Source organism: Shewanella subflava (assembly GCF_025971955.1).
GTDB lineage: Bacteria > Pseudomonadota > Gammaproteobacteria > Enterobacterales > Shewanellaceae > Shewanella > Shewanella subflava.
In genome coordinates this window covers 1-92,894 of record NZ_JAPDMX010000020.1, presented here as the reverse complement: position 1 = coordinate 92,894, position 92,894 = coordinate 1, and the positions used below count along the sequence as shown (strand labels likewise).

The window sequence follows — 92,894 nt, the reverse complement described above, 5'->3', positions numbered from 1 at the left end:
ACATTAGCTCAGTTGGTAGAGCGATACCTTGCCAAGGTATAGGTCATCGGTTCGAACCCGATATGTCGCTCCAAATTCAAATCCAAATTCAAATCCAAATTCAAATCCAAGTTGATAATAAATTAGCTCAGTTGAGTTGATTGAAAGAGTTGATGCCCTCTTTTTGCCAAAGTATCGGTCATCGGTTCGAACCACTCTTAACAAGAGTTTGTCGCTCCAATCTATAAACATTCCAATCTATAAATATTCCAACTCAAGATATTCTAAATACGACGTTAGCTCAGTTGGTTTTTTGATAGCGAGATCCCTATCTTTTTCAAGGTATACAGTTAACAACTGAAACTTATTCGCCCATTTTACAGTGCTATTTATATCCTCGGAGTGTAAAACCATTCGCAATTCTGGTGCTGTTATACCAACGGTCATAAATCACTGTTTATTCAAGCTTGGTAAAATAGGTGATAATTTCGTATATTTTATGATTGTATAATAATGGCTTACCGTAAATACCTTCTTTGTTATCACGTATTTTTCCTCGGTTATTTCTGATTACTTATTTATTATGATGGTGTTATTTGACCTCAGCTTAGGTAGATAGATGACATTTAAAATCAATATATTCAATGGTTTAAGGTTGATGTTGGACGTTATGTCGGTCACAAGGCTGTTGGCTCATAAAGTTATCTTATTCTAAGCAAACATATCTCTTTAGAAGTTTGTTTTAAAGTAAACCTAAATCAATTAGTGTGTTAGCTAGTCTTTATATATATCAGCATTTTAGATTAAGTATAAAAAAGTGATCAAAGTCGGCCTTTATTCTACTACCTTGGTATTGTCTTATTTGGTTTGAGGTTATATTGATAAAGTCACTTATACTGAAAATATTAAAATTTTTTAAGTTTACGCAGCCCCATTTATCCTGACCCCCACTTATACGAGGTATTAAATTGGATCTCACGCCAAATAAATCAGCCGTTAAGGTGGCGCTTGCGGTATCTCTTTCTGTGTGCGGTGCGTTATGGCTGCAGTGGGATAAGCCATATTGGTCAGGCATGGCAGTGATTGTTATCGCGATGAGTGAGTCACTTGGGCATGCAATTAAAAAGGGCCGGCATAGGCTTATTGGCACTAGCATCGGCATAGTTATTGGCCTGCTCTTAATTGGCTTTTTATCTCAAGAACGATTTCTTTTTTTAGCCTCATTGTGCGCTGTGTTAGCTGTGTGTGTGTTTATGACAAGCGATGAGGAATACGGGGATATTTATCTCACGATTTTTATCTCTTGCGTCGTGGTGGCTAGTATTGGTGGTTTTGATAGTCAAATTACCTTTAATATCTTGTTGTTACGCTTGCAAGAAACCTTATTGGGGGTCTTGGCTTATACGCTAGTTTTTCGTGTCCTTTGGCCATGGGATACTGAAGAGATTTTTTTCTTACTGTTTTCTCAAACGCAACAAAAATTAATCGTGAGTCTTGATGACTTAACCCATTTTTTAGCGATTGAACCAGATGAACGTCTGATTAAAAAGGCGATTCAAATGTCAGACCATCGTAATAGTATTAAGAAATTAAATGAGTACCTCAACGTGCCTTTACAGGGGAGTTATCAATTGCAAAACCAATATAGACATTGGAAAATGCGAGTGAAAGCTATGTCTGTCGCTCAATATTATCTAACATTTATATTGCAAAATATCTCCAGCTCAAAGTCGTTGATAAAGCAGCAAAGGCGGTTAAATAAAGCCGTTGCTTTTTTAAAGCACGCAGATAATGATACCCAGCCGGCAACAGTTACCGCGGAATATATTTTGCAGGCTTACGATAATTTGCCTGAAGAAGCTAACCCTGAGTTTATACGCCCCAGAAATTATCGTCTTGATGCTTTAAAAGCTTTAAAAGCGTTAAGTATTTTTGTCACCGCAATTTTGATGTGGATTTATCTTCCCATTCCAGACAGTTTCCTTTTCCCTCTTAATGCTGGCATATATGCAGGCTTATTGGCTACCATGCCTGATCGCGTACTGAAGCACTGGATGTTGGGTTATTTCGGTTTTGGAATACTGTTTATTGCACAATACGTTTTGATCATGCCTTTGATGACTGAGATTTGGCAATTAGCCAGTTTTTACTTCATTAACACTTTCATTATTTGGCGGGTTGCATCAAAACCACAGTTTATTATTCACCGACTGATTGGGGGGAATTTAATGATGTTGATGACCATGGGCGCTTTACATAGCCCCCCCAATTTCGACATTGAAATGTCTTTAACCATGTTGATTTATATCATGCTGAGTTTGGTCTTAGTGCAATTTTACACGCGACTATTTAGTTGGAAAATAGCACAACTTGCTGATGGGTAAAGCGTGGCATAGCGTCTGGCGAATTCTGATAAAATCAGAAACAATAAGATATTTTGAAATAAATTTAATTACCTATAACATTGAGTGATCAAATTTATTTGCCAAACCCAAATGAAAACGCGTAAAGGCAGTCACTGCGAGACCTGTGTAGTAAAACGTCTTTTACCTAGTGAGTATTCCATTTCAGTTTATGACTATGACCAAAACCTAAATGAATACAGTTAAGTGATCTACAACCCATTTCTTCATCTATCCCTAATATATCTCTCTGTCATCAGTAAAAAATATGACCTTGCTCAAATAATTGTTAACAAAAATTTCTAATAATGAAGCTAACAAGGTTACCTGAGACCATCAGGCTGTAAAGTGAGGTAGTAAAATATGCGTATTCAGCAGTTAAGTGAATTACTTGAGTATATTGCCAATTGTCGTTTAGGTATGAGTAAGTTGTACAAACGATTACATCGAAATGCTGATTCATCTCGCGTTAAGCTAATGTTGGAATACTTTCAGCAGCATGAGAAACATATTTACGACACCTTAGAGAGCTATATTGAAGATGCCCCAGCAAAAATCCTTGATACTTGGTATCAGGATGTGGTGTTTGAAGATTTTCTCAAACGCTGTGATGAAACAACGTTACCCGCGAATATGGATGAAGAGCAATTGTTGGAATTGCACCTTGATTTAGAAAATCGTCTGATAGCATTACTTGAGAAAACGGCAGAGCTGACATCATCGAATGACGCAAAAAGTGCTTTATTAGATGTTATTCGTGTCGCGCAAACTCAACAAAAAAGATTAGTTCACAGTGTATTGCGGATGGATGATATCTAAAAATGCAGTTTTAAGTGATATTACCATCGCTTTAATTCGTGCCAGCAATTAGATTGCTGGCATTTTTTTTGTTGAAAAAAGCCCACGGCAGCTGTAGGAGTTAAATACAGAACTCTGGTATATTGTACGTTTGGGTATCTTTTATGAGTTTATTGGCTGTTTGATATGACTTCTATTGTTAAAAATCTTGAAAATGAACAAGCTACAGTGGCAATGGGACAATTTGTTGCGCAAGGCCTAATCCCTCCATTGACGATTTTTTTAACCGGTGATTTAGGGGCGGGTAAAACCACCTTAAGCCGTGGCATTATTCAGTCTTTAGGCCACAAAGGAGCGGTGAAAAGTCCGACATACACCTTGGTTGAACCTTATGAGTTTGACGGGTTTGATGTATATCATTTTGATTTATATCGTGTAGCTGATCCTGAAGAGTTAGAGTTTATGGGTATTCGTGATTACTTTAACTCCACTAGTATTTGTTTGGTTGAATGGCCAGAGCATGGGCAGGGAATGCTACCTGAAGCAGACATTCATTTACATTTACGTTATAAAGATAATCAACGAGAAATTGAAATCAACGCTTTGTCTGCTTCTGGGCAGGCTATTTTGACAAAATTAAAATAATAATGACTGTAAATAAAATACTTTTTTATTGCGCTTTTATAGTCGCAACCAGCTTGTCATTTGCAGCGCAAAGCGCGAATGATCTTGATAGTGTGCGTATTTGGGCTGCACCAGAATCCACTCGTGTGGTTTTTGATTTATCTCAAGCACCTGAATATGACTCTTTTACGTTAACAGGGCCTGACAGATTAGTTGTTGACATCAAAAATGCCAGTAACAAAGTCAAGCTGGATAAATTAAGCAACAATAGTAAACTCATTAAACGTATTCGTGTCAGTAGCCCTCCGGCGAAAGGCACACTTAGATTGGTACTGGACCTGACTAAGCCCATTAAATCTAATCTTTTCACCTTATCTCCGACGCCACCATACGGTAATCGTCTAGTGGTCGATTTAGATGATTCATTCAGTGAAGAAGCCAGAGCCAAAACCACCATACATTCTTCGGGAACCAATCGAGACATTATTATTGCCATTGATGCTGGCCATGGCGGAGAAGACCCTGGGTCAATTGGTCCATCAGGGATGTATGAAAAGCGGGTGGTATTGGATATTTCAAAACGCTTGGCTGATAAAATCAATGCGACTCCGGGCATGCAAGCAGTGATGACGCGAACAGGAGACTACTTTGTTGACTTAAATCGTCGTTCTGAATTGGCGCGCCGTAGTAAAGCAGACTTATTATTGTCTATTCACGCGGATGCATTTACTTCTCCTCAACCAAGAGGCGCTTCGGTTTGGGTGCTCTCAATGCGCAGAGCAGACAGTGAGTTAGGTCGACTGTTAGAGCAAACTGAAAAACATTCAGAGTTACTGGGTGGTGTGGGCGATATTATTCAAAACTCTGATGTTGAAAAGTATTTAGTTCAAACCCTCATTGATATGCAGAAAAACAACTCAATGGTGATGAGTAATGACATTGCCAAAGACATTTTGCGAGACCTAGGTTCAGTCACTTATCTGCATAAAAAAGCCCCTGAAGCGGCTAGTTTAGCGGTATTAAAAGCGGCAGATATTCCATCCATTTTAATTGAAACTGGATTTATTTCAAATCCAGGTGAAGAGAAGTTATTAATCAATCGCAACCATCAACAAAAATTAGCGAATGCCATCCATAAAGGGGTTGTGCGCTACTTTGAAGCTAACCCTCCTTCAGGCACTTTAGTTGCGCAAAGTGCTAACACTAAGCATAAAGTGAAATCTGGTGAGTCATTATCGTTAATCGCCAGACGTTATGGTGTGAGTGTTGACGGCATCAAAAAAGCGAATAATTTGAAGTCTGATGTGGTTCGAATTGGCCAACAGCTGATTATTCCAAGGGCATAATCATGGCTATCCAACTGTTACCTCCTCAACTTGCAAACCAAATAGCCGCTGGCGAAGTAGTAGAGCGTCCGGCATCCGTGGTTAAAGAGCTGGTTGAAAACAGTCTAGATGCTGGCGCAACGCGGGTGGATATTGACATCGATAAAGGTGGCAGCAAACTTATTCGGATCCGTGATAATGGCGCAGGTATTCCTAAAGAGGAGCTTGCTTTAGCACTCTCACGCCATGCTACATCTAAAGTACACAGTTTAGATGATCTAGAAGCCATCATGAGTTTTGGCTTTAGGGGCGAGGCGCTAGCAAGTATTAGTTCTGTTGCGCGCTTAACCTTGACCTCTAAAACTGAGGAACAAACCGAAGCATGGCAAGCCTTCGCAGAAGGCTCGCAAATGGATGTTAAAATTACCCCAGCGGCTCACCCGCAGGGCACTACTATTGATGTGGTTGATTTATTTTTTAACACCCCCGCCAGAAGACGTTTTTTAAAAAGTGATAAAACAGAGTTTACTCATATTGATGAATGGTTAAAGCGCATTGCTATTGCACGTTGTGATATTCATTTTACCCTGACACACAATGGCAAATTAGTACGTCAATATCGGCCTGCCAATACCGAGATTCAACACCAACAGCGCTTAGGTCAAATCTGTGGTCGCCAGTTTGCTGAAAATGCACTTACGGTTTCTTGTGAACATGATGGCTTATCTCTTCGGGGCTACTTACAGTCCCCCTTTGACAATGTGATCAGTGACAGTAGCTATTTTTATGTGAATGGACGTTTAGTCCGTGACAGGCTAGTTAATCATGCTGTGCGACAAGCTTTTGCAGAACAGGGGGTCGATCATCAACCTGGTTACGTGCTGATGCTAGATTTAGATCCGCACCAAGTTGATGTCAATGTGCATCCTGCAAAACATGAAGTGCGTTTTCATCAATCACGTTATGTGCATGACTTTATTTTACAGGCATTACAGTCGGCTTTGTCGCAAATGGTTGAGTTAGTTTCTTATCAACCTAAGTCAATTAGCTCGGATGACGTTAATTTATCTGAACAATTAGATTATTCACACTCGCAGTCAAACAGTAACGACTTTGCCTTAGCCGATTCAGCCCAGGGAATGACTCGACAGCAATATGCTTCATCTCATGATACTCGTCGTGCCAACAGTGTTAGTCAATTTGGCAGTATGCATGTTCCGGGGCAGGCAAGTCATTCATTTGGTGGATATTCTTCTGATATAAAACCTCGTTATGATGCTAACCAAGATAAACATGAACAATTGAGTAGGGCTTTTACCACACCGCCAACTAAATCTGTTACTCCAGCCGCGATTAGCAGTTATGGGCAATTGCTACAAAGCTCTGAGCATTCACACAGTGCAATAGATAACACATATCAAACCAATGTCTTGACTCAAGACATTGCCAATTTGCCCTTGATGCCAAATGTGCTCGATGGGCAATTTTGGGTTTTAGTTGTTGAAAATGAATTAAAATTAATGTCGTTATTAGTCGTGCAGCAAGCGGTTTTACAGCATGAAATTTTGCATAAATTAGCGACGGGATTAATTGGGCAACCCTTACTGATGCCTGTATCGGTGAAGGCTGATCCAGATTGGCAATTAACGATAGATCAAAATGAACCATTTTTACGTCAATTGGGTATTGAATTAACAATTCGTTATGGGCAGTTGATTATCAAGAAAGTGCCCCCATATTTGAGAGATAGCCAGTTAGCTGCAGTGATCCCTGAACTTTTACAATGGATGAATGCTACCCAACCCAATAATGAAGCTTTAGCATTATGGATTGCACAACAATCGACCAAACAGTTCATGGCTGCACAAACTATTTGGCAAAAATTTTGTCAACTAGAAGATGAAACGAAGCAGACAATTTTAGCAAATGCTAAGGCACTACCTTGGCAAGCATGGATTAAAGAAAACGCGTGAATACAATCGAACGGCCAAAAATTATTTTTTTAATGGGGCCAACCGCCTCAGGTAAAACATCGTTGGCGATTCAAATGGCTCAACAGCACAACTGTGAGTTAATTTCGGTTGATTCAGCACTGATTTATCGTGACATGGATGTAGGTACAGCCAAACCTACTGCTGAAGAGCTCGCATTAGCCCCTCATCGTTTGATCGATATACTTGATCCGAGCGAAAGTTATTCAGCAGCTGATTTTCGTCGCGATGCGTTAGCTGAAATAGAAAACATTATTGCTTGTGGTAAAACCCCTTTATTGGTAGGTGGTACCATGATGTACTTCAAAGCATTGTTAGAGGGTTTATCACCTTTACCGAGTGCAGATGAAGCCATTAGAGCGCAAATTTTTGCCGAGGCAGAGTGCCAAGGTTGGGAAGCATTACATCGTCAGTTATGTGAAATTGATCCCGTGGCTGGAGAACGAATTCATCCAAATGATCCCCAAAGATTGTCGCGGGCACTGGAAGTATTTCGTATAACAGGTAAAACAATGACCGAGTTAACGCAAACAAAGTCAGCAGCATTACCCTATGATGTAGTACAATTTGCAATAGCACCGACAGATAGAAAAGTATTGCATGATTTGATTGCAAAACGATTTGTTATGATGCTTGAGCAAGGTTTTACTCAAGAAGTCGCTCGTTTAAAAGCGCGCGGCGATCTGCATTTAGATATGCCATCGATGCGTTGTGTGGGTTACAGGCAGTGCTGGCAATATTTAGATAACGAGTATGATCATGCGACTATGGTCGAAAAAGCGACCGCAGCTACTAGGCAATTAGCCAAACGTCAATTAACATGGTTGAGAAGCTGGCCTGATTTGCAGTGGCTTGAAAGCGGCGATGAAAATAATTTAGTTACACTTATGCGACAATGCCGCTAGCTAATTAGCTGTTACTGTATAATACTCAAACTAAACAATAAAACTTGCATTACGTATTTTAAAAAGAAAAAGGAAATAACAAAATGGCTAAGGGGCAATCTTTACAAGACCCATTTTTAAACGCTCTTCGTCGTGAGCGTGTACCCGTTTCAATTTATTTAGTAAACGGTATCAAACTTCAAGGACAGGTTGAGTCTTTTGATCAATTCGTGATCCTATTAAAAAATACAGTGAGTCAAATGGTTTACAAACATGCCATTTCGACAGTCGTTCCAGCGCGTCCATTTAATGTATCAAATCATCAAGGCCCTAATGGTACTGATGAAGATGGCGCTGAATAATAACTAAAAAGGATATGCTTCTTGTTTGATCGTTATGAAGCTGGAGAAACAGCAGTACTTGTTCATATCGAGTTTTCTGACGAAGAACGTCGTGAAGATTTATTGGAATTACAGCTATTAGTTGAGTCTGCAGGTGCACGCTCGGTAGGGGTAATAACAGGTAGTCGTCGTTCACCTGACCGTAAGTTTTTTATCGGTACGGGCAAAGCAGAAGAGTTAGCTGCCATGGTTGCAGCCACGGAAGCCAACGTCGTTATTTTTAATCATGCGCTGAGCCCAGCCCAAGAGCGTAACCTTGAGGCTGTGTGTCAGTGTCGAGTATTAGATCGAACGACATTAATCCTAGATATATTTGCTCAACGAGCCCGTACCCATGAAGGCAAGTTACAGGTGGAGCTAGCGCAATTGCGCCACATGTCAACGCGCTTAATTCGTGGATGGACTCACCTTGAGCGACAAAAAGGTGGTATCGGTATGCGCGGGCCAGGGGAAACCCAGCTCGAAACCGATAGACGTTTACTGCGAGGCCGGATTAAGAATATTAATAAACGCCTCGATAAAGTAGATAAACAACGTGAGCAAAGCCGCCGTGCTCGTAAGCGCAGTGACATGGCCACAGTAGCGTTAGTGGGTTATACCAATGCCGGAAAATCGACATTGTTTAACGCCTTAACACTGTCTGAGGTATATGCAGCTGATCAATTGTTCGCCACTCTTGATCCAACACTGCGTAAGTTAGAGTTACCCGACGGTGCAGTCATATTAGCTGATACCGTTGGTTTTATTCGTCATTTACCCCATGACCTAGTTGCGGCGTTCAAAGCCACATTACAGGAAACACGCCAAGCCGATTTACTATTACATATAGTTGATTGTGCTGATGACAACATGACTGAAAATTTCGAACAGGTTCAAAGTGTACTTGAAGAAATTGAAGCCGATGACATCGCCCAATTAGTTGTATGTAACAAGATAGATTTACTTGAAGATTTTGCCCCTCGAATTGACTATGACGATGAAGGCAAACCTGAGCGTGTGTGGGTATCTGCACAAAAACGCATTGGATTTGATCTGCTATTACAGGCTGTTACTGAGCTAATTGGTGCAGTTATCTATGAGCGGACATTGAAAATACCAGCCTCTGCTGGACATTATCTTGGCCAGTTTTATCGACTGGATGCAATACAGCAGAAAGAGTATGACGATCTGGGGAACTGTATTTTATCTGTTCGTCTATCGGAAGCCGATTGGCGCCGATTAATGAAACAGAGTCAGGGGGAATTGGAAACTCTTGTTTTTGAACCATCAGAAGCAGAAGTATCTTGTTAATCTCATTTATTTCATCCAATTATGGAGTGCTAAATGGCTTGGAATGAGCCCGGTAACAAGGGTAATAAAGACCCTTGGGGAAATAAAGGTGGTAACGATAAAGGACCACCGGATCTCGACGAAGTTTTTCGTAACCTTTCAAAACGTTTTGGTGGTAAAGGTGGAGGGACTGCTTCAGGGCAACCTTTTAATTCTACCTTCCTCGTTGTTCTTGTCGCGATTGCATTAATTGTATGGGGTCTATCAGGTCTATATACAGTTAAAGAAGCAGAGCGCGGCGTGATGCTGCGTTTTGGTCAACACATTGGTGAAGTAGGCCCAGGTCTGCATTGGAAAGCGACTTTTATTGATGAAGTGTTTCCAATTGACGTGAAAACCTATCGTACTATTCCTGCGTCAGGTAGCATGTTGACATCAGATGAAAACGTCGTAAAAGTTGAACTTGTGGTGCAATACAGCATCCAAGATGCTTATTCATATGTTTTCAGCGCTGTCGATGCAAATGCCAGTTTACGTGAGGCAACAGACAGTGCGTTGCGCTATGTTGTTGGTCACAATCGCATGGACGATATTTTAACCACAGGCCGTGATGCGATCCGTCGTGACACATGGCGTGAGTTAGAACGCATTATTGAACCCTACAAGTTAGGCCTTAAAATTGAAGACGTTAACTTCTTGCCAGCGCGTCCACCAGAAGAAGTGAAGGATGCTTTTGATGATGCGATTTCTGCTCAAGAAGATGAACAGCGCTTTATTCGTGAAGCTGAAGCCTATTCTCGCGAGATTGAACCTAAAGCTCGTGGTCAAGTTGAGCGTATGGCGCAGCAAGCCAATGCCTACAAGCAACGTGTTGTGCTAGAGGCTGAAGGTAAAGTTGCTCGTTTTGAAAAACTTTTACCTGAATATAAAGCATCACCTGAAGTTACTCGCAAGCGTTTGTATTTAGATGCAATGCAAGAAGTGATGTCTGATACAAACAAAGTATTAATTGATGCGAAAAACAATGGCAATTTAATGTATTTACCATTAGATAAGCTGATGACCAACGATAAAGCTAACCGTAAAGCGGTAGAGCCAGAAGTTGAACGTCATATTAACTCTGTTTCAGGTAATGCAAATACGCCAGTGACGAGTATGCCTACAGATGGTCGTTTATCTCGTGAAGAGCGCACTCGCCAAGGGAGAGGATAACTATGGGTAGATTTGGTTTAATTATTCTTGTGGTGATCCTGGGCATTGGTTTTTCATCGGTGATGGTTGTTAACGAAGGTGAGCGAGCTATCGTTTCACGCTTTGGTAAAGTCGTTAAAGACAACATTGATGGTGAAGAGGTGACTCGCGTCTTTCAACCGGGCTTACACATAAAGTTTCCCGTTGTCGATAAACCACGTTATATGGATGCTCGTATTCAGACTTTAGATGGTGCAGCAGATCGTTTTGTTACCTCTGAAAAGAAAGACTTAATGGTAGATTCGTACGTAAAATGGCGTATTAATGACTTTGAAAAGTATTATCTTTCTACCAATGGCGGTATTAAAGCCAATGCAGAAAAGTTATTACAAGCCAAAATTAGCAATGATTTACGTACCGAGTTTGGTCGTCGCACGATTAGAGAAATTGTCTCTGGTAAACGTGATGAGTTGCAAATTGATGCCTTAACCAATGCATCTGAAAGTGCGGCTAACTTAGGCATTGAAGTGGTTGATGTGCGTGTTAAGCAAATTAACTTACCTGCAAACGTGAGTAATAGTATTTACCAACGTATGCGTGCCGAGCGTCAAGCTGTAGCCAAAGAGCACCGTGCTCAAGGTAAAGAGCAGGCTGAAATTATCCGCGCAACAACGGATGCAAACGTAACCGTGAAAGTTGCAGGTGCAGAGCGTAATGCATTGACCATTCGTGGTGAAGGTGATGCGCTAGCGGCTAAAATTTATGCTGATGCTTATAACAAAGATGCAGAATTTTATGGCTTTTTACGTAGCTTAGAAGCTTATAAAGAAAGTTTTGCTGGCAATTCAGATATTATGGTACTAGAACCAGATAGTGATTTCTTCAAGTACATGAAGTCAATTGACGGTAAATAAAAGCTAACTTATTAGTTTTTTGCAAAAGCCCGATAATGATCGGGCTTTTTTGTGACTAAATTTTACTGAGTTATTATCATCGTTTGCTATAAAAAAATAATTATTTTTAAACAGTAGTGCTTTAGTCTAAATTAGTTGAACTTGATTGAATTGATATTAATTTAAATCAATAGCTTATGGTATGGTTTTTGTTAAATTTGGTCTCAAAATTATTCACTTTTTAACAGAAAAAGTTACATTTTTTCGTCAATGCGTCTTAATCCGCAATTTAGTTGTGTGTTTTCACTATGATCTGCTTCTAATTTTTCGCTATAATGAGCCCCGCCTCAAACTATGATAATTTAACGCGCCCCTAATAAGGGGTTAAATTATTGAAATATAAAAATTCCAACACCCTCTGGGAGATAAGTGGATGAGCAATGCGCCAGTCGATACCGGACGTCGCAGATTCCTGACAGCCGCAACCGCCGTAGTAGGTGGTGCAGGTGCCGTCGCTGTAGCGGTTCCTTTCATCAAGTCATGGAATCCGAGTGCCAAAGCGAAAGCTGCAGGTGCGCCGGTTGAAGTAAATATTAGTAAAGTAGAACCAGGTCAGTTAATTCGTGTCGAATGGCGCGGAAAACCGGTTTGGGTTGTACGTCGTACAGAAGCGGTATTAAACGGACTAGCCTCGTTAGATGGCCAATTACGTGATCCAGCTTCAGAAGAAATGCAGCAGCCTGAGTATGCTCAAAATGCCGCACGTTCAATTAAGCCAGAGTTCTTTATTGCTGTCGGTATTTGTACTCACTTAGGTTGTTCACCCACTTATTTACCAGATTCATTTGGTGAGCAAGTAGAAGGTGTGCCATCTGGTTTCTTCTGTCCTTGTCATGGTTCTAAGTTTGATATGGCTGGCCGAGTGTTTCAGGGTGTTCCTGCACCATTGAACCTCGTTATTCCGCCACATCAATACGTTGACGACAATACCGTGCTCATCGGTGTAGATACGGGAGCGGCGTAATGGTTAAAAATATTATTGATTGGATTGATGCGCGCATCCCAATGACGGCGACTTATAATCGTCACGTTGGACAATACGCAACACCAAAAAACTTCAACTTTTGGTACTTTTTTGGTTCATTAGCATTACTCGTTTTGGTTAATCAGTTACTCACGGGTATTTGGTTAACCATGAATTACGTACCTACAGCCGAAGGTGCTTTTGCATCGATTGAATACATCATGCGTGATGTTGAATATGGCTGGTTGTTACGCTATATGCACTCCACAGGAGCCTCGGCATTCTTTGTGGTGATTTACTTACACATGTTCCGTGGTCTTATTTACGGTTCTTACCAAAAACCAAGAGAACTTCTCTGGTTATTCGGTATGTTAATTTTCCTTGTGCTAATGGCTGAAGCCTTCATGGGTTATCTACTTCCTTGGGGACAAATGTCTTACTGGGGTGCACAGGTAATTATTTCATTGTTTGGTGCTATTCCATTTATTGGTGATGACCTGACTTTATGGATCCGTGGTGACTATGTTGTATCAGGTGCAACGCTAAACCGTTTCTTTGCATTGCATGTTATTGCCTTGCCTTTAGTTTTAGTCGTATTGGTGTTTTTACACTTAATCGCCTTACACGAAGTGGGTTCTAACAACCCAGATGGTGTTGAGATTAAAAAGAATAAAGATGAAAACGGCTGGCCAGTAGATGCGATTCCATTCCACCCTTATTACACTGTAAAAGATATTATGGGCGTGGCTGGTTTCTTAATAGTGTTCTGTTATGTGTTGTTCTTTATGCCAGAAGGTGGTGGATATTTCCTAGAGAAGCCAAACTTTGAAGCAGCTAACCCAATGAAAACACCTGAGCACATTGCACCAGTTTGGTACTTCACGCCTTTCTATGCGATTTTACGTGCTATTCCTGACAAACTATTAGGGGTTGTCGGCATGGGCTTATCGATTGTCGTATTGTTTATTCTGCCTTGGCTTGATCGCTGTAAAGTGAAATCAATCCGCTACCGTGGTTTGATCCACAAGATAAACATTGCTCAATTTACCGTGTCGTTCATCATATTAGGTTACTTGGGTGCAGTACCTGCAACTCCAGCATTAACTATTGCTGCGCGAATTTTTACGCTGACTTACTTTGGTTTCTTCGTCGCCCTTTGGGTGTACAGTAAAAATGAGAAAACGAAGCCAGTTCCAACGAGGGTGACACACTAATGAAAAAGTTATTGATTGCATTAGTAACATTAGTGCCATCTCTTGCTATGGCAGCGGGTGGTCATAATGTTCATTTAGAAAGCGCTAACGTTGATTTACGTGATACAGCTTCTCTGGAACGTGGTTTGGATATGTTCCAACACTATTGTTCTGGTTGTCACAGCACTCAGTATCAACGTTATGATCGTGTCGCAACGGATTTGAATATCTCTGTTGATGATATGCGTAATAAGTACATGTTCACTGGAGCTAAAATCGGTGAGCTTATGGAAAACTCAATCCCTACTGCTGATGCTGCTAAATGGTTTGGTGCTGCGCCACCAGACCTAACTTTGGTAGCACGTGTACGTGGTGCTGATTGGATTTATTCATACTTAAAAGGTTTCTACGCAGACGAGTCTCGTCCATTTGGCGTGAACAATACCGTATTCCCATCAGTGGGTATGCCTCATGTTTTACAAGGTCTTCAAGGGCTTCCCGTAAAACAAGAAGACGGTACATTCGTGACCACTGGTGGTTCAATGACCGCTGAAGAGTATGACCAGGCGATGCGTGATTTGACCGGTTTCCTTGTTTATTCAGGTGATCCAGTTAAGTTAGAACGTGAAGCTTTAGGTTGGTGGGTACTCGGATTCCTGTTTATTTTCTTCATCATTGCTTACTTCTTGAAGAAAGAATACTGGAAAGATGTGCACTAGCATCAAATAACGGGTAAAATGTATTATCCGCGTAATGTAAACGAGGGGCTTAGCCCCTCGTTTGTTTTGTTTTTTTAGATTTCTGGAGGGTATAAATGGCTGTTGCTGCCAACAAACGCTCTATCATGACACTGTTTTCTGGTGCCGATGATTTATATAGCCATCAAGTGCGTATCGTATTGGCTGAGAAAGGGGTTACCGTTGATGTTTTACAGGTAGACCCAAGTGAAATGCCAGAAGAACTACTTGAAGTTAATCCATATAACTCTGTGCCAACGTTAGTTGACCGTGAATTAGTGTTATATGAATCTCGTATCATTATGGAGTATTTGGACGAGCGCTTCCCGCACCCTCCACTTATGCCTGTTTACCCTGTATCTCGTGGTCAAAGCCGCTTAATGATGCATCGCATAGATACTGATTGGTATGCGCTTGTAGAACGCATTCGTAAAGGTGATAAAGCGGAAGCTGCTCGTAAAGAGTTGACCGAAAGCTTAGTTGCTTTGGCGCCAGTGTTTGCAGAGATGCCATACTTCATGAATGAAGAATTTGGTTTATCTGATTGCTACTTAGGCCCATTATTATGGCGTTTACCTGTATTAGGTATCAATTTAGATCCGCGTACAGCAAAAGAAATTAATGCTTATATGACTCGTATTTTTGAACGTGAGTCATTTAAAGCATCGTTAACAGAGGCTGAGCGCGAAATGCGCATGGGCATGTAATGAAAGCTATTACTCCTAATCGTCCTTACTTGTTGCGGGCTTATTATGAGTGGTTGATGGATAACCACTTTACGCCGCATGTTGTGGTTGATGCATTTGTAGAAGGTACTCAGGTACCTCAACAGTTTGTTAAAGATGGACAAATTGTATTAAATATCAGCACCGGTGCTGTTATGGGTTTACAAATGAATAATGACGCTGTTGAGTTTAATGCTCGCTTTGGTGGCGTGCCACAGCAAGTTTACTTACCTATGGCCTCAATCATAGCTATTTATGCTCGTGAAAATGGCGCTGGTACTGTGTTTGATATGGAAGATGCCTATATTCCTGATGATGAAGCGAATGCGACATCGCCAGAATTAGCTTCTGTTGATACCAAGGTTGAAAAGCCCCAAGTCACAAAAGATGATGACAAACCGAAACGTAAAAGCCACCTCACTGTTGTAAAATAAACAACATAAGGTCTAATAGAAACCAGCCTTAGTGCTGGTTTTTTTAATGTTAGTGACCCAACAAAACCGGAATTAGCATGTTGCTGATGATAGATAATTACGACTCTTTTACCTTTAACTTAGTGCAGTATTTTCAAGCGCTAGGTGAAGAGATTGTGGTTAAACGTAATAATGAAATTACAGTCGCTGATATCAATAAGTTATCCCCTTCGCACATTGTCATCTCTCCAGGACCGTGCTCACCCAATGAAGCGGGTATCTCGCTGGATGTGATCCGCCAATATGCGGGTAAATTACCCATACTCGGTGTCTGTCTAGGACATCAAGCTATAGCACAGGTTTTTGGCGCAAATGTCATTCGTGCAAAGCGAGTTATGCATGGTAAAACCAGCGTCATCAGTCATACCGGTGATGGGTTATTTCAAGGATTAAACCAGCCGTTAACCGTTGCCCGTTACCATTCATTACTGGTTGATGAACTCCCTGATGGATTTGTGCTTGATGCTTGGTATGACGATCCCATTCATGGCCGAGAGATAATGGGCATGAGTCATCTTACTATGCCGCTTTACAGCGTTCAGTTTCATCCTGAAGCCATATTGACTGAGCAGGGGCATGAGTTACTCGCCAATTTTTTACGTCAATAATAGTAATACTATTTCGTAATCAATAACTGTTCATTCTAGCGGGTGATAATGACTGGATAACGGCGTTACATTTTTAGATTGTAGAATAATGACTTATCATAAAATCTGCCTTGTTATCATCGATTTTTCCTGAGCTATTTTGAGTACTTATGGATTGTGGTTACTATAAAAGTGACTTTCTAATTCATTTTTAAAGTCATTCTGTTACAACTTTCCATATTATTGTGCGCGAAACCTTGCATGCAATTGTGCTATAAAGTACCCCTAAAATAATAACATCTTCATTATAGGGATAATTATGTCTGGTTTTGCGATAACTTCGCCTTTCATTCGTCGTTTTGCTTTTAGTGCCTTGACACTTGCTCTTGTTAGCGGCTGTAGTGCTACAGCACAAGCCCCTGCTCAAACCAACAGCCTGAGCAATAACGTATCCGTTCAAGTCCCCTTAGCACAGCCTCCAAAAGCAAAGCAGCCATTAACGTTAAACCAAATCATGGCTAACCCTGATTGGATGGGCATATTTGCCCAAGGCGCTTATTGGTCTGACGATAGCCAGTCGGTATATTTTAAACGCCAAGCTCATCAAGCACCTGTAGCAGATTATTATCGACAAGGTGTTGATCAAATTTCGGCCAGTAAACTTAATTTAGATCAATTGCACTTAGCCGATCAAAAAAACGCGGTGCTGAATTTAGCTGGCACGAAAAAAGCTTATTTGTACCAAGGCAATCTGTTTGTTAAAGATTTAGTTGATGGTGAAATTAACCAAATCACCAAACAGAATGTGGCCATCAGTGGTGTGCGTTTTTTGTCTAATGGTGATTTAGCTTATTGGCAGGGAAACAACATTTTCCGTTTACATCAATCTTCAGGCTTGATTGAACAGATTGCCAATATCCAAATGGCAAATGAGCCTAAATCAATTCAAGATCCAAGCTCTTATATTGCAAAGCAGCAACATCGTTTAATCGAGTATGTCGCCCTTCAGCATAATAACGCCAAAGCCCAGCAGCAATATCAACAGCAGTTAGCTGAGGTTGATCCTAGCTTTGCAGCTAAGACCTGGTATTTAGGTGATACTGAAGTGGTATCCGATATGAGTTTGTCTGCAGATGGACGCTATGCCTTACTGGCATTAACGGATAAAAATTATACCTGGCGTGCTGAACACGACATTATGCCAAACTATCTTGGGCAAGATGGTTATGTTGATGCTGTGCCAGCAAGAGCGCGAGTGGCTGAGGATAAGTTTCCTGGCCAGCGTTTAGTGCTGCTGGATTTAACTGAACATGTAAAAAAAGACATCACCATTGAGGGCCTAACTGGCTTTGATGAAGATGTGCTTGCTGATGTAAAACAAGAAAATGCGGCAGCCAAAGGTGAGACATATGAAAGTAAAAAATCACCCCGTTTAATTCAATTAATGCAGGATTGGGAGTGGAGCCAAAGTGCAATTCAATGGCATCCGACTGAAAATAAACTCCTGGTGATGATTGAAGCCGTAGATAACAAAGATCGCTGGATAGCGTCAGTTAATCTCGACAAAGGTACCTTAACGACAGAGCATCGTTTACATGACGATGCATGGGTTAACTATAATTTTAATCAATATGGTTGGTTGCCAAACTCTGATAGCTTTTATTTTTTATCTGAAGAGACAGGTTATTCACACTTATATGTAAAAGAAGTCGGCCAAAAAGCACGGGCACTAACTCAAGGTAAGTTTGTGGTGGATGATGTGACATTATCACCCGATGCTAAGCACCTTGTGTATCGTGCCAATGCCGACCATCCAGGTAGCTATAACGTATATCGCGTCGAAATTGCATCAGGGAAAATTGACCAACTGACAAATTGGTTTGGTACTTTATCGTATGTACTAAGCCCTGATGGACAATCTTTATTGCTTGATGCCTCGTCACTGATTAAACCTAATGAATTGTATATTCAGCCAATTGGTGGAAAACTCTCTCAATTAACTGATTTCACCAGTGATGCGTTCAAAGAATATGCATGGCAGGCTCCTAAAGTTGTCGCTGTGCCATCTAACCATGGTGCTGGCGAAGTTTACGCCAGAGTGTATTTACCCGAGGGCTTCGAAGCACAAGGCGCTGATAAATACCCTGCAGTGATTTTTAACCATGGTGCGGGTTACCTGCAAAATGCCCATTACGGTTTTTCAGGTTACTTCCGTGAGTTTATGTTCCACAACCTGTTAGCACAGCAGGGCTACGTGGTGATGGACATGGATTTTCGTGGTTCTAAAGGTTATGGGCGCGATTGGCGAACAGCCGTTTACCGTAATATGGGCACCCCTGAAGTAGAAGACCTAAAAGATGGTGTGTCTTGGATGGCAAATAACGCCAATGTTGATAGCGCTAAAGTCGGTACTTATGGCGGTTCTTACGGTGGCTTTTTAACCTTTATGGCACTATTCAATGAACCCGATTTATTCCAGGCTGGAGCAGCGTTGCGTCCTGTTACCGATTGGGCTCATTATAATGCGCCGTACACCTCTAATATCCTTAATACACCGGATATCGACCCCATTGCCTATGAGCGGAGTTCACCGATTGAACATGCTGATGGATTACAAAAACCGTTATTAATCATGACAGGTGTTTTGGATGATAACGTTTTCTTCCAAGATAGTGTGCGTTTGGTGCAACGTTTAATCGAACTGGAAAAGCCGATGTTTGAAACAGCAATTTATCCAGTAGAGCCGCACGGATTCAAACAGCCTTCAAGCTGGTTAGATGAATATCGTCGAATTTATAAGCTATTTGAGCAAGAGTTAAAAAAATAAATCTTTGTTAGATCAATTAAGGCTTCCTTTAGGAGGCCTTAATTTTTATTATGTTTACCATTATTACAGATAAGGTTTAATTGTGTGGCAGTATCGATAGCAGGTGGGGTTCGTCCAGGTAAGTTGATTGAAATTGAGCGACGTTTATATCAACATCTTATTGTCGGTAAGCACAAGGCTACTGCGATGGAAGATGATATCAACGATACACTGGAAGCGGATGCCAATAAACTTGATATTGAACGTCAAGCCATCAAACTAAGGTTAGATAAACAGGCTAAAGCACAGGCTATTTTTAAGGCTATTTCTAATCAATTAACCGAAACTGTCAATAACAGTATTGAGCATAAATTGGCTTCACCGGATCTGTTATTAACCCATTCAGGTGTTCAAGAAGGGCAGATTTTACTGCTGGATCTACTGCTTGAGAAAGATCCTAACTTTGGTCGGTTAAGACCGATTATTTCAAGTATATCTTGGCTGTCTCGCGATTTGATTACGCTGATTAATAGCCCTGCTTCTAGGCATCGACGCCCTAAGACTTCAGATGTGCAAGTGACTGATATTAAATTGATACTCAATTATATTGGCCTTGAAAATTTACGTTTATTAATTCCGTATTTTTGTATTCGCCATTGGCTACCAAGCGGTCACGCAAATTTGCTTTGGACCACGCGTAAGTTATGGCGCTATAGCATGATTACCGCAATAGCAGCCCAAGCCTTGGCGCAATTACATAACCGTCCAACCCACGTTAGTTATACCTGTGCTTTGCTGTACCAGTTAGGCACTTCAGTCATTCTTAGTAGCAGCGCTAAAGTGTTTGAAAAACATTGGGGGACATGGTTACGCGAAGCCAGTCAAAGCCGCGATAAAGAGGTGTATGATGCGGTTATGGCTACAGAGTTTCCTGCAGAGCAAATTTTTAATCATGTGATGCAGCATGGACATCATTTGAATTGGCAATTACTCGAACAGCTTGAATTTAGCGACAGTGTGATCACCAAAGTGTTAAAAGAGTTAGATCAAGATTATCATTTTAGCGATTTATCGATTGATGCAGCCATTGTTGCCAAAGCCAGTTGTTTTGCCAAAATTATATTATTAGAAGAGCACCAGCTGCTTGAGCCTCAAGAGCGAAAAGTATTATTGGATTATTATGAGTTCACGCCACAAGAAGTGATTCGACTTAAAGCACAGAACTATCGAAAACTCGATTTAACCTAACCTCAATTTGGTCAATATTCAGCAATTTAAGTGGGTAAACCCAGATAAACTAGCCCGTTATTACTTATACTGGGCTTATTTCTCCATGCCCTTTAGCTCAGCCAATTGGGTAATAAAAAAGTGTCATTGTGGTGAGTGATATTTGCCTTTTTATTGCTTTATTTTGATTCAGCTGAACTCAAGATACACTAGAGTAGGCAGATTATACGACACTGCATATAACGATGTTAATTTTGTGTAATTATTCATTTTTGATGAATTGCTATCTATTTGGCAACCAAATAACTTTTTTTATGACTATTTATGCTCTATAGCCCCAGTTAAAGCGCTTTAATTAGCCCTTTTTATCAATCTTTATTCAGTTTTACAGAAGCCTTAACAGAAGTTAATTGGCGATTACTGGTATTTTGATCACATTTTCGCTAATAATGGTTAATAAGTTATACAAGCATTCGTCGTTACCCGATTAAATAACAATGAAAACGATGATATTTAGCGGCTTTGCAGCCGTTTACAAAAACAAAGGATGAAATTGAATGACTGTTGAAATGAATCTTAACCGTGCCCAGTTTGATGAAGTAATGGTGCCTAATTATGCGCCTGCAGCGGTAATTCCTGTTAAAGGCGAGGGTAGCCGTGTTTGGGATCAAGAAGGTAACGAGTTTATCGATTTTGCCGGTGGCATTGCGGTTAACTGTTTAGGACATTGTCATCCTGCATTAGTGTCAGCATTGAAAGAGCAAGGTGAAAAGCTTTGGCATCTTTCGAACGTGATGACTAACGAGCCAGCACTTGCCTTAGCAACTAAATTAGTTAACGCGACTTTCGCTGAGCGGGTTTATTTTGCCAACTCTGGTGCAGAAGCAAATGAAGCGGCTTTAAAGCTTGCTCGTCGTTACGCTTTGGATAACCATGGTGCTCAAAAAGATCAAATCATTGCATTTGATAAAGCTTTTCATGGTCGTACATTTTTTACTGTTACCGTTGGCGGTCAAACGGCTTATTCTGATGGTTTTGGCCCTAAGCCACAAAGTATCACTCATGTGCCATTTAACGATATCGCAGCATTAGAAGCCGTGGTTTCTGACAAGACATGTGCCATCATGCTTGAGCCTTTGCAAGGCGAAGGCGGGATCATCAATGGCGATCCGGAATTTTTAAAAGCCGTTCGCGCCCTTGCAGATAAGCACGATGCATTGGTTATCTTTGATGAAGTTCAAACGGGTGTGGGTCGTACTGGCGAGTTATTTGCTTATATGGGTACTGACATTGTGCCAGATATTTTAACCAGTGCTAAAGCGTTAGGCGGTGGATTCCCAATCGCAGCAATGTTAACCACGGCGAAAATTGCCGCGCATCTTAAAATTGGTACTCATGGTTCAACATACGGTGGTAACCCATTAGCTTGTGCTATCGGTAATGCGGTAATGGATGTGGTAAATACCAAAGAAGTATTAGAGGGTGTTAAGCATCGTGAACAATTATTCCGCGATGGTCTTGCTGCTATTAATGCTAAATATCATGTCTTTAGCGAAGTGCGCGGAAAAGGCTTGTTATTAGGTGCGGTACTTAATGAAAAGTATGAAGGCCGCAGCCGTGATTTCTTAGTTGCATCGGTAGCTGAAGGCTTAATGAGCCTGATTGCTGGTGCCAATGTGGTACGTTTTGCTCCTTCATTAGTGATCCCAGAAGCTGACATCGCTGAAGGTTTAGCGCGTTTTGAACGTGCTGTAGCCAAAGTAGTTGCAGGTTAATACATAAAGAGCGCATTGACTTGCGCTCTTTTTGTTTGGGTCAGTGTTAGATATAGGCGTTTTCCACGTGTGTTAACGCCTTCGTTGTCTGACACCATGAGGAGATTTAGATGTTAATCATACGTCCGATCTGTGCCAGTGATTATGAAGCGCTTTACGGCATTGCTGTCGAGTCTGGCCATGGATTCACTTCTTTACCAGTAAATGAAGATTTGCTGCGTTCAAAGATTGCGAGGGCTGAAGCATCTTTTACTAAGGACGTTAAAAAGCCATTCGATGAAGGCTATTTAATGGTCCTTGAAGATACCACCACAAAAGAAGTGGTTGGCACTTGTGGCATTGAGGCTGCAGTGGGGATGGAAGACGCGTTCTATCATTACCGCTTAGGGACTGAAGTTTATCACTCAAAGCAAATTGCCGTTCGCAATGAAGTGGAAACACTTACGCTTTGCCATGATTACACTGGCGCAGCAGAGCTATGTACTTTATTTTTAAAAGACGCTTACCGTAAGGGAAATAACGGGCGCATGTTATCCCGTTCTCGTTTTTTGTTGCTTGCTCAACATCCACATCGTTTCGGCGAAACGGTCATTGCTGAAATGCGTGGTGTAAGTGATGAAAAAGGCGACTCTCCTTTTTATGAGTGGTTACAAAAACATTTTCTTGGGATTGATTTTGTTGAAGCCGATTACCTGTCAGGCTTAGGTAAGAAAGCGTTTATGGCAGAAATGATGCCTCGCAGTCCTGTTTATGTGTGCATGCTACCTAAAAAAGCACAAAAAGTGATTGGCGAAGTCCACAGTAATACCAAACCTGCATTGCGTCTATTGCAAGCGGAAGGCTTCAAGTTTAGAAACTATGTCGATATTTTTGACGGTGGTCCAACGGTTGAATGTAGTTTAACAGATATCAAATCTGTTAAACGCAGCCGTTTATTGACCGTTGAAATTGGCAATATGCCTCGTACCGACACCTCATTTATTATTTCAAATACCAAGCTAGCAGATTATCGCGCAACCGCGGCAAAGCTTAGTGTATCTGATGAACATGATAACGTTGTCCTATCACCAGAACTTGCCCAGGGCTTGATGGTTGAAAATGGGCAGCAAATTCGTGTGCTTTCATTGTAGGAGAATACGATGACTCAATTTATTAATGGTCAATGGCTTGCTGGCGAAGGTCATGATGTTCAATCAACTAACCCAGCAAACAGCGAAGTAATTTGGCAGGGTAAAACGGCTACAGCTGCGCAAGTAGATAGCGCTGTATTAGCGGCGCGTGCAGCTCAATTTGATTGGTTTATGCTTGGCTATGAAGGTCGTTTAGCGATTGTGGAAGCGTATCGTGATCAATTAGAGGCTCACAAAGCTGAAATCGCTGAAACGATTGCTCAAGAAACCGGAAAACCACAATGGGAAACCGCGACAGAGGCGGGTGCCATGATAGGCAAAATTGGTTTGTCAGCTAAAGCACATGATAAACGTACTGGTACTGAAACCAATGATTTACCCGCCGGACGTGCAGTATTACGCCATAAGCCGCATGGTGTAGTTGCGGTCTTTGGTCCGTATAATTTCCCTGGGCATTTACCTAATGGTCATATCGTGCCGGCCTTATTAGCGGGTAACACCGTAGTATTCAAGCCGTCAGAGTTAACCCCTAAAGTGGCTGAACTGATGCTAAAGTGTTGGGAAAAAGCAGGATTACCAGCGGGCATTATTAACTTGGTACAAGGTGAAGTTGAAACCGGTAAAGCGCTGGCTTCGCATCCACAAATTGATGGATTGTTCTTTACGGGTAGCTCGCGCACAGGGCATATATTACATCAGCAATATGCGGGGCATCCGGGCAAGATTTTGGCTTTAGAAATGGGTGGTAATAATCCTTTAATTGTTAAAGGTGTTAGTGATACCAAAGCGGCTGTTCACGATATTATTCAATCGGCTTATATTTCATCTGGCCAACGTTGTACTTGTGCGCGTCGTTTGTATGTTGAACATGGCGCCGAAGGCGATGAATTGATTGCCCAATTAGTGGCCGCTGTCAAACAAATCAAAGTGGGTGCATGGAATAGTCAGCCGCAACCGTTTATGGGGTCGATGATCTCAGAAACCGCAGCACGCGGAATGGTTGCAGCCCAAGCTACATTACAGTCGTTAGGCGGTGTATCGTTAATTGAGCTTCAGCAAGTTGCAGTCGGCACAGGCATAGTGTCGCCAGGACTGATTGATGTGACAGCAATTGAGAAATTACCCGATGATGAATATTTCGGGCCGTTACTGCAATTGGTTCGCTACAGTGATTTTGATGAAGCTATCCGTTTGGCTAACGATACCCGTTATGGCTTATCAGCAGGTTTATTGGCTGATAGTCGTGAAGATTATGACTACTTCTTAGCTCGTATCCGTGCAGGTATTGTTAACTGGAATAAGCAAATTACTGGCGCATCTGGTGCGGCACCTTTTGGTGGTGTTGGCGCTTCGGGTAATCACAGAGCAAGTGCATTTTATGCTGCTGATTACTGTGCTTATCCTGTTGCTTCAATGGAAGCTGACAGTGTGAGCTTACCCGAAAGCTTAAGCCCTGGTTTATCGATTTAACTGCACTTCCCCTGATTGTTAGGGGAAATGCTCATGCGCGTTAAGTTCGCCCTTAAAAGTGAGTCCTTAACGCGTTTTAAAATTTGAAACATCAGATTACGATTACCCGAATTCAATTTTAATCTGTTTTTAGAAGGATTTAACTATGCATACTGACGTGAATACGTTGTTTGCAGCTATGTGGCAAGACTATATAAAAATGACCCCATCTGCTGCAAAAATTCATCAATTACTCGGTAAAGGTGCACCGATCATCAATGATCACATTGCACTTCGTACTTTTAACATCGCTAAAGTCAATTTAAGTGTACTCGCTAAACATTTTACCTCTATTGGGTATGTCGACTGCGGTGACTATAAGTTTGAGCAGAAAAAGCTCGTGGCGAAACATTTTGAACATCCAGACCCAACTCAGCCTAAAGTGTTTATTTCTGAATTATTAGTTGAAGAATTCAGTCCTGAATTACAACAGACTATTAACGGTTTTATTGATCAGGTTGATGAGTCTGCTTTAGTTGCAGATAACTTTATTTATTCAGGTCGTCACTGGCAATTAGACAAAGCCACATATCAGGCGTTATTGGCTGAAAGTGAATATGCGGCATGGGTTGCTGCAATTGGCTATCGGGCTAACCACTTTACGGTATCGATAAATGATCTGCCAGATTTCGAGCGTATAGAAGATGTCAATCAGGCATTGAAAGATGCCGGATTTGTGCTTAATTCGTCAGGTGGTGAGATTAAAGGGACCCCTGAGGTGTTATTAGAGCAATCTTCAACCATGGCTGATAAAGTCGTTGTGAGCTTTACCGATGGCGACGCAGAGATCCCAAGTTGTTTCTATGAATTTGCCCGTCGTTACCCGATGGAAAATGGCAAGCTTTACACAGGGTTTGTGGCTGCATCAGCGGACAAGATTTTTGAAAGCACTAATGTCATGATGTAAGCCATGCCAGCGTAAAGGATCATTTTTACGCTACATGTTCAACTTAAAGCCTCATTCTTGCGATTTTATGCTGATGAGGCTTTTTTTCAGCCCTAAACCACATAGCTTATTAACTCAAGTGATACCAGCGGTTTGCTAATGGTGCGTTACAAGCTTCTAAATCAGGGATGATTTAGTAAAGCCTATAGGGATTTATTTACGGCGTTTTGTTAATGTATGGTAGGAAAACTCCCTTTTAGGAAGTGATCTCAAAGCCACCTTTTTCAGAAGTATAGCTGGGCTAAATAGTCGATTTAGTTTGTGGAATAATAACAGTTACCGCCAGACCTGATAACAGTTCACTGGCGCTAAACTGCAATGTAAATCCATATTGGTCACAGATTTCTTTCACAATAGATAATCCCAATCCATGGCCCATTACGTCTTCATCTAAACGTGTTCCTCGGGCGGTGAGGATAGCTAACTGATCCTGTTGGACACCTGGGCCGTCATCCTCAACCGTGATCATAATGGCATGACCATGTTGCTTCTTAAGCGATATTTGTACGTTTGAACCTGCCCATTTGAATGCATTATCAAGCAGGTTGCCAAATAGCTCCATGCCATCTTCTCTGTGAATAGGAATACGCGACAATTGCTGGGGATTATGCAGTTCACCGGCTATGGTTTTATGGCGATAAACCTTATTCAGGGTATTGATTAAGCTGGTAAAGTCTTTACTTACTGCCATCTGCGCTGCTGGAAGCATGTCACCTGTGACCCTTGCTGCAGCGAGTTTGCGTTCAATCATTTTTCTGATTTGATCTAACTGCTGCTGCATGGCTATCGCGGCGTCAGGATCGGTTAACCCAAGCGCTTCAACCTGCTGCTGCATAATCGCTAGTGGGGTTTTTAAACCATGGCTTAAGTTACCTAGATTATTCCGACTGCGTTCTATTTGCTTTGCGGTGTAGTCGAGTAACTGATTATAGGTTTCAGCGAGCGGTTGAATTTCTGAGGGGATCTGCTGAGTATCAAGGGCACTGATTTCGCCTTGTCTTAATCTTGCTAATGATTGTTGAATTTTTTTTACCGGTTTGAAAGATTGTCGCAATATCACAAAAATGCCGCAAATCATGGCCAGCAACATGCCAATATTAATGGCTAATTTAGTGCCATAGACTTCGCTGAAAACGCGCCTACCGATACTCAAATCCTGTGCTACAGTCAAGGTTGCCGTATTAGGCGTGGCATCTGAGCCAATACCAATAGATAACAGCTGCATATCATTATTTTTAGGCCCCTTAGCTTGCCATACACGTTTTTCTGAATCCGCTAATGGTTCTATTTCAAGTTCTACATCCCACAGCGATCGCGAGCGAATGACTTGATTAGGTAAGTTGAGTTGGTAATAACGCCCTGAATACGCAGGTTTGTAAAAACTGGACAGTTGGCGAGAGTCGATTTCGATTTCTCCATCCTGTAACCGCGTAGCCAGAATGACATGTTCTAAATCTTCTTCTAGACGATTAATGATAGAGTCGTGAAAAGCTTCTCTGAGCATAGATTCAAACAGCATTAAACCTATGATAGTGCTTAAAATAACAAGACCGCTCAGCCAGAGGCTGAGCTTTGAACGAATTGAGATCATTGTTCCACTATGCCGTGGAAAATGTATCCTTGTCCCCGTCGTGTTTCGATGGTGGTTTTACCTAATTTTTTACGCAGATGAGTGACATATACTTCAACAACATTACTTTCTTTTTCATCATCAAATTGATAGAGCTTATCGGTTAGCTGTGTTTTTGAAAGCAGTTTTTTAGGCGACATTAAAAAGATTTTCAGCAACCTAAATTCCATTGCCGTCAATTCAAACTCTTGCTCAGCAACAATCACTTTTTGTTCTGCTTCATCTAAGGTCACACCAGCAAAACTGAGTTGCTTTGATGAACTGTTCGCTCGGCCGTGGGCTCTATTGATCAAGGCTTGAATGCGTGCAAGTAATTCTTGTGCGTGGAATGGTTTACCTAAATAATCATCGGCCCCTGCATTAAAACCTTCTACTTTTTCATGCCATTGCGAGCGAGCTGTGAGCATTATAACGGGTGTTTCTATGCCTTTCTCGCGCCAACTTGTGACTAAATTAAGCCCATTACCGTCAGGCAAACCAATATCAAGAATAATACAGTCGTATTGAGTTTCTTTAATGAGGTAATCGGCTTCAACGGCCTTATCGGTTACATCGGTAACATAACCAGCTTGTTTGAGTTGCTTTTCTAGTTCAGCCACTAAAAGTGGATTGTCTTCAACGAGTAGCAGTTTCATGTTGTGTGCATTCACTAGGTAATTGAGTTAACGAATTGAGAGTACCACTTTTTGCGTCAAATTGCAGATTAACGGTGTGGCCTTGTTTTAATTGTAATTGTAGATCATATCGCCAAGTATTATTGTGTTGGAATAGTTGTGCATCAATTAGCTGTACATCACAATATTGTGCTAACCAATTTAGGCTTTCATCTAGCGAACGAATATGGCCTTGGCTGACCAGTTGTTGCACATGGTCATGATCCACTTCGAATAGTTGTTGGGGATCAACTAAGTGGGTGTTTAATGTGCTAAGACTAAATAAGCCTATAGTGATAAACAAGGACATACTCACTCCAAGACATAAAAAAGTGGTGTTCAGATAAACTGTCACCACTTTAATAATCTTGGCTTAAATCAAGCTGAAGCTTAACTTAACGCGTACCGTAAACCACGATTGTTTTACCGTGCGCTTGAATTAAATTCTGCTCTTCAAGCATCTTTAAGATACGGCCTACTGTTTCACGTGAGCAACCCACAATCTGGCCAATCTCTTGGCGAGTAATTTTGATTTGCATTCCGTCAGGGTGAGTCATTGCATCAGGCTCTTTAGCAAGGTGTAACAATGTCTGCGCGATACGGCCTGCAACATCTAAGAAAGCTAAATCCCCCACTTTTTGGCTGGTGCTTTGTAAGCGGTAAGCCATTTGAGCGGATAGTTTCATCAGAATTTCAGGATTTACCTGAATGAGTTGCTTAAACTTTTTGTAGGAGATTTCAGCAATTTCACAGGCTTGTTTGGCACGAACCCAAGCGGTACGTTCAGCTTGTTCTTCAAACAGACCTAGCTCGCCGATAAAGTCACCTTGATTAAGGTAAGACAGGATCATTTCTTTACCTTCTTCATCTTTAATCAATACGGCAACGGAACCTTTAACGATATAATATAATGTATCAGAATCTTCACCAGCATGAATTAAGGTGCTTTTTGCTGGGTATTTATGAATGTGACAGTGTGACAGAAACCATTCCAATGTTGGATCAGGTTTTGGCTTACCAATCAGAGCCATTGTATATTCCTCGATTGATTAAAAGTAAGTAAGTAATCTCTAATTAAGCATTTTACGCTGTTTAATAAGGTAAAACTTTGATGGAGATCGAATTTAGTAACACGGTATTTTATATTAACTGGCTCAAATTTAGATTTATTTGCTCATATTTGAGCGTTGGGTCAATTAAAATGTCATAGTCTGGTCAAAATCACAATAATTTCCCCTTCGCATTTACTTGATAGAGATTTTTATTATTGATATCAATTAGCATTAATGGATGGTGAATGTTCTATGATAGTTTATTGTATTGCAAGTCTCAGATGGTTTATGTTGGGTATGTTGTTGCTGTCGTTATCGAGGTTTATGTGAAAAAGTTATTTCAAATAGGATTAAGTTGTGCCGTATTGTATGGGGTTATTTTACCTGATGTACAAGCATTTTCACTGCCGCAAACTATGGCCTCACAAACTCAATCTCGAGTCGTTCATATTCAATTAAAGGCGCTTCAAGGTGATGCAGATGCGCAATTTTTACTAGGGCTAATGTACTTGTCGGGACGGTTTGTCGAGTCTAATATTCCTGAAGGATTTATGTGGGTTGAACAGGCCGCTCATCAGCAACATTTAAAAGCTCAGCAAACCATAGCTGATTTAACCTTTGAAGGTAAGTTAGTGCCACGTAATCTGTTAAAAGCCGAGAAATGGTATTTAGCCATGAGCGAGCAGGGTGATAAGTGGGCAAATTTTCGTTTGGGCTTTATTTATGCTGCTGGCGGAGATGGGATAGAGCGCAATTGTGGTAAAGCGTTAATCCAATTTGGTACCGCTGGTGATGCGGTTTCTTTAGGTAATGTGGCATGGATTTTAGCCACTTGTCCTGAATCTGAATATCGTGACGGTTCGAAAGCGGTGAGTTTGTCGCTTAAACTGCTTGAGGCAAATCAAGACGATCCGACAATATTAGATAATTTAGCTGCAGGTTATGCCGAGCTTGGCGATTTTACCCAAGCGGTGACAATTCAGAAAAAAGCGATTGATGCCTTAAAACTTTACCCTGAAGTGGCTAAAAGCGATGAGTTTTTACAGCGATTACAACAGTACGAGAATAATCAAGCCTATCGTGAGGTGATCCCGCTTCTTGATTAATTGGAATTGAAAAGGCATAGGGATAGTTAAGTAAACGCCAACATGCTCAATGTGCTAACAGATAAATATGGGGGAATTAACACATGAGCATATCAGCTATCGTTCTTTCGCCTGAAGTCCCGATAGCAGTAGAATAATATAATTAGCTTAATGCAAACTTAAGTCTTCATTAATCGTTTTACAGCAAAAAATGTTATCTAACATAGCTTAACGATTGTGAACCAGCCATGTTGTGAAGCGGCTTAGTCATCCAGTTTTTCAAGCTCAATTCGTTTATCCATTAAGTTTTTAATCAATGGCGTGAGGATCAACTCCATCGCTAAAGACATTTTGCCTCCAGGAACCACTAACGTGTTTACCCTAGACATAAATGAACCCTGGATCATGCTTAAATAGTATGGAAAATCGACATTGTTCATGCCACGAAAACGAATAACCACAAAACTTTCATCTAAACTTGGGATGTCTTTGGCGCTAAAAGGGTTAGATGTATCTACCGTAGGGACTCGTTGAAAATTAATATGCGTTCGTGAAAATTGCGGCGTCATATGGTTAATATAATCATCCATACTGCGCACGATTGATCCCATGACCTTTTCTCGGCTATGGCCACGATCATTGGTGTCACGAATAATTTTTTGAATCCATTCTAAGTTAACAATCGGTACCATACCAATCAGCAGATCAACATGTTTTGCGACGTCAGCATCATCGGTGACCACGCCACCGTGTAAACCTTCGTAATACAACATATCCGTGTTAGGTGGTAAATCGCGCCATTGGGTAAAAGTCCCTGGCATTTGATTAAAGGGCACAGCTTCATCAAACGTATGCAGATAACTGCGGGTTTTACCTGTGCCGGTTTCACTGTAGCTGGTAAAACATTCTTCAAGTTTAATGAAGTTATTCGCCTCAGGACCAAAATAACTAATATTACGATTTTCAGCTTGAGACTTGCGAATTAACACTTCCATTTCCGCACGGGTAAAATTATGAAAACTGTCCCCTTCAACAAAGGCTGCGTTAATCCCCAATTGGCGAAAAATATGCGTAAAAGCCATTGTCGTTGTTGTTGTTCCGGCGCCAGATGAGCCCGTTACAGCAATAATAGGGTGTTTAGCTGACATTGTTCCTGCCTAGAAATCATAATGATATACATGTTTTACATGGCATATTGTTAATGCGATGTATTCGTTGGACTAACATTTATACGGTAGTTAAGACCTTTTGGTCAATATTAGGCCGAGTTATTATTTTGAATTCACGATGTTTTGTCTGTGTCTAATGGCAATTGATTCATCATCTTCACTGTATTCAACAACCAGTTCGCCTGTTTTTAAGGCCTGTTGACTTTGTTTAATCATGGTGGACAGTTGTTGAGAATTAAATTCACTGAAGCCGCCATCTTCCACCTGCGTTAATAAGTATTCTTTAATTAAATTGTTTAGCGTTTCAGCATCTAATTGTTGCAGGGACTCGTAGGGAATGATCATGGGTTATCACCTTGTAGGGTTTCAGGCTGCTTAGCAAGTAAGAAAGTGAGGACTCGTTTTTCAAGATAATAGCTTGGTTTCCACGGCCAACCGCCATCAATAAATCCAACATGGCCCCCATTATCATGCAGTTCATAACGAATGCTCTGAGATAATTCATCTTGAGTTGGGATAACGGCCTCGGTCATAAAGGGATCATCCTTGGCATGAATGATCAAGGTTGGTTTGCTGATATGTTTTAATAATCCTAGTGCACTTGAACGTGAGTAATAATCTTCAACGCCACTAAATCCATGCAAAGGTGCTGTCACTTTGTCGTCGAATTGATAAAAGGTTTTTAGCTGTTTTAATTCTGCTTTACTGAGCGGCATTTGCGCGGCTAAATCATTATTGTCGAGTTTTGCACTGATCTTTGTTTGTAAACGTGTAATTAAATGAGTTTGGTAGATTTTAGAAAATCCTTTTTCGAGTTTTTTAGCGCAGGCACTCAGAGTTAACGGTGCCGATATCACCACGGCACGATCGAGTAAGCTCTCATCTTGGGTGGTGCCCTGATATTTGGCTAATACATTGCCGCCAAGGCTATAGCCGACAGCAAATAATGGTGAGTCAGGATAATAGGTTTTGAGCTGTTGCAGAGTGAATGCCAGATCGTTGAAATCACCACTGTGATAACTTCGCGCTAGGCGATTGAGTTCACCTGAGCAGCTACGGTGATGATGTACAACAGCACATAATTTTTCTCGCTTAGCTGCAACTAACATTCTACGGGCGTAATGCGACTCTGTGCCCCCTTCTAGTCCGTGGCTAATCACCAAAATGGGTTCACCATTTTGCGCAGTGCCAGACCAGTCTAAATCGATAAAATCGCCGTCATCAAGCTCTTGCCTTTGGCGAAAAACCTCTGGTTTGTCCACTTTGAACAAAAACGGCAAAATAGTTTGTATATGCGGGTTAGCGGCCCACCAAGGTGGTGTAAAAAAGCGTTTTATCGGCATGGGTTATTCTATGAGTGTTTGTGAAAGTTTAAACGTGTGTTTAAATACTATTCATTCCACTTTAACACAGATAAAAATCTCAACAAAAGAATAGGGGTGAACGCATGAAACGTCGTACTTTTTTGACCAGTGCTTTTGCGGGAACTGCTGCGCTTGCGTTAGGGGTTAATTGGTATTCATCTGATTCAATTCAAGTGGGTGAGGATGTGAATTATCGTGTGTTATTCAGTGTGCTGATCCCCGCTTTCTTAGACGGTGCTTTACCTGATATAGCAAGCCAAAGAAAGATAGCCATAGATACCACATTGGACTCCATACAAGCTTCAATATCAGTTTTGCCAGAGGAACAACAAGCAGAACTTAAAGAGTTGCTTACCTTACTTGAAAGCCGACTTGGTTTATTATTTCTCACCGGAAGCATGACACATTTAGTGTTGCGCTCGCCCATTGAATTAGTGGATATGCTTGAGGAGTGGCGTTTTCATTATTTAGATATGGTTCAGACAGCATACCTAGGCTTAAGAGAGCTAATTCTAGCCAGCTATTATTCTAGCCCAGCCCATTGGGGAAAATTAGGTTACGCAAAACCGACTTTTTTGCTTAATGCCTAACCACCGCAATTTGTTCAGTTAAAGGAGTTTCTTCAATTGGCTATTATCGATCCTATTACTACAGGTTTAGCATCAGGCTGGCAGCATATCGATGCCAGTACTTTGCAGCAAAACCGTCATTTTGAGGCTGATGTCATTATTGTTGGGACGGGAGCCGGTGGCGGAACCGCGGCCGAGATCTTAACTGACGCAGGGCTAACGGTCATTATGATTGAAGGGGGCGCACTCAAATCATCTAAAGATTTTGATATGGAAGAGCGCCACGCTTATCCCAATTTATATCAACAAGCCGCAGCGATGAAAACCGCCGACAAAGGCATTGGCATCTTTCAAGGTCGCGCTGTTGGTGGCTCGACCACCATCAATTGGACCACATCGATTAGAACACCCAAGCCAACCCTCGATTTTTGGGCAGCAGAGCGCGCGGTGATTAACACGTCTGCCGAAGACATGTTGCCATGGTTTGAAAAAATGGAACAACGGCTGAATATCAAAGAGTGGCAGTATGATCCAAACCGAAATAATGGCGTGTTACGTGAAGGTTGTGAAAAACTAGGCTGGGAGCATACGGTTATTAAGCGTAATGTCAGCGGATGTTGGAACACAGGTTACTGCGGTATGGGGTGCCCGGTAAACGCTAAGCAATCAATGTTAGTCACCACCATTCCTGCGGCATTGAACAAGGGCGCAACGTTAATTTCACGCGCTAAAGTCACCACGCTAGATCATCAAGGCGATCAAGTAAAAGGTATAACGGCACATGCTTTAACTGAAGGCTTAAAGCCTAGCGGTGTGGAGCTCACTTTTAGTGCCAAACATTATATTTTAAGCGCTGGAGCAATTCATACGCCAACCATTTTAATGCGTTCAAAGGTGCCAGACCCACATAAGCTATTGGGTAAAACCTTTTTGCACCCTTCATTATTATCAGGTGCGATGTTCGATGAGCAGATCAATGGCCATAGCGGTGCGCCGCAATCTATTTACTCTGACCAGTTTGTTTGGCATGACGGCGCGACAGGTGATTTAGGCTACAAGCTAGAAGTCGCGCCAATTCATCCGGTGCTAATTGCCTCTAAAACGATTGGCTTTGGACAAAGCCATGCACAGTTAATGGCCAACTTTAATAAATTGCAGGTGGTGATAGCCCTGATTCGAGACGGCTTTAATGATCAATGTCCTGGTGGACAGGTTCGCTTAGCTGAGCATGGTTTTGCACTGGATTATCCCTTAACCGAGGGCTTTTGGGCTGGAGCAAGACAAGCCTTTTTATCGATGGCTGAGCTACAGTTTGCTGCAGGGGCTAAAAAGGTATTGCCGATGAATGATGGGCTATCATTTTTAACTTCATGGAAGCAGGCACAAGAAGTGATAGGGTCAATGGATTTACGTTTACTGAAAACCATTGTCGCTTCAGCCCATGTTATGGGAGGCTGTCCAATGGGCGAGGATACCACTAAGGCTATGGTGGATAGCTTTGGTCAATCACATTATTTTGATAATTTATCTGTGTTTGATGGGTCAATGTTTCAAACTAGTTTAGGCGCAAATCCGCAGTTATCTATTTATGGATTAGTGGCTAGAAATGCCACCTTATTAGCCCAGCGATTAACGTCAACAGCGACATAGCGAGTGACATTAACGCTGCGCAATAGATTGCGGTAAGTGGGTGCTATTCAGCCCGAATAAGCTTAAATAATGGTCGGTATTATTGGTGGCGCTGTTATTCGCTAACATTGGCTCACCTTGAACAAGATTAACCTGTTGCAGCAAGATTTTTTGCGATTTACGCTCCATTATCAATTCTACATCCAACATTTTTTGGTATTCGCTAGCCGCTAAATGGGCTTTGGCTATGCGGCGTAATTGACGGTATGGAGTTAACACCTTGGTTTCCCATTGCTCAATCACCGCCGTTAATTGCTGCCAATGAGGAAGATTAAGTAAGTAACCTTGTTGATCTAACCTTTGCGCTAACAACAATAAATTAACGTTGACCTGATAATCATCTTGCAACGCGATATAGGCTTTGGGGTCTACTTGGTATTGTTGCTCACATTGTTGCCATAGTTGCATTGAAAATGTAGTGTTAGTCGATCCCATTATTGTTCCTTAATGTATGCTAGCGAAGCAGTGTTATTGCTTATCATCCCTTTTGACTCCAACTAACTGATCGCTCTGAAATATTACCCAGCGTTATGATTCACACTCAGCTCTATGGCTTCGATTTGCTCTTGGATGTCTAACCAATTCATTTCGCTTTCATCCATTGCTTGAGTCAGCTGGGTTCGCTCATTCAGTACCTGGGTCATTTTTGCTTTGTTTTCTGCTTCATAAAGACTGCCATCGGCGAGGATGATTTCCAGTTCAGCTAAACGGTCGGTAATCTTCTGCTGCTCAGTTTCTAATTTCACTTGCTGTTTTCGAAGCGGTGACACTTTTTGACGTAATTCAGCCTCGATGCGCTTTTGCTGTTTTTTGTCAACTTGCGCGGTATCGCTTTTTACATTGTCGGACTTGTTACTGGCTTGAGCGGCTTTGGCTGCATCGAGTAGCCATTGATGGTAATCATCTAAATCGCCATCAAAAGGTTTCACTTCACCTTGATCCACAAGATAGTAGTCACTACAACTTAAACGCAATAAATGGCGGTCATGCGATACAATAACCATTGCGCCTTCAAATGTTTGCAGGGCCATCGTTAGCGCATGGCGCATTTCTAAATCAAGGTGGTTGGTCGGCTCATCCAGTAGCAATAGATTAGGACGTTGCCAAACTAATAAAGCCAGTACTAAACGAGCTTTTTCGCCACCCGAAAAAGGTCTTACGGCCGATAAAGCCATATCCCCATTAAAACCAAATCCACCTAAAAAGTTGCGTAACTCTTGCTCTCTAGCATTGGGTGCTAGGCGAGCAAGGTGCTGTAATGGGGTATCATCAAGTTGTAAAAACTCAATTTGATGTTGGGCAAAGTAGCCAATATTTAAACCAGGATTGGGCTCATATTTGCCCGATAACGCCTGTAATTGACCCGACAGTAATTTAATTAATGTCGACTTACCTGCGCCATTTCGGCCCAGTAAACCAATGCGCGCGCCGGGGACTAAGTTGAGTTGCACTTTACTTAGAATGGTTTTTTCACCATAACCTACAGACACTTGCTCCATCGTTACCAGTGGGTTAGGTAAGGCTTCTGGCTCACGAAAGGCCATTTGAAAAGGGTTATCTGCTTGCGATGGCAATAGCTCTGTCATGCGCTCTAACGCTTTTAAACGGCTTTGTGCTTGTTTAGCTTTGCTGGCTTTATAACGAAAACGATCCACAAAAGATTGCATATGTGCGCGTTCTTTTTGTTGGCGTTCAAATGCGACTTGCTGTTGGGATAAGCGTTCCGCTCGTATGTGTTCAAAGGCGCTGTAGCCACCCTTATAAAAGTTGAGCTTGTGGTTTTCGACATGAATAATCTCATCGACAATGGCATCAATAAAATCCCTATCATGGGAAATGAGGATTAAGGTGCCTTGATAAGATTTAATCCAACCCTCTAACCAATACATGGTGTCTAGGTCTAAGTGGTTAGTTGGTTCATCGAGTAACAGTAAATCGGAGCGACATAATAGTGCCTGGGCAAGGTTTAACCGCATACGCCAGCCACCAGAAAAGCTTTTCACTGGGTTGCTTTGTTCTGCATCACTAAAGCCCAAACCTGCTAGCAATGCGCCAGCTCGGGCGCGAATAGCATACCCACCAATGGCATCAATCTTTCCATGAATTAAGGCAATAGCATTACCATCATTTTCATCCTGCGCTTTGAGCAGTTCAGCTTCTAGTTGTCTAAACTCGGTATCACCATCTAGCACGTATTCTAATGCTGAGACATCAAGTGCGGGGGTTTCTTGAGCGACCGATGATATTTGCCAGTTTGCGGGTAAAGAAAACTCCCCTTTATCTAAATGCAGACGTCCTAAAATCAAGGCTAATAAGGAAGACTTACCTGTGCCATTTGCGCCGACTAAACCGACCTTGTGACCTGGGTAAATAGTCACAGAAGTTTCGTCGAGCAGGGTTTTACTGCCTCGAATTAATTGGGCTTGGCTAATACTGATCATGAATACAACTTGGCGCGATAAAATAAAGTGGGGGGATAATACCGTATTCGCCAATTATTTCCCACAATCGCGGGACGCAAGAAGACTAATAGGGCAAAATAGTCGTATACCGTAGAAGTTAGTTAATCAACCTAGAGTATATAATGGCAAAAATTAAAAAACGTTTTGTAGCTGGGGCAAAATGTCCAAAATGTGGCGCAAAGGACAGTATTTTATTATTTAAAGAAAATAATATAGAAACCATAGAGTGTACCGATTGTGATTATCGTGAGCAGCAAACAGATATCGCTGTCCCTAAACAGGCGGCAGGGAATATGATTGGGGTGTTTAAACCCGAGTAAAAGATATTTTGGTCACATCTGCTGAGCTGATTAACTGGGGTGAGATAGGCTGAATTGTAAACTTATCTCATCAGGCTTTTATGAGTGTTGATTGGATTATTTTTGAGTCGTATAGCGAGATAAGATTGGCTTGAATAGCATTTAAAGTCGGAGTCGTTAATGAGCTTCAATTATTGGCTCATCAGCTGATCTGGTGTGACTTCACCTTCAATTTTTTGTTTATGCTTATTTAACACTTCAATCACATTGGTATTGTTGAGCATCAGTTGATCAAATCGCTCGTTAATTTCCTGTAGCTCAAGGCCATAACTGGGATCATCTTTCGCTTTGGTTTGCCAAAAGCGTTTGCGATCCAGCTTTTGTATTTCACTGGCACGCAATATCTCAAAATAACTATTCTCTTGCTTTAAACGATAAATTTCACCGTCAAGTAACAAGAGTAATTTTTCTTTCGAAATCGTTTGTTTGTTAAGAAGGGCTCTTAATGGGTCGACTTTGGTTTCACGCTTGTCTGAATCAACTTCTGTGGTGATACCATTCTCATATTCAATTTTATGTTGCCGAAATGCTTCAGGACAAACGCTATGGCTGAAGACAACTTTGTCGTCTTTCATGCATTTATAGATAGCATTAGTATTCGCCAGTGCCACTGAAGGACTGAGCAAGAACACCACTAAATATACAATTTTTGCCATGCGGCCACATATCCTTTTGTAAATCCACGATATACCGTTAAGTAGTATAGGCTCATCGGAGCGTTACCGCATAAAATTTTGGATGAATTTCTTCTAAATAGGTCTGAGTCAGTTTACCGACAAATGCAGGTTATTGACAATGGATTTTGCTTGATGAAGTTAACTTTCTGTTAAATATTAATCAGGGGATGATGAATGGGAGTTTATACCCTGCAATTGATATAAATATGCAGGGCTTAGGGCTATCGGGTAAAGGTCAGGTTATCAATTAATCTGGCTTTACCAATATAAGCGGCCGCGACAATAACCAGTTCTTTATCCTCATCAGTGATGGGCTTTAAATTACAAGCATTTCTCAGTTCAAGGTAGTCAGGAGTAAAACCTGCCGCAATCAATGATTGCTGTGCCGTTTTAATGATAACGTCTAAACTCAATCCTTGTTTTACGCTCTCAGCCATATTATCTAATGTCTGCTTTAGCGCTGCTGCACTGGTTTTTTCTTGTGCGGTTAAGTAGCCATTTCGTGAGCTCATGGCTAAACCTGACGGTTCACGGATGGTATCGACGCCAATAATCTCGATGGGTAAGGATAAATCCTCCACCATGGTTTTGATGACTAATAATTGCTGAAAATCTTTTTTGCCAAATAAGGCCATATCCGGCTGAACAATATTAAATAATTTGTTGACGATCGTTGCCACGCCACGAAAATGTCCAGGTCGGCTTGCACCGCAAAGTTCATCACCAATTTCAGGTACGTCAACATAGGTCTGTTGTGCTAATCCTTTTGGGTAAATGATTTCAGGTGTTGGGGTGAATAACAAGGCTGCACCCGCAGCGATTAACGCGTTGCTATCTTCTTCCAAGGTGCGTGGATAGGCGTCAAGATCTTCATTTTGACCAAACTGCATTGGATTAACAAAAATAGACACAACCACATGGTCTGCTTTGCTACGTGCTTGCTGCACTAACGTTATGTGCCCTTGGTGCAAATTACCCATGGTTGGTACAAATGCAATGGTTTCGCCTTTGGTGCGCCAAGCGTTCACTTGGGCACGAATATCTGCGATGGCGGCGGTAGTGATCATGATGGATTAAACCTGCAACAAATAATTAGTTAAAAATGTGTTCTTCAGCTGGGAAAGAGCCATTTGCTACTTCATCGATATAAGCCCGAATAGCGCTGCGGATCTCGCCTGTTTGCTTTAAGTAATTTTTAGAGAAGCGCGGGATGTAGCCACTTGAGATACCTAATACGTCATGCATGACCAAAATTTGACCGTCAGTATCCGCACCGGCACCAATACCAATCACAGGAATGGTTAATGCCTCCGTGATAGCTTTGGCTAATGTGGCCGGAATGCATTCAAGCACTAATAATTGTGCGCCAGCAGCTTGCAATGCTTTGGCTTCATCTAAAATACGTTGTGCGTTATCGGCATCACGCCCCTGCACTTTAAAGCCACCAAACACATGCACAGATTGAGGTGTAAGCCCTAAATGAGCACATACTGGGATCCCTCTTTCAGTCAGCATTTTAACGCTTTCTAATAACCAATGACCACCTTCCACTTTTACCATGTTGGCGCCAGCTTGCATGAGTTTAGCGGCATTTTCCATGGTTTGTTGTGGGGTTGAGTAGCTCATAAATGGCATATCAGCGATTAATAGTGCACGGCTAATGCCCCGGCGAACACAAGCAGTATGATAGGCAATGTCAGCAACGGTAACCGGCAGGGTATCATCATGGCCCTGTAATACCATGCCCATAGAGTCACCGACTAACAGTACGTCAATCCCTTCACTGTCGAAGGCGCCTGCAAAACTGGCATCGTATGCAGTTAATGCGGTAAATTTTTTACCTTCTTGCTTAAACTTCATTAGGGTAGAGCTAGTGACTTTTGACATAGTGGACTCTTAAAACAATTCAAATTAATACACTGTGGAGCATATACTCTAAAGTGGTAAAATCAACTCTTTACTGGGTAATTTGTGCAGTGATTGGTACATTTCCGTGGTCAACAATGATGTTAATGTTTGACCACAAGGTAAGATTAAACCTTCGCTAATCTCAGCTAAGGGGACCAGCACAAAACTGCGCTGTTTCATACCATAATGCGGCACTTGTAGACGAGGGAGGTCAATCACTTGTTGCCCATATAACAACAAATCAAGATCTAATGTTCGCGGTCCCCAGTGTGCTTTTCTAATTCGCCCTTGTTGTTGTTCAATATTTTGCAGCGCATCTAATAAGGCTATGGGGGCTAATTGAGTCTGAAAACAGGCAACCGCATTGATATAGTCAGGTTGGCTGATATCGCCCATAGGAGTGGAACGATAAAAGCTAGAAACCGTGAGTTCACCAAAATCAGCGATCTTTTTCAATGCAGCAACAGCTTGGTTAAGCTGTTGCTCTGGTTGTTCAAGGTTTGCGCCTAAAGCAACATAAACTAATGTCATTATTCAGCCGAAGAATCAGGGCTTTTGGCGGCAGGCTTACGTTTTCTTTTACGCTGAGTCGCGTTGCGATTTCGGTTGCCACCAGCTTTATTCGCGCTTTTGGCGATCACATTGCGTTGTGCTTCATCACCTTCGACAAAGGCTTGCCACCAACTAGCTTGTTTAGCCGCATTGCCGCCTTCAGCTTCTCCACGTAATAAAAGCAAATCATATGCAGCACGGAACTTAGGGTGCTCTAATAGCTTAAATGCACGCGTGCCTTGGCTGCGTTCAAATCGCATTTGCAACAGCCAAATATCTTTTGCTGGTGTGCTAAAGCGACGTGGGATACTGATTGTGCGGCACTGTTCTTCCATGATATCGCCCATCGCGGCGACTTGTGCATCATACAACGGCAGACCACTTTCCAGCGCGATATCATCAGCGCGTTGTTTTAAGGGATACCATAATATCGCGGCATAGAAAAATGCAGGGGTAACAGGTTTGTCTTGGTTAACACGCTCATCAGTGCTGCGCATGACCAAATTTAACATCTTTGCGGCATGACCTTTTGGTAATTCAGAGATCACGCTTTGGATTTGTGGAAACAAAGGGGCAAACAAGCCAAAATCTTGCATCATTTGGTAGTTAGCTAGGGCTTTACCCGCAAAGAAAAGCTTTAATACTTCTTCATACATTCGCGCAGCAGGAATATCCGCTAATAACGGCGCTAATGATTTAATCGGGGCAGCGGTAATCGCTTCGATCTGCATGTCTAATTTAGTCGCAAATCTTACTGCGCGAAGCATACGCACAGGATCTTCACGGTAACGGGTTTCTGGGTCACCAATTAATTTGATTTTACGGGCATGCAAATCATCAATTCCGCCGCCATAGCTGCGGATAGAAAAGTCACTGATATCGTAATATAACGCGTTTACGGTAAAGTCACGACGCTCTGCATCCTCATCTATTTCACCGTATACGTTGTCGCGTAATAGGCGGCCTTCAGCATTCGATTTGGAAATGTTATCACTGTTTTCACCGTGGTGACCGCGAAAGGTCGCAACCTCAATCACGTCTCGTCCAAACACAATGTGCGCCAAACGGAAGCGGCGACCCACTAAACGGCAATTGCGAAATAGCTTTTTAATTTCATCAGGGGTTGCATTGGTGACCACATCAAAATCTTTGGGTTCTAGCCCTAATAAGATATCACGAACACCACCACCTACGAGATAGGCTTTAAATCCTGATTTGTGCAGTCGATAAAGCACTTTTAGTGCATTTTCACTGATTTGACGGCGCGAAATATCGTGGCTATCACGGTTAATGATATCCAAACGTAGGCCGTTTTCTTCTACTAACGGCGTTTCGGGCTCGGGTGCTGCTTTATTATCATCAAATAATTGTTTGCAGAACTGACTAATACGGCGAAAAATAATACACCTCGTTGAAGCTAAATTCATTGATTAAAAATCTGGCGGGTATGATATACCAATTGCGATCGAATGAGTAGATAGGGAACGTGATAAGTGCTGTGGATTAAATTCATTAGCTGCTTATCGTATAACATGCACTAATACGTTTGCGGCAATATTATTTCGGCTTGTTTGGGAACATCAGCTAACGAAAATTGGCTAATGGCTTGTGAAAGCATGACATCGGTATCATCAATATCGACAGCGGCTTGACCCAAAAAGGACAGTGCTGCATTAAGGCTTTGCTGCGGAGCTTTGATATTAATGGCTGGGGCATAGTTTTGTTTAGAAAGTTTGAACCCCGGCTTAGCGCAAGCTAGCGGCAAATGTAACCATGTGGGAGCCGGTAAGTCTAACATATGGTATAAACTTAATTGTCTGCAACTGGCTTCTAATAAATCGCTGCCTCTCACCACTTCAGTGACACCTTGAAAGGCATCATCCAATACCACTGCAAGTTGATATGCATATAACCCATCGCTGCGTTTTATAATGAAGTCTTCAGCAGCAAACGTTTGCTCGACACAAACCTCGCCTCTGTTAATATCGTGAAAATGATTCACTTTGGCGCTGTTGCGAACACGGATCCCTCCGCTTGAATGCAATGGTAATTTATTAGCACAACGACCGTCATAAACGCCACCCATTGCATTAATCATTTTGCGCGTACATTGGCAATAATAAGCTTGATTGTTTGAGAGAAGTTGCTCGATGCAATCTTGATAGGCTTGACTGCGCTGGCTTTGATAGAGCACTGAACCATGCCAATGTAAACCATAGGCTTCGAGTGTACGAAGTATGTCATCACTGGCACCTAGCACTTCGCGGGGCGGGTCAATATCTTCCATTCTAACCAGCCACTGTCCGGATAAACTATGGGCACGCAAGTAGCTACCTAGAGCGGCAACTAATGAACCAAAATGGAGTGAACCAGACGGGGATGGCGCAAAGCGTCCGATATATGACATATCTTTTGCAATATTATCTGAGGGTGACAAATAGAAAGGGCGAGATGAATCTCGCCCTAAACGTATTTAACCAGCCATTTGCTTTTCTTTAATTTCTGCTAATGTTTTGCAGTCGATACATTGATCAGCAGTTGGTCTTGCTTCAAGACGGCGGATACCAATTTCGATACCACATGAGTCACAAAAACCAAAATCGTCTTCTTCGATTTTCTGTAATGTTTTCTCAATCTTCTTGATGAGCTTACGTTCTCTATCACGAGCGCGAAGTTCTAAACTGAACTCTTCTTCTTGAGCTGCACGATCTACAGGATCTGGAAAATTAGCAGCTTCGTCTTGCATATGAGTCAGTGTACGGTCTACTTCTTCACGCAATTGGTTACGCCATGCTTCGAGGATCAGCTTAAAGTGACCACGTTGCTTGGTATTCATATACTCCTCGCCAGCTTGTTCCTGGTAAGGACTTACACCTGCGATAGCGAGTACGCCAAGTTTTTTAGTGCCTTCAGGCATAACGCATCTCCTGTTATCGTTTGCGTTTAAATTGCGTCTTAATTTTACGGCCGCTATCTATACCAGAATCTGTATAGTGAGGCAAACTTTTTACTGGATAAATCCTGTTTATTTGATCTACACAATCACTTTGCATGGGCCGGTAATGCCACTGGCATGGGGTGAAATGGAGCTTTGGTATGCCAGAACTTCAACGCCTAATTTAATTGCTTGTTTGAGTAAGTCTGCGTAATGAGGATCGATATGTTCAGCGGGTTTTACTATTGAGATCCCACTGTGCTGCACCACAAACAACAATACCGCACGGTGACCCTGTTGTACCATTTGGATCAGTTCTCGCAGATGCTTTTGTCCCCGCGTTGTCACAGCATCAGGAAAATATCCGACCCCTTCTTCTAGCAAAGTACAACTCTTGATTTCAATATAACACTTAGGTTTGTCTTGGCCAGTTAAAAGAATGTCAATTCGGCTATTTTCTTCTCCGTATTTCACTTCTCTTTGTAAACTTGTGTAGCCGCTTAACTCGCTAATGATCCCCTTATTAATCGCTTCCTCTGCTAATGCATTGGCCCTACTACTATTGATGCCAATTAGATGGTGTTCATCTGATTGCATAATTTCAAAAGTGAAGGGGTACTTACGTTTGGGATTATCAGATTGTGAAAACCACACGCTTTGGCCTGGGTATAAGCAGTTTTTCATTGAACCCGTATTGGGGCAGTGGATCGTGATTTCGGTGCCATCATCTAAAATAATGTCAGTTAAAAATCGCTTATAACGTTTAATTAAACGGCCGTGTTGTAGTGGAGGGGTAAAGTTCATAATGTGCATTCTTACGGTAAATAATGGCAACCATACAGCATTAGATAAAAGAATGTGACTGCTGATATACTAGTCTCAATTTCGTCATGTCAGTTTAGTGGTTGCGTTTATCCTGCTGACATCACGCACTGTCGCTGCAAAACAAGGAATTTATCATGCAAGTAATGACCGTCATCTTAACCCAGTCTGCTCCAGCTCCGCATTGGGGCAAAGCCGATGTGACCTTTGAAGGCCAAACGAGTTTTATTCATTTAAATGGCAATGCGCCATTACGCCAAGTGCAAATGGCTGCGCGTAAAATTCGTAATCAAGGGATCAATCAAGTTCAACTTGAGGGGGAATTATGGACGATAGATTTACAATGGGTGTTTGCTCAAGGATTTGCCACGGCAAAACCAGGATATGAAGTACTTTGGTGTGGCGATGAAAAACAACAACAAACTTTAGCACATCGCCTTGAAGCGGCAAATTTTGCTCGCAAATTAACCAATGATACACCAGAGGATCTTTCGCCGGTGTCTTTAGCGACTCAAGCTGCTAACTGGTTAAAAGCGATTGGTGGTGACAAGGTCAGTTTCAATATTATTGAAGGCCAAGCTTTATTAGAGAAAAAGTGGGTAGGTATTCATGCTGTGGGTCGTGGTAGTGAGCGTCCGCCAGCATTACTTGAGTTAGATTTTAATCCTTTATCGGCAGACGCACCCGTGGATACTGCGTTGGTAGGTAAAGGTATTACCTTCGATTCGGGCGGATATAGCCTAAAATCTTCAGTAGGCATGTTGACGATGAAATGCGATATGGGTGGCGCCGCGACAGTAACAGCAGCTTTGGGATTGGCGATAAAGTCGGGTTTAAACAAGCGGGTGAAGTTGTATTTATGTTGTGCAGAAAACTTAGTCAGCGGTCATGCATTCAAGCTGGGTGATATTCTGACTTACAAAAATGGTACTACAGTTGAAATTGTTAATACAGATGCTGAAGGCCGTTTAGTTCTTGCTGATGGCTTACAAGCGGCTTCTGAATCTGGTGCCAAATTCATTATTGATGCTGCCACATTAACCGGTGCGGCCGTAATGGCTGTGAGTAATGAATATAATGCGATTTTCTCGCCACAAACTGAGACCATTAAAATGGCGCAGCAATGTGCCGCCGCAGTGGGTGAAAATGTATGGCCATTACCATTAGATCCTTGGCATCGTGATGCATGTCCGTCAGCGTATGCTGATACGGCAAACAGTCGTCCGGTTAAAGGTGGTGGTGCGGGTGGTGCCTCTAACGCAGCCGGTTTCTTATGGCGCTTTGTTTCACCTGATGCAAACTGGCTCCATATTGATTTAGCGGCTGCATTTGAATCTTCAGCTACAGGACTTTGGGGCGCAGGTGCGACAGCCCACGGAGTGCTCACCGTTGCTGAGCTATTAAAACGCTAAGCGAGCGTGTTGATTGGTTAATGCTTTGTGTAAAGATTAGCCTTAAAAGTTTGAAGCCATCGTAAGATGGCTTTTATTTTCTGCGCTAAACCAACTATTTCAGTAGGGGTTATCATCAATTAGGCTTTGCCTTATGTATGTTCAATAGCTGATTAACTCAAGTGATAGGTGAGCTTTGCTATTGGTTAGGTACAAGCTTCTAAATCAGGGATGATTTAGTAGAGCCTATAGGGATATATACGGCGTCTTTTAACGCACGGTAGGAAAGCGCCCTTTTAGGGAGTGGTATCAAAGCCACCTTCTTTAGAAGGTAGATTCTTTACTTTTGTGATTGTAGATCTTACATCAATGGCCAGGTGTGCAATATGTCATACTGCACACCTGCTGTGACCTGGCGCGATTCATATAAGTGCAGCTGTGATACCCAAATACCTTGGGACAAAATGTTATGCCAGTCTATGTTGGTGTCTTTAGGTAAAGTCAGATATGTGGCTTGGCGAAAGAGAGTGACATGGGGACGGTAACTGTATAAGTTTTGATGTAAGCCGAGTTTTAACGCTATTTGCTGGACATTTTGTGCCATGGTTAAAAGGGATTTGCCAGCTTGGCCTTCTAAGCAAATGATCTGCGGTTTTGGCCACCAAGATAATGTAGATAACACAAGTTCAAATGACGGTTTATAAAGCACATCGATCTCAGCTAACAGGGCTGGTATACATGAGGTTTTCACCTGACCCAAAAAACCAAGGGTAATATGCATGTCCGGTTGTAAAACCGCTAAAGCTTCTGTATTAATATGTAATGTAAGCTTTTGCTGCATATCAAAAAATTGACGCTCTAGTGTTTTTTTGACACTAAATCCAAGAAATAACCTTTTAGTGGTATTTTGCATATTCAGCTTGTTTACTTTTCTGTTAGTGGCGAGTGACACAGTGTCATAATATTAAAAAATAACATGATGTTTTACTGACTAACACCTTGTTTTCTACTATTGTTATTCTGAAGTGATTATCAATCCATAAACAAAACGTGTCTAGGGGCATTTGGGGTCACATAACAACAAAATAGATTGGCAGTTCAGGGACAGATTATCGTGTGCATATAGGGATTGAATCTGCTGTTTTGGTAGGTTTTTCGAAGATATTAAAGCTAACTAAATTGAGTTAATGAATGGCTGAAAGTACTCCACAATTGTTGAAATTAGCATTGGCGAATGGTTCGTTACAGGACAGTAAAAATACCTCCATCATGATACTGGATGACGTGTTGGCTTTTGTGTGTAAACAACTAAATTGTGATGCAGTATTCGCGATTAAAAGTTGCCATAGTAATAATACTTTTTCGGCAAGTTTAGAGGTAGTGGATACGTCCATTACAACTGTGGTCAGTCACTTTCGTGATTATTTTTCATTTCAAGGTCAATTAACCCAAGCCATTGAAAGCGATCAAGTGTTAATTGACGCGTTATTAAGCCATCAACAGCCCATTCATATTTTCCAAGATCTTACCTCCCCAGTGAGTCAGCAAGCTCAAAAAATATCACAACATTTAAGTCAGCACATAGATAAAAGCGTTCAGATTCTTCATTGTGAAGTCACTTCTGCTGTGTGTGTTGGCAATGTCACTATGGTGTTAATTGCCACGACTTTTCAGCCTGTGACCGCCCTTTCTATGTCCGAAAAGCCGCTGAGCTGTGAAAGCTTTTGGCAGTCAATGTTAGATGAGCATTGTTTTCAGTTAGCAAGTGCATTTGAGCTGACTCGATTGTCGACTTTACTCGACAGTAAAGAGAAACAGTATCAAGAGTTATTCAGTCACTTGCCAATGGCCTGCGCCCTAATTGATGTTGCTGATAAAGTGGTGTTACAAAATCATGTGTCTGAAAATATGCTCAAGTTTCAAATTGGTCAAAGCTTATTTGATGGCTTGAGACATGATGACCATGCCTTATTAAAAGATACGCTGCACATAGTAAGGCAAGGTGTACTTCGCCAAGCATGGTGTGAAGTGCCTTTAAAGTTAGGATTGACAACTCATTGGTATAAAATGAGTTTTTGTCATGCCTTGAACTCGCAAAAACAACTATTACTGATGGTCGAAGATGTCACAGAGCGTTACCGTTTGGCGGATGAGCTTACTTTTCATTCCAATCATGATGCATTAACGGGGCTGCCCAATCGAGTGCAATTTGAAGGTATGTTAGATGAGCTGCTCGCTGGCGATGAAAATATTCCTGCATGTGTGGCCTTTTTAGATTTAGATCAGTTTCAGGTTGTGAATGATCTCAGCGGGCACCAAGCGGGTGATGAATTGCTGCAGCAGGTTTCTAAGCGGCTTAAACAATTAGTTCGCAAAGGTGATGTGGTTGCCCGCTTAGGCGGTGATGAATTTGGTATTTTGATGTACTACTCCGATGAAGTATCGGCTAAACAAGTGGCCAAACGCATATGCCAGCAGCTGTCGGAGCATGAGTTTAAATGGAAAAAAGTTAAACATAATGTCAGCATGAGCATAGGTATATCGACATTTGATCATCACGCTAAAGACATCTACGAGGTGATGAGCCAAGCCGATGCAGCATGTCGTTTAGCAAAAGAGGAGGGCCGGAATCGTTGGCATTATTTCAATTCTGATGACCCACAAGTTCACATCCTGTATACCCAAATGGTTGCTTCGGTTGATATTACAGGCGCACTTGCGTTGAACCAATTTGAGTTATTTTATCAATTAATTGAGCCGCTTAATAAAAATGAACATGGTTTGCACATGGAAATTTTACTGCGAATGGTGCAAGAGGATGGCACATTTGTGTCACCCGCTATCTTTTTACCCGCAGCCGAGCGTTATAATTTAGCCTCGCGAGTGGATCAATGGGTTATTGATAATTTGCTAAAGTGGGGCGGGGCGAATCTGAATATTTGGCGTGAAATGTCGATGGTGTCCGTTAACTTATCTGCGATGTCTTTAGCCGATCAAAAATTTATGGGCTGGCTTGAAATGCGCTTAATGGTTGAGCCTGAATTAGTCGATAAACTGTGTTTTGAAATCACTGAAACGGCCGCAGTCAGCCAACTTGAGCAAGCTACGGCTTTAATTGATTTATTGCGTCCATTAGGCTGTAAATTAGCCCTAGATGACTTCGGTTCAGGCTTTTCTAGCTTTGCCTATTTAAAAACGTTAGATGTGGATTTTGTCAAAATTGATGGTCAGTTTGTGGTTAACATTTGCTCAGATCGCAGCGATAAAGCGATTGTCTCAGCCATTTGCCAGTTAGCAAAAGACATGGATTTTGAGGTGATTGCTGAATTTGTCGAAACCGCTGATATTGGCTTAAAACTTAAATCGTTAGGGGTCGACTATGCCCAAGGTTATGCTATCAATAAACCTTGCCCTTTATCCACTCTAGAGTCGGGGATCCGTTCTCCTTGGTTAGCGCTACATTCAACAGATAAAGTGAATAACGATAGTTAATCTGCTTGTTATTTGCAATCAGTGTCAGTGTCAGTAAACTTACCTGCAGTGATATTCCTGTATCCCGTAAAGTACTAAGCCCAAACGGCATTAACAGCTATTTATTTTCAAGTTCCCCAATGACTGATGTAACCAATATGACCCTTTCAGCTTTCGATATTCCTATTACGGCAATACTTCCCAAAATGCTTCAAGCGGTCGAGAGCGCTAATCAAATTATTCTCCAAGCACCGACAGGCGCAGGTAAATCGACAGCCTTACCATTAGCCTTGCTTCAATCTGGCCTTATTAAGGGCAAAATATTAATGTTGGAGCCGCGGCGAGTGGCTACGCGCAATATTGCTAAATTCATTGCCAAGCAACTAAAACAACCTGTTGGCCAGCAAGTGGGATATCGAGTTCGTGGTGACAGTCAGGTGAGTGCACAAACTCAATTAGAAGTGGTGACCGAAGGTATTTTAACCAGAATGATCCAGGATGATCCTGAGTTAGATGGCATTGGTATGATCATTTTTGATGAAATCCATGAGCGTCATTTACCCACCGACATCGGTTTGGCGCTTGCATTAGAGGTGCAATCTTCTTTACGTGATGATCTGATTATATTGGCGATGTCGGCTTCATTATCAGGGTTACCACTGCAAGATATCATGCCTAATGCGCAAGTAATATTCAGTGAAGGTCGCAGTTTTCCAGTTGAAATTGAATATGCCCCGATGGGGGCGTCAGCCGATTGGTTAAGCCATATGGCGACAGTGATTGTTGATCAGATGACCGACTCAAGTCGCCTCACTGGTGATTGCGGTTCGTTATTGGCTTTTTTGCCAGGTAAAGGCGAAATCAACCGGCTTGCTGCAATACTGGCACCTAAATTGGCGGATGATATTTTATTGTGCAGCTTGTATGGCGATTTAAGTCCAGCAGAGCAAGATAAAGCCATTCAAGTTGCGCCAGCGGGATGGCGAAAAGTGGTGTTAGCCACTAACGTTGCTGAGTCGAGTTTAACCATCGAAGGCATTACCATAGTCGTCGATAGTGGCTATCAACGCAGTGCTACTTTTAATCCCAAAACCGGGGTATCAAAACTCAGTTTAACCCGAATTAGTCAGTCATCGGCGATACAAAGAAGTGGCCGAGCTGGGCGATTATCAGCGGGTAAAGCACTGAGGTTATGGAGTCAGGAAGAGCAAGGCCGATTATTAAAAGTCACGCCTCCCGAAATTGTATTGTCCGAATTAACCAGTGTCGCCTTAGATTGTGCCTGTTGGGGGGCAAAACAATTTAGTGATTTAGCCTTACTGACTCCAGCCCCTAAAGTAAATGAGCAGTTAGCATGGCAATTATTACAGCAACTGGAGTTGGTGGATAAAGACCGCAAATTAACCTCGCTTGGCCGAGAGGCGCATCACTTAGGTTGTCACCCTAGGTTAGCTCATATGTTGCTGCAAGCTAAAGTGCTTGCTGAGATAAATGCCACGCCACATTTTGCATTACTAGCCTGCTTATTGGCTAGCATTGTGGAAGCGCGGGGATTGCCAGCCAAAGGGGCTGATATTAGCGGTTATTTGTCTATGGCAACTCAAGGTCAAATGGGGCAACAGGCCAAAGTTTGGCAAAAAAAGCTGTCGTTACCGGGGGAGTTGAAACAAGCCGTCAGTGAAGCGAATGATTACGATATTGGCCACCTTTTAGGGTTAGCGTATCCAGATAGAATAGCGAAAGCTCGTGGTAAGTTGGGTTTTTTGCTCAGTAACGGCACGGGCGTTACCCTTGACCCACAAGATCCCCTTTGCCATGCACCCTGGTTAGTGGTGGCTGATTTTCAAGAAACCCAAGGTCGTACGGCTGGCAGAGTTTATCTTGCCTGTGCGTTGGATGAGCGCTTAATAAGTGATGAACTTGCACATCTCGTTACAACTCAAAGAGTCAGTGGTTGGGATGAAGCCAAGGGGCGTTTTTTTGCTGAAACCCAAACCCAAGTCGGCAGTATTGTATTGAAATCGGTGAGGGATAATAGCGTCAGCACTGATGATATTCGCTGTGCTCTTGTGGCGTTGTTGCAGCAAAATGGCCTATCTGTGTTAAATCTTGATGACAGTGTTAAGCAGTTGCAACGGCGGGTCATTATGGCGAGTTATTTGTTAGAGCATTTAGCTTGGCCCGATTACAGTGATAATGGTTTGATGGAAAACATCGATAAATGGCTAACGCCTTATCTTACCGATGTGCGTAATCTGGCACAATTAGCCAAATTGGATTGCAGTAAACTGTTGCTAAATCATTTAACGTGGGAGTTGCAACAGGTGTTGAATGATGTGGCTCCCACCCGCTGGTTAATGGCAACAGGGACCTATGCGCCAATTCGATACCAGTTGCCTGTTGATGAGCATGGTCAGGCTTATTTTGAACATCAACAAGCAAGAGCATTGCTTAGTGTCAGACTGCAAGAAGCATTAGGTATGGCACAAAGTCCGAGATTATTTAATGGTAAATTAACCGTAACCATGGAATTATTGTCTCCGGCGCACAGGCCACTCGCCACCACCGCAGATTTAGCCAGCTTTTGGCAAGGACCTTATGTTGAAGTAAAAAAAGAAATGCGTGGCCGTTACCCAAAACATTTATGGCCCGATGATCCTATAAATACCACCGCAACCAAATTTACTAAAAAGAAAACCCCAGGCTTATAAGCCCGTTAGAACCTATCTAATGTATGACGTTGTAGAGAGACATGGCAAAAACTAAATCGACAAAGAAGCACGCTAAAAAGCACAGTAAAGGTTGGCTCAGCAGCCTATGGTCATTAACATGGAAACTCGCATTAATCGGTATTGCTTTTGTGACGTTTTATGCCATTTATTTGGATCAAATCATTGCTCAAAAATTTGAAGGGCAAAAGTGGCATTTGCCGGCACAAATTTTCAGCCGCTCGATGGCATTATATCCCGGTGCTGCGGTAAACCATCCACAACTGATGGCTGAGTTGAAATTACTTGGTTATCGTAAGGTAGCTAATCCTCGCCAAGTGGGCGAATTTTCTGCGTCAAGCACGCGCATTGAGCTGTGGCGTCGTCCTTTTTTACACCCAGAAGGCAATCAAGCTGAGCAGCGGGTGATGATCAGTTTCGATAGTTTAGGGGTGAACTCTGTTCAGCGTATGAGTGATAAACGCGAGTTAGCGGTTTTTCATTTAGAACCCGTATTACTTGACCGCATTATCGCCGGTGATGGTGAAGATCGTTTATTTGTGCCCAAAAACGAAATGCCGAGCTTGATTGTTGAGTCACTATTGCAGGTTGAAGATCGCAGCTTTTATGAGCACCATGGCGTCAATCCATTTGCGATTGCGCGTGCGGCCATCGTTAACATTACCGCAGGTCGAGCAGTGCAGGGGGGCTCCACGTTAACCCAACAATTAGCCAAAAACTTCTTTTTAAGCAGTGAGCGTTCGCTTATTCGTAAAGTCCGAGAAGCCTTAATGGCAATTATTATTGATTTTCGCTATAGCAAAGATGAAATTTTAGAAGCTTACTTAAATGAAGTTTACATGGGCCAAGATAAAGCCCGTGGTGTTCATGGTATGGGGTTAGCATCGCAATTCTATTTTGGGCGTCCAATAGCCGAGCTAACGGTTGCTCAGCAAGCTTTTCTCGTGGCCGTAATTAAAGGTCCGTCGTATTACAATCCATGGCGTTATCCCGAGCGCGCTCAGGAGCGACGTGATCTGGTGTTACGTATATTAATGGAAAACGATAAATTAACGGTTGCTCAGTACAAAGCCGCCGCAGAATCGCCCTTAGGATTACGCGACGGTAAAAAGTCGGTGCATCAAAAACTCCCCGCCTTTTTTGCTGTGGTTAAAAATGAACTACGTAATCGCTATGGCGACAGTTTATTAAATCAATCTGGCGTTAAGGTATACACCACTTTAGATCCAATGGCCCAAGATGCGGCAGAAAAAGCGGTGTTATCGACCTTAAAATCCTTAGACAAGCGGGCTAAAAATGTGCAAGTGGGGATGGTGCTAACAGATAAATATACAGGTGGTATCGCCGCCATGGTGGGTGACAAACAACCGGGTTTTGAAGGTTTTAACCGCGCCGTTGAGATCCGCCGACCAATCGGCTCGTTAATTAAACCGTTTGTGTATGCTACTGCATTGGCTCAAGGGGATAAGTTTAGTTTAGCCAGCCCGTTAGCGGATAAGCCAATCACTTTAACGAACGAGCAAGGTAAAACTTGGTCGCCGAAAAATGTCGATAAACAATTTAGTGGTGAAGTGTCTCTATTAGAGGCTTTTGCTAATTCAATGAACGTCCCTACGGTGAACGCCGGTTTGGCAATAGGTGTTGAAAATGTGGCCAACACCATGCAAAACGCAGGTTGGAGTGAACCCATTGCGCCATACCCATCTATGTTACTGGGTGCAGTGAATGGATCGCCATTAATGGTGGCACAGATTTATCAAACGATTGCAGATGAAGGTCGTTATCGTAAATTAACCTCAATAACGGCGGTGCTAGATAGTCAAAATACCCCATTAGCGGTGACACATTCAGCCAGTGAGATGGCGATAGATCCTGCGACAGATTACCTTGTCCAATATGCCATGAGCCAAGTTGTTGCCAAAGGTACCGGCAAACGTTTAGGCGCTGCCTTCCCAGGGGTTAAATTAGCAGGTAAAACAGGAACCAGTAACGATAGTCGTGATTCTTGGTTTGCTGGTTTTGATGAGCGAAATGTTGCCGCTATTTGGGTTGGCCAAGACGATAACAGTAAAACAGGTTTATACGGTAGCAGCGGTGCTATGGCGGTTTACCAAGCATTTTTACAGCAACGTCCACCGCTGAGTTTACGAATGCCACCGGTTCAGGGCATAGTGAATGGCTACTTTGACCGCACCAATGGTGCGCCGATGCAGCCTAATTGTCACAATGTGATTAATTTACCTGCCCACAATGTGAGTTATCAACCTGCGGCTAATTGTGGCGAACCTTTGTCTTGGTGGCAAAAGCTGTTAGGGGAGTAATCCTTTAGCATTATCGCTTTTGGGGAAGATTCACCTCTCTAGGTATCTGCTACCTAGAGAGGTTAACTTTGATTGGGAAGCGAGATAGACACATTTTATACCAATCACAGTATAGAAGTGTTCATAAATACTGAAGGAAAAAAACTCGATACCTCTGTTATATTTTGATTAAATAACAATGACTTGTGTTGATTTTTTGTCTTATTATCACATCTGTGCAACTGCGTTATTTCTTGGCTAATTCATCCCTAAGTTGAGATATTTCATGCAACATTTCAATTTGATTTTTTTCCATTTGATGCTGATTGGCCTCCATTCGAGACAATACCAGTTCTACCTCTGTTCTAATTAATTCTTGTTGTGACTCTTTTCGCTCTTGTTCATCAGGGGCTACAAATACTGAAGCCATATAGCCCGATATCACCCCGAAAAAGCTGACACCACTGATGATCACAATGCCACCAATGACATGACCCAAAGTGCTGACTGGGTAAAAGTCTCCGTAACCAACGGTAGATATTGTCACTAATGCCCACCAGATAGCTTGTTCAGCAGTGAGAATATTAGCGCCTTCAGCGCCACTTTCAACCAATAGAATAAGCACTGATGCATTGGCTAAAATCAATACTGTGGCTAATAAAAGGCTTGCGAGTGTGGTTTGTTTTTTTTGTTTTAATAATGGCCAAATGATTGAGCGGCTCATGCGGATTAATCTTATCACCCGAAGAATTTGGAATACCCGAGCAATTCGTAATGCTTCTATCGCGGGAATACTGGCTAGAAAGTCTATCCAGTGATGACGCAGGTAGTAGGCTTTATTACGGGCTTTATATAATCCCCAAAAGAAGCGGCTCAAAAAAATAACGCAAATGGCACCGTCGATATATAACAGCAGCCGATAAGTTTCTTTGTCGAGTTTACCAAATGTTAATGCGAGCACTATAGCGACTGAAAAAAATGACAAAATCATCATTGCTAATTCAATGGGTTCAAGCGTATTGAATATTTTTGTGGACGATCTTTTAGCTTTGAACATGACAAAGTCCGTTTATAAGTAGTCTGAGGTAATTTCTTTCCCCATGATAAAAAACGCGCTAGGCAAAAGTCTAGCGCGTTTTAATAATTAATATCGGACTATCTGATAATTATTTTTTATCGACAAAATGAACTAGGTCATCAAGGACGCGTTTTTTTATTTCAAGTTGTGAATCAGAGGGTAGGCCATATTTTTCCGCTAGCAGAATATAATCTTCACCACTTAAGGAAACCGTTAGCCTTGGGCGTTTAGGGCGCTTTGAAACGGATAAGCCGAGAATGGTACGTATTTGATCTGAAGGGCTAACACCGCGATCAAGTGCCGCTTTGCGAATGGAGTATTGAAACTTTTCATCAATATCAAAAGCCACTTGCGTGGCTTTCGCGGCTTTTTGATTATTTAACCATTTCTCAGGTAATGGTTTGCCTTTACTCATAGAGGCGATTCTCCTAGATTAACTCGCAGGCCAATATTCGCGAATATCGGTTAATGGGCGGTATAGGGTTAGCATCACTTCAGTGTCCCCCCCATCATAAACTTCAATATCAAGCGCGTGAGTTTCCTGATTATTGATCAATGAATAACTTTCGAAGGCTTCACCCCTAGCGCCATTTTCATCTTGGGGAGGCTTTTGATTACGATAATCTTCTCGATGAAAATAACCAAAACCCGCAAATTCCACTTGATGATAATCGTCAGCCAGCCATTGGCTGAAAGCGTCAGCTAATTCAGCAGGTAAAGGTTGTGGGGTAAGGGTGGCCTTACCGGGTTCTTCAAATATTTCAGCAAAGGCATCTAAGTCAAACAGCTGTTCAACGATAGCGCGATTGATTTTGATAGAAAAGCTTAAATACGCTTCGTCTTCAACCACATAAGACATATAAATTGCATTGTCACTGTGGCCGCGTAATAGGTATTCACATTGCTGAGAGCGTTGGTATTCGTAGGTATGGATTGCTTCAACCTTTAACTGCTGCCCACGCAGTTGTGCAGGCAGAGCAAAACTGTCATCAAGGGTGATCATATCACCCTTGAGCAGTTTACTGGGATGGTCAAGCAGACGCTTAGGGGCTTCTTTTTTGCCAAATAGGCCGCTTAAAAATCCCATAGTCAATTAGCCTTTTCTTGCTTTAATGCGATCAAGCACGGCATTAGCACTCGATTTTTGCTCACCAATACCTGCCTCAGCCAGTTTAGCGTGCAAAGACTTATCGCTATTTTCTTCAGCCAAGGTTTCAGAGGCTTTTAGGCGATCATCAAACTGTTGTTGACGTGCTTTGATGCGCTCCAATGAATCTTTAGCATTAAGCAGTTTGGAGTTGCTAGATGCAAATGAGTCAGTAATGGTCGCGGTCGCTTTCTGTACGCTCTCAGTGGTTTTTACCATGCTTAATTGGCGCTGGTAATCAGATAACTGACGTTCAGTTTTCTTCACCAAATCTTTAAGACGAACTGCATGAGAACTAAAGCTGTCATTTGCCGCTTGTTGCTCAGATAGCTCTTGATCAAGTTGAGCGATCTTTTCAGCAATTTCAATCGCTAATGCTTCATTTTCTTTCTCTAAAGCTTGGGTAACATAACCTTCATGCTCAGCGATGCTGCGCTTTAAGCGGTCGACTTCACGGTTAGCTTGCATTTCTTTCGCCATCACGTCAGTTAACTCACGCTTTGCTTTGGTTAAATGCTTTTCTGCATCACGAATTTCTTGTTCAAAGATACGTGTTGAGTTTGCGTCAACAATGCTTTGGCCTACTTCTGTTGCTCCGCCACGAAATGCGGTAAGAATTTTATTTAAAATGCCCATAATTGACTCCTTAATTCAAAAACTCTGAGAGTTCGTCGATCACTTCCAAACAGTTGTCTGAAAGTACTGCTAATTCTTGTTCAATCTCTTCCATGCTAGATTCGACTGATAATGCGCCGTATACCACATATTTATCATCAATTTTTGCAAATGAAGACAGTGGCATCGGAATGTTGAGTTCTAACATGGTCTCAAACATTTCTGCGCGACGAGACTGATTCACTTCATCCTCGCCCCACAAATAACTGATACACAATATTTGGTTGTCAGTGACAGAGACAAAAACCGGGATTTCTTCTCGGCCTACAACATTGACTTGAAGTACTTCTACATCACCGTCAATCGGGTAACAATCAAATTGAAAACCGGTACGACTTTTGTCACAAAGACCATTTAAATGGTTAGCAATAGTATGGATGTTCATAGTTGTCCTTAATTGACATATTATGTCTGTGTTCAAAGATAGCATCGAGACATAATATGTCAAGTACTATCGTGTCCATTAAAAAAGATTCATCGCTTCATTTTCTGACCAGGCAGCTAAATGATAATGATAAAGTTGCAATGAACCGATTTCGTTAATTTTCACATCTTGTTGTTCAGCATAGTAATTCCCTGGAAATTCGAATGCACCGTGGACTAAACCTAAGGTTAACCAGTCGCTTTTTATCGGTAACTGAGCAAGTGACGCTAACCTGTTTTTCGGCGATAAACCTTGTTTACTACCGATACTCCAGCCCCATTCGCCAAAGCTGGGCACATTATGATGGAACTGATCGACCCTAAAACCCGCTGATGCTAAGGTCTTACCGATAGAGATAAACGCTTTTGGTGCATGGTAGGGGGAGGTGGATTGTACGGTCACAATACCATCGGCACTGAGCAGTTCATTCAGTTTGCGATAGAATAAATCGGAATAAAGTTTATTTAAATCCGGATGACTGGGATCGGGTAAGTCGACAATGATGGCGTCGAAATGCTGCCCATCAGCAATCAAGGTGTCTACCCCGTTAAAGGCGTCATCGTTGATGAGTGTTAACCTAGGGTCATTTAAACTATTGCCATTTAATGCCAGCATGGCTTTGCTTAAAAAAGCTGGCATATCCTCGGGAGGCGACTTAAATAAACTGACTAAGTCTTTATCTAAATCCATTAATGTCACTGATTTAGGAGCCCATGATAATACCTGCTTTAATCCTAAGCCATCTCCACCACCGATTATCAGTACCTTGTCATGGCGCGCACTGGCGGCCAGTGTGGGATGCACTAAAAACTGATGATAAATGTGTTCATCACTACTGGAAAATTGTAGTCTACCATTAATGTATAAATTATAAACGGGTGCTAATCCGTTGCCCCTTAATCGCTCTGTAAAAGTCAGTTGTTGAAAGCGGGTGGATTTTGCATAAACAACTTTATCTTTGTAGAGTAGGTTATTGAAATGCTGTTCCCACTGTGGTCCTTTGGTTGCCAATAGTCCAATACAAACACTGGCAATAATATGGCCGACAAGTAGCCATTTAGCATGATGAATGTTATACCAAAAGCGCCAAATAAATATGGCGCCAGCTATGAGGTTCACGCTGGCGGTAAGTGCGGCTGCAAGTTGGATATCAATTGCTAACATAAAAAACACCCAAATTGCAGCGCCAATACCGGCACCAATATAATCGGCACCGTAAATCGTCCCCGCATTATGCAATAAATGGGCTTCAGATAATGATTGTCTGACTCTGGCAATAAGGGGGATTTCCATACCAATCATCAAGCCTAATAGGACGCCCCATAAGTAAGGCAGGTATTCACTTAGGGTTTGTAAGCTAGCAATAAAGCCGCCATTGGGCAGTTGATCTGGGGGTAAGCCTAAGGTGTTGGCGATTGCTAAGGGGAGTTGTTGACCAAAGCCAATAACCGCTGCAGTGATGATGATGGCAAACGAGCCACATAAAGCAACAGAGAGTTCTAAAATGGCAAAACCTGTGAAAGCGCATTTGATTTTACGCGCTGCAAATGCACCGATACCCATAGAAACGATCATTAGGCCGATCATGGTGTAAATCGCAGCTTCTAACGCGCCTAATATACGTCCAGCATAGTGCGATAGTAGGTATTCATAGATTAAACCACAGCCAGCCAGCAGCGCCATAATGCCTAGCAGCAAGGCATCATCAAACCAAGTTATCCGTTGACTAGGCGAGACAGAAGAGGGCACAGTCGCACTATGCTTGAGCGCCTCCTGTGCCGATTGAGGTTGTTGTGCTTCAAGCAAAGTGTCAGACATCGATATTATGCCATTAACGCCGTTAAGATTAAGGCAACAGCAATGCTGATCGCCATTTCAACTGCGGCGATACCTATGTTGTGTTGTTTTTCGACTTCTTCGGCTAAATTGATGCCCGCCAAAACTAATTTTTTAACTAAGGCGATCACTAAGCTCATTAGCACTAGCATCACGAATGAGAAGATTAACCAACCAAAAATATTGTTTAAATATGCCGTAGGGATATACAAAATAAAGTGGCTTGCCGCATTAAAACTCAATGCCATGGCAATCATATAACCACTATGGCGAATGGCTAAAGCGGTTTGACCTTGCTTTAATGCCTGCTGCATTGAGGCGTCTTGATTACGCTTGGCATAGCGGTTTTCACGTAAGCGGGTTAGCAACACCAGTATCAATTGTGATACTAAAAACGCACTGAAAATGGCAATAAAAGTATCGACGGTAATATCTTCAGCCCACATTAATACTGCGCGAATGATAATTGCTGTTGCAATGGCGGCAGCGGCATCGACAACCGCAACTGACACATTGCCTTTAAGAATCTCTTCATTTTTAGGGAACTCATTTAAAGCAATTTTATCATGAAGATAACGACCAAATTTAATCAGGACTAAACCGAATAAACCGTAGGCTGTCATGCCGATTGCTTCAGTGGTATAAGATAATGCCGCCTCACCCGTAATGGCGCCAGTCAGTACAATCCCCAGTGCTGCCACAGCGCCAGCAGTGCTAATACCAAACGCAAAATTATCGCGTTCAGCCAGCTCTTTAGTGCTGTTGACCTTGATTGACCAACCTTGGAGGTATCGCATTAAGGCTAATAGAATGATTGCAATGGCTAAATCAATTGCAAGAATTATTAATAGTGGCTCTGTGATGCCATATTGTTGAAGAAATGTCATTGTCAGTCCTACCTATTTACCACGGCTAATGCCGCGAGTGGTGCGGCTACTTGAATTACGAAAACTACTGGTTTTTGAATAGCTTGAACGAAACTTACTCGAAGACGTGCGAGTGGTAGTACTTGCTTTTGGTGCACTGGCACTTTGACGAGACAAGCTGGTGGAGCCGGTTTTGGTCTTGGCATAAGGGCTGTCAAAGCGTTTACCTTGGCGTTCAAAACTCTTTTTTGTTTGCTGATAAGTATTATTTTGTGCAGTTGCTTGTTTTGGCGAGGTATAGCGATATCTGCCTACGTCATTGTAATAACTGTAACCACGGCGGCTTGACCAATTGTCATAACGGATCGGACGTTGAAAGATGTTAGAAAACATAGCATACATGCCATACCAAGCCCAAAAGGAAGTACCGCTTGAGTCAGACTGCCAGCTGCCATAAGAAGGATTACCAACTAACTGGCTACCAGGACCAAAATCTTCGTTGCCATTTGCTAATGCGGCCGCTTCACGGCTGATTGAGTTTACTCTTGCCAATTTTCCATCAGATAAATCAGCAATCACGTTAACAGGATCCGATAACATATCATTAAATAAACTCGGATCTGCAGCTTGGTAAACATTTTCAGCTTCTGCGAGTTGTTGGTCTAAATCGATAAAGTTAGCCGCATTGCTCAGGTCATTATTTCTTCTTAGTAAAGATTGATACATGGGGCCTTGCGTTGTGCTATCTAGCGCTAGTTCTCTTAAAAGCGGTGCGAGATCAGGGCTTTTTTTAGCGAGTAAATCACTATATTGTTGCAATAAAGTGGCATTACGTAGCTGCTGGCTCTCAAGGCCACTCTTAAGTTGCGCTAAACGTTGGGTGGTCAGCTGTTGATATTTTGCGATTTGCTCAGGTCGATCATCACCGCAGCCAGTCAAATTTAGGCCAAGAAAAAGGATGATGAAAAACGTGAATACACGGGGGAGCTTACCTGCCATGTTTTCTCCAAGTGTTATAAAATTCATGCGCATAGCGTGCAATTTTTAATGTGCGTTTGCGACAGGGTATAGTATCTTGAGACTATAAATAAAATCTCTGCATCAAGATATAACATTCTTGACATAATATGTCCAATCTTGAATCTAATCAAAGGACCATTATCGCCATGCCATCACAAAGTAACAAGGTATTATCTGCACAAATGCAACAAACAGCAGAAAGTTACTGGTTAAGATTAATCGACCTCTGGCCTGAGGCTTTGTCACTTACCGATAGTCAGCAATCTGAAATCAAAACTATTTTCAGTTTAAGCGATTATATTGCTGAGCAATTAAACCGCCATCCGGAATGGATCCCAATGCTATTTGGTGGCTTGCTTGATGAAGTCGTAAGGGCTGATTTTGATAAAGAACTGCATCAAATATTGGCTGAATTAACCACAGAAGATCAAGTGAAGTCGGCATTACGGCAATATCGAAATAAACAAATGGTGCGTTTAGCCTGGCGAGACTTTGCCAATTATTCAAAACTAGAAGACTCGTTAATTGATTTATCCTCACTAGCAGAAGCGCTAGTGATTGCGGCGCGAGATTGGCTTTACCTTGATTTATGTAAACAGTTGGGGACACCCTCAGATGCAGAAGGTAAACCCCAACCTTTATTGATTTTAGGCATGGGGAAGTTAGGTGGCCGCGAACTGAATTTTTCTTCCGATATTGATTTGATTTTTACTTTTCCAGAACATGGTGAAACCATCGGTGGTCGGCGTGCGATTGCCAATCAACAATTTTTTATTCGTATGGGGCAAAAGCTGGTTAATTTGTTAGATCAAGTGACCGTTGATGGATTTGTGTTCCGTGTTGATATGCGTTTACGTCCCTATGGTGAAAGTGGTCCCTTAGTCGTGAGCTTTGCAGGCCTAGAAGATTATTACCAAGAACAAGGTCGAGATTGGGAACGTTATGCCATGGTTAAAGCCCGTGTTTTAGGGCCATGGTCAGGTTATTGTGATGAATTACACGATTTATTACGTCCATTTGTTTATCGTCGTTACATTGATTTTTCTGCTATTGAATCGCTTCGCAAAATGAAACAGATGATAGCCCAAGAGGTGCGACGTCGTCAGCTAACCGACAACATTAAACTTGGTGCTGGTGGTATCCGTGAAGTGGAATTCGTGGTGCAAAGTTTTCAGTTAATTCGAGGCGGGCGTGAACCGGCATTACGTCAGCAAAGCTTATTTGGGGCGATTGATATTTTATACAGCCTAGGACAGCTCGAATATTTGGCGGTTGATGAGTTGAAGCACTCATATATTTTATTGCGTCGTGTGGAAAACCTGCTGCAAGCCATTGATGATAAGCAAACTCAAACGTTACCGAATAATCCATTAGATTGGCAGCGTTTGTGTTACAGCATGAATTTAACTAACGAAACCGATTTACGAACCCGTATAGAAGCGGCTATGGCCAAAATTCATCGTCACTTTAATGCCACGGTAGGTGGCAGTGACTCACACGAACACAGCGATCATTGGACTAGCTTGTTTTGGAATATCCAACAAGATGAGCATGCCGATACCCTATTACAGGAACAACAAATTGAAGATCCTGAGTTATGGCCGCTACTCAGCGATTGGCGTAACACGGTTTCTAAACGCTCAATTGGGCCAAGAGGTCGAGAAACGCTTGACCGTTTAATGCCAAAATTGCTTGAAGAATTGATGGTGCAAACCAAACCTAGCGTGGCATTTAAACCCGTTTCTAATGTGTTAGATAAAATTCTCACCCGTACCACCTATTTAGAGTTACTGTGTGAAAACCCGGGTGCTCGTCAACAATTAGTCAGTTTATGTTGTGCAAGTCCTTGGATTGCAAAAGAGCTTGCTAACTTCCCCATGTTGTTAGATGAGTTGATTGACCCGGCTCAGTTATATGATATTACCTCGATTGATGATTACCCCAGTGAGCTGCGCCAGTATCTGTTACGTGTACCAGAAGATGATATGGAACAGCAGATGGAAGCTTTGCGGCAATTTAAGCTATCACAGCAATTAAAAATTGCCGCAGCTGACGTAACAGGGGTGCTACCTGTTATGCAGGTGAGTGATCATTTAACCTTTTTAGCCGAAGCGATCATTGAACAAGTGGTTTTACATGCTTGGCATCAGGTTGCAGCAAGGCACGGTGTGCCGCCTGGTACTAACCAGAATGAAATGGGCTTTGCGGTAATAGGTTATGGCAAATTAGGCGGTATTGAGCTTGGTTATGGCTCTGATTTAGATCTGGTTTTCTTACATAGCAATCGCAGTGTAGGCATTACAGATGGCGATCGTCCAATCGACAGCAGCCATTTCTACTTAAAGCTTGCTCAACGTATAGTGCATTTATTTGCTACCAGAACCACTTCAGGTGAATTGTATGAAGTTGATATGCGTTTACGGCCCTCAGGTGCTTCAGGTTTATTAGTCAGCGAAATAGAGCGGTTTGGTGAATATCAAAATCAAGAAGCGTGGACATGGGAACATCAAGCCTTAGTGCGATCCCGCTTTGTATTTGGCGATCATGATTTAGCCCATCGTTTTAGCGTGTTACGTGCACAAGTTTTACAACATCAACGTGATAAAAATGAACTGGCAACCGCAGTACGTGAGATGCGTGTAAAAATGCGTGATCATTTACTCCAATCTAGTGAAGGCATGTTCAATCTAAAGCAAAGTGCTGGTGGGATTGCCGATATTGAGTTTATTGCCCAGTTTATGGTGTTGGCATATTCCCATGAGTATCAAGATCTTACTATATGGTCTGACAATGTGCGTATTTTTGAGGTATTGGCTGATTTAGAGCTAATGCCGGTGATGCAGGCGCAACATTTAACTCAAACCTATTGCTGGCTTCGCGATAAAAATCACGAACTCACGCTACAGCAAATGAGTGGTGAGCTTGAAACTGCTGTTGTGGCAGAAAAAACCGATACTGTGATTGAAATTTATCGTCAAATACTTGAAATGCGATATTAATTCGTAAATCGTTTGATTAAACGACTCAATACTGCTTTAGTTTATAGAGTTATTTTATAAGGTGAATGATTCAATGTTATGTGCCCCCATACCTGCAAATGAACATACACGGCTAGAAACATTACGTGGTTTAAATGTACTTGACACCGTGGCAGAAGAGCGATTTGACCGCATTACCCGTCTTGCAAAACGTTTGTTTGGGGTGTCGATTTGTTTGGTTAGCATAGTAGATGAAGACCGCCAATGGTTTAAATCAGTACAAGGCATTGAAGTTAAACAAACGGGGCGAGATATTTCGTTTTGCGGCCATACGATTATGCAGCATGATGTTTTTGTTGTGGAGGATACCTTTAAAGACGAGCGCTTTGTGGATAATCCATTGGTGACCGAATCACCCAATATTCGGTTTTATGCAGGATACCCACTGACTATGCCCAATAAAGTGCGCATTGGTACCTTGTGTTTAATCGATGAGAAACCGCGTGAATTCTCACAAGATGATCGCCATGCCTTAGAGGATTTAGGCCATTTAGTTGAAGATGAAATTGTGGCTATCCAACAAACGACCTTAGATACTTTAACGGCCATTTCAAACCGTAGAGGCTTTGAAATGTTAGCCAACCAAGTGATTGCCAATGGCGATCGACAAGGCATTAATACCAGTCTGTTATTTTTCGATTTAGATCACTTTAAACAAATTAACGATGAGTTTGGCCATGCTGAAGGCGATAAAGCATTACAACAATTTGCCGGATTATTGTTAGATGGCTTTAGAGAATCAGATGTTATCGCCCGATTTGCTGGAGATGAGTTTGTTGTATTGTTAAGTTATGAATCAGAGCTAAATTTAGATGCCGTATTAAAGCGTTTTGATGCATTAGTTCATGCCCATAATCAACAAAGTGATTTGCCCTATGAACTGGTTTACAGCACAGGCGTTGCCCACCGTGCATATAACAGCTCACAGTCATTAAATGAATATCTGGCTCAAGCAGACAAAGCTATGTTTGCAATTAAAGCGCTGCACCATCAATAACCTCAGCAGCCAAAAGTCACTTCAATCATTTACACCCATCTTCAAAGATGCTGTAAATACCGATTAAAACCCTAAAAAAACAGGTTAACGAAAAGTTAACCTGTTTTTTATTGGCCTGCTTAAAATGGGTTAATTTAGTGTCAGTTTTTCAATCCATATTTGGTACAAAGGTAAACCAACAAGCACGTTAACAGGGAAGGTTATGCCTAATGATGCTAGCATCGCCAAACCAATATTCGCATCAGGGATTGCTGCTTTGATCGCTGCAGGCGCGGCAATATATGAAGCACTGGCGCTTAATCCTGCTAACACTAAAATGCTGCCAGAGGGTAAATCAAGCATAAAGCCTAATCCTATGCCAACCCAGGCTAAAACGAAGGGGGCAATTGCCGCAAATGCTAGCAAACGCCATTGTTTATAAGGTAATGGAAAGCACACTTTTGCTGTGCTGATCCCCATTTCTAATAGAAATAGGGCCAGTAGTGTTTTAAATCCACCCATTAATATTGGCGTTAATGGCGCCATGCCTTCAGTGCCATATAACCAGCCGATAACCACACCACCACACAATAAGACTACCCCGCGACTGGTAAGGGCTTCATGCAACACACTGCCGTGGGAGGCGGTTGTGATTTGAGGGTTCTTTTTCGCTTCTAAATGACGATGCAGCCATAACATAATAATAATGGCGGGTAATTCTAATAAAACTAAGTAAAGAGTGGTTTCTGGTCGTAAAGGCAAATCTGAATAATCGACCATCGCGAGCACAACGGCAAAGGTTCCTGCACTCACCGAGCCATAATGAGCCGCAATACTGATGGCTTCTTTTTGCTCTAGGCAGATGAGTTTACGTAAAATGGGGTATAAGGTCAGCGGGATAATAAAGCCTAAAGCAATAATGGCGATTAGCTCACTGATTTGTAGTGTATGTGTTTCACCATGCAACGCCATCCCCCCCTTTAAACCTAGGGTGAGCATGAGCAAAATGGTGAGGGTTTCATAGGTGGCTTTAGGGACTTTTAGATCTGATTTAATCAATCCAGCAAGCAAGCCTAAGGCAAAGAAAGCAATAACAATATCAGGCATAGTGATTTGAGCTCTCGAAGTGAAAAACGTGTAACAGCATAATTTTGTGGGCTGATTGTGCCTCGTTATCGTATAGGATAGCAATGCTTTTAACGAGATAACATCCTAAAATACCTGTAACTATTTTCATCTAAAATCTCAGCTTAAAGATGAATTTGAACTGCCTTAGTATCTAAAAGTATCATCTGACGTATTTGATTAAAGAGACAGCCATGAAAAATGAAATCGATATTCACCGAGCATTACGTGTATTTAATAAAGTCACCACTTTAGGTGATAAGCAGTCTGACTCAACCGAATCGGTTTATCGCTTGTGTGGTCTTAATGCAGTAACCGATTTTGATGGTTATACCATTAGCTTAAGTGATGCGCAGGTGAGATTAGATATTTTCTTTCATAATAAATATAAGTTTGATTACCCAAATAATGAGGCACTTGAAAATTTTTTGGCCCGTTTTACTGATGTCGAGAAATACATTAATAATTAATTTGCTAGGGCGTGTTTATCTTTGTTTCTTTTTTATGTTGAGAGATAAAATGACTTTAGGCTAGGCGGATAATTGCGGGCATAGTTGCCCTACGTCAAGATTATCCAACGCAGTATAAAGTCATTTTAGCCTCACCCCGAAGGGAAGTGGCTATTTCCCAGTCATTCTGCCCGCAAATTCACTTATTTAGCGGGCTAAACGGCGTTGATTTGTGATTGCCTGACAGAAAAATAGCCTACTGCATCATTTATCAATGAAGATCAACACGCCCTAGCCAATGCCTCATTTCCATTAATCGGCTATAGGTTCTTTTAAACTCAAAAGATAATGCGCCACCTTGGTAGAGGCTTTCTAGCGAGTGGGCTGAATGAATAATAAGACAGACTTTTTGATCGTATAACTCATCGACCAAACTAATGAAACGTCTGGTGGGATCATCCTGAATTGAATAAGCCAATTGCCTTTCACCCGTTGAGGTGGCAATGACGCCATCTTCGGTCCCCCGCGCTTTAATCCAGGTGCGAATTTCCCCACCTAAGGTCGGTACATGACTGAGCAAAATCACCTTAAACTTTCCCGCCAGTTCAATATAGTCTAAAGCACTTCTGGGGCCATCACATAGGGCGTTAAACTCAAACCAAGCCAACTCGCCTATTGCCGCCTTGACAGGAATTAACCGCTGACAAATTGAAATGGAGTTTGATTGGCAGACCTGGCTACTGGATGAAATAAATAGGCACTCATCCTGTAGTAAGGTGTAAATTTCTTCAGCGAGCTGCAATGAGGGCAAAGTAAACAGGGCTGATGGGGAGTTATAACGAGCGCGTTGGTTTACTGATTTATGATGCACAGTGAGTCGATGATCAATGCTGCCACTCAAATGAATTTCTTGGGTGTATTGTTTCAGTAGTTCAATTGTTGGCATAAAGCGGTCTCGTTGTAGCCCGCCTTTATACAAATCATTAATGGCAATGTTGGATGTCGCGACTAATATTACCCCTTGTGCAAACAAGGTGTCGAACAGTCTGGCTAGTAAAATAGCATCGCCAATGTCAGCAACAAAAAATTCATCGAAGCAAATTAGCCGATATTGTTTGGCAATATCTTTAGCAATATAGGTCAGTGGATCTCTGATACCTGATGTTTGATTGAGACGTTGATGCACCATTGCCATGAATCGGTGAAAGTGTAGTCTCAGTTTTGGGGGATTTACCACGCTGTGATAAAACAAATCCATTAAAAATGTTTTTCCTCTGCCGACATCCCCCCAAAGATAAAGCCCCTTAATCTGGCACTTTGCATCAACTGAATGCAATTGCTGAAAAAGTGAATCGAGTGCTTGGAGAGCTTCTGTTTGAGCATCATCAGGTAATACATTTATTTTGCTTAACGCTTGGTACTGAGCAATGGGAGAAAGTGTCATATCGTTTTTCTAAGGGGCAGCTGCAGCCAGTATACCTGATCCTTGTTATATCATCATGGGTCGCGTTTATGCCCTGATTGATGTAAATTTGCAACATAGTGATAACCCGAAAAGGATAAAATAATGAATAATAAGGGTAAGGGGATCACCTATATTGGTGCAGAAATGGCACTCAATGGTGAAGTAGACATTAAAGGCCCCGCGTTAATTGCTGGTAAAATCACAGGCATTGTCCGCTCAAGCGATCAAATTAAAATTGAGCCTGGTGGGGAGATTGATGGCGAAGTGTTTTGCCAAGATCTACGTGTAAGTGGCACATTAAAAGGTAAACTATTTTGCAATAAGTTGGTTATCGTGGCCACTGGCGTGGTAGAAGCCGATGTCTCTAGTCATGAGATGGAAATTTACGATGGTGGCCAGTTTATCGGTATGCGTACCACGGGCCCAGAAGCCAGTGTGTTACCTTTACCAACTGAGGTGGTTATTCATGATGCCGCTCAGCAACCCCTTAGTAGCTCGCCCAAAATTCACAAAGTGACAGAGGCTCAAAACAATCCTCTGGGGCAAACGACAAAAAATATTGAAACAGCTGACGATGAAGTTCAGCCTAGTAAAACATCAAATAAAAAAATATTAAGCGTCACAGCCCTTATGTTGTTTACTGTCGGATTGTGGCAAGTGGGGTGGGGGGATTTTTTAGCTTCACCTAAGCCAGCCAGCAACGAACCCGCTTTGTTTACCCAACCGTCACCCGTCGCTGAAAGTATTACTGAACGCAATGCCGCCAAGTTGTTGAAGGATGTGCAAAATGAGCACTCTTTTATTGAGCAACGCGAAGAACTAGTTAATGCGGGTTTAGCCGATCCCGATGTGGCAATGGAAGATTTAGATGCGATGGCGGCCTCCAATGCATTGATGAACGATGATAATGAGCCTAAAGCAGCGATAGAAACTCAGCCAGAAAATGAAATTGATGCAAAATAAGTTCCCCCTAATTGACGACTAAACCGTCGTTTAGCTTACCTATTGCGTTTGTTAAATTCAGCCCGATTGTGATGTCTTGAGACATTTTGTTGTTTGAGTAATGGCTAAAGCCAAGAGTGGTTATGCGTAAAACGGATAAGAAAATTGAAAACCAACTGATAGGCCAATTAAACGAGGTTTGTCATTTTGCACTAGATGAGTTTAATGGCTTTAAATGGTTGACACACCAAGTTAACTATGCACAGTTTCCTAAAAGTTTACGCGTTGTCTGTGTGTTTGACACCCGTGATAATCTTCAGCAATTCATCATGGCAAAAAGCCAGCAAGCCTTGGGTGAGTTAATTGTTAAAAAGTTACTCGACATCAATGTCGTGATTAAACACCAGCAGATTTTATATGACAGTGAACAAAGTTGTCAGCAAGATAATAATGGCAACTGGGCGCAAAGACTGGGCTAAATGCATTCACCACTAAGGGCTATCGAACATGGCTAGATGAATAAGCATTAACCCCGTTAAATCAACTAAGCTAGCCATCTACCTCAGGTGATTAAGGTTTCCTGCTTTTTGCATTTTTGCCAATCATTTTAGTTGCGCTAACACAAACTAAAACGGCTTACATATTCATGTAAGCCGTTTTTTATGCTCAGTATTTAAGCTTAAGGATTGATCCGTGTTGGGATGCCTGTACGTTGTTCAAGCAAGCGCTTTAAAACAAAAGAATCTGTTTCTGGATGAGCAATAAAGCGTGTGGTTTCTTTATTGAACGTTAAGGCTACAGGCTCATTCGATTCGAATTCATTCTGTGTTTTAGACAATGGCTGGTGGACTTCTAAATAACGATTACCATCAGGCTCTTCAGTAAATTTAACGGGTTGATTGATAAATTCAACACGAGTGCCGACTGGAACAGTATTAAATAAATGCTCGATATCTTCATGGCGTAAACGTACACAACCTTGGCTTACACGAAGGCCAATGCCAAAAGTGGCGTTAGTGCCGTGGATTGCAAATAAGTTACCAATATAAAGAGCATGCAAACCCATCGGGTTATCCGGTCCTGCCGGCCATACTGCTGGCAAGGTGATCCCTTTAGCTTCATAAATCTTGCGGGTTGTTGCAGTGGGAGTCCACGTTGGATTGGCGCGTTTACGTTGTACGGTTGTCACCCAGTTTTCAGGGGTGTCTCGACCGATTTGACCAATACCAATAGGTAATACTTCGACAGTATTGGTGCCTTTAGGAAAGTAGTACAGGCGCATTTCGGCAACGTTAATGATAATCCCTTCATGTTTAGTGTTAGGTAAAATTAACTGATGTGGTATCACCAAGGTGCTACCTGGAGTGGGTAAAAAGGGGTCAACGCCAGGATTCGCTTCTAATACATTGGTTAAACCTAATTTAAATTTAGCCGCAATCTCTTCTAGTGTCAGTTTACCTTCAGGCACAACGTAGTATTGGTTTTCTCCTACAAGGAGACTTCCTTTAGCGGGTAAGCGATATTCCAAAGCAACGCTGCTAAAGCTTAAAAGCGTTGCTGTTGTGGCTAAAATGACAGATTTTAAAAGGTTTAACATAGTACTTTGATGTTCCTATTTAATAGGGGGTATTGAGTGACAAGCGAATGCTTTTTAATTGGGCGCATCGTCACTTATTCAGGTCAAAATATCAACCCATTTTTGTTTTCATTATTGATTATTTAATCAATAGTCGAGGCAATTGACTTCAGGTGAAACTACACGGTGTGTTGCAATAAGATTGAGGTCAATTTATCAATCATATAATGATGGACCATTTTCTTCTGGACGGGTTTTAAAGCGTCTATGAAGCCACATATATTGAGCGCGATTTTTATTAATAATTTGTTCAATAATTTGATTACCACGCATGGCATCTTCAAGCTCATTTTCCCCAGGGAAGTTATCCAATGGCGGCATAATTTCAATATGATAGCCTTTATCATCAGCGCATCTTTGCACAACAAATGGCAGTACATTGGCTTTGCCCAGTTTAGCGAGTGAAGTTGCACCGGTAATGGTTGCTGCATCGGGCACGGCAAAAAAAGGAATAAATACCGCACTTGAACGGCCAAAATCTTGATCCGCTGTGTACCAAATGACATCCGGTGCGCGTAAGCTACGGATCATCTGACGTACATCGCGTTTAGGCACAAGCCCTTTGTTTGAGCGTAAACGGCCTTTAACCTGTAAGTATTCCATAACAGGATTATTGTGTGGTCGATAAACCCCAATACCAGGTTGAAATTGACCAAAAACGCGGGCCCCCATCTCTAAGGGTAAACAATGCACGGCAAATAAAATCACGCCTTTACCATTGTTCAAACTGTTTTCCACGTGCTCCTGTCCTGTCATGGTCATGTGAGCCTGCACTTTAGCGTCGGACCACCACCAAGCATTAACCGTATCAAATATCGCTTTACCTGTTTCTTCAAAATTGCGTTTTAATAATGCTTGCTGCTGATCTTCAGGCATGTCTGGAAAACACAGGCTAATATTACGTTTGGCTGTATGGGTGCGACTGCCTGCAAATGTCATTGCAAAGCGTCCAAGAGCCGCACCGAGTTTCATTTGCATTGCCAAAGGCAGTACTTGAGTTATACGCATCATTAAGACACCTAACCAAAGCAACCAATACTTAGGGTGATACAGATTAGAGGTGAATTCAGCTTTTTCGACCACAAATGACTCGTTTATCGATTAAAATTTTTCATATTCTAACTCATTTTTATCGAAAAATTAGGTACAATCAGGGTAATTTTTTACAACAAACAGTGATTACGCTATGAAGGTTTCTCTTCCTGCTTTTGAAAATGCCCGTGTTTTGGTACTCGGCGATGTGATGCTAGACCGTTATTGGGTTGGCCCAACGGGGCGTATTTCTCCCGAAGCACCGGTGCCTGTTGTAAAGATTAACCAAATCGAAGATCGACCCGGTGGAGCAGCCAATGTCGCATTAAACGTTGCAACCCTTGGCGGGCAAGTAAAATTGGCCGGATTGGTGGGTAAAGATGAAACCGCTGATGCGCTAACTTTAGGTGTAAGAACTTTAGGCGTAGAGCCTCAATGGTTAACGGTTGAAGGTAAGCCGACTATCACCAAACTGAGAGTGTTATCGCGTAATCAACAGTTAATCAGGCTCGACTTTGAAGAGCCCTTTGAAGCGTGTTATAGCCAACGCTTATTCGATCAAACAGAAGCCTTATTAGATAACATCGATGTGCTGGTGTTATCGGATTATGCCAAAGGGGCTATTTCACAACCACAAGCGTTTATTGCCAAGGCTAGAGCCAAAGGCGTAAGCGTGTTAGTGGATCCTAAAGGCAGTGATTTTGAGCGCTATCGTGGTGCTTCATTGATCACTCCCAACATGAGTGAGTTTGAAGCCGTAGTCGGTACCGTCACCTGCGAAGACGATTTAATCGCTAAAGCGAAAGGCTTATTAACGGCCCATGATTTTGATGCCATTCTAGTGACTCGTTCTGAAAAAGGCATGACATTAATTACCCAGAATGAGCCTGAATTACATATTCCTACAGTCGCTCGTGAAGTGCATGACGTTACAGGGGCGGGTGACACTGTGATATCCGCTTTAGCGACCTCTATCGCGGCGGGGGCAACGCTTGCGCAAGCCTGTGCGATTGCCAATACCGCAGCGGGTATTGTTGTGGGTAAATTGGGTACTTCTACTGTCAGCCGAATTGAACTGATCAATGCACTTAAAGTGAATCAGGGTGAATCAGGCTTTGGTGTGATGAGCGAGGATCAATTAGCTTATGCGATGGATCAAGCGCGCTTACGCGGTGAGAAAATCGTAATGACAAATGGCTGCTTTGATATTTTACATGCGGGTCATGTCAGTTATCTGCAGCAGGCGCGCGCACTGGGCGATCGCTTAATTGTTGCTGTGAATGATGACGCTTCAGTAAAACGCTTAAAAGGTAATGGTCGTCCTGTTAATCCTGTCGATCGCCGTATGGCGGTATTGGCCGGCTTAGCATCTGTTGATTGGGTTGTGCCATTTACCGAAGACACCCCGCAACGTGTCATTGCACGATTGCTACCAGATTCCTTGGTGAAAGGCGGTGATTACAAGGTCGAAGATATCGCCGGTGGTGCTGAAGTCATCGCCAATGGTGGTCAAGTGGAAGTACTTGGTTTTGAAGATGGCGTGTCTACAACCGCGATTATTCAAAATATTATGGCAAATAAGTAATTTGCCTCGATTGCTGTTAGCAATACGTTTCTTCAGTTCGTTAATCGGATTGCAAGTAAAGCTGAGCCGAGTCATGACATTATGCCGCGGCTCAGTTTTTATTGGTTTATTCACTTTAAATGTTTTTGCTCAACCGCTTGAAGAACCGCTTCACTTTCAAGCGCCAACGTTAGTTGCTGAAGCTGGAACCTGGGTCGCGGTACTCGACAAGCAAGCTTTAGTTTGCCAGCTAGTGGACTTAGCGTCCTGTCTTCGTAACTTACCTCTATCTTTACAGCATCAAACCGCGCTCTCAGCGATTAATATCCGTCAATCCATGGGCTTAAAAAGCGCTATGGTGCTTGTGGTGGAACATGAATCAATCGCTGGCATTATCATAGTTCAAGCTGAGCGAGAGCCTAAATCGCAAACAGGATCATTAGGGCTAAACACCTATGGTATTGAGTTGGTTAATCAAGCGCAACTGAGTCTGTGGCATGAACTAGGGCACTTACACACTATTGGATTACAAGGTAAGGTGTTGCCGTTAATCTTAAGTGATTATCAGCATGAATGGTTGGCGGATGTATATGTGTTTTGGCGTTTAGGTCAGACCAAGCAACTGCATTTAGCATGGCAACAATTACATCGTCGAAATCTTGCCGTGATCCACGACAGTGATAATTTGTCCCATTGGAGTGCACCACAACTGCAGTTTCTCTTGCAGCAATATGATCAACATATCCTAGCCACAGGGGTTAATTATGTGGATTTTATTACCGAAGTTTACCCGCGTTTACCCAATTACTCAGACCGAGATATGGCAGAGTTTTCTAGTCTAATTCAGCGCACTTTTGGTGCTGGAGTTGTACAACCTTTACCTAATTATATGTTCTGGCGTCAACCCAGCTTAGCGGCAATTTTACAACCCACGTTAAGTTATTTAATGGGAGAAAACGCTGCCCAAACATGGCTAAGTCAACATTTCATTCCAGCTTACAACTTGTAAGCGCTTCCATTGCTTTTTTTATTTTTTACTTTATTAATTATTACCTTAGCGATTAAATTGTTCTCTTGTTATTTCAAGAAGAGGTTTACGCTGATAGTTGTTGAATTATAAGGATAAAATATTGCTCATGTCATTCTTGCATGTGCAATAAACTGTTACATGGGATAATGTACGGTTAAAAATGTTGTTAATTTTGATGTCGAAAGCGGAATTTTAAGGTTTGGTCTGGTAAGATCTCGCTCCAAATTATTAGAGAGATTGAGTACTATGGCCAAGCGTTCACGCGTTGAAACCGAGCAAACAGTAAACCAAATTCTAGACGAAGCGCTTAAACAGATTCTTACGATAGGTTTTGATGCTATGTCATATACAACTTTGTCTAATGCTACGGGGATTAGTCGGACGGGGATCAGTCATCATTTTCCTAAAAAGACTGAATTTTTAGTGCGTCTAGATCATCGCATTGGCCAGCTGTTTGTTGATGCGCTCAATTTTGATTCATTATCTTCATTAGAATCAAGTTGGAAAAATGCATTACAGCTGACAGAGCATAAAGCTGTTTTGAAACTCTTTTTCAGCCTTTGTGGTACCAATAGTGACAACGTGACCTATTTTAAAGCCATAAGTAACGCACAACAATTAGCGTCGCTGCAATTAGGGGAAGCGGGTGAAAAATGCGTGGCGCAACTTATTGGCCACAGTGCAATAGTATTATTAGAAAGCTCTTTTGCATTGCAGGCTGCTTAAATAACCCCAGCTCGGGTTAAATGCACAGGTGTAAGTTAACCGTTATTGCGCCTTTTAAATTACGAAAACATATTCTTGGTGGCCTTTGGTTGCAAACCACCAAGAAAGATTTTGGCATAAATAATGTTCGCGTTGGCTTTAAATACGCAAAGTAAAGAAACCACCTTCTGAAGAAGGTGGCTTAGATATCACGCCCTAAAAGGGCGCTTTCCTACCGTGCGTTACCAGACCCGTAAATATATCCCTATAGGCTCTACTAAATCATCCCTGATTTAGAAGCTTGTATCGCACTATTAGCAAAGCTCACGTATCACTTAAGTTCATCAGCTATTGAACGTATTTCTGGCAGAGCCTAATTGATGATAACCGCCTACTGAAGTAGGTGGTTTCGAGGCTGAAAATGAAAGGGCAATGAGCATCAGTTTTTTCATAATATTTCCTTGTGGCTTCAGCAATAACTCAGCTTGAATGTCACTCAAGATTAACATTATGAAAAATGTAGAGTGAATATCGCATATTCCTGAGGGAATATGCGATATTGCTCAACACAGCGAGGCGGGTTATAAATTGACTTTACGTGACTCGTAAGATTGACACATTTGTTGTGCTTTATCTTCGTCATATTCTCTTAGGCCGCTAAGCACCAGGGTTTTCTTACCCGTACCGACCAACCGCTCATTCTGACGCAGCTCAAACGTTAGCGTGACATCACCACGTTTACCATTAATTAATAATTGTTGGTCAATTAAGTGCAGGCTAATGTCATCAAAGTCAAAATGTTCAAGGTGAAATGACATACTTTCATAGATAACCAATGGTCGATCTGGGTTTATCATCATCTGATGTTGCTTCATCATAGGCACTAAAACATGAATGAAGTTTAAACCAGAGAAAGCCACGTAGCTTTTTATAAATGCAGCTGTTTGCACATCGCATTGGCAAATATCTCCCTGACGGGTTACGTGCATATATTCTTTATTGTTGTCATCGCTAATTGTAAAGTTATTTTCTACTGCATCAGGCAGTTTCAACTCAATTCCATCACCCACCATGCCTGCAAATTTAAAGGTCATGTTTGAGCTCAAGCCATATTCAGTTAGTACCAACGCGAACAATAAGTCCCCTGGCACACAAAAACGTTTAGCTCCAACATCATGGATGGGGTTGAAATCTTCAGCAACCTGTTTGGCAAAGTCACTGGCTTGTTGGGCTGAAATAAAAACGCTTTGATCTTTTTTTGAATAATAGGGCGATAAAAACATGATGGATTGAGTCTTATATAGTAAGGAATAATTTTTAACCGCAGTTTACTGCACATTTCGCAATTAACTCACCCGATGACTAGATTCATTAGTCTTTATTATCAAGCTGAATGTTTTTTATACACAAAAGCAGGTGATCTGTGTCACATAACTCACCGGAATCATAACAATTCCGCCTTGTTTGTAAATATATCGTATCGATTTGTTGATTTTAATGCTCGCTTAAGTAAAAATACGCACAATTATAAACACTAATAAGAATAGTTCTTATTAGTATTAAATAAATGTTGTTTTGGGAGATAAAAGATGAGCCAGTCAAACACCTTACGTTTGAGTGTTTTAGCAAGTGCATTATTGATGTCTATGGGCGCAAATGCTGCAGAAAAAGCCGCTCAAGATGCGCAAGTGGCAACCACTAACATTGAACAAATCACTATTTTTGGTAGCCGTAATCCTGTTAACACAGTACCTGGCAGTGCACACGTTATCTCGGCCGCTGATATTGAGCAGTTTAAATATACCGATATCATGCGCACACTGGCCTCTATTCCTGGCGTGTATATTCAAGAAGAAGATGGTTACGGATTACGTCCAAATTTAGGTATGCGTGGCACAGGTCAAAATCGTTCTGAAAAGATCACCGTAATGGAAGACGGTGTATTGGCGGCACCAGCGCCTTACGCATCTCCTGCAGCTTATTATTTCCCTACATCAGGGCGTATGCAAAGTGTTGAAATTCTTAAGGGTAGCTCAACGGTTAAATATGGTCCTCGTACAACGGGTGGCGTAATTAACATGTTATCTCGCCAAATTCCTGAAACAGAATTGGCAGGTAAAGTCGATGTTGCTGCTGGTCAAGATGGTTTTGGTAAAGTGCACGCTTTTGCTGGCGGTCAAGGTGAACGTATTGGTGCCGTTACTGAAATCTATCGTTATCAAGCTGATGGTTTCCGTGACATTAACGGTGTCGGTGGTGACACTGGTTTTGTGAAAAATGATGCGTTAGCAAAAGTGAGCATCAAAACTGACAAAACAGCTAAATATCAACAAATTGTAGAATTAAAGCTGAAGTATGCTGATGAGGTTTCTAACGAAACTTACATGGGCTTAACTGATGAAGATTATGAAGCAACGCCATTTATGCGTTATTCAGCGTCACAAAAAGATCAAATGACCACTGAGCATAAACAAGTTCAGTTAAACCATGTGATTGAATTTAATGATGATTTGTCATTGAGCACAACAGCTTACTATAACGACTTTCACCGTAACTGGTACAAAGCTGACAAAGTCGACGGTTCAAGTTTAAGCAGTGGTGGTGTACAAAACGCTGCTGATTTTGATAAAGGTTTAGCGACTGCACCGATTGATGTCAGTGTGAAAGCGAATAACCGTAGCTATTTATCTCAAGGCTTACAAACTGAACTAAATTACTACGTGGGTAATCATGAGCTCGCATTCGGCGCACGCTATCATGAAGATGAAATGGACCGTTACCAATGGGCGGACATTTATCAATTAGACACTAACCAAGTAATGAGCCGTACTCAAAGTGGTATTCCAGGTACAGACTCAAACCGTATTGACAGTGCAGACGCTTGGGCGTTGTTTGTACAAGACCGCTTGACTATCGGCGATTTTGCCATTACTGCAGGTCTTCGTTACGAAGATGTCACCACTAATCGTTTAGATTGGGGTAAAGCTAATCCTGGTCGCGATGGCCAACCAAGTAAAGATGTTGATAACAGTTTCAGTGCTGTCATGCCTTCTTTATCGGCAACCTATCAGGTTAATGAGGCGCTTATTCTATTAGCAGGCGTGCAAAAAGGTTTCTCTCCAGCTGCACCGGGTAATGCCGATGGTAAAGAAGAAGAGAGCTGGAACTATGAAGCTGGCTTACGTTATAACCAAGGTGCATTAACTTCTGAAGTGATTGCATTTTATGGTGACTACAGCAATATGCATGGTAACTGCACCGCGGCTCAAGGTTGTGACGATAACAACATTGATAACCAATATAATGCGGGTGAAGTCGATGTTAGTGGTGTTGAGCTAAGCCTAGGATATGAGTTTAATCAAAAAGGCGAATTCACTTTCCCAGTGAAAATGGCTTATACCTATACTAATGCGGAATTCGGCTCAGACTTCTCATCTGATTTTGAAAGCTGGGGCAATGTTAAAAAAGGCGACTCATTAACTTACTTACCAGATAACCAATTGTATGTTTCTGCCGGTATTGCAGCGCAAAGCTGGCAAGTGACACTTGCTGGTCGATACACTGATGATATGCGTACTAAAGCGGGTCAAGGTGATATTCCTGCTGATCAGTTAATTGCCTCTAAAACGGTATTTGATTTATCTGCCCGTTACTTTATTAACGATGTGTCAGAAGTGTACTTAAATGTTGATAACTTATTTGATGAAACTTACGTTACAACCCGTGTACACGGTTCAGTATTTGCTGGGAAGCCACAGTCTGCAACCCTAGGTTATAGCTATAAGTTTTAATCCTTAGTGGGTGATTATTTCGACTTGAGATGATCAACAAACCTGACTAAAAAGGGCTGACCATAATTGATGGTCAGCCCTTTTTGTTGTCAGCCCTAAACCACCTACTTCAGTAGAGGGTTATCATCAATTAGGTTTGCCTGGAGTGTGTCTTAACTCAAATGATAGGTGAGCTTTGCTAATGGAGCGGTACAAGCTTAGAGCCTATAGGGATATATTTACGGCGTCTTGTTAACGCACGGTAGGAAAGCTCCCTTTTAGCAAAGCCACCTTCTTCAGAAGGTGAATCTTTTACTGTCTATGCATATTGATCGATAAGATTGTTATAACTCGAATCACATTCAACCATAAAGATCTGCAGGCTTTAGCTTATGGCTTTAATTCCCAGTATTCCCAACTCGCCAATTGATGTTTTTTAGCCAGATTAAGCGCTTGTTGATGGTGTTCAAGTGCTAATGCGGCATGGCCAAGTAATTGCTGTGACTCACTCACCTGTTGGTGCCAATCAGCACTGTTTACGCCATCTTCTTTGGCTGACATTAATACTTTTAATGCAACCTCAGGTTGTTGTTTTTTAATAAAGCCTTTGGCAAAGCCAATGCACAATTCAGAGTAAGATTCTGGAAAACGTTTGTTGGCCGCGAGTAAGACTTCATCGATTTTGTCGGTTTGTTTCGAAATAAACAGATACTTAATTAAATTGTAAGCCTGCAACCATTCAAATCTAAACCCTGCCCACTGTGATTGTTTAGCTTGAAAATGATCAAATACCTGCTGATATGTACTCATTTCGAGCAATTGATCCAAATCGGTATAGTAATCTGGAGCAAGGTACGCCAGACCTGCCAATATCGACGGCATGGCGGTTGAATAATGGGTCTCATTGGCAAAGCTAGCAAATCCTGCTTGCCAACCGTTAGGTGCATGCTGGTTTATCGTCGCTACTAACTCATTAACCCCCATACCTTGCTCATTTGCTAATGAGATAAATAACGGCGCCACGGTTTTTTTATCTTGCAAATATTCAATAAACTTTTGATTAATGGCGTATTCGTCATACCAAGCGCTAGGGCTAAAAGCCATAAATGCATTAAAAGGCGTTGATTGTTGCATCATAGAATACAAGGTAAACAGCCCACCTAATGAGTATCCACTTAATGCTTTGGCGTCGGTAGTGCGAAATTGCTTATCAATTAAGGGCACTAATTCATGAGTGAGGTAAGCTTGTAATTGAGCGGCGCCGCCAAACTCACTGCCTTCTATTTCTGATGGCCAAGTGGTCGACATCAGGTAATCTTCAGGGCCTTGTATTGCAACACCAACCACTATCATTGGCGGTGTTTTCCCCATGCGAGCTAAATTATTCACCGCAGCTGAAACATGTTGAAATTGAAAATCGCCATCTATGACATACAGCACAGGAAATTGTCTATCGCTGGCAAAGTAACGTTCGGGGAGTGACACCATAAAACGGCGTGGCTGTGCAAATGTGATTGAATCATGCTGATACACATGACCATAGGTCAATGCTTCAGTAGGAGGCAATGGATTGGCATCAATGGGACGGCTAAAAAGCCCCCATAGCAAACTGACAAGGATAAGCTGAAAGCGAAAGTGAGTCATGCTAGGTTTCCAATGAAAGTAGTGATACAAACGCCACATCATGCTTACCCTGCTGTTTAACCTGATACATGGCTTTGTCGGCTTGCTCATAAGCATGAGCAAAGGTTGTCGGAGCAGAAAATGTACACACTCCAATACTCAAACCAATTTGAGCTTTGTGTTGTTCAATGCTGGTGGGCTGATTAAATTGTTGCAATAGGGTTCGAGCAAAGGGGGTTAATATTTCGGCTTGATGAACTGTGGTTAAAATAACAAATTCATCACCGCCAATTCTCGCGATAGCATGCTGGCCCGTGCCCAATAAAGTGTTAGCTGTCTGGCTAATGGTATTGGCGACATGGATTAAGAGTAAATCACCAATGCGATGACCCGCTTTATCATTTATGCCCTTAAAACCATCTAAATCAATGAAAATTAACGCACCTTTTGCTTGCAGATGTTTGAAGTTTTTCTGGTAGTGATTTTTTAGCGCATTACGGTTAAGTAAGTTCGTGAGGGGATCATAATGGGCTAATCGTGCCAATTCCTGCTCGTAGCGTTTTTCTTGTGTGATATCAGTGTGAGTGCCCATAATGCGCTTCGGTTGACCGTTTGGGGTAAACTCAATAATCCGACCGCGATCAGATACCCAGCTGATACTGCCATCTTTATGAAGCATACGATGCACTGCGCGGTACACATTTTCTTTACCTTCCACATGGTCGTAAAAAGCTTTAATGACCCAATCTTTATCTTCTGGATGAAGGTGTGACTTCCAGCTATCGATATGGGCGGGTCGTTCCTCTAAGGTATATCCTAATAGCGCTCCCCATTCTTGGTTATACATGGTCAGAATACCACTGGGGATATCTTGCTCCCACAGGCACAGTCCCGTACCATCTAATGTCGCATGGAGTTTTTCTTCAGTCAGCTTGAGTGTTTGCTGGAGTTGCAGTTTTTCTTTCTGTAGTTCAGATACCTGTAATTGGTAATCTGCTAATTCGCGTTTAAGATTGGCGATTTGGGCTTGCAACTGTTGCAACTCATTTGTTGAGCTATCCATTTATTCTATAGCTTTCCTTATTTCATTGCGGTTTTGAGCTCAGTTATCTTTGCGATTATGCCGCTTATTGTTAGCGCTTAATACATGATTACAGGGTCAATCAGAACAGTACAGGATACATGCCTTACATATATTATCCAGCCTACTTTACGTTAAAAAATAGCCATATTGTCACTTTAACCTAGTGGGACTTCATGAATGTAATACCAGTGTTGAAAACACAGCCAAATGACATCCATTGTGCATCCTAGCTTGATTAAATATTTGATAACGGCGTTAGATTTCTCGATTGTAGAATAATAAGTTATCGTAAAAATCTGCTTTGTTATCAAGCCTTTCTTACGCTATTTTTGATCGCTGATTTACTGTGATTGTTATAACAGGTTAAATGGGAACCCTAGATTCATTTTTAAGATAACATTTTCATCAATTTATAACACCGAAAGGCCAAAAAAAATACCAGCCGTTTTGACTGGTATTTTTGATTTTACAAAACCTAATTACAGTGCTTTTAGAATCGCTTCTACGCTATCTTTGGCATCACCAAATAGCATTTGGGTGTTGTCTTTAAAGAATAGCGGGTTTTGAACACCGGCATAGCCTGTGTTCATTGAACGCTTAAAGCCAATCACGTTTTGTGCTTTCCACACTTCAAGTACAGGCATGCCAGCAATAGGGCTATTTGGATCTTCCATCGCTGCAGGGTTAACTGTGTCATTGGCGCCAATAACCAGCACAGTATCAGTGTCGGAGAAATCTTCGTTGATTTCATCCATTTCTAATACGATGTCATATGGTACCTTTGCTTCCGCTAACAGTACGTTCATGTGCCCCGGTAAACGGCCAGCCACAGGGTGAATACCAAAGCGCACTTTTACCCCTAAATCACGTAATTTACGGGTGATTTCTGCCACAGGGTACTGAGCTTGCGCAACGGCCATGCCATAGCCTGGGGTGATAACCACTGAGTCTGAGTTTTTGAGCATTTCAGCCACATCTTCAGCGGTGGTTTCACGGTATTCACCTTGCTCTTCATCGCCCGTTGCCGCAACGCCGTCAGTGCCAAAGCCGCCCGCGATGACCGAAATAAATGAACGGTTCATTGCTTTACACATGATGTAAGAAAGGATCGCGCCAGACGAGCCCACTAATGCGCCCACAACGATTAACAAATCGTTTGATAACATAAAACCTGCCGCTGCGGCTGCCCAGCCTGAATAGGAGTTCAGCATAGACACGACCACTGGCATATCCGCGCCGCCAATCGATGCCACTAAGTGCCAACCGAAAGCGAATGCAATTAAGGTCATAATGAGCATTGGCGTCATGGTGCCGCCAGATTGCACAAATACCACCATTAATATTAATGAAACGATCACCGCCACTAGGTTTAACTTGTGGCGATGTGGCAGCATTAAGGCTTTTGATGACACAAGCCCACGAAGCTTAGCAAATGCCACAACAGACCCCGTAAAGGTCACTGCACCAATAAACACCCCTAAGAATACTTCAACAAGGTGAATATTTAGCATGGCGCCAGTTAAGTGCTCGGCGTGTTGTGTTTGATTTGCTTCAATAAAGGCCGCTTCAGCGGTTGCTAGGGTGCTATTGAGATCGCTACCAATGGCGACAACGATTTCGTTGACCGCTTGTGGGTGCAAATCAATAAAGCTGTTGTAGCCGACTAATACCGCCGCCATACCCACAAAGCTGTGTAGTATAGCCACTAGTTCAGGCATTTCGGTCATTTCAACTTTCAGTGCTAAACGTATGCCTATCGCACCGCCAATCACCATAGCTAAAATTATCCACACTACGCCAGTAGTGCTTGGGTTTAAAATGGTTGCGCCAAGCGCAATGGTCATCCCTATGATGCCAAATAAATTGCCGTTTTTAGCTGTTTCTTGCTTCGACAACCCGGCTAGGCTGAGAATAAAAAACACTGCAGCGACAATATACGATGCTGTTACCAATCCTTCAGACACGATATTACCCCTTAATCTTTACGGAACATCTTCAGCATACGCTGAGTGACGGTAAAGCCGCCAAAGATGTTAATACTTGCAATGAGCACAGCAACAAAGGCTAATGCGGTGACCAAAGCGGATCCTTGACCAATTTGTAACAAGGCACCGACAACGATGATCCCTGAAATCGCATTGGTTACAGACATCAATGGGGTATGCAGTGAATGAGAAACGTTCCATACCACGTAGTAACCCACCACACAGGACAGTACAAATACCGTAAAGTGCGATAAGAACTCGGCAGGTGCAACTGAAGCAATCATACCAAAAGCGGCAATACCGGCTGCGCCTAAAATGTATTTCAGTTTCGATGGGGCTTTTTCTTCCACTTGAACCGGTGCTGGTGCCGCGGGTTTAGCTGGTGCTGCAGATACCGAAATCGGTGGTGGTGGGAAGGTGATCTCGCCATTATGGGTGACGGTCATATTACGCATCACAACATCATCAAGATTTAGCACGGCATTGCCGTCTTTTTCTTTGCACATTAGCTTCATTAAGTTAACTAAGTTTGTGCCGTAAAGCTGTGATGACTGTGCAGGTAAGCGCCCCGGCAAGTCGGTATAACCTAAAATCTTAACGCCATTGTCGGTAATGAGCTTCTCACCGCTGACGGTATATTCACAGTTACCTCCAGTGGCTGCGGCTAAATCGACAATCACTGAACCAGGTTTCATGCTATCAACCATGTCTTTGGTGATAAGCTTAGGTGCAGGGCGGCCTGGGATAAGCGCGGTGGTGATAATAATATCCACTTCTTTTGCCTGCTCGGCAAAGAGTGCCATTTCAGCAGCAATAAACTCGTCAGACATCACTTTAGCGTAACCGTCAGATGAGCCACCTTCGGTGTTTTCAAACTCGAGTTTTAAAAACTCGCCTCCCATAGATTCGATTTGCTCGGCTACTTCAAGGCGAGTATCAAATGCGCGTACTATCGCGCCTAAAGAACCCGCGGCACCAATTGCAGCAAGTCCTGCGACACCTGCGCCAATGACTAACACTTTGGCTGGTGGCACTTTACCAGCAGCGGTAATTTGGCCAGTAAAAAAGCGTCCAAATTCATGGGCGGCTTCAACAACTGCACGATAACCACCAATATTGGCCATAGATGATAGGGCATCTAATGACTGGGCACGTGAAATACGTGGCACCATGTCCATTGCCATTACGGTGATTTTTTTCTGAGCTAACTTTTCAACCAATTCAGGATTTTGAGCAGGCCAAATAAAGCTGACAATCGTGGTGCCCGGCTTCATTTTCTCAATTTCATCATTTGTAGGTGCGTTAACTTTAAAAATAAAGTCAGCTTGAAACGCATCTTCTACAATTTCGGCCCCAGCGTGTTCAAATGCGGCATTATCAAAACTTGATAATTTACCCACATCCGCCTCTATGGCCACACTAAAGCCGAGTTTTTTTAGTTGTACCACGGTTGCTGGCGTCGCTGCTGCGCGCGTTTCACCTGCGATACTTTCTCTCGGTATTCCAATCTGCATGACTGATCCCTGATGGTTAATGATTAAAATGCAATAAAGCTCCCCAGCTAATATTGCATGATAGGTTTACATGATGATGTGTTAACGGTCGTAATCAACAAATCATCGAATTTGGCTGGCATTGATGTGGCTTGATGAACATCAATGCGTCTCTGTTAACGATTCCTTCTGGGAATGGTTTTTATTGTCTTTTTCAGAGAACAATTAACCTGATAGATAATCAATAGTTAATCCAACTGTCTAGCTTGCTGCAGTCACTGCAATCACACAAGTGCTACAAGGTTAATAAACGCTGTTTTAATTAAGGGAAATTAAAAAGTTTTAACTAACCCACACTTTTGTAGCTTAAAAAAACACCTTTGCATATTCCTAAATGGAATAAAAAATTATCTTTTATTCTTTTTTGCTTTTAGTTGACAGGAGTAAGCTTGACCACATTACACTGTTATAAGGCCGTCTTATGTTGTTAAAAGAACTCTCTGCATTAGCTTCACCATTGTCACAAGGGCAAGTTGATAAGCTAAAACAACTCACCTCAGAGTTATCCGCTGTGCAACTTGCTTGGGTGAGCGGTTACTTAGCCGCAAGCGCTAACCAAGGTCAGGTAGTTACATCTGACGGCGCGGCGCAAACTAGCGCAAGCCAAACAATCACCATTCTTTATGGCAGCCAAACCGGTAACGGGCGTGGAGTGGCAACAGAATTAGCCGCTAAAGCACAGGCACAAGGTTACACGGTCAACCTAGCATCAATGAGCGATTACAATGTGCGCCAGTTGAAACAAGAAACCTTATTATTGGCAGTGGTGAGCACCCATGGTGAAGGTGAAGCACCTGATGACGCGATGGAACTGCATAAGTTTTTAGCATCAAAGCGCGCACCCAAATTAGATAATTTGCATTATTCGGTATTGGCATTGGGCGATTCCAGTTATGAGTTTTATTGCCAAACCGGTAAAGACTTTGATGCGCGTTTTGCTGCATTAGGGGCCAAACAATTATTACCGTTAGCTGAATGTGATGTCGATTACGAGCAAACCGCTGCCGATTGGCAAGACAGTGTGGTTGAAGCCGTTAAACCGCATATTCAAACTGCGGGGGCAAGTGTGGTGTCTTTCGCGCCAGCACAAGCTTCAAGTAGCGAATTTACTAAGCAAAACCCGTATACCGCTGAAGTCTTAGTGAGTCAAAAACTCACCGGTCGTGATTCAGACCGTGATGTTCGCCACGTTGAAATTGATTTAGGCGAATCAGGGATAACTTATCAAGTCGGCGATGCATTAGGTATTTGGTTTAGTAACAACCAAAATTTAGTGAATGAAATTATTTCAGGTTTAGGGTTAAATCCTGCCACTGAAGTGACCGTTGGCAAAGAAGCGTTAAGTCTGCAAGCGGCATTAACTGACAAGAAAGAGTTAACGCAATTATATCCAGGTCTTGTTAAAGCTTGGGCAGAATTTAGCGCCAATGCGGATTTACTGGCATTAAGTGAAGATAAAGAGCAAACGCGTCAGTTTATTCTTAAGCATCAACTGGCTGATTTAGTCAAAATCTATCCCGCTAACGTGACAGCAGAGCAATTAATTGAGGTGTTACGTCCATTAACGCCACGTTTATACTCCATTGCTTCTAGTCAGGCTGAAGTCGAAACTGAAGTACATTTAACGGTGGCCTTGGTTGAAGATGAGCGTCAAGGACAGGCACGATTTGGCGGTGCATCACATTTCTTAGCCTCAGCAGAAGAAGGCCAAGCCGTGAAGGTGTATGTTGAGCCAAATAACCATTTCCGTTTACCAGAAAACCCACAAACACCTGTGATTATGGTTGGTCCTGGTACGGGTGTGGCACCTTTTCGCGCCTTTATGCAGCAACGCGTTGCTGATGGGGTAGAGGGCAATAGCTGGTTATTCTTCGGTAATCCTCACTTTGAACAGGACTTCTTGTATCAAGTTGAGTGGCAGCAGTATTTGAAAAATGGCGATTTAAGCCGTTTAGATGTGGCGTTTTCTCGCGATCAAGCCGACAAAATCTATGTGCAACATCGTATTACTGAGCAAGCCAAACAAGTGTGGCAGTGGTTACAAGATGGTGCTCACGTTTATATTTGTGGTGACGCCGAGCGTATGGCAAAAGATGTTCACCAAGCATTGTTGAATGTAGCCGTTACCGAGGGTGGATTAACACCAGAAGCCGCTGAAACTTATTTTGAAGAGTTACGCAGCAGCAAGCGTTATCAGAAAGACGTGTATTAATCGTCAAGGTTAATTCAAACAACGTATTAGGCTTAGCTGCCGAGTGAAAATTGCGACTTGATGAGTCATAACACAGCAATATTGCAGCTAAGTGATTATCGAATAAGAGGCGGTCACCATGAGTGAGCAAAAGTTAGCAGTAAACGAATATTTAAAAATCGACAGTGATTATCTGCGCGGTACCATCAAAGAAGGCTTAGATACCCAAGTGACGGGATCGTTTAGCGATGGCGATCAGCAGTTAATTAAATTCCACGGTTTTTACCAACAAGATGACCGTGATTTACGCAATGAACGTAAAGAACAAAAATTAGAGCCTTTATATAGCTTTATGCTACGTGCCCGTGTGCCAGGGGGGATTTGTTCGCCTGCACAGTGGTTAGATGTGGATAAAATTTCATCCACCTTAACCACCTCAAACAGTATTCGTTTAACTACGCGTCAAACGTTTCAGTACCACGGCATTCCAAAGCGTAATCTAAAGACCTTGATCCAAGGGTTAGACAGAGCCGCACTGGATTCGATTGCCGCCTGTGGCGACGTTAACCGTAACGTGATGTGTAACCCAAACCCGGTAGAGTCTAAGTTACATCAACAAGCTTACGCAGTGGCGAAAGAGCTATCTGATCATTTACTGCCGCATACTCGCGCTTATGCCGAGATTTGGTTAGATGAAGAAAAGCTATTAGACACCGAAACCAATGAACCGGTTTATGGCAAAACGTATTTACCGCGTAAATTTAAAATGGCTGTGTCAGTGCCGCCAGATAATGACGTTGATGTTTACACCAATGATCTGGGCTTTATTGCCATTGAAGAAAATGGTGAGCTAATCGGCTTTAACTTAGTTGCTGGTGGCGGTATGGGGTCAACTCACGGTGAAGTAGAAACCTTCCCGCGTTTAGCCGATGACTTTGGTTATATTAAAACTGCTGATGTGATCAAATTTGCCGAAGCCGTGATGACAGTACAACGTGACTGGGGTAACCGAGTAAACCGTAAACGTTCACGTCTTAAATACACCATAGTTGATCATGGCTACGATGCCTTTAAAGCGGAAGTTGAAAAGCGTACAGGTATTAAGTTCGAACCTAAGCGCGACGTAGTGATCGGCGATCGCGGCGATCGTTACGGCTGGGTTGAAGGTATCGACAACAAGTGGCACTTAACGTTATTCATTGAAAGCGGCCGTATTAAAGATACACCGGGTAAAACCTTACAAACCGGTTTACGTGAAATTGCCAAGATCCACAAAGGTGATTTCCGCATGACCTCTAATCAAAATATGATTATTGCCAGCGTTGCGGCTGAAGACAAAGCTGAAATAGAAGGCTTAGCCCGTAAGCATGGCTTACTTGGTGAAGTGTTATCGGCCACTCGCGGTCACTCTATTGCCTGTGTGGCATTGCCAACCTGCGCCCTCGCGATGGCAGAAGCCGAGCGCTATTTCCCCGCATTTATTGATCATATTGATGCATTACAACAAAAGCACGGTATCGCAGACCAAGCCATTGTAGTGCGTATGACGGGGTGTCCAAACGGTTGTGCGCGTCCATTTGCCGCAGAGATCGGTTTAGTGGGTAAAGCACCTGGTCGCTATAACTTGTATTTAGGCGCGAGCTTTGAAGGCACGCGTTTAAACAAAATGCACAAAGAAAACATCCAAGAAGCGGAAATTTTAGCTGAGTTGGATGGTTTGTTTGGCCGTTATGCCGCAGAGCGCGACGCCGGCGAGACCTTTGGTAACTTTACGGTCCGTATTGGTGTTGTAAAGGCGGTTGTTGATGCCGCTAAAGACTTTCATGGGTGATTTATGATGAATACTGTAGCCAATGCTACAGCCCAAACCTTTATTAGCCCTGAGCAATTAGTACAATTGCTCAGTCAGCCAAAAGAGGTACAAAAGGCAGAACTGGATAACATAAACCAGTTTTTGTCAGGGCTGACAGCGCAACAACGTGTGGCATGGGGGCTGGCATTTTTGCCTGGTGAGCATGCTTTATCGTCTAGCTTTGGTATTCAAGCCGCGGTGATGCTGCATATGGTCAGCCAAGTGCAAGCCGATATCCCAGTTATATTAACGGACACAGGTTACTTGTTTGCTGAAACCTATCAATTTATCGATGAGTTAACCGAGCGGTTAAAACTGAATTTACAGGTTTATCGAGCCGCACAAACCCCAGCATGGCAAGAAGCACGCTATGGTAAGTTGTGGGAAAAAGGCCTCGAAGGGCTTGAGCAATATAACCGTTTAAATAAAGTTGAGCCTATGCAGCGGGCATTAGCTGAATTGAATGTCGGCACCTGGTTTGCAGGTTTACGTCGCACACAAGCCAGCACCCGTGAAGCTTTGCCGATACTGGCAATCCACGGTAACCGTTTTAAGCTGTTACCAATAATTGAGTGGAGCAACAAAGATGTGCATGAGTATTTAACTGAGCACAATTTGCCATATCATCCATTGTGGGAACAAGGCTATGTGTCGGTGGGGGATACTCATTCAACTAAGCCTTTAGAATTAGGTATGAGTGAAGAAGACACTCGTTTTAACGGCATGAAACGAGAATGTGGTCTGCATTACGAAATTTAATCGCCACGTTGTAAAAAATAATTTGTTGGTAACCATCTGATATTTCAATAACTACCAAAAAATGGTTAATTATTGTTTAAAAAAACAGGCAAAGCTTAGCTGAGTCGACTACATTTATTCACTTCCGTAGACGGTTTTTGTTGACACTTTTTAGGATTGTTTTTGCAGTCCAAGTACCTCCAAAAGCTTCGCTCGCCTCCTCGAGCACATTGATTGACTTGTTAGCGTATAAGCAATCAAATTTAAGCCCCAACAAGCAATGCTTGTTGGGGCTTTATATTATCGCCTATCTGTTTTTGAGCATAAATCGCTTATGGTTTACCTTTACAATATTTGGTTACCAGCAGGCATGACAAATCAAACCAATATTTAGCATCCTAGCCCTAATTGACACACCGAATATCAAATTTTAATAAAAGCGGGCTGGAAGGTTTCATTTTATTAGAGTATAACCAGATACAATTAAATTCTTAGGTGTCAGATTGGCTTCAAGTGCAAATGATCCAGCGAGACGCCGCAAGCACGTCCGTGTGGGCTTAACCAAAACATCCTTGTTTTGGATACTCGCAGGCTCATCAGCACCTGATTTTTTGTTTCTTCGATTAAGCTTCATTGATGACTGTAGCAAAAGCTAAATCGGAAAAGTTAACTCACTTTTGGGCAGAAATGGGTTAGATCTCTGACTCTAACTTGGAACGTTCACCTTAGAAAAAGTATATTAAAACCTTAAACACTTTTTAAGTATCTTTACTACATGTAGTTATAAGTATTGGCTTTGGAATCAGTTACACCCGCAATACCAACTTCTACCAGGCCTTTCTGCATCGCTTTATATATAGTTAAAAAGCTTGGGTATTTAAGAAGCCTCATTTCTTTGATGCGAGTTCGATTACAACCTTTCAAGAGTTCTCTTCTTGATACGTTAAATGGGAAAATATGATTTCGGGGTTGACGATGAAATGCAAGAAGAACCGCACGCTGTCGTACAGCTTTAAAAATTGCATTAACCAACCAGCCATCCAAAGACTTCATTTGAGCTTCATCGTTAATCAAAGGATAAAAACTCATTATCCCTTTAAAAAAGATCCGATTACTGCGACCGCTAAGATATGCTGACAGCATATCTTCAGATAGGTTACCGTACATATATCGGCGTATTTCACAAATGGCACTCAATAGAGCCTCATCCTGATTGTTAGCTGGTATTTTTAGGGCTTTTAGTGGTGAAGACTTTAGAGGTTGAATCAGGTGCTTATACAAAATGTATGAGATTTCTCGTTTTATTTTTTCAACTGACGAGTCTTTGATTGAAACTTTATCAATAGATATCGAGTAACCTAAGAACTCAACTTTATCTTTGCTTTTATGAAACTCTGACTTCATTCCGTTAGGGCAAAGAATACTGATCCCTTCAGACTTTTCAGCGTTTAACGCAACGCCAACGTCTTTAGAGAAATTACTCATAATATCTAATGCTTTAGTGATTTTTGTATAGTCCTGTGACCATACAATAGTATCGTCGGCATATCTAGCGAACTGTAATCCCTCTTTTTCTAGTTGTTTATCAAGCTGCCAGCAAGCAAGGTTTGCTAAGAAAAGTGAAATAGATGTACCTTGAGGAATGCCTCTTTCACGTCCTTTTAAGAACGCTTTAATTACAACTCTTTCTTCTTGGCTAATGAAGAAACCGTTTTTGTCGAATTGTTCGAACAAAAATTCATGTGAAATTGCATCAAAAAATTTTGAAAAGTCGAATTCCGCAACAAACAACCTTGAGTTTTGAGATAACTCTACTGCAATATCTTGAATTGCAAAGTGCACATTTCGATCATCACGATAAGCATATGAAAATGAGCTAAAGCGGTGCTTATTCTTAGACAGTAACCGGTGATAAAAAAAGGTTGATATGGCTGCATCTGGAATCTGATACATTGCTACTTCCCTATAACCTCCTGACGACTTTGCCACCTTGTTTTTCGCTGGTTTAAATGGCTCATAGGTTTGAGACTCAATTTTCTTAGCAATTGAATATGCTATTGTCTTAGCGTGTTTTTTTACATAAAAAGGATCGAACTTTTTATCTTGTGACCAGTGCGGTGGTTTCGCGACAACTTTCAAGTTTGTAGGTGATGAAGATCGTTGATGCTTTCTCTTATTCTCAACATGTAAAGCGTTGTGATATGCGTGATGGCGAAGAGCTAATTTCTCCGCCTCTTTCTCAATGTACCACGTAATTTTTTCATGCAATTCCACAAAATCCTCCTAAAAAAAACCCAGCTTTCGCTGTAATGCCAGTCAGATAAGCTGACTGGCGTTATTTTTTGTGTGGATATTTACTGATTTTTCGTTTCACTTGCCTTGGA

The 92,894-nt window shown here is 42.1% G+C and carries 78 protein-coding genes; 42 read left to right on the top strand and 36 right to left on the bottom strand.

The features are described 5' to 3' along the window. Window positions 1–947 precede the first annotated feature (947 nt). The 22 genes from OHT75_RS08565 (at window position 948) to OHT75_RS08460 (ending at window position 25,850) form a co-directional block, all read left to right on the top strand. Window positions 948–2,363 carry an FUSC family protein gene (locus OHT75_RS08565; protein WP_264726069.1) on the top strand — a complete coding sequence of 472 codons (1,416 nt, stop codon included), beginning with the start codon at window positions 948–950 and terminating at the stop codon, window positions 2,361–2,363. Between the two features lie 381 nt (window positions 2,364–2,744). Then, the gene (locus OHT75_RS08560) at window positions 2,745–3,200 is read left to right on the top strand and encodes a hypothetical protein (RefSeq protein ID WP_264726068.1); all 456 of its coding nucleotides are present in this window, start codon (window positions 2,745–2,747) and stop codon (window positions 3,198–3,200) included. 165 nt (window positions 3,201–3,365) lie between these two features. Further along, window positions 3,366–3,824, top strand: a complete 459-nt coding sequence (gene tsaE, locus OHT75_RS08555) for a tRNA (adenosine(37)-N6)-threonylcarbamoyltransferase complex ATPase subunit type 1 TsaE (RefSeq protein ID WP_264726067.1) — start codon at window positions 3,366–3,368, stop codon at window positions 3,822–3,824. Window positions 3,825–3,826: 2 nt separating this feature from the next. Further along, window positions 3,827–5,149 (top strand): N-acetylmuramoyl-L-alanine amidase, encoded by a 1,323-nt coding sequence (locus OHT75_RS08550; protein ID WP_264726066.1) that lies wholly within the window; start codon window positions 3,827–3,829, stop codon window positions 5,147–5,149. Between the two features lie 2 nt (window positions 5,150–5,151). Then, the gene (mutL, locus tag OHT75_RS08545; RefSeq protein WP_264726065.1) at window positions 5,152–7,101 is read left to right on the top strand and encodes a DNA mismatch repair endonuclease MutL; all 1,950 of its coding nucleotides are present in this window, start codon (window positions 5,152–5,154) and stop codon (window positions 7,099–7,101) included. Beyond that, window positions 7,098–8,024 (top strand): tRNA (adenosine(37)-N6)-dimethylallyltransferase MiaA, encoded by a 927-nt coding sequence (gene miaA, locus OHT75_RS08540; RefSeq protein WP_264726064.1) that lies wholly within the window; start codon window positions 7,098–7,100, stop codon window positions 8,022–8,024. Before mutL ends, miaA begins: the two co-directional genes overlap by 4 nt. A gap of 83 nt (window positions 8,025–8,107) precedes the next feature. Continuing rightward, window positions 8,108–8,365 (top strand): RNA chaperone Hfq, encoded by a 258-nt coding sequence (gene hfq / locus OHT75_RS08535; protein ID WP_264726063.1) that lies wholly within the window; start codon window positions 8,108–8,110, stop codon window positions 8,363–8,365. 21 nt (window positions 8,366–8,386) lie between these two features. After that, window positions 8,387–9,694, top strand: a complete 1,308-nt coding sequence (hflX, locus tag OHT75_RS08530; protein ID WP_264726062.1) for a ribosome rescue GTPase HflX — start codon at window positions 8,387–8,389, stop codon at window positions 9,692–9,694. Window positions 9,695–9,727: 33 nt separating this feature from the next. Beyond that, window positions 9,728–10,885, top strand: a complete 1,158-nt coding sequence (gene hflK, locus OHT75_RS08525; RefSeq protein WP_264726061.1) for an FtsH protease activity modulator HflK — start codon at window positions 9,728–9,730, stop codon at window positions 10,883–10,885. A 2-nt stretch (window positions 10,886–10,887) separates the two neighbouring features. Next, window positions 10,888–11,778: a protease modulator HflC gene (gene hflC / locus OHT75_RS08520; protein WP_264726060.1), complete on the top strand. Its 891-nt coding sequence runs from the start codon at window positions 10,888–10,890 to the stop codon at window positions 11,776–11,778. A 412-nt stretch (window positions 11,779–12,190) separates the two neighbouring features. After that, a complete protein-coding gene (gene petA / locus OHT75_RS08515; protein ID WP_264726059.1) occupies window positions 12,191–12,781 on the top strand; it encodes a ubiquinol-cytochrome c reductase iron-sulfur subunit in 591 nt (196 codons plus the stop codon). After that, the gene (locus OHT75_RS08510; RefSeq protein ID WP_264726058.1) at window positions 12,781–13,995 is read left to right on the top strand and encodes a cytochrome b; all 1,215 of its coding nucleotides are present in this window, start codon (window positions 12,781–12,783) and stop codon (window positions 13,993–13,995) included. Before petA ends, OHT75_RS08510 begins: the two co-directional genes overlap by 1 nt. Continuing rightward, window positions 13,995–14,693 carry a cytochrome c1 gene (locus OHT75_RS08505; protein WP_264726057.1) on the top strand — a complete coding sequence of 233 codons (699 nt, stop codon included), beginning with the start codon at window positions 13,995–13,997 and terminating at the stop codon, window positions 14,691–14,693. The genes OHT75_RS08510 and OHT75_RS08505 overlap by 1 nt, the downstream gene beginning before the upstream one ends. 95 nt (window positions 14,694–14,788) lie before the next feature. Beyond that, entirely contained in the window at window positions 14,789–15,418 is a 630-nt protein-coding gene (gene sspA / locus OHT75_RS08500) for a stringent starvation protein SspA (RefSeq protein ID WP_264726056.1), read from the top strand. After that, entirely contained in the window at window positions 15,418–15,870 is a 453-nt protein-coding gene (locus tag OHT75_RS08495; RefSeq protein ID WP_264726055.1) for a ClpXP protease specificity-enhancing factor, read from the top strand. The genes sspA and OHT75_RS08495 overlap by 1 nt, the downstream gene beginning before the upstream one ends. 77 nt (window positions 15,871–15,947) lie before the next feature. Beyond that, complete coding sequence (locus tag OHT75_RS08490; protein ID WP_264726054.1) at window positions 15,948–16,517, top strand: anthranilate synthase component II; 570 nt, start codon at window positions 15,948–15,950, stop codon at window positions 16,515–16,517. A 298-nt stretch (window positions 16,518–16,815) separates the two neighbouring features. Beyond that, window positions 16,816–19,323 carry a S9 family peptidase gene (locus OHT75_RS08485; protein ID WP_264726053.1) on the top strand — a complete coding sequence of 836 codons (2,508 nt, stop codon included), beginning with the start codon at window positions 16,816–16,818 and terminating at the stop codon, window positions 19,321–19,323. Window positions 19,324–19,407: 84 nt separating this feature from the next. Continuing rightward, window positions 19,408–20,550 (top strand): HDOD domain-containing protein, encoded by a 1,143-nt coding sequence (locus OHT75_RS08480; protein WP_264726052.1) that lies wholly within the window; start codon window positions 19,408–19,410, stop codon window positions 20,548–20,550. A gap of 536 nt (window positions 20,551–21,086) precedes the next feature. Next, entirely contained in the window at window positions 21,087–22,304 is a 1,218-nt protein-coding gene (locus tag OHT75_RS08475) for an aspartate aminotransferase family protein (protein WP_264726051.1), read from the top strand. Window positions 22,305–22,414: 110 nt separating this feature from the next. Beyond that, window positions 22,415–23,434 carry an arginine N-succinyltransferase gene (astA, locus tag OHT75_RS08470; RefSeq protein WP_264726050.1) on the top strand — a complete coding sequence of 340 codons (1,020 nt, stop codon included), beginning with the start codon at window positions 22,415–22,417 and terminating at the stop codon, window positions 23,432–23,434. Between the two features lie 9 nt (window positions 23,435–23,443). Next, entirely contained in the window at window positions 23,444–24,904 is a 1,461-nt protein-coding gene (astD, locus tag OHT75_RS08465) for a succinylglutamate-semialdehyde dehydrogenase (protein ID WP_264726049.1), read from the top strand. Window positions 24,905–25,049: 145 nt separating this feature from the next. After that, complete coding sequence (locus tag OHT75_RS08460) at window positions 25,050–25,850, top strand: DUF1338 domain-containing protein (protein WP_264726048.1); 801 nt, start codon at window positions 25,050–25,052, stop codon at window positions 25,848–25,850. A 280-nt stretch (window positions 25,851–26,130) separates the two neighbouring features. Here the strand turns inward: OHT75_RS08460 and OHT75_RS08455 are convergent, their stop codons facing one another. The 4 genes from OHT75_RS08455 to crp all read right to left on the bottom strand — a co-directional run bounded on the left by OHT75_RS08455 (window position 26,131) and on the right by crp (window position 29,203). Beyond that, window positions 26,131–27,480, bottom strand: a complete 1,350-nt coding sequence (locus OHT75_RS08455; protein WP_264726047.1) for an ATP-binding protein — start codon at window positions 27,478–27,480, stop codon at window positions 26,131–26,133. Next, window positions 27,477–28,154 carry a response regulator gene (locus OHT75_RS08450; RefSeq protein ID WP_264726046.1) on the bottom strand — a complete coding sequence of 226 codons (678 nt, stop codon included), beginning with the start codon at window positions 28,152–28,154 and terminating at the stop codon, window positions 27,477–27,479. The genes OHT75_RS08455 and OHT75_RS08450 overlap by 4 nt, the downstream gene beginning before the upstream one ends. Further along, window positions 28,135–28,482, bottom strand: coding sequence for a PepSY domain-containing protein (locus OHT75_RS08445; RefSeq protein ID WP_264726045.1), 348 nt, complete (start codon window positions 28,480–28,482; stop codon window positions 28,135–28,137). The genes OHT75_RS08450 and OHT75_RS08445 overlap by 20 nt, the downstream gene beginning before the upstream one ends. A gap of 85 nt (window positions 28,483–28,567) precedes the next feature. Next, window positions 28,568–29,203 (bottom strand): cAMP-activated global transcriptional regulator CRP, encoded by a 636-nt coding sequence (gene crp / locus OHT75_RS08440; RefSeq protein ID WP_188840258.1) that lies wholly within the window; start codon window positions 29,201–29,203, stop codon window positions 28,568–28,570. A 437-nt stretch (window positions 29,204–29,640) separates the two neighbouring features. Between crp and OHT75_RS08435 the strand changes: the two genes are divergently transcribed. Beyond that, window positions 29,641–30,330: a tetratricopeptide repeat protein gene (locus OHT75_RS08435; protein ID WP_264726074.1), complete on the top strand. Its 690-nt coding sequence runs from the start codon at window positions 29,641–29,643 to the stop codon at window positions 30,328–30,330. Between the two features lie 242 nt (window positions 30,331–30,572). On the opposite strand, the gene OHT75_RS08430 is transcribed toward OHT75_RS08435, so the two are convergent. The 3 genes from OHT75_RS08430 to OHT75_RS08420 all read right to left on the bottom strand — a co-directional run bounded on the left by OHT75_RS08430 (window position 30,573) and on the right by OHT75_RS08420 (window position 32,815). Next, window positions 30,573–31,457, bottom strand: coding sequence for a phosphoribulokinase (locus tag OHT75_RS08430; protein WP_264726044.1), 885 nt, complete (start codon window positions 31,455–31,457; stop codon window positions 30,573–30,575). A gap of 123 nt (window positions 31,458–31,580) precedes the next feature. Beyond that, window positions 31,581–31,823 (bottom strand): YheU family protein, encoded by a 243-nt coding sequence (locus OHT75_RS08425; protein ID WP_264726043.1) that lies wholly within the window; start codon window positions 31,821–31,823, stop codon window positions 31,581–31,583. Continuing rightward, the gene (locus OHT75_RS08420; protein ID WP_264726073.1) at window positions 31,820–32,815 is read right to left on the bottom strand and encodes a hydrolase; all 996 of its coding nucleotides are present in this window, start codon (window positions 32,813–32,815) and stop codon (window positions 31,820–31,822) included. Before OHT75_RS08420 ends, OHT75_RS08425 begins: the two co-directional genes overlap by 4 nt. Window positions 32,816–32,925: 110 nt before the next feature. Here OHT75_RS08420 and OHT75_RS08415 point away from each other — a divergent pair, with 110 nt between their 5' ends. After that, window positions 32,926–33,432 (top strand): TAT leader-containing periplasmic protein, encoded by a 507-nt coding sequence (locus OHT75_RS08415; protein ID WP_264726042.1) that lies wholly within the window; start codon window positions 32,926–32,928, stop codon window positions 33,430–33,432. A gap of 36 nt (window positions 33,433–33,468) precedes the next feature. Next, a complete protein-coding gene (locus OHT75_RS08410; RefSeq protein ID WP_264726041.1) occupies window positions 33,469–35,061 on the top strand; it encodes a GMC family oxidoreductase in 1,593 nt (530 codons plus the stop codon). A gap of 9 nt (window positions 35,062–35,070) precedes the next feature. Here the strand turns inward: OHT75_RS08410 and OHT75_RS08405 are convergent, their stop codons facing one another. Both OHT75_RS08405 and OHT75_RS08400 read right to left on the bottom strand, forming a co-directional pair. Further along, window positions 35,071–35,535 (bottom strand): TIGR02444 family protein, encoded by a 465-nt coding sequence (locus tag OHT75_RS08405; protein WP_264726040.1) that lies wholly within the window; start codon window positions 35,533–35,535, stop codon window positions 35,071–35,073. Window positions 35,536–35,618: 83 nt separating this feature from the next. Next, window positions 35,619–37,541 (bottom strand): ABC transporter ATP-binding protein, encoded by a 1,923-nt coding sequence (locus OHT75_RS08400; RefSeq protein ID WP_264726072.1) that lies wholly within the window; start codon window positions 37,539–37,541, stop codon window positions 35,619–35,621. 143 nt (window positions 37,542–37,684) lie between these two features. On the opposite strand from OHT75_RS08400, the gene OHT75_RS08395 reads away from it, so the two are divergent. Further along, window positions 37,685–37,882, top strand: a complete 198-nt coding sequence (locus OHT75_RS08395; RefSeq protein ID WP_264726039.1) for a YheV family putative zinc ribbon protein — start codon at window positions 37,685–37,687, stop codon at window positions 37,880–37,882. Window positions 37,883–38,052: 170 nt separating this feature from the next. Here OHT75_RS08395 and OHT75_RS08390 read toward each other — a convergent pair whose 3' ends face one another. The 8 genes from OHT75_RS08390 to sfsA all read right to left on the bottom strand — a co-directional run bounded on the left by OHT75_RS08390 (window position 38,053) and on the right by sfsA (window position 44,797). Further along, window positions 38,053–38,577, bottom strand: a complete 525-nt coding sequence (locus OHT75_RS08390; RefSeq protein ID WP_264726038.1) for a DUF4124 domain-containing protein — start codon at window positions 38,575–38,577, stop codon at window positions 38,053–38,055. Window positions 38,578–38,819: 242 nt separating this feature from the next. Continuing rightward, entirely contained in the window at window positions 38,820–39,665 is an 846-nt protein-coding gene (gene panC, locus OHT75_RS08385; protein WP_264726037.1) for a pantoate--beta-alanine ligase, read from the bottom strand. 25 nt (window positions 39,666–39,690) lie between these two features. Continuing rightward, complete coding sequence (panB, locus tag OHT75_RS08380; protein ID WP_264726036.1) at window positions 39,691–40,485, bottom strand: 3-methyl-2-oxobutanoate hydroxymethyltransferase; 795 nt, start codon at window positions 40,483–40,485, stop codon at window positions 39,691–39,693. Window positions 40,486–40,533: 48 nt separating this feature from the next. Continuing rightward, on the bottom strand, window positions 40,534–41,037 hold the full coding sequence (gene folK / locus OHT75_RS08375) for a 2-amino-4-hydroxy-6-hydroxymethyldihydropteridine diphosphokinase (RefSeq protein ID WP_264726035.1): 504 nt from the start codon (window positions 41,035–41,037) through the stop codon (window positions 40,534–40,536). Next, the gene (pcnB, locus tag OHT75_RS08370) at window positions 41,037–42,485 is read right to left on the bottom strand and encodes a polynucleotide adenylyltransferase PcnB (protein WP_406681999.1); all 1,449 of its coding nucleotides are present in this window, start codon (window positions 42,483–42,485) and stop codon (window positions 41,037–41,039) included. Before pcnB ends, folK begins: the two co-directional genes overlap by 1 nt. Before the next feature lie 110 nt (window positions 42,486–42,595). Continuing rightward, on the bottom strand, window positions 42,596–43,465 hold the full coding sequence (gene gluQRS / locus OHT75_RS08365; RefSeq protein ID WP_264726034.1) for a tRNA glutamyl-Q(34) synthetase GluQRS: 870 nt from the start codon (window positions 43,463–43,465) through the stop codon (window positions 42,596–42,598). Window positions 43,466–43,531: 66 nt separating this feature from the next. Continuing rightward, on the bottom strand, window positions 43,532–43,975 hold the full coding sequence (gene dksA, locus OHT75_RS08360; RefSeq protein ID WP_264726033.1) for an RNA polymerase-binding protein DksA: 444 nt from the start codon (window positions 43,973–43,975) through the stop codon (window positions 43,532–43,534). Window positions 43,976–44,092: 117 nt separating this feature from the next. Then, complete coding sequence (gene sfsA, locus OHT75_RS08355; RefSeq protein ID WP_264726032.1) at window positions 44,093–44,797, bottom strand: DNA/RNA nuclease SfsA; 705 nt, start codon at window positions 44,795–44,797, stop codon at window positions 44,093–44,095. Between the two features lie 155 nt (window positions 44,798–44,952). Between sfsA and pepB the strand changes: the two genes are divergently transcribed. Further along, window positions 44,953–46,227, top strand: a complete 1,275-nt coding sequence (gene pepB / locus OHT75_RS08350) for an aminopeptidase PepB (RefSeq protein ID WP_264726031.1) — start codon at window positions 44,953–44,955, stop codon at window positions 46,225–46,227. A 340-nt stretch (window positions 46,228–46,567) separates the two neighbouring features. Here pepB and thpR read toward each other — a convergent pair whose 3' ends face one another. Then, the gene (gene thpR / locus OHT75_RS08345; RefSeq protein ID WP_264726030.1) at window positions 46,568–47,119 is read right to left on the bottom strand and encodes an RNA 2',3'-cyclic phosphodiesterase; all 552 of its coding nucleotides are present in this window, start codon (window positions 47,117–47,119) and stop codon (window positions 46,568–46,570) included. A gap of 278 nt (window positions 47,120–47,397) precedes the next feature. Between thpR and OHT75_RS08340 the strand changes: the two genes are divergently transcribed. The 3 genes from OHT75_RS08340 to mrcB all read left to right on the top strand — a co-directional run bounded on the left by OHT75_RS08340 (window position 47,398) and on the right by mrcB (window position 54,727). Beyond that, window positions 47,398–49,698, top strand: a complete 2,301-nt coding sequence (locus OHT75_RS08340; RefSeq protein WP_264726029.1) for a putative bifunctional diguanylate cyclase/phosphodiesterase — start codon at window positions 47,398–47,400, stop codon at window positions 49,696–49,698. A 137-nt stretch (window positions 49,699–49,835) separates the two neighbouring features. Continuing rightward, window positions 49,836–52,388 (top strand): ATP-dependent helicase HrpB, encoded by a 2,553-nt coding sequence (gene hrpB, locus OHT75_RS08335; RefSeq protein ID WP_264726070.1) that lies wholly within the window; start codon window positions 49,836–49,838, stop codon window positions 52,386–52,388. A 41-nt stretch (window positions 52,389–52,429) separates the two neighbouring features. Beyond that, complete coding sequence (gene mrcB, locus OHT75_RS08330; protein ID WP_264726028.1) at window positions 52,430–54,727, top strand: penicillin-binding protein 1B; 2,298 nt, start codon at window positions 52,430–52,432, stop codon at window positions 54,725–54,727. A gap of 226 nt (window positions 54,728–54,953) precedes the next feature. Here mrcB and OHT75_RS08325 read toward each other — a convergent pair whose 3' ends face one another. The 8 genes from OHT75_RS08325 to OHT75_RS08290 form a co-directional block, all read right to left on the bottom strand. Further along, a complete protein-coding gene (locus OHT75_RS08325; RefSeq protein WP_264726027.1) occupies window positions 54,954–55,763 on the bottom strand; it encodes an ion transporter in 810 nt (269 codons plus the stop codon). A 109-nt stretch (window positions 55,764–55,872) separates the two neighbouring features. After that, window positions 55,873–56,199: a hypothetical protein gene (locus OHT75_RS08320; RefSeq protein WP_264726026.1), complete on the bottom strand. Its 327-nt coding sequence runs from the start codon at window positions 56,197–56,199 to the stop codon at window positions 55,873–55,875. Window positions 56,200–56,217: 18 nt separating this feature from the next. After that, window positions 56,218–56,871, bottom strand: a complete 654-nt coding sequence (locus tag OHT75_RS08315; protein ID WP_264726025.1) for a hypothetical protein — start codon at window positions 56,869–56,871, stop codon at window positions 56,218–56,220. Window positions 56,872–56,877: 6 nt separating this feature from the next. Continuing rightward, the gene (locus OHT75_RS08310) at window positions 56,878–57,567 is read right to left on the bottom strand and encodes a PspA/IM30 family protein (RefSeq protein ID WP_261297122.1); all 690 of its coding nucleotides are present in this window, start codon (window positions 57,565–57,567) and stop codon (window positions 56,878–56,880) included. A gap of 10 nt (window positions 57,568–57,577) precedes the next feature. Continuing rightward, entirely contained in the window at window positions 57,578–57,991 is a 414-nt protein-coding gene (locus OHT75_RS08305) for a YjfI family protein (protein ID WP_264726024.1), read from the bottom strand. A gap of 78 nt (window positions 57,992–58,069) precedes the next feature. Beyond that, complete coding sequence (locus OHT75_RS08300; RefSeq protein ID WP_264726023.1) at window positions 58,070–59,848, bottom strand: polyamine aminopropyltransferase; 1,779 nt, start codon at window positions 59,846–59,848, stop codon at window positions 58,070–58,072. 5 nt (window positions 59,849–59,853) lie between these two features. Next, the gene (locus OHT75_RS08295; protein WP_264726022.1) at window positions 59,854–60,753 is read right to left on the bottom strand and encodes a DUF350 domain-containing protein; all 900 of its coding nucleotides are present in this window, start codon (window positions 60,751–60,753) and stop codon (window positions 59,854–59,856) included. A gap of 12 nt (window positions 60,754–60,765) precedes the next feature. Then, window positions 60,766–61,731, bottom strand: coding sequence for a hypothetical protein (locus OHT75_RS08290; protein ID WP_264726021.1), 966 nt, complete (start codon window positions 61,729–61,731; stop codon window positions 60,766–60,768). A gap of 167 nt (window positions 61,732–61,898) precedes the next feature. Here OHT75_RS08290 and glnE point away from each other — a divergent pair, with 167 nt between their 5' ends. Beyond that, window positions 61,899–64,751, top strand: a complete 2,853-nt coding sequence (gene glnE / locus OHT75_RS08285; RefSeq protein WP_264726020.1) for a bifunctional [glutamate--ammonia ligase]-adenylyl-L-tyrosine phosphorylase/[glutamate--ammonia-ligase] adenylyltransferase — start codon at window positions 61,899–61,901, stop codon at window positions 64,749–64,751. Window positions 64,752–64,824: 73 nt separating this feature from the next. Continuing rightward, window positions 64,825–65,787 carry a sensor domain-containing diguanylate cyclase gene (locus OHT75_RS08280; RefSeq protein ID WP_264726019.1) on the top strand — a complete coding sequence of 321 codons (963 nt, stop codon included), beginning with the start codon at window positions 64,825–64,827 and terminating at the stop codon, window positions 65,785–65,787. Window positions 65,788–65,916: 129 nt separating this feature from the next. Here the strand turns inward: OHT75_RS08280 and OHT75_RS08275 are convergent, their stop codons facing one another. Next, window positions 65,917–66,873 (bottom strand): sodium-dependent bicarbonate transport family permease, encoded by a 957-nt coding sequence (locus OHT75_RS08275; protein ID WP_264726018.1) that lies wholly within the window; start codon window positions 66,871–66,873, stop codon window positions 65,917–65,919. A gap of 212 nt (window positions 66,874–67,085) precedes the next feature. Between OHT75_RS08275 and OHT75_RS08270 the strand changes: the two genes are divergently transcribed. Further along, window positions 67,086–67,361: a DUF3081 domain-containing protein gene (locus tag OHT75_RS08270; RefSeq protein WP_264726017.1), complete on the top strand. Its 276-nt coding sequence runs from the start codon at window positions 67,086–67,088 to the stop codon at window positions 67,359–67,361. A 250-nt stretch (window positions 67,362–67,611) separates the two neighbouring features. Here OHT75_RS08270 and zapE read toward each other — a convergent pair whose 3' ends face one another. After that, window positions 67,612–68,784, bottom strand: coding sequence for a cell division protein ZapE (gene zapE, locus OHT75_RS08265; RefSeq protein ID WP_264726016.1), 1,173 nt, complete (start codon window positions 68,782–68,784; stop codon window positions 67,612–67,614). A 123-nt stretch (window positions 68,785–68,907) separates the two neighbouring features. On the opposite strand from zapE, the gene OHT75_RS08260 reads away from it, so the two are divergent. Together OHT75_RS08260 and OHT75_RS08255 are read left to right on the top strand one after the other, a co-directional pair. After that, a complete protein-coding gene (locus OHT75_RS08260; RefSeq protein WP_264726015.1) occupies window positions 68,908–69,768 on the top strand; it encodes a polymer-forming cytoskeletal protein in 861 nt (286 codons plus the stop codon). Window positions 69,769–69,890: 122 nt separating this feature from the next. Further along, window positions 69,891–70,226, top strand: a complete 336-nt coding sequence (locus tag OHT75_RS08255; protein ID WP_264726014.1) for a Fis family transcriptional regulator — start codon at window positions 69,891–69,893, stop codon at window positions 70,224–70,226. A gap of 200 nt (window positions 70,227–70,426) precedes the next feature. On the opposite strand, the gene OHT75_RS08250 is transcribed toward OHT75_RS08255, so the two are convergent. Together OHT75_RS08250 and OHT75_RS08245 are read right to left on the bottom strand one after the other, a co-directional pair. After that, window positions 70,427–71,344: a L,D-transpeptidase family protein gene (locus tag OHT75_RS08250; protein ID WP_264726013.1), complete on the bottom strand. Its 918-nt coding sequence runs from the start codon at window positions 71,342–71,344 to the stop codon at window positions 70,427–70,429. Window positions 71,345–71,539: 195 nt separating this feature from the next. Further along, the gene (locus tag OHT75_RS08245; RefSeq protein WP_264726012.1) at window positions 71,540–72,466 is read right to left on the bottom strand and encodes an LpxL/LpxP family Kdo(2)-lipid IV(A) lauroyl/palmitoleoyl acyltransferase; all 927 of its coding nucleotides are present in this window, start codon (window positions 72,464–72,466) and stop codon (window positions 71,540–71,542) included. Between the two features lie 103 nt (window positions 72,467–72,569). On the opposite strand from OHT75_RS08245, the gene hldE reads away from it, so the two are divergent. From hldE to OHT75_RS08230, 3 genes are all read left to right on the top strand, one after another. Then, window positions 72,570–74,000, top strand: coding sequence for a bifunctional D-glycero-beta-D-manno-heptose-7-phosphate kinase/D-glycero-beta-D-manno-heptose 1-phosphate adenylyltransferase HldE (gene hldE, locus OHT75_RS08240; RefSeq protein WP_264726011.1), 1,431 nt, complete (start codon window positions 72,570–72,572; stop codon window positions 73,998–74,000). A 73-nt stretch (window positions 74,001–74,073) separates the two neighbouring features. Beyond that, complete coding sequence (locus tag OHT75_RS08235) at window positions 74,074–74,988, top strand: hypothetical protein (protein WP_264726010.1); 915 nt, start codon at window positions 74,074–74,076, stop codon at window positions 74,986–74,988. A gap of 267 nt (window positions 74,989–75,255) precedes the next feature. Continuing rightward, window positions 75,256–75,735: a TetR/AcrR family transcriptional regulator gene (locus OHT75_RS08230; RefSeq protein WP_264726009.1), complete on the top strand. Its 480-nt coding sequence runs from the start codon at window positions 75,256–75,258 to the stop codon at window positions 75,733–75,735. Between the two features lie 560 nt (window positions 75,736–76,295). Here the strand turns inward: OHT75_RS08230 and OHT75_RS08225 are convergent. After that, window positions 76,296–76,997, bottom strand: a complete 702-nt coding sequence (locus OHT75_RS08225; RefSeq protein WP_264726008.1) for a DUF3581 domain-containing protein — start codon at window positions 76,995–76,997, stop codon at window positions 76,296–76,298. A gap of 306 nt (window positions 76,998–77,303) precedes the next feature. Here OHT75_RS08225 and OHT75_RS08220 point away from each other — a divergent pair, with 306 nt between their 5' ends. Next, the gene (locus OHT75_RS08220; RefSeq protein WP_264726007.1) at window positions 77,304–79,505 is read left to right on the top strand and encodes a TonB-dependent receptor family protein; all 2,202 of its coding nucleotides are present in this window, start codon (window positions 77,304–77,306) and stop codon (window positions 79,503–79,505) included. Window positions 79,506–79,874: 369 nt separating this feature from the next. On the opposite strand, the gene OHT75_RS08215 is transcribed toward OHT75_RS08220, so the two are convergent. The 4 genes from OHT75_RS08215 to OHT75_RS08200 form a co-directional block, all read right to left on the bottom strand. Further along, window positions 79,875–81,128 carry an alpha/beta hydrolase gene (locus OHT75_RS08215; RefSeq protein ID WP_264726006.1) on the bottom strand — a complete coding sequence of 418 codons (1,254 nt, stop codon included), beginning with the start codon at window positions 81,126–81,128 and terminating at the stop codon, window positions 79,875–79,877. Window position 81,129: 1 nt separating this feature from the next. Further along, complete coding sequence (locus OHT75_RS08210) at window positions 81,130–82,170, bottom strand: sensor domain-containing diguanylate cyclase (RefSeq protein WP_264726005.1); 1,041 nt, start codon at window positions 82,168–82,170, stop codon at window positions 81,130–81,132. 500 nt (window positions 82,171–82,670) lie between these two features. Next, window positions 82,671–84,155 carry a Re/Si-specific NAD(P)(+) transhydrogenase subunit beta gene (pntB, locus tag OHT75_RS08205; RefSeq protein WP_264726004.1) on the bottom strand — a complete coding sequence of 495 codons (1,485 nt, stop codon included), beginning with the start codon at window positions 84,153–84,155 and terminating at the stop codon, window positions 82,671–82,673. An 11-nt stretch (window positions 84,156–84,166) separates the two neighbouring features. After that, entirely contained in the window at window positions 84,167–85,690 is a 1,524-nt protein-coding gene (locus tag OHT75_RS08200; RefSeq protein WP_264726003.1) for a Re/Si-specific NAD(P)(+) transhydrogenase subunit alpha, read from the bottom strand. Between the two features lie 460 nt (window positions 85,691–86,150). Here OHT75_RS08200 and OHT75_RS08195 point away from each other — a divergent pair, with 460 nt between their 5' ends. The 3 genes from OHT75_RS08195 (at window position 86,151) to OHT75_RS08185 (ending at window position 90,531) form a co-directional block, all read left to right on the top strand. Then, window positions 86,151–87,941 carry an assimilatory sulfite reductase (NADPH) flavoprotein subunit gene (locus tag OHT75_RS08195; RefSeq protein WP_264726002.1) on the top strand — a complete coding sequence of 597 codons (1,791 nt, stop codon included), beginning with the start codon at window positions 86,151–86,153 and terminating at the stop codon, window positions 87,939–87,941. 118 nt (window positions 87,942–88,059) lie between these two features. Next, window positions 88,060–89,751 carry an assimilatory sulfite reductase (NADPH) hemoprotein subunit gene (cysI, locus tag OHT75_RS08190; RefSeq protein WP_264726001.1) on the top strand — a complete coding sequence of 564 codons (1,692 nt, stop codon included), beginning with the start codon at window positions 88,060–88,062 and terminating at the stop codon, window positions 89,749–89,751. Window positions 89,752–89,754: 3 nt separating this feature from the next. After that, window positions 89,755–90,531, top strand: coding sequence for a phosphoadenylyl-sulfate reductase (locus tag OHT75_RS08185; protein ID WP_264726000.1), 777 nt, complete (start codon window positions 89,755–89,757; stop codon window positions 90,529–90,531). Window positions 90,532–91,281: 750 nt separating this feature from the next. Here the strand turns inward: OHT75_RS08185 and OHT75_RS08180 are convergent. Further along, entirely contained in the window at window positions 91,282–92,784 is a 1,503-nt protein-coding gene (locus OHT75_RS08180) for a reverse transcriptase domain-containing protein (RefSeq protein WP_264725999.1), read from the bottom strand. Window positions 92,785–92,894: the final 110 nt, after the last annotated feature.

Coding starts and splice junctions, on each gene's coding strand:
- OHT75_RS08560 (WP_264726068.1), top strand. CDS start 2,745: ATGCGTATTCAGCAGTTAAGTGAATTACTTGAGTATATTGCCAATTGT.
- tsaE (WP_264726067.1), top strand. CDS start 3,366: ATGACTTCTATTGTTAAAAATCTTGAAAATGAACAAGCTACAGTGGCA.
- OHT75_RS08550 (WP_264726066.1), top strand. CDS start 3,827: ATGACTGTAAATAAAATACTTTTTTATTGCGCTTTTATAGTCGCAACC.
- mutL (WP_264726065.1), top strand. CDS start 5,152: ATGGCTATCCAACTGTTACCTCCTCAACTTGCAAACCAAATAGCCGCT.
- hfq (WP_264726063.1), top strand. CDS start 8,108: ATGGCTAAGGGGCAATCTTTACAAGACCCATTTTTAAACGCTCTTCGT.
- hflK (WP_264726061.1), top strand. CDS start 9,728: ATGGCTTGGAATGAGCCCGGTAACAAGGGTAATAAAGACCCTTGGGGA.
- hflC (WP_264726060.1), top strand. CDS start 10,888: ATGGGTAGATTTGGTTTAATTATTCTTGTGGTGATCCTGGGCATTGGT.
- petA (WP_264726059.1), top strand. CDS start 12,191: ATGAGCAATGCGCCAGTCGATACCGGACGTCGCAGATTCCTGACAGCC.
- OHT75_RS08510 (WP_264726058.1), top strand. CDS start 12,781: ATGGTTAAAAATATTATTGATTGGATTGATGCGCGCATCCCAATGACG.
- OHT75_RS08505 (WP_264726057.1), top strand. CDS start 13,995: ATGAAAAAGTTATTGATTGCATTAGTAACATTAGTGCCATCTCTTGCT.
- sspA (WP_264726056.1), top strand. CDS start 14,789: ATGGCTGTTGCTGCCAACAAACGCTCTATCATGACACTGTTTTCTGGT.
- OHT75_RS08495 (WP_264726055.1), top strand. CDS start 15,418: ATGAAAGCTATTACTCCTAATCGTCCTTACTTGTTGCGGGCTTATTAT.
- OHT75_RS08490 (WP_264726054.1), top strand. CDS start 15,948: ATGTTGCTGATGATAGATAATTACGACTCTTTTACCTTTAACTTAGTG.
- OHT75_RS08485 (WP_264726053.1), top strand. CDS start 16,816: ATGTCTGGTTTTGCGATAACTTCGCCTTTCATTCGTCGTTTTGCTTTT.
- OHT75_RS08475 (WP_264726051.1), top strand. CDS start 21,087: ATGACTGTTGAAATGAATCTTAACCGTGCCCAGTTTGATGAAGTAATG.
- astA (WP_264726050.1), top strand. CDS start 22,415: ATGTTAATCATACGTCCGATCTGTGCCAGTGATTATGAAGCGCTTTAC.
- astD (WP_264726049.1), top strand. CDS start 23,444: ATGACTCAATTTATTAATGGTCAATGGCTTGCTGGCGAAGGTCATGAT.
- OHT75_RS08460 (WP_264726048.1), top strand. CDS start 25,050: ATGCATACTGACGTGAATACGTTGTTTGCAGCTATGTGGCAAGACTAT.
- OHT75_RS08455 (WP_264726047.1), bottom strand. CDS start 27,480: ATGATCTCAATTCGTTCAAAGCTCAGCCTCTGGCTGAGCGGTCTTGTT.
- OHT75_RS08450 (WP_264726046.1), bottom strand. CDS start 28,154: ATGAAACTGCTACTCGTTGAAGACAATCCACTTTTAGTGGCTGAACTA.
- OHT75_RS08445 (WP_264726045.1), bottom strand. CDS start 28,482: ATGTCCTTGTTTATCACTATAGGCTTATTTAGTCTTAGCACATTAAAC.
- crp (WP_188840258.1), bottom strand. CDS start 29,203: ATGGCTCTGATTGGTAAGCCAAAACCTGATCCAACATTGGAATGGTTT.
- OHT75_RS08435 (WP_264726074.1), top strand. CDS start 29,641: ATGGCCTCACAAACTCAATCTCGAGTCGTTCATATTCAATTAAAGGCG.
- OHT75_RS08430 (WP_264726044.1), bottom strand. CDS start 31,457: ATGTCAGCTAAACACCCTATTATTGCTGTAACGGGCTCATCTGGCGCC.
- OHT75_RS08425 (WP_264726043.1), bottom strand. CDS start 31,823: ATGATCATTCCCTACGAGTCCCTGCAACAATTAGATGCTGAAACGCTA.
- OHT75_RS08415 (WP_264726042.1), top strand. CDS start 32,926: ATGAAACGTCGTACTTTTTTGACCAGTGCTTTTGCGGGAACTGCTGCG.
- OHT75_RS08405 (WP_264726040.1), bottom strand. CDS start 35,535: ATGGGATCGACTAACACTACATTTTCAATGCAACTATGGCAACAATGT.
- OHT75_RS08400 (WP_264726072.1), bottom strand. CDS start 37,541: ATGATCAGTATTAGCCAAGCCCAATTAATTCGAGGCAGTAAAACCCTG.
- OHT75_RS08395 (WP_264726039.1), top strand. CDS start 37,685: ATGGCAAAAATTAAAAAACGTTTTGTAGCTGGGGCAAAATGTCCAAAA.
- OHT75_RS08390 (WP_264726038.1), bottom strand. CDS start 38,577: ATGGCAAAAATTGTATATTTAGTGGTGTTCTTGCTCAGTCCTTCAGTG.
- panC (WP_264726037.1), bottom strand. CDS start 39,665: ATGATCACTACCGCCGCCATCGCAGATATTCGTGCCCAAGTGAACGCT.
- panB (WP_264726036.1), bottom strand. CDS start 40,485: ATGTCAAAAGTCACTAGCTCTACCCTAATGAAGTTTAAGCAAGAAGGT.
- folK (WP_264726035.1), bottom strand. CDS start 41,037: ATGACATTAGTTTATGTTGCTTTAGGCGCAAACCTTGAACAACCAGAG.
- pcnB (WP_406681999.1), bottom strand. CDS start 42,485: ATGAATTTAGCTTCAACGAGGTGTATTATTTTTCGCCGTATTAGTCAG.
- gluQRS (WP_264726034.1), bottom strand. CDS start 43,465: ATGTCATATATCGGACGCTTTGCGCCATCCCCGTCTGGTTCACTCCAT.
- dksA (WP_264726033.1), bottom strand. CDS start 43,975: ATGCCTGAAGGCACTAAAAAACTTGGCGTACTCGCTATCGCAGGTGTA.
- sfsA (WP_264726032.1), bottom strand. CDS start 44,797: ATGAACTTTACCCCTCCACTACAACACGGCCGTTTAATTAAACGTTAT.
- pepB (WP_264726031.1), top strand. CDS start 44,953: ATGCAAGTAATGACCGTCATCTTAACCCAGTCTGCTCCAGCTCCGCAT.
- thpR (WP_264726030.1), bottom strand. CDS start 47,119: ATGCAAAATACCACTAAAAGGTTATTTCTTGGATTTAGTGTCAAAAAA.
- OHT75_RS08340 (WP_264726029.1), top strand. CDS start 47,398: ATGGCTGAAAGTACTCCACAATTGTTGAAATTAGCATTGGCGAATGGT.
- hrpB (WP_264726070.1), top strand. CDS start 49,836: ATGACCCTTTCAGCTTTCGATATTCCTATTACGGCAATACTTCCCAAA.
- mrcB (WP_264726028.1), top strand. CDS start 52,430: ATGGCAAAAACTAAATCGACAAAGAAGCACGCTAAAAAGCACAGTAAA.
- OHT75_RS08325 (WP_264726027.1), bottom strand. CDS start 55,763: ATGTTCAAAGCTAAAAGATCGTCCACAAAAATATTCAATACGCTTGAA.
- OHT75_RS08320 (WP_264726026.1), bottom strand. CDS start 56,199: ATGAGTAAAGGCAAACCATTACCTGAGAAATGGTTAAATAATCAAAAA.
- OHT75_RS08315 (WP_264726025.1), bottom strand. CDS start 56,871: ATGGGATTTTTAAGCGGCCTATTTGGCAAAAAAGAAGCCCCTAAGCGT.
- OHT75_RS08310 (WP_261297122.1), bottom strand. CDS start 57,567: ATGGGCATTTTAAATAAAATTCTTACCGCATTTCGTGGCGGAGCAACA.
- OHT75_RS08305 (WP_264726024.1), bottom strand. CDS start 57,991: ATGAACATCCATACTATTGCTAACCATTTAAATGGTCTTTGTGACAAA.
- OHT75_RS08300 (WP_264726023.1), bottom strand. CDS start 59,848: ATGTCTGACACTTTGCTTGAAGCACAACAACCTCAATCGGCACAGGAG.
- OHT75_RS08295 (WP_264726022.1), bottom strand. CDS start 60,753: ATGACATTTCTTCAACAATATGGCATCACAGAGCCACTATTAATAATT.
- OHT75_RS08290 (WP_264726021.1), bottom strand. CDS start 61,731: ATGGCAGGTAAGCTCCCCCGTGTATTCACGTTTTTCATCATCCTTTTT.
- glnE (WP_264726020.1), top strand. CDS start 61,899: ATGCCATCACAAAGTAACAAGGTATTATCTGCACAAATGCAACAAACA.
- OHT75_RS08280 (WP_264726019.1), top strand. CDS start 64,825: ATGTTATGTGCCCCCATACCTGCAAATGAACATACACGGCTAGAAACA.
- OHT75_RS08275 (WP_264726018.1), bottom strand. CDS start 66,873: ATGCCTGATATTGTTATTGCTTTCTTTGCCTTAGGCTTGCTTGCTGGA.
- OHT75_RS08270 (WP_264726017.1), top strand. CDS start 67,086: ATGAAAAATGAAATCGATATTCACCGAGCATTACGTGTATTTAATAAA.
- zapE (WP_264726016.1), bottom strand. CDS start 68,784: ATGACACTTTCTCCCATTGCTCAGTACCAAGCGTTAAGCAAAATAAAT.
- OHT75_RS08260 (WP_264726015.1), top strand. CDS start 68,908: ATGAATAATAAGGGTAAGGGGATCACCTATATTGGTGCAGAAATGGCA.
- OHT75_RS08255 (WP_264726014.1), top strand. CDS start 69,891: ATGCGTAAAACGGATAAGAAAATTGAAAACCAACTGATAGGCCAATTA.
- OHT75_RS08250 (WP_264726013.1), bottom strand. CDS start 71,344: ATGTTAAACCTTTTAAAATCTGTCATTTTAGCCACAACAGCAACGCTT.
- hldE (WP_264726011.1), top strand. CDS start 72,570: ATGAAGGTTTCTCTTCCTGCTTTTGAAAATGCCCGTGTTTTGGTACTC.
- OHT75_RS08235 (WP_264726010.1), top strand. CDS start 74,074: ATGACATTATGCCGCGGCTCAGTTTTTATTGGTTTATTCACTTTAAAT.
- OHT75_RS08230 (WP_264726009.1), top strand. CDS start 75,256: ATGGCCAAGCGTTCACGCGTTGAAACCGAGCAAACAGTAAACCAAATT.
- OHT75_RS08225 (WP_264726008.1), bottom strand. CDS start 76,997: ATGTTTTTATCGCCCTATTATTCAAAAAAAGATCAAAGCGTTTTTATT.
- OHT75_RS08220 (WP_264726007.1), top strand. CDS start 77,304: ATGAGCCAGTCAAACACCTTACGTTTGAGTGTTTTAGCAAGTGCATTA.
- OHT75_RS08215 (WP_264726006.1), bottom strand. CDS start 81,128: ATGACTCACTTTCGCTTTCAGCTTATCCTTGTCAGTTTGCTATGGGGG.
- OHT75_RS08210 (WP_264726005.1), bottom strand. CDS start 82,170: ATGGATAGCTCAACAAATGAGTTGCAACAGTTGCAAGCCCAAATCGCC.
- OHT75_RS08200 (WP_264726003.1), bottom strand. CDS start 85,690: ATGCAGATTGGAATACCGAGAGAAAGTATCGCAGGTGAAACGCGCGCA.
- OHT75_RS08195 (WP_264726002.1), top strand. CDS start 86,151: ATGTTGTTAAAAGAACTCTCTGCATTAGCTTCACCATTGTCACAAGGG.
- cysI (WP_264726001.1), top strand. CDS start 88,060: ATGAGTGAGCAAAAGTTAGCAGTAAACGAATATTTAAAAATCGACAGT.
- OHT75_RS08185 (WP_264726000.1), top strand. CDS start 89,755: ATGATGAATACTGTAGCCAATGCTACAGCCCAAACCTTTATTAGCCCT.